103 protein-coding genes (2 of these 103 cut by a window edge) are annotated in these 114380 nt (G+C 72.8%); 55 read left to right on the top strand and 48 right to left on the bottom strand.

Features of this window, described 5'->3' with window-relative positions:
• Together GLX25_RS01755 and GLX25_RS01750 are read left to right on the top strand one after the other, a co-directional pair.
• Nucleotides 1–327: the final stretch of a carbohydrate ABC transporter permease gene (locus GLX25_RS01755; protein ID WP_155840459.1), read on the top strand. It extends 585 nt beyond the left edge of the window; only the last 327 of its 912 coding nucleotides appear in the window; its start codon lies off the left edge, out of view; its stop codon occupies nucleotides 325–327.
• Nucleotides 324–2063, top strand: a complete 1740-nt coding sequence (locus GLX25_RS01750; RefSeq protein ID WP_155840458.1) for an amylo-alpha-1,6-glucosidase — start codon at nucleotides 324–326, stop codon at nucleotides 2061–2063. The genes GLX25_RS01755 and GLX25_RS01750 overlap by 4 nt, the downstream gene beginning before the upstream one ends.
• Before the next feature lie 47 nt (nucleotides 2064–2110).
• Here the strand turns inward: GLX25_RS01750 and GLX25_RS01745 are convergent, their stop codons facing one another.
• Nucleotides 2111–2767 (bottom strand): GntR family transcriptional regulator, encoded by a 657-nt coding sequence (locus tag GLX25_RS01745; RefSeq protein ID WP_155840457.1) that lies wholly within the window; start codon nucleotides 2765–2767, stop codon nucleotides 2111–2113.
• A gap of 129 nt (nucleotides 2768–2896) precedes the next feature.
• On the opposite strand from GLX25_RS01745, the gene GLX25_RS01740 reads away from it, so the two are divergent.
• From GLX25_RS01740 to GLX25_RS01720, 5 genes are read left to right on the top strand one after another with little or no spacing between them, the layout of a single operon-like run.
• Entirely contained in the window at nucleotides 2897–4960 is a 2064-nt protein-coding gene (locus GLX25_RS01740; protein WP_271192337.1) for a beta-galactosidase, read from the top strand.
• Nucleotides 4961–4971: 11 nt separating this feature from the next.
• Nucleotides 4972–6399, top strand: coding sequence for an aminomethyl-transferring glycine dehydrogenase subunit GcvPA (gene gcvPA / locus GLX25_RS01735; RefSeq protein WP_155840456.1), 1428 nt, complete (start codon nucleotides 4972–4974; stop codon nucleotides 6397–6399).
• Nucleotides 6396–7970 (top strand): aminomethyl-transferring glycine dehydrogenase subunit GcvPB, encoded by a 1575-nt coding sequence (gene gcvPB / locus GLX25_RS01730; protein ID WP_155840455.1) that lies wholly within the window; start codon nucleotides 6396–6398, stop codon nucleotides 7968–7970. The genes gcvPA and gcvPB overlap by 4 nt, the downstream gene beginning before the upstream one ends.
• A 1-nt stretch (nucleotide 7971) precedes the next feature.
• Nucleotides 7972–9108 (top strand): ATP-NAD kinase family protein, encoded by a 1137-nt coding sequence (locus GLX25_RS19265; RefSeq protein WP_166548332.1) that lies wholly within the window; start codon nucleotides 7972–7974, stop codon nucleotides 9106–9108.
• Nucleotides 9098–9856, top strand: a complete 759-nt coding sequence (locus GLX25_RS01720; protein WP_155840454.1) for an SDR family NAD(P)-dependent oxidoreductase — start codon at nucleotides 9098–9100, stop codon at nucleotides 9854–9856. Before GLX25_RS19265 ends, GLX25_RS01720 begins: the two co-directional genes overlap by 11 nt.
• A gap of 29 nt (nucleotides 9857–9885) precedes the next feature.
• Here GLX25_RS01720 and GLX25_RS01715 read toward each other — a convergent pair whose 3' ends face one another.
• From GLX25_RS01715 to GLX25_RS01705, 3 genes are all read right to left on the bottom strand, one after another.
• Nucleotides 9886–10056, bottom strand: a complete 171-nt coding sequence (locus tag GLX25_RS01715) for a hypothetical protein (protein WP_155840453.1) — start codon at nucleotides 10054–10056, stop codon at nucleotides 9886–9888.
• A gap of 104 nt (nucleotides 10057–10160) precedes the next feature.
• Nucleotides 10161–11177, bottom strand: a complete 1017-nt coding sequence (locus tag GLX25_RS01710; RefSeq protein ID WP_155840452.1) for an SDR family oxidoreductase — start codon at nucleotides 11175–11177, stop codon at nucleotides 10161–10163.
• A gap of 134 nt (nucleotides 11178–11311) precedes the next feature.
• On the bottom strand, nucleotides 11312–12388 hold the full coding sequence (locus GLX25_RS01705) for an SDR family NAD(P)-dependent oxidoreductase (RefSeq protein ID WP_155840451.1): 1077 nt from the start codon (nucleotides 12386–12388) through the stop codon (nucleotides 11312–11314).
• A gap of 78 nt (nucleotides 12389–12466) precedes the next feature.
• Between GLX25_RS01705 and GLX25_RS01700 the strand changes: the two genes are divergently transcribed.
• Nucleotides 12467–13054, top strand: a complete 588-nt coding sequence (locus tag GLX25_RS01700) for a TetR/AcrR family transcriptional regulator (protein WP_155840450.1) — start codon at nucleotides 12467–12469, stop codon at nucleotides 13052–13054.
• Between the two features lie 19 nt (nucleotides 13055–13073).
• On the opposite strand, the gene GLX25_RS01695 is transcribed toward GLX25_RS01700, so the two are convergent.
• The 5 genes from GLX25_RS01695 to GLX25_RS01675 form a co-directional block, all read right to left on the bottom strand.
• A complete protein-coding gene (locus GLX25_RS01695; RefSeq protein WP_155840449.1) occupies nucleotides 13074–14366 on the bottom strand; it encodes a DNA polymerase domain-containing protein in 1293 nt (430 codons plus the stop codon).
• A 9-nt stretch (nucleotides 14367–14375) separates the two neighbouring features.
• Nucleotides 14376–15320, bottom strand: a complete 945-nt coding sequence (locus tag GLX25_RS01690; RefSeq protein WP_155840448.1) for a hypothetical protein — start codon at nucleotides 15318–15320, stop codon at nucleotides 14376–14378.
• An 88-nt stretch (nucleotides 15321–15408) separates the two neighbouring features.
• Nucleotides 15409–15924, bottom strand: coding sequence for a hypothetical protein (locus GLX25_RS01685; protein ID WP_205719798.1), 516 nt, complete (start codon nucleotides 15922–15924; stop codon nucleotides 15409–15411).
• Nucleotides 15925–15989: 65 nt separating this feature from the next.
• Nucleotides 15990–17132, bottom strand: a complete 1143-nt coding sequence (locus GLX25_RS01680; protein WP_155840447.1) for a trans-sulfuration enzyme family protein — start codon at nucleotides 17130–17132, stop codon at nucleotides 15990–15992.
• Between the two features lie 192 nt (nucleotides 17133–17324).
• Nucleotides 17325–18326 carry a TIGR00341 family protein gene (locus tag GLX25_RS01675; protein ID WP_166548331.1) on the bottom strand — a complete coding sequence of 334 codons (1002 nt, stop codon included), beginning with the start codon at nucleotides 18324–18326 and terminating at the stop codon, nucleotides 17325–17327.
• 99 nt (nucleotides 18327–18425) lie between these two features.
• Between GLX25_RS01675 and GLX25_RS01670 the strand changes: the two genes are divergently transcribed.
• From GLX25_RS01670 to GLX25_RS01655, 4 genes are all read left to right on the top strand, one after another.
• Nucleotides 18426–19343, top strand: coding sequence for a DNA-3-methyladenine glycosylase family protein (locus GLX25_RS01670; protein WP_166548330.1), 918 nt, complete (start codon nucleotides 18426–18428; stop codon nucleotides 19341–19343).
• 94 nt (nucleotides 19344–19437) lie between these two features.
• Entirely contained in the window at nucleotides 19438–20274 is an 837-nt protein-coding gene (locus GLX25_RS19260) for a universal stress protein (RefSeq protein WP_155840446.1), read from the top strand.
• Between the two features lie 3 nt (nucleotides 20275–20277).
• Nucleotides 20278–21702: an MBL fold metallo-hydrolase RNA specificity domain-containing protein gene (locus GLX25_RS01660; protein ID WP_155840445.1), complete on the top strand. Its 1425-nt coding sequence runs from the start codon at nucleotides 20278–20280 to the stop codon at nucleotides 21700–21702.
• Nucleotides 21703–21758: 56 nt separating this feature from the next.
• Nucleotides 21759–22184 carry a pyridoxamine 5'-phosphate oxidase family protein gene (locus GLX25_RS01655; protein ID WP_155840444.1) on the top strand — a complete coding sequence of 142 codons (426 nt, stop codon included), beginning with the start codon at nucleotides 21759–21761 and terminating at the stop codon, nucleotides 22182–22184.
• Between the two features lie 27 nt (nucleotides 22185–22211).
• On the opposite strand, the gene GLX25_RS01650 is transcribed toward GLX25_RS01655, so the two are convergent.
• Nucleotides 22212–23084, bottom strand: coding sequence for a carbohydrate kinase family protein (locus tag GLX25_RS01650; RefSeq protein ID WP_166548329.1), 873 nt, complete (start codon nucleotides 23082–23084; stop codon nucleotides 22212–22214).
• Nucleotides 23085–23200: 116 nt separating this feature from the next.
• Between GLX25_RS01650 and GLX25_RS01645 the strand changes: the two genes are divergently transcribed.
• Nucleotides 23201–25738 carry an HAD-IC family P-type ATPase gene (locus tag GLX25_RS01645; RefSeq protein ID WP_271192336.1) on the top strand — a complete coding sequence of 846 codons (2538 nt, stop codon included), beginning with the start codon at nucleotides 23201–23203 and terminating at the stop codon, nucleotides 25736–25738.
• Here GLX25_RS01645 and GLX25_RS01640 read toward each other — a convergent pair.
• Nucleotides 25659–26099 carry a hypothetical protein gene (locus tag GLX25_RS01640; protein ID WP_155840442.1) on the bottom strand — a complete coding sequence of 147 codons (441 nt, stop codon included), beginning with the start codon at nucleotides 26097–26099 and terminating at the stop codon, nucleotides 25659–25661. The genes GLX25_RS01645 and GLX25_RS01640 overlap by 80 nt on opposite strands.
• Nucleotides 26100–26182: 83 nt before the next feature.
• Here GLX25_RS01640 and GLX25_RS01635 point away from each other — a divergent pair, with 83 nt between their 5' ends.
• Nucleotides 26183–27169 carry an acetylxylan esterase gene (locus GLX25_RS01635; RefSeq protein WP_155840441.1) on the top strand — a complete coding sequence of 329 codons (987 nt, stop codon included), beginning with the start codon at nucleotides 26183–26185 and terminating at the stop codon, nucleotides 27167–27169.
• Nucleotides 27170–27184: 15 nt separating this feature from the next.
• Here the strand turns inward: GLX25_RS01635 and GLX25_RS01630 are convergent, their stop codons facing one another.
• Together GLX25_RS01630 and GLX25_RS01625 are read right to left on the bottom strand one after the other, a co-directional pair.
• Nucleotides 27185–27403 carry a hypothetical protein gene (locus GLX25_RS01630; protein ID WP_155840440.1) on the bottom strand — a complete coding sequence of 73 codons (219 nt, stop codon included), beginning with the start codon at nucleotides 27401–27403 and terminating at the stop codon, nucleotides 27185–27187.
• Nucleotides 27404–27482: 79 nt separating this feature from the next.
• Entirely contained in the window at nucleotides 27483–29072 is a 1590-nt protein-coding gene (locus tag GLX25_RS01625; RefSeq protein ID WP_155840439.1) for a molybdopterin-dependent oxidoreductase, read from the bottom strand.
• A gap of 134 nt (nucleotides 29073–29206) precedes the next feature.
• Between GLX25_RS01625 and GLX25_RS01620 the strand changes: the two genes are divergently transcribed.
• Nucleotides 29207–30058 carry a DNA/RNA non-specific endonuclease gene (locus GLX25_RS01620; protein ID WP_155840438.1) on the top strand — a complete coding sequence of 284 codons (852 nt, stop codon included), beginning with the start codon at nucleotides 29207–29209 and terminating at the stop codon, nucleotides 30056–30058.
• Here the strand turns inward: GLX25_RS01620 and GLX25_RS01615 are convergent.
• Nucleotides 30021–30596, bottom strand: a complete 576-nt coding sequence (locus GLX25_RS01615) for an RBBP9/YdeN family alpha/beta hydrolase (RefSeq protein WP_166548328.1) — start codon at nucleotides 30594–30596, stop codon at nucleotides 30021–30023. The two genes, GLX25_RS01620 and GLX25_RS01615, sit on opposite strands and share 38 nt — an antisense overlap.
• A 75-nt stretch (nucleotides 30597–30671) precedes the next feature.
• Between GLX25_RS01615 and GLX25_RS01610 the strand changes: the two genes are divergently transcribed.
• Complete coding sequence (locus GLX25_RS01610; RefSeq protein WP_155840437.1) at nucleotides 30672–32216, top strand: FAD-dependent monooxygenase; 1545 nt, start codon at nucleotides 30672–30674, stop codon at nucleotides 32214–32216.
• Between the two features lie 9 nt (nucleotides 32217–32225).
• Here GLX25_RS01610 and GLX25_RS01605 read toward each other — a convergent pair whose 3' ends face one another.
• Nucleotides 32226–32573, bottom strand: a complete 348-nt coding sequence (locus tag GLX25_RS01605; protein WP_155840436.1) for a hypothetical protein — start codon at nucleotides 32571–32573, stop codon at nucleotides 32226–32228.
• A 441-nt stretch (nucleotides 32574–33014) separates the two neighbouring features.
• Between GLX25_RS01605 and GLX25_RS01600 the strand changes: the two genes are divergently transcribed.
• The 8 genes from GLX25_RS01600 (at nucleotide 33015) to GLX25_RS01565 (ending at nucleotide 41497) form a co-directional block, all read left to right on the top strand.
• The gene (locus GLX25_RS01600) at nucleotides 33015–33944 is read left to right on the top strand and encodes an NAD(P)-dependent oxidoreductase (protein WP_155840435.1); all 930 of its coding nucleotides are present in this window, start codon (nucleotides 33015–33017) and stop codon (nucleotides 33942–33944) included.
• A gap of 52 nt (nucleotides 33945–33996) precedes the next feature.
• Entirely contained in the window at nucleotides 33997–35004 is a 1008-nt protein-coding gene (locus tag GLX25_RS01595; RefSeq protein ID WP_166548327.1) for a LacI family DNA-binding transcriptional regulator, read from the top strand.
• A gap of 280 nt (nucleotides 35005–35284) precedes the next feature.
• Nucleotides 35285–36994: a glycoside hydrolase family 13 protein gene (locus GLX25_RS01590; RefSeq protein ID WP_420837634.1), complete on the top strand. Its 1710-nt coding sequence runs from the start codon at nucleotides 35285–35287 to the stop codon at nucleotides 36992–36994.
• Nucleotides 36995–37019: 25 nt separating this feature from the next.
• Nucleotides 37020–38381 (top strand): extracellular solute-binding protein, encoded by a 1362-nt coding sequence (locus GLX25_RS01585; RefSeq protein ID WP_155840434.1) that lies wholly within the window; start codon nucleotides 37020–37022, stop codon nucleotides 38379–38381.
• A gap of 118 nt (nucleotides 38382–38499) precedes the next feature.
• Entirely contained in the window at nucleotides 38500–39483 is a 984-nt protein-coding gene (locus GLX25_RS01580) for a carbohydrate ABC transporter permease (protein WP_155840433.1), read from the top strand.
• On the top strand, nucleotides 39480–40370 hold the full coding sequence (locus GLX25_RS01575; protein WP_240898047.1) for a carbohydrate ABC transporter permease: 891 nt from the start codon (nucleotides 39480–39482) through the stop codon (nucleotides 40368–40370). Before GLX25_RS01580 ends, GLX25_RS01575 begins: the two co-directional genes overlap by 4 nt.
• A gap of 73 nt (nucleotides 40371–40443) precedes the next feature.
• Nucleotides 40444–41091, top strand: coding sequence for a hypothetical protein (locus GLX25_RS01570; protein ID WP_155840432.1), 648 nt, complete (start codon nucleotides 40444–40446; stop codon nucleotides 41089–41091).
• A gap of 52 nt (nucleotides 41092–41143) precedes the next feature.
• Nucleotides 41144–41497, top strand: coding sequence for a DUF2834 domain-containing protein (locus GLX25_RS01565; RefSeq protein ID WP_155840431.1), 354 nt, complete (start codon nucleotides 41144–41146; stop codon nucleotides 41495–41497).
• On the opposite strand, the gene GLX25_RS01560 is transcribed toward GLX25_RS01565, so the two are convergent.
• The gene (locus tag GLX25_RS01560; RefSeq protein ID WP_166548325.1) at nucleotides 41475–42050 is read right to left on the bottom strand and encodes a TetR family transcriptional regulator; all 576 of its coding nucleotides are present in this window, start codon (nucleotides 42048–42050) and stop codon (nucleotides 41475–41477) included. The genes GLX25_RS01565 and GLX25_RS01560 overlap by 23 nt on opposite strands.
• Before the next feature lie 137 nt (nucleotides 42051–42187).
• Between GLX25_RS01560 and GLX25_RS01555 the strand changes: the two genes are divergently transcribed.
• Together GLX25_RS01555 and GLX25_RS01550 are read left to right on the top strand one after the other, a co-directional pair.
• Nucleotides 42188–43003: an oxidoreductase gene (locus tag GLX25_RS01555; protein WP_155840429.1), complete on the top strand. Its 816-nt coding sequence runs from the start codon at nucleotides 42188–42190 to the stop codon at nucleotides 43001–43003.
• 27 nt (nucleotides 43004–43030) lie between these two features.
• Complete coding sequence (locus GLX25_RS01550; RefSeq protein WP_155840428.1) at nucleotides 43031–43693, top strand: DUF1349 domain-containing protein; 663 nt, start codon at nucleotides 43031–43033, stop codon at nucleotides 43691–43693.
• 42 nt (nucleotides 43694–43735) lie between these two features.
• Here GLX25_RS01550 and GLX25_RS01545 read toward each other — a convergent pair whose 3' ends face one another.
• The 4 genes from GLX25_RS01545 to pdxR form a co-directional block, all read right to left on the bottom strand.
• A complete protein-coding gene (locus GLX25_RS01545; RefSeq protein ID WP_166548324.1) occupies nucleotides 43736–45049 on the bottom strand; it encodes an FAD-binding oxidoreductase in 1314 nt (437 codons plus the stop codon).
• 305 nt (nucleotides 45050–45354) lie between these two features.
• A complete protein-coding gene (locus GLX25_RS01540; protein ID WP_166548323.1) occupies nucleotides 45355–47493 on the bottom strand; it encodes a S9 family peptidase in 2139 nt (712 codons plus the stop codon).
• Nucleotides 47494–47578: 85 nt separating this feature from the next.
• Nucleotides 47579–48073 (bottom strand): LysM peptidoglycan-binding domain-containing protein, encoded by a 495-nt coding sequence (locus GLX25_RS01535; protein WP_155840426.1) that lies wholly within the window; start codon nucleotides 48071–48073, stop codon nucleotides 47579–47581.
• A 44-nt stretch (nucleotides 48074–48117) separates the two neighbouring features.
• Nucleotides 48118–49626, bottom strand: coding sequence for a MocR-like pyridoxine biosynthesis transcription factor PdxR (gene pdxR, locus GLX25_RS01530; protein ID WP_155840425.1), 1509 nt, complete (start codon nucleotides 49624–49626; stop codon nucleotides 48118–48120).
• Between the two features lie 77 nt (nucleotides 49627–49703).
• Between pdxR and GLX25_RS01525 the strand changes: the two genes are divergently transcribed.
• The 5 genes from GLX25_RS01525 (at nucleotide 49704) to GLX25_RS01505 (ending at nucleotide 55443) form a co-directional block, all read left to right on the top strand.
• Nucleotides 49704–50429, top strand: a complete 726-nt coding sequence (locus tag GLX25_RS01525) for a pyridoxamine 5'-phosphate oxidase family protein (protein ID WP_155840424.1) — start codon at nucleotides 49704–49706, stop codon at nucleotides 50427–50429.
• A 414-nt stretch (nucleotides 50430–50843) separates the two neighbouring features.
• Nucleotides 50844–51029, top strand: coding sequence for a hypothetical protein (locus GLX25_RS01520; RefSeq protein ID WP_155840423.1), 186 nt, complete (start codon nucleotides 50844–50846; stop codon nucleotides 51027–51029).
• 122 nt (nucleotides 51030–51151) lie between these two features.
• Nucleotides 51152–54109: a helix-turn-helix transcriptional regulator gene (locus GLX25_RS19080; RefSeq protein ID WP_271192335.1), complete on the top strand. Its 2958-nt coding sequence runs from the start codon at nucleotides 51152–51154 to the stop codon at nucleotides 54107–54109.
• A 112-nt stretch (nucleotides 54110–54221) separates the two neighbouring features.
• Nucleotides 54222–54758 (top strand): glutathione peroxidase, encoded by a 537-nt coding sequence (locus tag GLX25_RS01510; RefSeq protein ID WP_155840422.1) that lies wholly within the window; start codon nucleotides 54222–54224, stop codon nucleotides 54756–54758.
• A 13-nt stretch (nucleotides 54759–54771) separates the two neighbouring features.
• Nucleotides 54772–55443, top strand: coding sequence for a DUF2461 domain-containing protein (locus tag GLX25_RS01505; RefSeq protein ID WP_155840421.1), 672 nt, complete (start codon nucleotides 54772–54774; stop codon nucleotides 55441–55443).
• Nucleotides 55444–55488: 45 nt separating this feature from the next.
• Here the strand turns inward: GLX25_RS01505 and GLX25_RS01500 are convergent, their stop codons facing one another.
• The gene (locus GLX25_RS01500) at nucleotides 55489–57024 is read right to left on the bottom strand and encodes a leucyl aminopeptidase (protein ID WP_155840420.1); all 1536 of its coding nucleotides are present in this window, start codon (nucleotides 57022–57024) and stop codon (nucleotides 55489–55491) included.
• 151 nt (nucleotides 57025–57175) lie between these two features.
• On the opposite strand from GLX25_RS01500, the gene GLX25_RS01495 reads away from it, so the two are divergent.
• A complete protein-coding gene (locus GLX25_RS01495) occupies nucleotides 57176–57703 on the top strand; it encodes a DedA family protein (RefSeq protein WP_271192334.1) in 528 nt (175 codons plus the stop codon).
• Here the strand turns inward: GLX25_RS01495 and GLX25_RS01490 are convergent.
• From GLX25_RS01490 to GLX25_RS01475, 4 genes are all read right to left on the bottom strand, one after another.
• A complete protein-coding gene (locus tag GLX25_RS01490) occupies nucleotides 57691–58827 on the bottom strand; it encodes a DUF998 domain-containing protein (protein WP_155840419.1) in 1137 nt (378 codons plus the stop codon). The genes GLX25_RS01495 and GLX25_RS01490 overlap by 13 nt on opposite strands.
• Before the next feature lie 68 nt (nucleotides 58828–58895).
• A complete protein-coding gene (locus tag GLX25_RS01485; protein ID WP_155840418.1) occupies nucleotides 58896–59417 on the bottom strand; it encodes a hypothetical protein in 522 nt (173 codons plus the stop codon).
• A 92-nt stretch (nucleotides 59418–59509) separates the two neighbouring features.
• A complete protein-coding gene (locus GLX25_RS19075; RefSeq protein ID WP_155840417.1) occupies nucleotides 59510–61249 on the bottom strand; it encodes a hypothetical protein in 1740 nt (579 codons plus the stop codon).
• 231 nt (nucleotides 61250–61480) lie between these two features.
• Nucleotides 61481–62404 carry a carbohydrate kinase family protein gene (locus GLX25_RS01475; protein ID WP_155840416.1) on the bottom strand — a complete coding sequence of 308 codons (924 nt, stop codon included), beginning with the start codon at nucleotides 62402–62404 and terminating at the stop codon, nucleotides 61481–61483.
• 154 nt (nucleotides 62405–62558) lie between these two features.
• On the opposite strand from GLX25_RS01475, the gene GLX25_RS01470 reads away from it, so the two are divergent.
• Complete coding sequence (locus tag GLX25_RS01470) at nucleotides 62559–63239, top strand: TetR/AcrR family transcriptional regulator (protein ID WP_166548322.1); 681 nt, start codon at nucleotides 62559–62561, stop codon at nucleotides 63237–63239.
• 93 nt (nucleotides 63240–63332) lie between these two features.
• Here the strand turns inward: GLX25_RS01470 and GLX25_RS01465 are convergent, their stop codons facing one another.
• From GLX25_RS01465 to nucS, 3 genes are all read right to left on the bottom strand, one after another.
• On the bottom strand, nucleotides 63333–66140 hold the full coding sequence (locus tag GLX25_RS01465; RefSeq protein ID WP_155840414.1) for an immune inhibitor A domain-containing protein: 2808 nt from the start codon (nucleotides 66138–66140) through the stop codon (nucleotides 63333–63335).
• 336 nt (nucleotides 66141–66476) lie between these two features.
• Nucleotides 66477–67163, bottom strand: coding sequence for an HAD hydrolase-like protein (locus tag GLX25_RS01460; RefSeq protein WP_166548321.1), 687 nt, complete (start codon nucleotides 67161–67163; stop codon nucleotides 66477–66479).
• Between the two features lie 103 nt (nucleotides 67164–67266).
• A complete protein-coding gene (gene nucS / locus GLX25_RS01455) occupies nucleotides 67267–67962 on the bottom strand; it encodes an endonuclease NucS (protein WP_166548320.1) in 696 nt (231 codons plus the stop codon).
• 66 nt (nucleotides 67963–68028) lie between these two features.
• On the opposite strand from nucS, the gene GLX25_RS01450 reads away from it, so the two are divergent.
• Nucleotides 68029–68595, top strand: a complete 567-nt coding sequence (locus GLX25_RS01450; RefSeq protein ID WP_155840413.1) for a dihydrofolate reductase family protein — start codon at nucleotides 68029–68031, stop codon at nucleotides 68593–68595.
• Between the two features lie 144 nt (nucleotides 68596–68739).
• Here GLX25_RS01450 and GLX25_RS01445 read toward each other — a convergent pair whose 3' ends face one another.
• A complete protein-coding gene (locus tag GLX25_RS01445; protein ID WP_155840412.1) occupies nucleotides 68740–70017 on the bottom strand; it encodes an MFS transporter in 1278 nt (425 codons plus the stop codon).
• A gap of 533 nt (nucleotides 70018–70550) precedes the next feature.
• On the opposite strand from GLX25_RS01445, the gene tdh reads away from it, so the two are divergent.
• From tdh to GLX25_RS01425, 4 genes are all read left to right on the top strand, one after another.
• Nucleotides 70551–71594, top strand: coding sequence for an L-threonine 3-dehydrogenase (gene tdh, locus GLX25_RS01440; RefSeq protein WP_155840411.1), 1044 nt, complete (start codon nucleotides 70551–70553; stop codon nucleotides 71592–71594).
• Between the two features lie 2 nt (nucleotides 71595–71596).
• Nucleotides 71597–72790 (top strand): glycine C-acetyltransferase, encoded by a 1194-nt coding sequence (locus tag GLX25_RS01435; RefSeq protein WP_166548319.1) that lies wholly within the window; start codon nucleotides 71597–71599, stop codon nucleotides 72788–72790.
• Nucleotides 72791–72983: 193 nt separating this feature from the next.
• On the top strand, nucleotides 72984–73418 hold the full coding sequence (locus tag GLX25_RS01430) for an SRPBCC domain-containing protein (protein ID WP_155840410.1): 435 nt from the start codon (nucleotides 72984–72986) through the stop codon (nucleotides 73416–73418).
• A 244-nt stretch (nucleotides 73419–73662) separates the two neighbouring features.
• Nucleotides 73663–74739: a LacI family DNA-binding transcriptional regulator gene (locus GLX25_RS01425; RefSeq protein WP_271192332.1), complete on the top strand. Its 1077-nt coding sequence runs from the start codon at nucleotides 73663–73665 to the stop codon at nucleotides 74737–74739.
• Nucleotides 74740–74892: 153 nt separating this feature from the next.
• On the opposite strand, the gene GLX25_RS01420 is transcribed toward GLX25_RS01425, so the two are convergent.
• The 4 genes from GLX25_RS01420 to GLX25_RS01405 form a co-directional block, all read right to left on the bottom strand.
• Nucleotides 74893–75654: a head GIN domain-containing protein gene (locus GLX25_RS01420; protein ID WP_155840408.1), complete on the bottom strand. Its 762-nt coding sequence runs from the start codon at nucleotides 75652–75654 to the stop codon at nucleotides 74893–74895.
• A gap of 101 nt (nucleotides 75655–75755) precedes the next feature.
• Entirely contained in the window at nucleotides 75756–77129 is a 1374-nt protein-coding gene (locus GLX25_RS01415; protein ID WP_155840407.1) for an MATE family efflux transporter, read from the bottom strand.
• Between the two features lie 49 nt (nucleotides 77130–77178).
• Nucleotides 77179–79326 carry an acyltransferase family protein gene (locus GLX25_RS01410; protein WP_155840406.1) on the bottom strand — a complete coding sequence of 716 codons (2148 nt, stop codon included), beginning with the start codon at nucleotides 79324–79326 and terminating at the stop codon, nucleotides 77179–77181.
• A 122-nt stretch (nucleotides 79327–79448) separates the two neighbouring features.
• Nucleotides 79449–79820, bottom strand: a complete 372-nt coding sequence (locus GLX25_RS01405) for a YccF domain-containing protein (protein ID WP_155840585.1) — start codon at nucleotides 79818–79820, stop codon at nucleotides 79449–79451.
• A 102-nt stretch (nucleotides 79821–79922) separates the two neighbouring features.
• Between GLX25_RS01405 and GLX25_RS01400 the strand changes: the two genes are divergently transcribed.
• The 6 genes from GLX25_RS01400 to GLX25_RS01375 all read left to right on the top strand — a co-directional run bounded on the left by GLX25_RS01400 (nucleotide 79923) and on the right by GLX25_RS01375 (nucleotide 88559).
• Nucleotides 79923–81299 carry a TrkH family potassium uptake protein gene (locus GLX25_RS01400; protein ID WP_271192331.1) on the top strand — a complete coding sequence of 459 codons (1377 nt, stop codon included), beginning with the start codon at nucleotides 79923–79925 and terminating at the stop codon, nucleotides 81297–81299.
• Complete coding sequence (locus GLX25_RS01395; protein WP_205719797.1) at nucleotides 81292–81996, top strand: potassium channel family protein; 705 nt, start codon at nucleotides 81292–81294, stop codon at nucleotides 81994–81996. The genes GLX25_RS01400 and GLX25_RS01395 overlap by 8 nt, the downstream gene beginning before the upstream one ends.
• Before the next feature lie 65 nt (nucleotides 81997–82061).
• A complete protein-coding gene (locus GLX25_RS01390) occupies nucleotides 82062–84107 on the top strand; it encodes a M13 family metallopeptidase (RefSeq protein ID WP_155840404.1) in 2046 nt (681 codons plus the stop codon).
• Nucleotides 84108–84203: 96 nt separating this feature from the next.
• The gene (locus GLX25_RS01385) at nucleotides 84204–85109 is read left to right on the top strand and encodes a serine hydrolase (RefSeq protein ID WP_271192330.1); all 906 of its coding nucleotides are present in this window, start codon (nucleotides 84204–84206) and stop codon (nucleotides 85107–85109) included.
• Nucleotides 85110–85187: 78 nt separating this feature from the next.
• A complete protein-coding gene (locus GLX25_RS01380; RefSeq protein ID WP_155840403.1) occupies nucleotides 85188–88091 on the top strand; it encodes a sulfatase-like hydrolase/transferase in 2904 nt (967 codons plus the stop codon).
• Nucleotides 88092–88184: 93 nt separating this feature from the next.
• A complete protein-coding gene (locus GLX25_RS01375) occupies nucleotides 88185–88559 on the top strand; it encodes an HNH endonuclease (RefSeq protein ID WP_155840402.1) in 375 nt (124 codons plus the stop codon).
• Nucleotides 88560–88569: 10 nt separating this feature from the next.
• Here GLX25_RS01375 and GLX25_RS01370 read toward each other — a convergent pair whose 3' ends face one another.
• The 5 genes from GLX25_RS01370 to GLX25_RS01350 form a co-directional block, all read right to left on the bottom strand.
• Complete coding sequence (locus tag GLX25_RS01370; protein ID WP_205719796.1) at nucleotides 88570–89958, bottom strand: hypothetical protein; 1389 nt, start codon at nucleotides 89956–89958, stop codon at nucleotides 88570–88572.
• 87 nt (nucleotides 89959–90045) lie between these two features.
• Nucleotides 90046–90972, bottom strand: a complete 927-nt coding sequence (locus GLX25_RS01365; protein WP_155840401.1) for a carbohydrate ABC transporter permease — start codon at nucleotides 90970–90972, stop codon at nucleotides 90046–90048.
• Nucleotides 90969–92144, bottom strand: coding sequence for a carbohydrate ABC transporter permease (locus GLX25_RS01360; protein WP_155840400.1), 1176 nt, complete (start codon nucleotides 92142–92144; stop codon nucleotides 90969–90971). Before GLX25_RS01360 ends, GLX25_RS01365 begins: the two co-directional genes overlap by 4 nt.
• 2 nt (nucleotides 92145–92146) lie before the next feature.
• The gene (locus GLX25_RS01355) at nucleotides 92147–93376 is read right to left on the bottom strand and encodes a sugar ABC transporter substrate-binding protein (protein WP_271192329.1); all 1230 of its coding nucleotides are present in this window, start codon (nucleotides 93374–93376) and stop codon (nucleotides 92147–92149) included.
• A 28-nt stretch (nucleotides 93377–93404) separates the two neighbouring features.
• Nucleotides 93405–94451, bottom strand: a complete 1047-nt coding sequence (locus GLX25_RS01350; protein WP_155840581.1) for a LacI family DNA-binding transcriptional regulator — start codon at nucleotides 94449–94451, stop codon at nucleotides 93405–93407.
• 167 nt (nucleotides 94452–94618) lie between these two features.
• Between GLX25_RS01350 and GLX25_RS01345 the strand changes: the two genes are divergently transcribed.
• Nucleotides 94619–96613: an MGH1-like glycoside hydrolase domain-containing protein gene (locus tag GLX25_RS01345; RefSeq protein WP_166548316.1), complete on the top strand. Its 1995-nt coding sequence runs from the start codon at nucleotides 94619–94621 to the stop codon at nucleotides 96611–96613.
• A 3-nt stretch (nucleotides 96614–96616) separates the two neighbouring features.
• On the opposite strand, the gene GLX25_RS01340 is transcribed toward GLX25_RS01345, so the two are convergent.
• On the bottom strand, nucleotides 96617–97084 hold the full coding sequence (locus tag GLX25_RS01340; RefSeq protein ID WP_155840398.1) for a MarR family winged helix-turn-helix transcriptional regulator: 468 nt from the start codon (nucleotides 97082–97084) through the stop codon (nucleotides 96617–96619).
• A 45-nt stretch (nucleotides 97085–97129) separates the two neighbouring features.
• Here GLX25_RS01340 and GLX25_RS01335 point away from each other — a divergent pair, with 45 nt between their 5' ends.
• Together GLX25_RS01335 and GLX25_RS01330 are read left to right on the top strand one after the other, a co-directional pair.
• Nucleotides 97130–98086 (top strand): ATP-binding cassette domain-containing protein, encoded by a 957-nt coding sequence (locus GLX25_RS01335; protein ID WP_155840397.1) that lies wholly within the window; start codon nucleotides 97130–97132, stop codon nucleotides 98084–98086.
• Nucleotides 98083–98880: an ABC transporter permease gene (locus tag GLX25_RS01330; protein WP_155840396.1), complete on the top strand. Its 798-nt coding sequence runs from the start codon at nucleotides 98083–98085 to the stop codon at nucleotides 98878–98880. Before GLX25_RS01335 ends, GLX25_RS01330 begins: the two co-directional genes overlap by 4 nt.
• Before the next feature lie 13 nt (nucleotides 98881–98893).
• On the opposite strand, the gene GLX25_RS01325 is transcribed toward GLX25_RS01330, so the two are convergent.
• Entirely contained in the window at nucleotides 98894–99475 is a 582-nt protein-coding gene (locus GLX25_RS01325; protein WP_155840395.1) for a TetR/AcrR family transcriptional regulator, read from the bottom strand.
• A gap of 55 nt (nucleotides 99476–99530) precedes the next feature.
• On the opposite strand from GLX25_RS01325, the gene GLX25_RS01320 reads away from it, so the two are divergent.
• Complete coding sequence (locus tag GLX25_RS01320) at nucleotides 99531–100502, top strand: SDR family NAD(P)-dependent oxidoreductase (RefSeq protein ID WP_155840394.1); 972 nt, start codon at nucleotides 99531–99533, stop codon at nucleotides 100500–100502.
• Between the two features lie 10 nt (nucleotides 100503–100512).
• Here GLX25_RS01320 and GLX25_RS01315 read toward each other — a convergent pair whose 3' ends face one another.
• The 3 genes from GLX25_RS01315 to GLX25_RS01305 all read right to left on the bottom strand — a co-directional run bounded on the left by GLX25_RS01315 (nucleotide 100513) and on the right by GLX25_RS01305 (nucleotide 103493).
• Nucleotides 100513–101121, bottom strand: a complete 609-nt coding sequence (locus GLX25_RS01315) for a YdeI/OmpD-associated family protein (RefSeq protein WP_155840393.1) — start codon at nucleotides 101119–101121, stop codon at nucleotides 100513–100515.
• 141 nt (nucleotides 101122–101262) lie between these two features.
• On the bottom strand, nucleotides 101263–101832 hold the full coding sequence (locus GLX25_RS01310) for a hypothetical protein (RefSeq protein WP_155840392.1): 570 nt from the start codon (nucleotides 101830–101832) through the stop codon (nucleotides 101263–101265).
• The gene (locus tag GLX25_RS01305; RefSeq protein ID WP_205719795.1) at nucleotides 101829–103493 is read right to left on the bottom strand and encodes an MFS transporter; all 1665 of its coding nucleotides are present in this window, start codon (nucleotides 103491–103493) and stop codon (nucleotides 101829–101831) included. Before GLX25_RS01305 ends, GLX25_RS01310 begins: the two co-directional genes overlap by 4 nt.
• A gap of 165 nt (nucleotides 103494–103658) precedes the next feature.
• Here GLX25_RS01305 and GLX25_RS01300 point away from each other — a divergent pair, with 165 nt between their 5' ends.
• Together GLX25_RS01300 and GLX25_RS01295 are read left to right on the top strand one after the other, a co-directional pair.
• Nucleotides 103659–104189, top strand: coding sequence for a TetR/AcrR family transcriptional regulator (locus GLX25_RS01300; protein ID WP_166548315.1), 531 nt, complete (start codon nucleotides 103659–103661; stop codon nucleotides 104187–104189).
• Nucleotides 104186–104851 (top strand): GAP family protein, encoded by a 666-nt coding sequence (locus GLX25_RS01295; protein WP_155840389.1) that lies wholly within the window; start codon nucleotides 104186–104188, stop codon nucleotides 104849–104851. Before GLX25_RS01300 ends, GLX25_RS01295 begins: the two co-directional genes overlap by 4 nt.
• 46 nt (nucleotides 104852–104897) lie before the next feature.
• Here the strand turns inward: GLX25_RS01295 and GLX25_RS01290 are convergent, their stop codons facing one another.
• The 4 genes from GLX25_RS01290 to GLX25_RS01275 form a co-directional block, all read right to left on the bottom strand.
• The gene (locus GLX25_RS01290) at nucleotides 104898–105533 is read right to left on the bottom strand and encodes a TetR/AcrR family transcriptional regulator (RefSeq protein ID WP_155840388.1); all 636 of its coding nucleotides are present in this window, start codon (nucleotides 105531–105533) and stop codon (nucleotides 104898–104900) included.
• A gap of 18 nt (nucleotides 105534–105551) precedes the next feature.
• Entirely contained in the window at nucleotides 105552–106853 is a 1302-nt protein-coding gene (locus GLX25_RS01285; RefSeq protein WP_155840387.1) for an ABC transporter permease, read from the bottom strand.
• On the bottom strand, nucleotides 106850–107560 hold the full coding sequence (locus tag GLX25_RS01280) for an ABC transporter ATP-binding protein (protein ID WP_155840386.1): 711 nt from the start codon (nucleotides 107558–107560) through the stop codon (nucleotides 106850–106852). Before GLX25_RS01280 ends, GLX25_RS01285 begins: the two co-directional genes overlap by 4 nt.
• Nucleotides 107561–107698: 138 nt before the next feature.
• Nucleotides 107699–109012 carry a cyanophycinase gene (locus tag GLX25_RS01275; protein WP_155840385.1) on the bottom strand — a complete coding sequence of 438 codons (1314 nt, stop codon included), beginning with the start codon at nucleotides 109010–109012 and terminating at the stop codon, nucleotides 107699–107701.
• 230 nt (nucleotides 109013–109242) lie between these two features.
• Here GLX25_RS01275 and GLX25_RS01270 point away from each other — a divergent pair, with 230 nt between their 5' ends.
• From GLX25_RS01270 to GLX25_RS01250, 5 genes are read left to right on the top strand one after another with little or no spacing between them, the layout of a single operon-like run.
• The gene (locus tag GLX25_RS01270; protein ID WP_155840384.1) at nucleotides 109243–110208 is read left to right on the top strand and encodes an ABC transporter substrate-binding protein; all 966 of its coding nucleotides are present in this window, start codon (nucleotides 109243–109245) and stop codon (nucleotides 110206–110208) included.
• 42 nt (nucleotides 110209–110250) lie between these two features.
• Nucleotides 110251–111252 (top strand): amino acid ABC transporter permease, encoded by a 1002-nt coding sequence (locus tag GLX25_RS01265; protein WP_155840383.1) that lies wholly within the window; start codon nucleotides 110251–110253, stop codon nucleotides 111250–111252.
• Complete coding sequence (locus tag GLX25_RS01260; protein ID WP_276498265.1) at nucleotides 111249–112055, top strand: amino acid ABC transporter ATP-binding protein; 807 nt, start codon at nucleotides 111249–111251, stop codon at nucleotides 112053–112055. Before GLX25_RS01265 ends, GLX25_RS01260 begins: the two co-directional genes overlap by 4 nt.
• On the top strand, nucleotides 112055–113281 hold the full coding sequence (locus GLX25_RS01255) for a M20 family metallopeptidase (RefSeq protein WP_271192328.1): 1227 nt from the start codon (nucleotides 112055–112057) through the stop codon (nucleotides 113279–113281). The genes GLX25_RS01260 and GLX25_RS01255 overlap by 1 nt, the downstream gene beginning before the upstream one ends.
• 5 nt (nucleotides 113282–113286) lie before the next feature.
• Entirely contained in the window at nucleotides 113287–114174 is an 888-nt protein-coding gene (locus GLX25_RS01250) for a MurR/RpiR family transcriptional regulator (RefSeq protein WP_240898046.1), read from the top strand.
• Between the two features lie 12 nt (nucleotides 114175–114186).
• Here the strand turns inward: GLX25_RS01250 and GLX25_RS01245 are convergent, their stop codons facing one another.
• Nucleotides 114187–114380 carry the 3' portion of a YdeI/OmpD-associated family protein gene (locus GLX25_RS01245; protein WP_166548314.1) on the bottom strand. Its footprint extends 307 nt past the window's final position, so the window shows 194 of its 501 coding nt (coding positions 308–501); the start codon falls outside the window, past its right edge — the gene reads right to left on this strand; its stop codon occupies nucleotides 114187–114189.

Here is a 114380-nt window from a genome sequence, read left to right as displayed (position 1 = left end):
GCCGCGCTCGTCGACGGCGCCGGCCGCTGGAGGACGTTCTGGAGCATCATCCTCCCGAACCTGAAGCCGGGCCTCGGCGCGCTCAGCATCATCGTCGCGCTCGACGTCTGGAACAGCTTCCTGTTCCCGCTCGTGCTGCTGAACTCGCCCGACCTGTTCACCGTTCCGCTCCTGCTCGCGAGCTTCCGCGGCCAGTTCGGTTCGGTCGACTACGGCCTCGTGATGGCGGCCTCCGCGCTCGCGACGATCCCGATGCTCGTCGCGTTCGTGATCGGTCAGCGTCGGATCCTCAACAGCATGGCCGCGTCGGGCCTCGGCGGCCGATGAGGGCCGAGTCGACGCTGCCTCGTCGGGTCGTGGGGCGAGCGGATGCCGCGGCCGCCGCGGCGCGCGCGGGCGAGCACCTCGACCTGGTCCGGGCGCCGTTCACGCTGCCGCGGTCGCGCCTGATGGTGTTCCGGGACGGCGATCGGTTGCGCGTCCACACGTCCGAGTACGAGCGGTCGCTCGAGGACTGCGTGGCGATCGACGCGCTCGTCGTGCGCGATCGCGACGGCGCGCGGCTCGCCGTCACGAGGGTGCTGCCGCACGTCGTCGAACTCGGCGACGGCGCCGTCACCCTGACGTTCGCGGGCCCGCACGCGCTGAGCGTCGGCGTCGCCGACGGTCGCGAGGCGGTGGTCTCCTGGCGGGCGCGCGAGGGGGCGGAGACCGAGACGCTCAGGATCGGCGGGCGGCACGCGGCATCCGTCGTCCTCACCGTCGACGCCGAACGCGGCGTCGAGTTCGCGCGGGGCGACGCCCATGTCGCGCACCTCGCGTCGACGCGCGCGACCTGGCTCGACTGGTTCGCCCGCTGCCCCGTGGTGCGCGAGGACCTGCAGGGCATGGCCGCGTTCTGCTGGTGGGTGCTCGGGGCGAACATCGCGGAGCTGCCGCAGCTCGGCGATGCGCGCGCGGTCGTGCCGTCGAAGATCGGCTACGTCGGGCTGTGGCAGTGGGACGCCTACTTCATCGCGGCCGGGCTGCGGCACGGCGACCCCGAGCTCGCGCGCGAGCAGCTCGACCTCGCGCTGCGCTTCCCGACCGCCGACGGGCAGTTGCCCGACGTCGTGCACGAGCTCGGGGTGCTCGCGTCGAGCGACGACCTGCCCGCATCGGATCGCGAGAACCTGCGTCGTGCCGGGTCGGCCGTCGCCGACCCGAGCGCGCCCGTGCCGCTCACGAAGCCGCCGCTCGCGGCGTGGGCGCTCGCGAAGGTGCTCGAGGTCGAGCCTGCCGAGGGCGGGACGGCCGAGTGGGCGCGACGGATGGTCGCGACCATCCGTCGGTCGCAGGACTGGTGGTTCGTGCACTCCGACCTCGACGGCGACGGGCTGCCCGAGTACGGGCACCCCTACTCGTCGGGGCTCGACGACAGTCCCGTGTTCGACGGTCCGCTGCCGACGACGACACCCGACCTCGCGGCATACCTCGTGCGACAGGACCTCGAGCTCGCGGAGCTCGTCGAGCGGTTCGGCGTCGACGACGCGGAGGTCGCGGGCGCGGCATCCGCTCACCGCGATCGCGCGGCGCGCACGCTCGATCGGATGCTCGCGCGCCTCTGGGACGACGGATCAGGGCGATTCCGGTCGCTCGCGGCCGGTCGCCCGGTCGACAGCGACACGGTCGTCGGGCTCATGCCGCTGCTGACCGGCATGCTGCCCTTCAGGGTCGTCGACCGGCTCGTGGACGCGATCGCGGATCCCGAGCGTTTCGCGACGCCGTGGCCGATCCCGACCGTCGCCGCCTCCGACCCCGACCACGCGCCGCAGCGCATGTGGCGCGGTCCGGTGTGGGTCAACACGAACGCGCTCGTGGCCGAGGGGCTCGACCGTTCGGGTCGTTCCGAGACGGCCCGGCGGCTCGCCGAGCGCACCGTCGAGCTGGTCGTGCACGCCGGCGGCCCGCACGAGTACTTCGACCCGCGGACGGGCGAGCGGGCTCCGACCGCGACGACGGCGTTCGGCTGGTCCGCGGCGCTGTTCATCGACCTCGCCGTCTCGCTGTCGGACGACGACTGAGTGCCGGCGGGGGATCGGACGGGACGATGCGCGCGGACGTGCGGCGCTCAGGCGCTGAAGTAGGAGCTCGACGCGTTGTCGAGGATGCGGCGCATGCCGTTCATCCAGTTCGCCTTGAGGGCGACGGATGCCGCGGCGACGTCGCCGTCGGCGAGGTGGCGGGCGATCTCGGCGTGCTCGGCCGCGACGCGCTCGATCATGACGTCGTTCGGGACGAGGAGCGACTCGTAGCGGTGGAACGCTCCGCGCGTCGCCTCGATGGTCTCGAGCAGGCGGCGGTTCGGGCACGCGGAGAGCATGATCGCGTGCCACTCGTCGTCCTTCGTGACGACCAGCGCGTGCTCGACGACCTCCTGGTGGAAGTCGGCGGCGAGCTCGGAGAGCCGGCGACCGATGTCGCGGAGCTCGTCGCGCGGGCTGAGCTCGAGCGCGAGCGATTCGAGCGCGGCCATGACTGGCGCGAGCTCCTCGAACTCGGTCGCCGAGAGCGGCACGAATCGGAATCCCTTGCCGTTCTCGCTCGTGATCTGCCCCTCGCTCTCGAGGGCGATCAACGCTTCGCGCAGGGGCGTGCGGCTGACGCCGAGCTCGGCCGCGAGCTGCACCTCGTTGATGCCCTCGCCGGGGCTGACCAGCCCCGCGCGCATGCGGGCGAGCAGCTCTTCTCGCACCTGGGAACGCAGGTTCTTGCGTTCGATCGCCATCCATCCTCCAGCCGGTCGGCCGACGCCGTAAGCCTAGGGGTTGACCCGATTCGACTCGCGGCATAACGTGTCTGTATACAAAATACAGTGCGCAGGGCGATCTGACCACCCCGAACGAGAGGACACGACGTGACGAACGCGATGACGAGGCCCCTTCGCCTCGACGCGCTCGCCTACGGCGGCGACTACAACCCCGACCAGTGGCCGGAGGAGGTCTGGCACGAGGACGTCCGGCTGATGCGCGAGGCGGGCGTCAACCTCGTCAGCCTCCCCGTGTTCTCGTGGCCGCAGCTCGAGGTCGCGCCCGGCGTGTACGACTGGGCCTGGCTCGACCGGGTCATCGAGGTGCTCTGGGCCGGAGGCATCCGCATCGACCTCGCGACCGCGACCGCGACCCCGCCCGCCTGGCTCGTGCGCAGCCACCCCGAGATGCTCCCGTCGGACTCGGACGGCCGGCGGCTCGAATTCGGCTCGCGACAGGCGTACTGCCCGAGCTCGCCGGTCTGGCGCGCGAACGTCGCCCGCATGGCACGCGCGATGGCCGACCGCTACGGCGAGCACCCGGCGGTCGTGCTCTGGCACGTGTCGAACGAGTACGGCGACCACGTCGCACGCTGCTGGTGCCCCGAGTCGGCCGCGCACTTCCGGCGCTGGCTCGAGGATCGCTACGGCGACCTCGACGGGCTCAACGAGGCGTGGGGCGTCAACGTGTGGGGCCAGCGCTACACCGCGTGGGAGCAGATCGAGCCGCCCCGGCGCGCGACCGGGCCCGTCAACCCGACCCAGCTGCTCGACTTCGAGCGGTTCTCCTCCGACGCGCTGCTCGAGCTGTTCCGCATCGAGGTCGACGTGCTCCGCGAGGTCACGCCCGACCTTCCGGTGACGACGAACTTCATGAGCCTGCTGCGCGACCTCGACTACTGGCGCTTCGCCGAGATCGAGGACCTCGTCACCGACGACGCCTACCCCGACCCCGCCGACCCCCGGGCGCACGTTCCCGCCGCCCTGAACTACGGCCTCATGCGCTCGCTGAAGGGCGGGCGGCCGTGGCTGCTGCTCGAGCAGGCCGCGAGCGCCGTGAGCTGGCGCGACGTGAACGTGCCGAAGGCGCCGGGCCGCATGCGGATCGACAGCCTCCAGGCCGTCGCGCACGGCTCCGACGGCGCGATGTTCTTCCAGTGGCGCCAGGCCCGGTACGGGCAGGAGAAGTTCCACTCCGCGATGCTCGGCCACCGCGGCGAGCAGTCGCGCACGTTCCGCGAGACCGCGGCGTTCGGGCGGGAACTCCAGCGGCTCGCGCCCGTGAAGGGCACCCGCGTGCGCAGCCGTGTCGCGCTCGTCGTCGACTGGGACTCCTGGTGGGGATCGAGCGCGACCGAGTCCCTGCCCTCGCAGCGCCTCGGATGGCTCGCGCAGGCCCGCGCCTGGCACGCCGCCCTGCACGCGCTCGGGCACGCCGTCGACACCGTGCGGGCGACCGGGCCGTTCCACGGCTACGACCTCGTGGTCGTTCCGAACCTCTACATCGCGGATGCCGCGCAGGCGGCCGCGCTCGAGGCGTTCGTCGCCTCCGGCGGCAGCGTCGTCGTCGGGCCGTTCTCGGGCGTCGTCGACGCGACCGAGAAGGTCCACCCCGGCGGCGCCCCCGGGCCGCTCCGCGGCCTGCTCGGCATCGAGGTCGACGAACCGTGGCCCGTGCCCGACGGCGCGGCCGAGCTGGTCGAGCTCGACGGGGAGCGCTTCGACGCACCCGTCTGGTCCGAGTGGATCGAAGCCTCCGGCGAGGCATCCGTCGTCGCCCGCTACGCGACCGGCGTGCTCGCCGGCCGGCCCGCGGTGACCCGCCGTGCGCACGGCGCGGGTGTCGCATGGTACGTGAGCGCGGCGCTCGCCGAAGGGGGACTCGTCGCCGTCATGCGTCGCGCCCTGGCCGACGCCGGCCTGCCCGCGCGCACCCGCATCGACCCCGACGTCGAGGCGGTCACACGCGCCGACGACGAGACCGACTACACCTTCGTGCTGAACCACGGCGCACGCGAGGTCGCCGTCGACGTGCCCGAGGGCGCCGAGGACCTGCTCGGCGGCGACGCCACCACCGGCCGCCTCGTGCTGGCCCCGCTCGGCGTCGCCGTGCTGGCGACCCCGCGTGCGGCCGAGCCCCCGTTCGTCACCCTGTCCGAGACCACCGACTGAAGGCACCACCCATGAGCGAACCCTTCGTGCATCCGTACATCCCCAACACCGCGCCCGAGGTGCGCGCCGAGATGCTCGCCGCCGTCGGCGCGGCATCCGTCGAGGAGTTCTACGCCGACGTCCCGGCGGACCTCCGCCTCGGCCGCGCGCTCGACCTGCCCGAGCCGCTCGTCGCCGAGCAGGACCTGGCTCGGCACGTGTCGGGGCTCCTCGCCCGGAACGTGCCGACGACCGAACGGCTGAGCTTCCTCGGCCAGGGGACGTACGCGCACCACGTCCCCGCCGTCGTCGACGAGGTCATCGGCCGCAGCGAGTTCCTCACCGCCTACGCGGGCGAGCCGTACGAGGACCACGGCCGCTTCCAGGCCCTCTGGCAGTACCAGTCGCTCATGGGCGAGCTGCTCGCGATGGACGTCGTCAACGTCCCGACCTACGACGGGTTCCAGGCGACGGGGACCGCGCTCGCGATGGCCGGCCGCATGACCGGCCGGCGCCGCGTGCTCGTCGCGAGCGACGTGCTGCCCGCGAAGCTCTCGAAGGTGCGCGACTACGTGCGCGTGCACCTCGACCTCGAGACCGTCCCGCCCGTCGACGGCACGGCGGATGTCGCCGGCATCACCGACCGGCTCGGTGGCGACGTCGCCGCCGTCTGGATCGAGACGCCGAGCCGCACGGGCGCGGTCGAGCACCGGCTCCAGGCGATCGCCGACGCCGCCCACGCCGTCGGCGCGATCCTCGTCGTCGGCACGGACCCCGTCGGGTACGGCGTGCTCACGCCGCCCGCCGAGCAGGGCGCCGACATCGTCTGCGGCGACATCCAGTCGCTCGGCCTGCACCAGTGGTACGGCGGCGCGCACGGCGGGTTCATCGCGGTGCACGACGACCCGCGTTTCGTGATGGAGATGCCCTCGCGCCTCTTCGGCCTCGCCACGACCGACGTGCCGGGCGAGGTGGGCTTCGGCGACGTCGCCTACGACCGCACCTCGTTCGCCCACCGCGAGGAGGGCAAGGAGTGGGTCGGCACCGCGGCCGCGCTGTGGGGCATCGCCGCGGGCGTGCACCTCGCGCTCATGGGACCGCAGGGCATGCGCGACCTCGGCGAGGTGCTGCTCGCCCGCACCGCGTACGCGCAGCGCGCCCTCGGCGCCATCCCCGGCATCCGCCTCACCGACGGCGCCGTGCACCTGCGGGAGTTCGCGATCGACGTCGCCGGCGCCGGCCTGACCGCGTCTGGCGTCGTCGACGCGCTTCGCGCCGAGGGCATCGAGCCGGGCGTCCCCGCGGGCGAGCACGAGCTCGTCGTGTGCGTCACCGAGCTGACCTCGCAGCGGGACATCGACCGGCTCGCCGCCGCCGTCACCGGCCTGGTCGCGGCATCCGCCGCCGAGGCCGCAGCCACCCTCGACACCGTCGCGACCCCCGAGGAGCACCGCGCATGAGCCTGCCCATCGCCCCCAAGCCCGCACACCGCCGCTTCCACCAGGCGCGCTGGGACGAGCCCGTCATCTTCGAGCTGTCGACGCCGGGCGAGCGCGGCGTGCTCGTCACCGCGGTCGAACCGGGCGTCCGCGACACGGTCGGCGACGTCGTCGCGACCCTGCCCGAGGGCCTCGCCCGCCGGACCCCGCCCGCACTCCCCGAGATGGGCCAGATGCGCGTGCTGAAGCACTACCTGCGCCTCTCGCAGGAGAACCTCGGCGCCGACCTCAACGTCGACGTGGGCCAGGGCACCTGCACCATGAAGTACGCGCCGAAGGTCAACGAGCAGCTGATCAGCACGCCGAAGCTCTCGGCCATGCACCCGCTCCAGGACCCGGCCGACGCGCAGGGCGCGCTCGAGATCATCTGGCGCACCGAGCGCATGCTCGCCGAGATCTCCGGCATGGAGGAGGTCTCCCTGCACACCCAGGGCGGCTCCGCGGCGATCTGGGCGAACATCGCCATGATCCGCGCGTACCACGAGGCCAACGGCGAGGGGGCGCAGCGCCGCGAGGTCATCACGACGATCTTCAGCCACCCCTCGAACGCCGCCGCGGCGAAGGCCGCCGGGTACGACGTCATCACGCTGCATCCCGACGCCGACGGGTACCCCGACCTCGCCGCGCTGAAGCGCGCGCTCTCGCCCCGCACCGCGGCGATCATGGTCACGAACCCCGAGGACACCGGCATCTACAACCCGGCGATCCGGGAATGGGTGGATGCCGCGCACGCCGTCGGCGCCCTCGCCTCGTACGACCAGGCGAACGCGAACGGCATCCTCGGCATCACCCGCGCCCGCGACGCGGGCTTCGACGTCTGCCACTTCAACGTGCACAAGACGTTCGGCACCCCGCACGGATCCGGCGGACCGGGCACCGGGGCGAACGGCGTCAGCGCCGCACTCGCGCCGTTCCTGCCCGGGCCGCGCGTCGTGCGCGACGGCGATCGGTACCGCGTGGAGGAGGGCGGACCGCGCTCGATCGGCGCGATCGGGCCGTTCCACGGCGTCGTGCCGAACATCGTCCGCGCCTACGCCTGGATCATGGCCCTCGGCGCCGAGGGTCTCCGTGCCGTCGCCGAGACCGCGGTGCTGAACAACAACTACCTCATGAAGCGGATCCTCGAGATCCCGGGCGCGTCGGCGCCGTACGCGACCGGCCGCCGCCGCATCGAGCAGGTCCGCTACTCCTGGCAGGAGCTGTTCGAGGAGACGGGCATCAGCTCGGAGGAGATCGGCATCCGCGCGAGCGACTTCGGCATGCACTACTGGACGAGCCACCACCCGTACGTGGTGCCGCAGCCGTTCACGCTCGAGCCGACCGAGTCGTACTCGAAGGCCGAGCTCGACGAGTACGCCGACGTCCTCGCCGAGGTCGCGCGCGAGGCGCGCGAGACGCCGGAGGTCGTGCGCACCGCGCCGCACAACCAGACCGTGCACCACACGCACCACGACGACCTCGACGACCCCGAGCGCTGGGCGATCACCTGGCGGGCGTACCGCCGCAAGTACCCGGACGCCGTCGGGGCCTGACGTGATCGGCCTCATCGTGAACCCCGTCGCCGGGATCGGCGGGCCCGCCGGGCTCGCCGGCAGCGACGGTGCGGACGTGCAGCGGCGCGCGGGCGAGCGCGGCGCTCGATCCCGTGCGGCCGGACGCGCGGCGGCGGCCCTCGCGGTCGTCGCGGCGTCGCGGCCCGACGAGCACGTCGTCACCGCGGCGGGTCCGATGGGGGAGGACGCCGTGCGCGCGGCCGGCCTCAGGCCGATCGTGGTGTGGCACCAGCGGAGCCCGACGTCGCCGACGGACACGACGGACGCGGCCCGGGCGCTCGCCGACGTCGGCGTCGAGCTCGTCCTCTTCGCCGGCGGCGACGGCACGGCACGGGATGTCGCGGCGGGCCTGCCGTCGTCGGCGGTCGCGCTCGGCATCCCGGCCGGCGTCAAGATGTACTCGCCGGCCTTCGCGGTCGGCCCGAGCGCGGCCGGCGCCCTCGCGGCCGCCTGGCTCGACGAGCGCGGACTGCCCACGGCCGAACGCGAGGTGCTCGACGTCGACGAGGAGCAGCTGCGCCGGGCCCGCGTCGAACCCCGCCTGTTCGGCACGCTCCGCGTGCCCTACCGCGCCGGACGGACCCAGGCCCGGAAGGCCGCGACGCCCGCCGACGAGCAGGCCGCGGTGCGGCTCGCGGCCCGCGGTGCAGCCACGCGCCTGCGGCCCGGCATCCGCTACCTGCTCGGACCCGGCGGCACCATGGCCGAGGTCGCGCGCGAGCTCGGCGTCGAGAAGACCCCGTTGGGCGTCGACGTCGTGCTCGACGGTCGTGTCGTCGTCGCCGGAGCGAGCGAGCAGGAGCTGCTCGCCGAGGTCGCCCATGGCCCCGCCCGGGCGGTCGTCTCGATCATCGGCGGGCAGGGTTTCCTCCTCGGCCGCGGCAACCAACAGCTCTCGGCCCGCGTCGTCGAGGCGATCGGCGACGATCCCGTGATGGTCGTCGCCCCGGAGCAGAAGCTCATCGACCTCGGCGGCCGTCCGCTCCTCGTCGACACCGGCGATGCAGGTGTCGACGCGCGGCTCGCCGGCTTCGCGCACGTCGTCACCGGACCATCCACCACCAGCATCTATCCAGTCCACGCACCAGAGAACGAGGGAGCAGTCCATGCGCCTTGAGCAGAAGAAGGCCATCGTCACCGGCGGAGCGGGCGGCATCGGCCGCGCGACCGCGAAGGCCCTGGCGGCCGAGGGGGCCGCGGTCGCCGTCGTCGACCTGGACGGCGAGGCGGCCGAGGCCGTCGCCGCCGAGATCCGCGATGCGGGCTTCACCGCGATCGCCGTCCGGGCCGACGTGTCGATCGAGCCCGACATCGAGCGGGTCGTCGCCACGACCGTCGCCGAGTTCGGCGGCGTGGACGTCGTCTTCAACAACGCCGGCATCATCCGCCGCACCACCGCGGTCGAGACGACCGTCGAGGAGTGGGACCGGGTCTTCGGCGTGAACGTGCGTTCGATCTTCCTCATGTGCAAGCACGTCGTCCCGGTCATGGCCGCCGCCGGCGGCGGCTCGATCGTCAACACCGGATCGGGCTGGGGCCTGAAGGGCGGCGGGCAGGCGATCTCGTACTGCGCGTCGAAGGGCGCCGTCGTGAACATGACCCGCGCGCTCGCGATCGACCACGGGCCGCAGGGCATCCGGGTGAACTCGGTCAACCCCGGCGACGTGAACACCGGGATGCTGCGCGACGAGGCCGGCCAGCTCGGCCAGGACGCCGACGCGTTCCTCGCCGAGGCCGCCGACCGGCCGCTGCGGCGCATGGGCGAACCGCATGAGATCGCGTCGGCGGTCGTGTGGCTCGCGAGCGACGAGTCGAGCTACGTCACCGGATCGGCGCTCGTCATCGACGGCGGCGGGATCGCGTAGCCGCCGCGCCGTCGGGTTCGGCGGGTCGCTCAGCGCCCGCCGAACTCCTCCTCGTCGTCCTCGGGGTCGGCGACGTCCTCCATGACGACCTCGACCTCGTCCTCGCCGAGGCCCTCGGCCTCGAGCTCCTCCTCGAACTCGATCTCGGCCTCCTGGCCACGGCTGAACGGGCCCTCGAGCGGGTCGACGAAGCTGGTCATGGCATCCTCCTCCGGCGGGCCGTCCCGGCGGTCGGGCGGCCGCGTGCCCTCAGGCTAGACCCGCGGGCGCGGGCGGCGGAACGGGGTCGCAGGAAGCTCACACCTCATCGGCGGGGGAGTGCGAGGATCCGCTCGAACGCGGCATCCGCCACTCGGTCGACGACCTGGAGCCCGGGGTTCGCGTCGTGGAAGTCGACGATGCGGCGCGCGCCCTCGTCGAACGTGATGGTGGTGCGGAACTCCGGCACGAGCGCCTTCACCTTCGCGTTGTCGAAGACCATCGAGTGCGCCTTGTCGCCGAGCAGTCCGGGTCCCCAGTCGGGGTGGACGGCGGCGATGGTCTCGGATGCCACGTGCACGAGCTCGGCGTCGGGCACGCCGGCCGCGTCGGCGAGCCGGCGGTAGATCTGGTTCCAGGTCGGGGCGTGGTCGCCCGTGATGTGGAAGGCGTCGCCGACGGCCATGGGGTTGCCGAGCAGGCCGACGAACGCGACGGCGAAGTCGTCGTGGTGGGTGATCGTCCAGAGGCTCGTGCCGTCGCCGTGCACGACCACGGGGCGTCCGGCGCGCATGCGCGCAAGGTCCGTCCAGTGCCCGAGCGTCGGGATGAGGGTGGCGTCGTAGGTGTGCGACGGGCGGACGATCGTCGCGGGGAACGCGCGGTCGCGCACGGCGTCGACGAGCAGCTGCTCGCACGCGATCTTGTCGCGCGAGTACTGCCACTCGGGATTGACGAGCGGCGTGGACTCGGTGACCGGCAGTCGGCTCGGCGGCGTCTGGTACGCCGACGCCGAGCTGATGAAGACGTACTGCCCGATCCGCCCCTCGAAGAGGTCGAGGTCGGCCTGCACGTGCTCGGGCGTGAAGGCGAGGAACTCGCAGACGACGTCGAACTCCAGTGGGTCGCCGGTGCCGCGGCCGAGCGCGGCGCGCATCGTGTCGGGGCGACGGATGTCTCCGACGACCTGCCGCACGTCGGCGGGCAGCGGGCGCAGGCCCGACGAGCCCCCGCGGTTCAGCACGGTCACGTCGTGCCCGACCTCGACCGCGCGTCTCACGCAGGCCGAGCTGATGACGCCGCTGCCGCCGATGAACAGGATCCGCTTCGCGCTGGTGCCCATCGCTCCATGCTGTCACGGGGCCGCCGTCGGTGGTCGAGTCGTTCCGGTGGTCGAGGAGCGCCGCAGGCGCGCATCGAGACCGCGTGCGAGGTCTCGGTACGGGCGCTTCGCGTGCTACTCGACCACCGAAGGGGTCAGGCGGCCGACCAGCCGCCGTCCGACGCCAGCACGACGCCGTTGATGTTCACGCCGTCGTCCGAGAGCAGGAAGGTGATCGACGCGGCGAGGGCCTCGGCCTCCGCGGCATCCGGCAGCACCGCCATGGCCTGGCGGACGCGCTGCGCACCGAGCGGCGAGGCGAAGGTCGCCTCGATGTTGGTGATGGTCGGGCCGGGGGCGACGGCGTTCACGCGCAGGCCGCTCGGGCCGTACATGAACGCGGTCGACTTGGTGAGGCCGACCACGGCGTGCTTCGAGGCCGTGTAGGCGACGCCGGCGGCGGAGCCGCGGAGCGCGGCCTCGGAGGCGGTGTTCACGATCGAGCCGTAGCCCTGCGCGAGCATGCCGGGCACGACCGCGCGCATGAGCTTCATGGTGCCGTCGACGTTCACGCGCATGACCCGCTCCCACACGGCGTCGGTGAGCTCGCCGATCGGTGTCATGTCGTCCATGATCCCGGCGATGTTGGCGAGGCCGTCGATGCGGCCGCCCGCTGCCGCGATGATCTCGGCGATCTTCGCGTCGTCGGTGATGTCGGCGACGAGCGTCACGACCTCGGCGCCGTCGTGCTCGGCGCTGAAGTCGTCGAGGCGCTCCTGCGAGACGTCGACCGCGACGACCTTGCCGCCCTCGCGGACGATGCGCGAGGCGGTGGCCCGTCCGATGCCCGAGCCGGCGCCCGTGACGATGACGGTCTTGCCGGTGAAGCGGCCCTGGTCGATGCGCTCGACCCACTCGGGGCGCTCGACGGCGTCGACCTCGTCGGCGGCCGGCGCCTCGGGGGCGGCGGCCTCGGGGGCGGATGCCGCGGCGGCACCGGCGGGGACGTCGCCCGCCGCGGCACGCGCGACGAGCTGGTCGACCATCTCCTGCGAGAACGAGCCCTTGCTGAGCTTGATGAGGCGCTTGAGCGCGAGGCGGTGGACCGGGCGGAGGACGTCGGGGTCCTGTCCGGCCTGCGAGAGGAGGTCGCGGATGATGGGCCCGCCGACGGGGTCCTCGAGCCAGGTCTTGATCGAGGAGTCGCCGGTGAGGGGCTTGCTGGGGCTCATGAGGGGTTCCTTCTGTTTCTCTCGGTCCGTGTCCTCGGAGGACACCGGACAACTCTGTCCGGTAGTAACCTAGCACCCATGTCCGAGCGTCGACAGGGAGAAGGTCCCAAACCGCGCAAGCCGAACCTCGGCCCGAGCGCGGGGCCGGCGAACCGGCGCGCCCTCCTCGCGGCGGCGCGCGAGATCTTCGCCGCCGACGGCCTCTCGGCGCCCTTCAGCGCGATCGCCAAGCGGGCCGGCGTCGGGCAGGGGAGCCTCTACCGGCACTTCCCCGACCGGCTCTCGCTCGCGGTCGCCGTCTACGAGGAGAACCTCGACGAGCTCGAGGCCGCCGTCGCCCCGCCCGACGCCGGACTCGACGCCCTGCTCCAGGGCGTGATCGCGCAGGCGATCGTCTCCACGGCGCTGATCGACCTCATCACCGCGCACCCGCACGACCCCCGCGTCGAGCGCCTCGGCGCACGCGTGCGGGACATCGCCGTGGCCGCGGTCGAGCACGAACGGGCCGCCGGCCGGTTCGGCGCGCACGTCGACGTCGAGGACGTGCTGCTCGCGATCTCGATGCTCGCCGGCCTCGTGGCGCGGACCGAGCCGGCCGAGCGCGCCGCGACCGCCGATCGGGCCTGGGAGCTGCTGCATTCGGCCTTCGCGCCGCGGGCCGGCTGATCGGCCGTCGGCTCGGGGCTCAGTCGACCCCGTCGCCGTCGACGCTGCCACCGCTGCCGCCGCCATCGCCGGACCCGCCCGGCCACCGCCCGGCCCACGGGTCGTAGTCCGCGAGCAGCGGACCCTGCTCGGGTCGCCCGGCCTCGGGCACGTGCTGCAGGTTCACCCGCACCCGATACCAGAGCGAGCTCGACCCGCGCATGCCGTCGACGAGCACGTCGGCCGGCGTCAGGTGCGGCACCACCTCCGGGTTCGCCGCCTTCCACCGGTCGAGCGCGTCGAGCGCCTCGGGCTTCGTCTCGGTGCGGGCGACCTCGATGAGCGGCATCGTCGAGACGCGGCGGCCGGATCCGTCGCCGCGGGATGCGCCCCGCGGCGCCTTCTCGGCCGGGCCGAGCTCCTCCGCCAACCGCAGCAGGCCGTCGAGTGAGCCGACCGCGTCGTCGATCCCCGCGTGCGGGTCGCCGCGCTCGCCGAAGCGCTCGAGCACCGTCGCGACGGTGAACTCCGCGGGCCGCCGTGAGCGGACCTCGTCCCAGTCGAGCGGCGTCGACACCCGGGCGTCCGGCAGCGGGCGCACCGAGTAGGCGGATGCCACGGTGCGATCCTTCGCGTTCTGGTTGAAGTCGACGAAGACGCTCTCCCCGCGCTCCTCCTTCCACCACCGCGCCGACGCGAGGCCCGGCGCGCGCCGCTCGACCTCGCGCGCCAGGGACTCGGCCGCGAGCCGCACCGCCCGGAAGTCCCACCGCGGTTCGATGCGCACGAGCAGGTGGATGCCGCGCGAGCCCGACGTCTTCGGCCAGCCGACGAGTCCGTGGTCCTCGAGCACGTCTCGCGCGACCATCGCGACGTCCACGATCTGCGACCAGTCGACGCCGGGCATGGGGTCGAGGTCGACGCGCAGCTCGTCGGGGTGGTCGAGGTCCTCGGCGCGCACGGGATGCGGGTTGAGGTCGAGGCATCCGAGGTTCACGACCCACGCGAGGCCGGCGGCGTCCCGCACCACCGCCTCCTCGGCCGAGGTGCCGCGCGCGTACTGCAGCGTGGCCGTGTCGATGAAGTCGGGGTGGTTCTCGGGCACGCGCTTCTGGAAGAACGGCTCGGCGCCGATGCCCTTCACGAACCGCTTGAGGACCATCGGGCGTCCGCCGGCGCCGCGCAGCGCGCCGTCCGCGACGGCGAGGTAGTACTCGACGAGGTCGAGCTTCGTCAGGCCCGGCTCGGGGAACACGACCCGGCCCGGGTGGGACACTCGTACCTCGTGGCCACCGACCTCGAGGACCACGGCATCGTCGCTGCGTGCAGCCATGACACCACGCTAGGGGGTCACGGCCGCCGGCGCGTCCTCGATCCCGCCGGGGTTCGCGGCCGGGTCGTCGTCGCGCACGGGGGCGCGACGCAGCTGGAGGAGGATCGCCGCGGCGAGGCAGGAGGCCCCGACGAGCGCGAGCAGCGAGCCGACCGACGAGACGTCGCCGCCGACGGTCGCGAACGCGTCCGCGAGGTTCAGCCCGAGCGCGAACCCCGCCCACCAGAGGAAGAACGTCGTCGCGTGGATGAGGAGCAGTCCGACCGTCACCACGTCGTGGGTGGACACGATCCCTCGTCGGGCGCCCTGGATCGCCACGATCGACCCGGCGACCGTGGCGAGCGTGGCGCCGAACGCCCACACGAACGGTCCGCCGTCGACCACCCCGTACCGCTCGACGAGGATCCCGTAGATCTGCGCGAGCGAGAGTTCCGGCACGGCCGCCATCGGGTTCCACACGAGGAGGTGCAGTGCGCCGAGCGCGACCACCGCGAGCTCGGCAGCGGCGAGGACCGCCACCGCCACCGCGACGGACTCGGGACGACCCGGATCGCCGCGCCGCTCGGACAGGCCGAGCGCGATGAGCGCATACCCGCCGACGGCGGCCGCGAGGGCGAGCAGGATCAGGAATGGCGAGTCGCCGACGCCCGTGAACTGGACCGCGATCGGCGCGGCGACCGCCGCGACCACGGCCGCCCAGCCGCGCCAGGCCCGCGGCTCGCCCGCGGTGAGGAGGAGCAGGAGCCCGAGCGGGAGCGCGCCCCACACGGCGACGACCTCGACGACGTCGGACAGCGTGCCCACGACCGAGCGCTGGACGGCGGAGGCGAACCCGGGGACGGCGAGGTCGACCGACACGCTCGTCGCCGCGAGCACGACCGCGACCGCGAGGAACGAGGCGCCGGCGCGGGCCCGGCGCCCGGCGAACACTCCGTTCCGCGGCATCCGGGTCATGACGACCTCATCTCGTGTCCGGCAGCAGGTGCCCCTGGTCCCCACCATGGCACGGATCACGAGGCGGCGGAAGCGCCGCCGATGCGGCTCAGGTCGGGCGCTCGGCGCCGGCTTCGGACGCGTGCTCGCGGTGCACCGTGGCGTGCGCCCACGGGTGCAGGATGTCGAGCTGCACGAGCGTCGCCGCGAGCTCGAGGAGCCCGAGGCCGAAGTAGACCGACTGCAGGGGGCTGAACGGGATGAACACCATCTGGACGAAGACCCAGACGAGCATGCCGAAGCCGGCCACGGCCGACGCGACCATGGCCCACCGCATGCGCCGCGCGAGCATCGCGAACGCGAGCAGGTGCGTGCCCCCGACCACGATCGCGAGCGCCAGGCCCGGGATCACGAACGAGGTGAACGGCGAGCCCTCGAGGACGTCGCGCGGGATGGCGAGCGCGGTCCCGCTGAGGTCGATCACCCCGCCGAGCACGAGCGCTGCGCCGCCGAGCACGCTCGTGATCCCGACGAAGACCTGCACGGTGAGCAGCACCCGGCGCGCGATGCCCTGCATGGTCATCGTCGACACCCCCTTCGACGCGGGCCGGGTCGGCACCAGCATGTTCCGCGCCCGCTCGTGCGCGGTGGGCCGAAGGTCACGCGGATGCCGCGGCGCCCGCGCCGTGGTCAGTGACCGGATGCCGCGGGCGGGGCCGTCCTCGCCCGCGCACCGTCCGCGCCGTCGCCCGGGTCGGCCGCGTGCCCGAGCGCCTGCTCGAGGTCGCGGGCGAGGTCGTCGACGTGCTCGAGGCCGACCGAGAGGCGGACGAGGCCGTCGGGGATGGTGTCCGCCTCGGCGGGCCAGCGGCGGCGGCGCTCGAGCTGCGACTCCACGCCGCCGAGGCTCGTCGAGTGCACCCACACGCGGGTGGAGGCCGCGACGCGCTCCGCGGCATCCGCCCCGCCCGCGACGACGATCGAGATGATCGTGCCGAAGCCCGGATAGCGGACCTCGTCGAGCGCCGGGTGGTTCGCGAAGCGGGCGGCGAGCTCGCGCGCGTTCGCCTGCGCGCGCTCCAGTCGAACGGGCAGGGTGCGCAGCCCGCGGAGTGCGAGGAACGCGTCGAGCGGGCCCGGGATGGCGCCGCCGAGGCTGCGGCGCGTCGCGATGCGGTCGCGCAGGTCGGCGTCGCGCGCGATCACCGCGCCCATGACGACGTCGCTGTGGCCCGAGATCGACTTCGTCGCCGAGTGCACGACGAGGTCGGCGCCGGACTCGAGGGGCAGCTGCAGCAGGGGGGTCGCGAAGGTGTTGTCGACCGCGTAGAGCGCGCCCGCGGCGCGTGCGGCGCGGCCGATCGCGGCGAGGTCGGCCACCTCGAGCGCGGGGTTGGTGGGCGACTCGACCCAGACGAGGTCGGCGCCCTGCGCGGCATCCGCCACCGCGTCGGCATCGCGGACGTCGACGTACCGGACCGAGACGCCGCGGGTCGCGACGAGGTCGTCGAGCAGGCCGATCGTGCCCGTGTACGAGTGCCGCGGCGCGACCACGACGCCGCCCGTCGGGACGAGCGCGAGGACCGCCGAGATCGCGCCCATGCCCGACGCGAACGCCACGCACGCTCCTCCCTCGAGGGCGCCGAGCGCCTCCTCGAACGCGGTCCACGACGGATTGCCGTACCGTCCGTAGGCGGTCGGGCCGCCCTCGTGGAACGTCGATGCGAGGTGCACGGGCGTGCTCATCGGGCCGTCGGGCTCGCGCGGCGGCCGGCCGGCGTGCACCGCGACGGTCTCCGGGTGCATGGCGGGTGCGTCGTCGTGGTCGTGCATTCGTGCTCCTCGTGTGCGGCGGTCCCCCGATCCTCGCAGAGGCGGGGCCGCTGAGCGCGCTGGTCGGCCCGCCGAGCGCGTGTACTTCCGCCGAACGTGAATGCGAACGCAATTGCGCTCGGCGGAAGTACACGCGCTCGCGGATCAGCGCTCGCGGATCAGCGCTCGCGGGTCGGCGGTGGCGACCGGGCGTCAGTCCCGTTCGATGACGGGGTGCACGACGGCGTCGGTGACATCCACCTCGACGGCGACGATCGAGGGCACCTCCGACTCGAGCGCGTCGCGCAGTTCCGAGACCGGCGGGATCCGCCCCCCGGGCGCCTGGACCGAGATGCGCGCGACGAGGCTCTTCCAGGTGATGCCGTCGATCTCGCCCTCCCCGTCGGCGATCCACGCGGACGCGGCGGTCTGGATCCGGGCCGTCCACGTGGCCTGGGCCACGATGACGAGCGTGTTCAGGCCGAGCGGGATCACGGTCAGCACGGTGAGCACCGAGATGATCGAGTACGCGCGCCGACGCCGCCCGGGCTGCGCGAGCGCGTCCCGCGAGTAGCCCGCGAGCGTGAACACGATCGCCCCGGCGATGATGAGCGAGACCACGTTCGAGAAGAACAGCAGGAACGCGCCGATGGCTCCGTCGAAGTCCCCCTGGCCGAGCGTGACGCCGACGACGGCGAGCGGCGGGACCAGCGAGATCGCGATCGCGACGCCGGGCAGCACCGCGCTGAGGTCCTTGCGGCTCATCGCGAAGGCGCCCGCGACGCCGGTGGCGAGCGCGGCGACGAGGTCCATCAGCTGCGGGGAGGTCCGCCCGGCGATCTGGGCGTTGGCGCTGAGGTTCGCGCCCGACGGCAGCACGATCGAGAACGCGGCGCCGATGAGGATGACGGCGCCCACGGCGCCCGCGACCCAGACGACGGATGCCACGACGAGCCGCGCGCGACCGGTGACGATGCCCGCGGCGATGCCGAGGATCGGCGTGCCGAGCGGCGCGATGATCATGGCCCCGATCACGGTGGCCGTCGAGTCGAGCAGCACGCCGGCCGCCGCGATGATGCCCGACAGCACGAGCATGATCACGAAGCCGCTGCGCTTGCCCACCCGATCGCCCGACCCGAGGTCGAGCTGGTCGAGCAGGTCGGTCAGCGGGTTGCGCTGCAGGCTCGGAAGCAGCAGCGCGGTGAACTTCGCCACATCCGGATGATCCCATCGGGGGCGTGCGGCGACAACCGCCCGCGCCGCGACTCCGGCAGCCGTTCGAACGGCGACGGTGGCGGGGCGCACACTGGAGGGGTGAGTCCCGACCTCGCGCTCGACTGGCGCGCCCCGCACGAGACCGACGTCGCGCAGACGCTCGGCGTGCTGCGACGCGGTCCCGGCGACCCGACGTTCACGCGCACGCCCGACGGTGCGGTCTGGCGGGCGACGCTGACCGACGCGGGGCCGGCGACGCTGCGCATCGTGCAGCGCGACGTCGACCTGGTCCGCGTCGAGGCGTGGGGGGCGGGTGCGGCGGCCGCGATCGCCCTCGCCCCGTCGATGCTCGGCGAGCGCGACGACACGACGGGCTTCCGCACCGGGGTCGAGGAGCTCGACGCCGCGCACCGGCGCAACCCCGGCCTGCGCGTGCCGCGCACCGCGCGCGTGCTGGAGTCGCTCGTGCCGGCCATCCTCGAGCAGAAGGTGATCACCCTGCAGGCGCACGCGTCGTGGCGCCGCCTGGTCCTGGCGTTCGGCACGGTCGCACCCGGTCCGGTGCCCCGGCCGATGCGGGTCGCGCCCTCGGCCGACGGATGGCGCGCCGTCCCGGTCTGGGAGTGGCACCGGGCGGGGGTCGACCCGAAGCGCGCGGCCGCGATCCAGCGCGTCGCCGCTCGCGCCGCCCGCGTCGAGGAGGCGGCCGACCTCTCGCACGCCGATGCCGCCGCCCGGCTGACGCTGTTCCCGGGCGTCGGCGCGTGGACCGCCGCCGAGGTCGCGCAGCGCGCGCTCGGCGACCCCGACGCCGTGTCGGTCGGCGACTACCACCTGGCGAACTACGTCGGCCACGCGCTGTTCGGCCGCGACCTCACCGACGACGGGATGCTCGAGGCGCTCGCGCCCTGGGCCGGCCAGCGCTACCGGGTGATCCGGCTGATGATGGCGGCGGGGCTGCACGGGCGTCCGCGGCGAGGCCCCCGGATGTCGTTCGTCGACCACCGCGGGCGCTGAGGCCCGGCCGAGTGACCTTCGGCCCGGAGGCCGCGACGGTGCTCGGCGAGGCTGGGGGCACGCAGTCGGCAGAGCCACGAAGAGGTGATCGGACGTGTTCACGCAGGTCGTCGTCGGGTGGGACGCCTCCCCGAACTCCGAGGCAGCGCTGAGGTGGGCCGCGGCGCGCGGCGACGCGGCGCCGCTGCTGATCGTGCACACGGTGCCCGGCGCCGACACGTCGAGCGAGTACCTGCGTGCGACCGGCGACCTCCCGGAGGCCCGAGTCGAGCTCATCGACCGCGCGGAACGGCTTCGGACCGAGCACCCGGGGCGCACCGTGGACACGCTCACCGTCCACGGCCGTCCCGACAAGGAGCTGGCCGCCTACCTCGACGGCGGCGCGCTCGTCGTCGTCGGCGCGTCGCAGAGCGGCCACGAGACCGCCTGGACGCTCGGCGCCCGCCTGGCCGGCCGGCGCGGTCGCGGCGCGGTCGCCGTGATCCCGCCCGACTGGGAGGCGGCGGAGCGCCGCGGCGTGGTCGTCGGCGTCGACGGGTCCGCTCGCGCGAAGGAGGCCGTCCGCTTCGGGATCGAGGAATCGGTGCGACTCGGCGAGCCGCTCGAACTCGTGCACGCGTGGCTCGTCCCGACGAGCTGGAACTCGGCCTACATCGAGTACCTCAGCGACGTCTCGCTCATGGAGGACATGCGTCGCGACGTGCTCGACGACGCGATGGCGTTCGCCCGCGAGCACTCGGCCGATCCGAGCGGACGGCTCGAGCGCGGCGCGGCGGCGGCGATCCTGGCCGAGGCCACCGAGTCCGCGAGCGTCGTGATCGTCGCGAGCCACACGGCCGGGGGCATGGCACGGTTCCTCCTCGGTTCGGTGAGCCACGACCTCCTGCTCCGCGCGACCGGGCCCGTCATCGTGGTCAGCGACGTCGGGTAGGCCATGGGCGCGCGGACCATCCGGTTCCTCGGCGCGGCGGACACCGTCACCGGGTCGCGTCACCTCGTCGAGTCCGACGGTGCGCGCGTGCTCGTGGACTGCGGGCTCTTCCAGGGCTACAAGGTGCTCCGTGCGCGCAATCGGCAGCCCTTCCCCGTCGAGCCGGCGTCGATCGACGCCGTCGTGCTCACGCACGCGCACCTCGATCACTCGGGCTACCTTCCGGCGCTCGTGCGCGACGGCTTCGCCGGCCGCATCCTCGCCAGTCCGGGCACGATCGAGCTCGCCGAGATCATGCTGGCCGACAGCGCGTACCTCATGGAGGAGGAGGCCCGCCACGCGGCATCCCGCCACTGGTCGCGGCACGCCGACCCCCGCCCGCTCTACACGTCGGAGGACGTGCGCCGGACGATGCCGCGGTTCGAGCCGCTCGACTTCCACGAGACGCGGGGCCTCGCCGCCGGGATCGACGTGCGCCTCGTGCACGCGGGCCACATCCTCGGCGCGGCGCAGGTGCGGCTCGACGTCGACGGAGCGACCGTGCACGTCACCGGCGACCTCGGCCGCGCCGACGACCCCCTGATGCGGCCCCCCGAGCCGCTCGAGTCGAGCGACGTGCTCGTCGTCGAGTCGACGTACGGCGATCGGACGCACTCGGCCGACGACCCCGAGGACCAGCTCGGCGACGTCATCCGGCGAGTGACGCGGCGGGGCGGGGTGGTGCTCATCCCGGCGTTCGCGGTCGGCCGCACGGAGACCGTGCTGCTGCATCTCTCGCGCCTCGCGGACCGCGGCGAGCTGCCCGACGTCCCGATCTACCTGAACAGCCCGATGGCGGTCGACGCCGTCGAGATCTACGAGCGCCACCCCGAGGAGCATCGGCTCGGCGATGACGAGCTGCGGCGCATGTACGGGCTCGCGAGGCGGGTCACGTCCGTCGACGACTCGAAGCTGCTCAACCTGCGGGGCGGCCCGCTCGTGATCCTCTCGGCGAGCGGGATGCTCACCGGCGGGCGGATCCTGCACCACCTCGAGGCGTACGGCTCGGATCCGCACAACGCGATCGTGCTGACCGGCTTCCAGGCCGGCGGCACGCGCGGGGCGGCGTTGCAGGCGGGCGAACGTTCGCTCCGGCTGTTCGGACGGGACCTCCCGATCCGCGCCGAGGTCGTGATGGTCGAGTCGATGTCGGCGCATGCCGATGCCGAGCAGGTCCTCGCCTGGATGCGCGGCACGCCGGAGCCGCCGGGCATGACGTGGGTCGTGCACGGCGAGGCGCACGCGGCCGACACGCTTCGCGCGCGGATCCGGCGCGAGCTCGGCTGGGCGGCACGCGTGCCGGACCACCACCAGGCCGCGGAGATCGTGCCGAGGTCGGCCCGCGCGGCGCCGCTCGACCCCGTCGCGGCCATCGACGCGTCGATCTGACGGAGGCGGCCTCGCGATACGCTCCGACCACCGGACGACTCAGGAAAGGAAGCCCCATGGACGAACAGGACGACCTGCGGCCCCCCACGCAGCACCTCAGCGAGGAGGAGTGCTGGAGGCGCATCGAGGCGGCGCCGTTCGGGCGCATCGCGGTGTTCGCGGCGGGCGAGGTCGACATCTTCCCGGTGAACCACGTGGTCGACCCCGGCGGCGTGGACGGACCCGCGATCGTCTTCCGCACGGCGGCGGGGACCAAGCTGCTCGAACTCACGATCCACTCGCACGTCGCCTTCGAGGTGGACGGCTACACCGACGAGGACGCCTTCAGCGTCGTCGTCAAGGGCGAGGCGCGCCAGCTCGAGCGGCAGAGCGAGATCGAGCACGCCGAGACCCTCGGCGTGCACCCCTGGGCGCCGGAGTCGAAGGACCGGTGGGTCCGGATCCAGCCGACAGACGTGCGCGGGCGCGAGTTCCGCCGCTGAGGCACGGCCGCTCGGCGGCCGACCGGATCAGCCGACGAGCGCGTCGAGCGTCGGGTGCAGGTGGCGCGTGACCAGCACGGATGCCGCGTGCTGCGCGCCGACCTCGAGTGCCGCGTCGACGCCGGCCCCATCGAGCATCGCGTGGAGGACGCCCGACATGAAGGCGTCGCCGGCCCCGTTCGCGTCCAGCACCTCGACGGGCACCGCGTCGGCGCGGTGCCCGGTCACCGCGCCGTCCGACGAGGAGAGCGCCACGGCGCCCTCGGCGCCCAGCGTGCACACCGCGAGCCGCGAGCCGCCGTCGACCGCGCGCCGCAGGAAGGGCATCGGGTCGCCCCCGAGCCGGTCGGCGTTGAGGAACACCGCGTCGGCCGCGTCGAGGAACGGCCGGTGGAACTCGCTCTCGCCGTCGTAGTCGTGCAGGTCGGTCCAGATCGGTCGCCCCGAGGCGCGCGCGTCGGGGATGAGCCGGCGCGACCGCTCCGAGAGGTCGAGCACGATCGCCGCGGCGTCCTCCATGGCGGCGGTCAGCCGATCGTCCTCGGGCGAGTCCCGGTCGTCGGGCGTCGACAGGTAGATCGAGACGCGCTCGCCGAGCGGCGTCATCAGGTTGAGGTGGCGTTCGGTGCGCACTCCGTCGACGACGTCGAGCCCGAGCCCGTCGACGCGCTCGAGGATGCCGCGCAGGCGTTCGCCGTCCGGGTCCGACCCGATGAGCGTGAACAGGGTCACCGGGCGCCCGAGCGCGGCCAGCCCCAGCGCCTTGCCGGCGGACGTCCCGCCGACCGTCTCGTGGTCGCCGAGCGCGAACTGCATGTGCGGCACGGGCTCCGGCAGGTGCTCGACCTGCACGATCCGGTTCCACGACGCCGGTCCGGAGACCACGACCCTGCCGCTCACGCACTGCTCCCGTCCGGCCGCGCGGGACGCGGCATCCGCCCCCCATCCTGCCGTGGACCACGGCAGGCCTGCGAACGGGGCTGCGCCGGGCGACCGCCCTGTGGTGGGATGACCGGGTGGGCACCGGAGAGACGGCCATCGACGAGCGCACCGACGGACTGACCGGGGCGGAGGTCGCCGAACGCGTCGCGCGCGGCGAGACCAACGCGTTCGAGAGCCCGACGAGCCGGAGCGCGTGGAGCATCGTCAAGGCGAACGTCTTCACGCTCTTCAACGGCATCATCGCGGCATGCTTCGTGGTGCTGCTCCTGATCGGCCGCTGGCAGGACGCGCTGTTCGGCTTCAGCGCGATCGCGAACACGATCATCGGCTCGTGGCAGGAGTTCAACGCCAAGCGCGCGCTCGACCGGCTCGCGCTGCTGCACGCGCCGAGCGCGCGCGTGCGCCGCGACGGGCGCGAGCTCGACGTGCCGCTCGCCGACGTGGTGCTCGACGACCGGCTCGTGCTGCGCGCGGGCGACCAGGTGCCGGCCGACGCGAGGGTCGTGGCATCCGAGCGCCTGCAGCTCGACGAGTCGATGCTCACGGGCGAGTCCGACCCGGTCGACAAGCAGCCCGGCGACGAGGTGCTGTCCGGCTCGATCGTGATCGGCGGTGCGGGCGGCGCCGTGGTCGACCGCGTCGGCGCCGACGCCTTCGCGAACAAGCTCTCGAGCGAGGCCAAGCAGTTCTCGCTCGTCGCGTCCGAGCTGCGGTCGTCGCTCAACCGGCTGCTCGGGTGGATCGCCTGGATCATCGGGCCCGTCAGCCTGCTCGTGCTCAACGCGCAGATGGTCGCGGCCGGCGGCTGGGCCGAGGCGATCGAGGGCGGCACGTGGGACGACGCGGTCGTCGCGACCGTCGCCGCGATCGTCGCGATGATCCCGCTCGGCCTCGTGCTCATGACGAGCATCGCGTTCGCCGTCGGCGCCGTGCGCCTGGCGAGCCGCAAGGTGCTCGTGCAGGAGCTGCCCGCGGTCGAGGGCCTCGCGCGCGTCGACCTGATCTGCCTCGACAAGACCGGCACGCTCACCGAGGGCGACATCGTGTTCGACGCAGCGCACCCGGTCGCGCTCGATCCGCCGGAGGGCTGGACCGACGTGCTCGCCTGGTACGGCGCCGACCCCGAGGCGAACGCGACCGCGCGATGCCTCGTCGAGCCGTACCCGGTGCGGCAGGCGCTCGAGCCGCAGGCGCGCGTCGCCTTCGCGTCCTCGCGCAAGTGGAGCGCGGTCGGCTTCCCGGGCGGCGGCACGTGGGTGCTCGGCGGGCCTGAGATGGTCTTCCCCGCGACGGATGCCGCGGGCGAGGCGGATGCCGCGGGCGAGCCGGGCACCGACGGACTCCGTGCGCGCGCCGCCGAGCTGGCCGCGACCGGCCGCCGGACGCTGGTGCTCGCGCACAGCCCGGAGGAGCTCACCGCCGAACGCGCCGCGGCCGAGCGGCTGCCCCGGTCGCTGGCGCCGGTGGTGCTCCTCACGTTCCGGGAGAACGTGCGCGGCGACGCGCGGGAGACCCTCGAGTACTTCGCCGAGCAGGGCGTCGCCGTGCGGATCATCTCGGGCGACAACCCGCAGACGGTCGCCGCGATCGCCCGCGAGGTGGGCGTGGACGCCCCGCACGGCATCGACGCGCGGACCCTCCCCGACGACCTCGACGAACTCGGCGACCTGCTCGAGCGCGAGGTCGTCTTCGGTCGCGTGACCCCGACGCAGAAGCGCGACATCGTGACGGCGCTGCGCCGCCGGGGGCACACGGTGGCCATGACGGGCGACGGCGTGAACGACGCGCTCGCGATCAAGGAGGCCGACATCGGCATCGCGATGGAGTCGGGGTCGTCGGCCACCAAGGCGGTCGCGCGGCTCGTGCTCCTCGACGGGCGCTTCTCGCACCTGCCGGGGGTCGTCGCGGAGGGCCGCCGCGTCGCGGCGAACATCGAGCGCGTCTCGATGCTCTTCCTCACGAAGACCGCGTACGCGACCGGCCTCGCGGTGCTGTTCGGCGTCATGCTGCTGCCCTTCCCGTTCCTGCCGCGCCAGCTCTCCGTCACCGACGCGCTCACGATCGGCTTCCCGGCCTTCTTCCTCGCGCTCATGCCGAACGCGCGGCGCTACGTGCCGGGATTCCTGCGACGATCGCTGAGCTTCGCCATCCCCGCGGGCGTGGTCATCGCGCTCGTGCTCGCGCTGTACAGCCGCATGGCGACCGACGCCGGCATCCCCGAGGACGAGCTCCGGAGCGGCTCGACCCTGATCCTCGGCATCGTCGGGCTCTGGGTGCTCACCGTGCTCTCACGCCCCATCGACGGGTGGAAGATCGTCATCATCGGCGGCATGGCGATCGGGTTGATCGCGATCTACGCGATCCCGCTCGCCGCCGACTTCCTCGAGCTCGTCGAACTGAGCGAGACGACCGCGGTCCTCGCGCTCGCCGCGTCGCTCGTCGCGATCGCGGGCATCGAGGTCGTGCGGTTCGTGCACCGCCGGGCCGTCGCCCGCATGACGCCGACCGTTCCGGCGGCGCTCGTCGCCACGGTCAGGAGGACGGCACCGGGCGTGCCGAGCGACCCTCCCGGAAGAACCGGGCCCCGCGACCGGTCCACAGCACGAGGATGACGGCGATCGGCACGACCGCGCCGACGAGGGTGGACCAGATCGCGTCGGTGTCGCGCACGAGGTCGAGCACCGACGTCGCGAGAGAGAGGCCCATGAGCGCGGTGACGAAGATCCGCGCGGAGTTGCGCGCCCGCGTCAGCCCGGAGGCCATGGCGATCGTGAGCAGGCCGATCAGGATCAGCGCCGCGCCGAGCAGCGTGACGGCGAGCTGCTCGCCGTCGCGCCGGACCTCGGCGTCGTAGCGGGCGAGCACGAGCAGCACGCCGAGCACGATGTCGACGAAGCCCGCGAGGTAGGTGAGGACGACCACGGCGATGATGCGCTTCGGCGGGCGCGGAGTCGACCGGGTCTCGTCGCTCATCAAGTCCTCCCGAGGCGGTGATGCCGCCCAGCCTACGGGTACGCTGGCGACCACCCCGGCCGCCACTCAGCGAGGAGTCCCGCATGCCGTTCTTCGACCTGCCCGCCGCCGAGCTCCGGGGCTTCCGCCCCGAGGTGGCCGAGCCCGACGACTTCGACGCGTTCTGGGCCGAGACGCTCGCCGAGTCGCGCGCCGTCGCGCAGCCGCCGCGGCTGACGCGCCTCGACTCGCCGCTCGCGCTCGTCGAGGTGTACGACGTCGAGTTCTCCGGGTACGCGGGCGACCCCGTGAAGGGGTGGTTCCTGGTGCCGGCGGATGCCTCGGGGCCGCTGCCCGCGGTCGTCGAGTACAACGGCTACGGCGGCGGGCGCGGCCTCCCGCACGAGCGGCTGCAGTGGGCGGCATCCGGGTACGCGCACTTCTTCATGGACACGCGCGGGCAGGGGAGCGCGTGGGGCACCGGCGGCGGCACGCCCGACCCGCACGGCACCGGTCCGTCGTTCCCGGGGTTCATGACGCGCGGCATCCACGACCCCGCCGAGTACTACTACCGCCGCGTCTTCACCGACGCGGTCCTCGCCGTCGACGCGGTGCGCTCCCTGCCGGCGGCGGACGAGACGCGGGTCGCGGTCACCGGAGGGTCGCAGGGCGGCGGCATCGCGCTCGCCGCGGCCGGTCTCGTCGACGGGCTCGTGGGCGCGATGCCCGACGTGCCGTTCCTCTGCTGCTTCGAGCGGTCCGTCGGCCTGACCGACCGCGATCCGTACCAGGAGATCGTCCGGTACCTCTCGATCCACCGGGATGCCGCGCCGACCGTCTTCCGCACGCTCTCGTACTTCGACGGCGTGAACTTCGCCAAGCGCGCGAGCGCGCCGGCGCTGGTGTCCGTCGCGCTGATGGACCCCGTGTGCCCGCCGTCGACCGTCTACGCCGCGGCGAACCACCACGCGGTCGGCGCCGAGGTCGTCGAGTACGCCTTCAACGAGCACGAGGGCGGGCAGGGCGTGCACTGGGAGCGGCAGGCCGCCTGGCTCGCCGAGGTGCTGTCGCCGTGGTCGGCGACGCACTGACGCCCTGCGGGCGGATCAGAGCTCGCGCGCGACGTACCGCTCGATCTCCTCGTCCGACGCGGTGATCCCGGCCTCGGCCAACCGCTGGCGGAGCTCGGCCTCCTCGTCGTGCGCGTGCCCGAGGCGCACGTCGCTCCGCACCTGGTCCAGGATTCCCGCGATGCGCTCGGCGCGACTCGCGTCGCCCGCGCCCTCCTCGACCGGCTCGTCCTGCGTTCCCGGCGTCTCGGCCATGGCTCCTCCCTCCGGCGGCGTGCTGGCCGCCTTCCTCGATGCTCGTCGCGTGCGCGGCATCCGTCGAGGCATTGACAGCTCAGGTCACGGTGATCAGCGTGCGCTGCCAGCCGGTCGAGCCGTCGGGCGCGATCGGCGCGCGCTCCTCGACCTGGACGCGCCCGTCACGGTCGACGGCCCGCACCGTCGCGTAGTGCGTGCCCGGCGCGGCATCCCACTCGAGCACCCACTGCACCCAGGTGTCGGCGTTGATCGGCGTCGACAGCGTGGCCGGTCGCCAGTCGCCGTCGTCGATGCGCACCTCGACCCGCTCGATGCCGACCGTCTGCGCCCAGGCGACACCGGCGACCACGGCGGGACCGGCCGGGACCGGGCGGCCGGGCTTCGGCGTGTCGATGCGCGAGGACATCTTGATCGGCGCCTCGGCGCTGTACCCGCGCGGCGTCCAGTAGGCCTCGTCGTCGGCGAAGGTCGTGACCGTCAGCGCCGTCAGCCACTTCGTCGCAGAGACGTAGCCGTAGAGTCCCGGCACGACCATCCGCACGGGGAAGCCGTGCTCGAGGGGCAGCGGCTCGCCGTTCATGCCGACCGCGAGGATCGCGTCGAGCCCGTCGTCGGTCAGCGACGCGAGCGGCGTCGACGCGGTGAATCCGTCGACGCTCCGCGAGAGCACCATGTCGGCGCCCGGCTGCGGTCCGGCCAGGCGCAGCACGTCCCGAACGGGCACGCCCAGCCAGATCGCGGTGCCGACGAGGTCGCCGCCGACCTCGTTCGAGACGCACGTGAGCGTGACCGCGAACTCGTCGAGCCCCATCGACACGAGGTCCTCGAAGCCCAGGTCGATCCGCCGGTCCACCATCCCGTCGACGACGAGTCGCCAGGTCGACGGGTCCACCTCGGGGACGGTCAGCGCGGTGTCGACCCGGTAGAAGTCGTCGTTCGGCGTGATCAACGGGCTGAGGCCGGGCACGTCGAGCTCGGCGCCGGCCGGCACGTCGACGACGGAGCGCGGTCCCGGGAGTCGCAGCGCGCCGCGGATCGCCGCGATGGACGACGAGGCGGCGTTGCCGAGGCGCGCGCCGATGCCGACGACGAGGGCGGATGCCGCGGCGACGCCGGTCAGCGCGAGGAAGCGCCGTCGGTCGAGCCGCGGGGCCGCGTCGTCGCCCGCCGCGTCGGGCCCGGCCCCGACCCCGTGGTCGCGCCAGCGGCGGAGCCGGGCGACGGCCTCGCGCAGCAGCAGGACCGCGACGACGGTGCCGCCGACGGCGGGCAGCCACGACCAGCCCGACGCCCCCGCGCGCGTCAGGGTGGCGGCGACGGATGCCGCGCCCGCGACGCCCAGCGCGACGAGCCCGAGCGGCGGCCTCGCGAGCTGCAGGATCCCGCACACGGCGCTCGCGACGACCACGGCGATGCCGAGCCCGCCGAGCAGGACGGGCTTGTCCGCCTCGCCGAAGGTCGCGATCGCGAACTCCTTCAGCGGCTGCGGCACGACGTCGATGACGAACGCGCCGACCGCGAGGACGGGGCTCGCCTGGCGCGCGACGCCGAGCGCGACGAGCTCGGCCACCGCGAGGAAGGCGGCGCCCGCCGTGATGCCGGCGGCGGCGGCCCAGGCGACGAATCGCAGCCGCGCTGCCCGGGTCGGTGCGTTCGTGCGCGACATGGTCCCTCCGCGGTCGCGGGGAGTCGGATGCCCGCTGCGAGTGGTTCGGCGCGGTCGGCGATCCGGTTCGGCCCGCGGGCGCCTCGCCGGGCCGCGGCGCCCGCGGTGTCGGCGGCGCGTGGTGTGCTGGGCGCATGGGGTTCGATGCGCGGTTCCTGGGGGTCGACGCGCCGATGCCGACGGTGCCCGAGGAGGATGCCGCGGCATCCGTCGCCCTCGACTACCTGCACTTCACGATCGTGCTCGACACGCGCCGGCGGTTCGCGCGCATGACCGGCGTCAACGTCGACGGCGCGGCGCTCGTCGAGGTCGAGCGAGGCGACGACTGGGAGTTCGACGCCCGGATCCCCGAGGACTGGCAGGCCGGGCCCGAGGTCTACGCCCGCAACGACCTCGACCGCGGGCACCTCGTCCGGCGCCGCGACCCGGTGTGGGGTCCGCCCGAGGTCGCCGTCCGTGCGAACGCCGAGACCTTCCGCTACCCCAACGCCGCGCCGCAGCAGGCCGAGTTCAACCAGTCGCTCGAGCTGTGGAACGGGCTGGAGGACCACGTGCTCGCCTTCGCGCGCGTCCACGAGCAGCGCCTCAGCGTGTTCACCGGGCCCGTGCTCGCGGCCGACGACCCGCCGTACCGGGGCATCCAGGTGCCGCTGCGATTCGTCAAGGTGGTCGCCTGGCGCTCGGGCGACGAGCTCGCGACGGCCGGGTTCCTCCTCGACCAGGCGCCCGTCGTCGACCTCGACGATCCGCTGCGGAGCCGGGCGGGCATCGCCGCGCGCGAGCGCGCCCGCGTCGCCTCCGGCGCGACCGAGGTGCCCGACCTCGGGCCGTTCCGCACGTTCCAGGTTCCCGTGGCCGACGTCGCCGCCATCACCGGTCTCGAGATGCCGGCCCTCGTCGCCGCCGACCGCATGCCGCGGGCCCTCGCCGCCGCCGGCGCGCGGGAGGTCACGCGGCCGGAGGACCTGCTTCTCGGCGCGCCGTAGCCGCGACGTCCTCGAGCAGCTGCAGCCCCTCCGGCCACTCGCCGAGGCCGCTCGCCGCGTTCACGTGCCCGCGGGCGCCGAGCTCGACGAATCCCGCTCCCCAGGCGGCCGCGACCTCCGCGCTCCGCGCGAGCTCCGCGTACGGGTCGTCCGTCGAGGCGAGCACGGTGGCGGGGATGCCGAGCGGCCCGCCCGGGAGTGCGAACCCGCCGGTGACCGCCGCGGCGGGGAAGGCCGCGCCGGCGGGGTCGGGAGGTGCGACGAGGAACGCGCCCGCGATGCGGGCGGACGCGCCATCCGTTCGCACCGCCCAGTGCGCGACGGCGAGGCAGCCGAGGCTGTGCGCGACCAGCACCGGCGGCGCCGGGCTCGTCGCGACCGCGCGGTCGACGGCGGCGACCCAGTCGGCGAGCTCCGGTTCGTCCCACGACGCCGGGTCGATGCGGAGCGTGCCGGGGAGCGCCGCCTCCCAGCGCGACTGCCAGTGATCGGCGCCCGAGCCGCCGATGCCGGGGACGATGACGAGGGGGTGGGCCACGGGCCAAGCCTCGCATCACGGGCCGCGCCGCGTCGACGCATTCCGTCATCGACCACGCGGTGACAGGCTGGGGTCATGGCGGAACCCGGGATCCTCCGCACCGACGTGCTCGTCGTGGGCGCGGGGCCGAGCGGGCTCATGGCCGCGGCGGTGCTCGCGCGTCGCGGGGTCGACGCGATCGTGGTGGACGGCAAGGACGGTCCGACGCACGAGTCGCGTGCGCTGCTCGTGCAGGCGCGATCGATGGAGCTGTACGACCAGCTCGGCCTCGCCGACCGCGTCCTCGCGGGTCGTGCGGACGCGCAGGGCGCCGTGCTCTGCTTCCGTCACCGCGAGCTCGGCCGCATCCCGTTGCGCCGGTTCGGCGAGGGGCTCACGCCGTTCCCCGACCTCACGGTGTTCGAGCAGTCTCGCAACGAGCGCCTGCTCGTCGACGCGCTCGCCGAGGCCGGGCGCGAGGTGCGCTGGCGCCACCGGCTCGTGGGGCTCCGGTCGCAGACCTCGCTGGTCTCCGCCACGCTCGACGGGCCCGACGGCCCCGTCGTCGTCGAGACGCGGCACGTCATCGGCGCCGACGGCGCGCACTCGGCGGTGCGCGAGCTGAACGGCATCCGCTTCGAGGGGGTGACGAACCAGCACACGTTCTTCGTGGCGGACGCGCTCGGAGTCAGCGGCCTCGTCGAGGGCTGGGTGAACGTGCGCTTCGCGCCCGACGACCTGCTGCTCTCGTTCCCGATGGGAGGGGAGGGGCACCACCATATCCTGGGCGTCGTGCGCGACACCGAGCTCGAGGGTGCCGACGAGCTCTCCGAGAAGCTGCTCCGCTCGCGCCTCGCCAGGGGATTCACGGTCGGCTACCGGTCGTCGACCTGGTTCGCGACGTATCGCCTGCATCACCGGGTGGCGGCGCGGTTCCGCAACGGGCGGTGCTTCCTCGTCGGCGATGCGGCGCACATCCACTCGCCGGTCGGCGGGCAGGGCATGAACACGGGCCTCCAGGACGCGCACAACCTCGCGAACGCGCTCGGCGACGTGCTGGTCGGCGGCATGCCGCCGGCGCGCCTCGACCGGTACGAGGCGGAGCGGCGGCCGGTCGCGCTGAAGCTGGTGGCGACCACCGATCGCCTCTTCGGGGACGTCACGTCCGAGTCCGGGCTGGCGCACACGATCCGCGGGCGGATGATCCCGACCCTCGGACCGGTGATGGCGCCCATGCTTCCCCGCATCCTCGGCGGCGCCCGGATCTTCGGCCTCATCTCCCAGATCCGGATCAGGTACCGGATGTCGCCGCGCACCCCGTCGCGTTCGCAGGTGCGCGACGACATCGTCGGCAAGCGTCTGCCGTTCGCGGGCGGCGACCCGTCGAACTTCGACGCCCTGCGCTCGTTCCGGTGGCAGGTGCACGGCTACGGCGCCCCCGCGGAGCTCGTGCGAGCCGTCGCCGAGCGACTCGGCCTCGAGCACCACGTGTTCCCGCCCGCTGCGGGTCGGCTGCGGTCCGACCGGCTCTACCTCGTGCGGCCCGACGGGTTCGTCGCGGCCGAGGCGAGCGTGCCGGCCGGGCGCCGCGCGCGACGGGGCGCGGTCCCGTCGAGCTTCCTCGAGCAGCTCGACGGCTGAGCGTCGCGCCTATCCTCCCGCCGGCGCCTCCTCCGCGGCGGCGACCGGCACGGGCGCGACGCGCGCCGACCAGGCCGCAGCGTCGCGCGACATCGTCCACGGCTCGGTGCGCCGCAGGCCGTGGCATCCGAGCACGACCTTCGCGACGCCGTCGGCGAGGTCGCGCGACGACGGCGGGTTGATGCGGTCGAGCTCGTCGAGGCTGAAGGCGTCGACCGCGATCGGCTCGATGCCGCCGGCCGTGTACAGCAGCAGGTCCCACGACTCGACGTCGTCGGTCACCACGACCCGGCGCAGTTCCACCCTCCCCGCGTGCTGCACCTCGTCGTCGGTCAGGCTTCCGAATGGCTTCGTCATCGTGCACCCCTGCTCCCAGCCAACCTCAGGGCGGGTCGGCCCGGCGGCAGGCGCGGGGGCGAGTCGCGCACCGCGCACCGTCGGGGCGTGTTGCTCGGCGGGTGCCGATGTCGGGCATCGGGGTGCCGGGCCCGCAGGCCGGGTCGCGACGCCGACACGGCCCGCCGGCCGGGTGGAGACGCCGACACGGCCGCCGGTGGGGTCGAGACGCCGACACGGCCCGCGGCCGGACCGAGAGGCCGAGACGGTCCTCCGCTCGATCGTGGGAGAAAGGTATTCCCGGGATACCTTTCCCCCTGTCCCGACGGAGGGACCGTGTGCGGGTGCGGGTGCGGGTCCGCGTGCGGGTAGGGCCCGCGGGTGCGTGCGCGGGCCCGCGCGTCGTCGTAGCGTGGGAGCGGATGCGGCAGCGGAGCCGCCCGAGACGTCGAGGAGGACGCGATGGCCGTGATCGGGTGGATCGGGCTCGGGCACATGGGCGGGCCGATGGCCTCGCACCTCGTCGAGGCGGGTCACGATGTCGTCGGCTACGACGTCGACGCGGGCATGGCCGAGCGCGCGGCGGCCACGGGCGTGCGGGTCGTGACGGATGCCGCGGCGGCGGCGCGCGACGCCGATGCCGTGTTCACGTCGCTGCCGAGATCCGAGCACTCGCGCGCCGTGCTCATCGGCGGGGAGGGCGGCCGGATCGGCCTCTTCGACGTCGTGCGGCCCGACGCACTCGTGCTCGACACGTCGACCGTGGACGTCGCCACGTCGCGCGCGTGCCATGACGCGGCGGAGGCACGCGGCATCCGCTTCGTCGACGCGCCCGTCTCGGGCGGGATCGCGGGCGCGCACGCCGGCACCCTCACGTTCATGCTCGGCGGCGAGGAGGCGGCGACCGGCGAGGCCGCCGGGCTCGTGGGGCCGATGGCCGGCCACGCGTTCGTGGTCGGGGGGCCGACCGCGGGCATCGCGGCGAAGCTCGCCAACAACCTGATGCTCTTCATCACGCTGCAGGCGTCGTCGGAGGGGGCTCGGCTCGCCGAGGCGCTCGGCCTCGACCCGACGATCTTCCACGACATCGCGACCGTGTCGTCGGGCGACTCGTGGCCGCTGCGGACCTGGTACCCGGTTCCCGGCGTCGTGCCGACGAGCCCGGCGAACCGCAACTTCGACGCGACGTTCACGACCAGGCTCGCCGAGAAGGACCTGTCGTACGCGCTCGAGGCCGGCGACGCCGCCGGACTCGACCTCGCCGCCGGCCGACTCGCGATGGAGCGCTTCACGCGCCTCATCGACGAGGGGTACGGCGACCTCGACTGCAGCCTCGTCGTGAAGTACGTCGGTCGTGACGGCCGGACTCCGGGGTTCGATCCGGAGGCGTAGTCGCGACGGGAACCTGTCGAGTTCTTGCGCTCGTTCGCGTAGCATTGCCGCCGTGTCGAGGAGGCTGGCGGACGTCGCGCGCAAGGTCGGCGTGAGCGAGGCGACGGTCAGTCGCGTCCTGAACGGCAAGCCCGGCGTCTCGGCGTCGACGCGCGACGCCGTGCTGACCGCGCTCGACGTGCTCGGCTACGAGCGGCCGACCAAGCTGCGCGGCGAACGCGCGCGGCTCGTGGGGCTCATGATGCCCGAACTGCAGAACCCGATCTTCCCCGCGCTCGCCGAGGTGATCGGCGGCGGACTCGCCCAGAACGGCTTCACGCCCGTGCTCTGCATCCAGACCGCGGGCGGGGTCTCGGAGTCCGACTACGTCGAGCTGCTGCTGCACCAGCAGGTGTCGGGCGTGATCTTCACGGGCGGCGCGTACACGCAGGCCGAGGCGAACCACGACCACTACGAGCGGCTGCGCGAGCTGAAGCTGCCGACCGTGCTCGTCAGCGCCCCCGTCGACGGACTCGGGTTCGCGACCGTGTCGTGCGACGACGTCGTGTCGATGGAGCAGGCGTTCGGGCACCTGCTCCAGCTCGGGCACGAGCGCATCGGCATCCTCCTGGGGCCGCGGGACCACGTGCCCTCGCAGCGCAAGCACGCCGCGGCGCTCGCGATGGCCGAGCGGAACGGCGTCGAGCTCCCGGACGAGTTCGTCGTGCACTCGCTCTACTCGCTCGAGTCGGGGCAGACCGCCGCCGCCAAGCTGCTCGCCGCGGGCGTCACCGGCATCGTGTGCGCGAGCGACCCGATGGCGCTCGGCGCGGTGCGCGCGGTGCGCCGCGCGGGCCTGCGCGTGCCCGAGGACGTGTCGGTCATCGGCTACGACGACTCGGCCCTCATGAACTGCACCGAGCCGCCGCTCACGACCGTGCGCCAGCCGATCGAGTCGATGGGCAAGATGATCATCGAGCTGCTGATGCGGCAGATGACGAGCGACGGCCCGGCCGGCGACGAGGTGTTCTTCGCCCCGGAGCTCGTCGTGCGGGCCTCGACGGCTCCGGCCAGGCGCTGACCCCGCGGCCTCGCGCCGGCGGTCGCGCTCGCGCCCATGGCGCTCCCGCGCTCGATCGGCGGTCGCCGTTCCGCAAGCGAGTGCCGCAATCGCGCGCAAGTCGTCGCAAACTTTTGTTGCGATGTTGAAAAGTTGCATCATCCTGTTGCTCTCATTACGTTGACGGGCATCGACGCCGCAGTCCAGCCGACTCGGCGCGCCGCCCGCCGACGACAGGAGCACGACCGCCGTGACCACGCCCCTCACCGAGGCCGCCGCCGCCGACGTCACGGCGTCCGCGATCGCACCGGCGACGATCCCCGCGGCGCTCACCGTCGACCCGCTCTGGTGGCGCAGCGCCGTGATCTACCAGGTGTACGTCCGCAGCTTCGCGGACTCCGACGGCGACGGCACGGGCGACCTGCGCGGCGTGCTCGCGCACCTCGACCACCTGCAGGAGCTCGGCGTCGACGCGCTCTGGTTCAACCCCTGGTACCCGAGCCCGTTCGCCGACGGCGGGTACGACGTCGCCGACTACCGCGACATCCACCCCGCGTTCGGCACGCTCGCCGACGCCGAGGAGCTCATCGGTGCGGCGCTCGAGCGCGGCATCCGCACCATCATCGACATCGTCCCGAACCACGTCTCGAGCGAGCACCCGTGGTTCCGGGCGGCCCTCGCCGCCGGTCCGGGCAGTCCCGAGCGCGAGCGCTTCTGGTTCCACCCGGGTAAGGGCCCGAACGGCGACGAGCCGCCGACCGCCTGGGTCTCGAACTTCCAGGGCGGCACGTGGACGCGCACGACGGACCCCGACGGCACGCCGGGGGAGTGGTACCTGCACCTGTTCGCACCCGAGCAGCCCGACCTGAACTGGAACCACCCCGACGTGCGCGCCGAGCACGAGGACATCCTGCGCTTCTGGTTCGACCGCGGCGTCGCGGGCGTGCGCATCGACTCGGCCGGCCTGCTCATCAAGGACCCTGCGCTGCCCGAGGTGCCCGAGTTCGTCGAGCCCGGCGGCCACCCGACCGAGGACCGCGACGACGTCCACCAGGTCTACCGCTCGTGGCGGCGCATCGCCGACTCGTACGAGGGCACGCGCGTGCTCGTCGGCGAGGTGTGGGTGCCGGATGCCGCCCGCTTCGCGGCCTACCTCCGCCCCGACGAGATGCACACGGCCTTCAACTTCGACTTCATGGGCCGCCCGTGGGATGCCGCGGAGCTGCGCGCCTCGATCGACCTCATGCTCGACGCCCATGCGCCGGTCGGCGCACCGAGCACGTGGGTGCTCTCGAACCACGACGTGACGCGCCCCGTCACGCGGTACGGCCGCGAGGACTCGGGGTTCGCGTTCGCCCGCAAGCGCTTCGGCACCCCGACCGACGTCGCGCTCGGCACCCGCCGCGCCCGCGCCGCGGCCCTCCTCACCGCCGCCCTGCCCGGCTCGCTCTACGTCTACCAGGGCGACGAGCTCGGCCTCCCGGAGGTCGACCTACCGCGCGAGGTGCTCGAGGACCCGATGCACTTCCGCTCGGGCGGCGTCGACCCGGGGCGCGACGGATGCCGCGTGCCGCTGCCCTGGCGCGGCACCGCGTCACCCTTCGGCTTCAGCCCCGACGGCGTGAGCGCCGCGCCCTGGCTCCCGCAGCCCGCCGCATGGGCGTCGCTCAGCGTGCAGGCGCAGGAGGCCGACGCCGGCTCGATGCTCCGGCTCTATCGCGACGCGCTGCGCATCCGCCGACGCGAGCCGGGATTGGGCGACGGCCCCATGGCGTGGCTCGACCTCGGGCCCCACGTGCTCGCGTTCTCCCGGGGCGACGACCTCGTCTCGGTGACCAACCTCGGCCGCACGCCGGTCGAGCTCCCCGAACACGAGCGGATCCTGCTCGCGAGCGCCCCGCTCGCGGACGGACTGCTCGCGCCCGACTCGACGGCCTGGCTCCGCGTGCGGACCGGGACGGAGAGCCCGCGGCACGCCGCGGAACGCACCCACCTCCGCACCACCACCTGAACACAGCATCGAAAGGACCACGACAATGAAGTCATCACGCAGGATCGCGATCGCGGGCATCACCGCGCTGGCGGTCGCGGGCGCCCTGGCCGGATGCACGTCCGGCAGCGGCTCGGAGGACGGCAAGCTCGAGCTCCGCGTCGCCACCTTCCCGCCCGGCGCCGACCAGGCGGCCTACGACGCGTTCGCCGAGCAGGAGGCGCAGTTCGAGGAGGCGAACCCCGACATCGACATCGTCGGCGTCGAGTACGAGTGGACCGCGCCGACCTTCGCGGCGCAGCTGGCCGGCGGCAGCCTGCCCGACGTGTTCACCGTGCCGTTCACCGACTCGAAGACGCTGCTCGAGAACGGCCAGCTCGCCGACGTCACCGACGAGATCGACGAGCTCGGCTACGCCGACAAGTTCAACCCGATCATCCTCGAAGAGGTCACCGACGCGGACGGCCGGGTCTTCGGCTTCCCGCGCCAGGCCTACGCCAACGGCCTGCACTACAACCGTGCCCTGTTCGAGGAGGCGGGGCTCGACCCCGACAGCCCGCCCACCACCTGGGACGAGGTCCGCGCGGCCGCGAAGCAGATCTCCGAGGCGACCGGCAAGGCCGGGTACGCGACGATGGCGACCGGCAACACCGGCGGCTGGCAGCTCTCGGTGCAGGCCGACTCTCGCGGCGCATCGCTGCAGACGGCGAACGACGACGGCACCTACACCTCGACGATCGACAACGACGCGACGCGCGCGACGCTGCAGTACCTGCACGACCTCCGCTGGGAGGACGACTCGATGGGCGCGACGTTCGACCTCGACTGGGGCACCATCAACCAGGAGTTCGCCGCCGGCAACGTCGGCATGTACACCTCTGGCTCCGACGTCTACACGGCGCTCGTGCGCGACTTCGGCATGGCGCCCGACGACTACGGCCTGACCGTCATCCCGACGGAGGACGGCGGCGGGGTCCTCGGCGGCGGCGACATCGCCGTGATGCCGCCGAACCTCGACGACGAGACCACGGCCGCGGCCGTCGCGTGGATCGACTGGTACTACATGCAGAAGCTCCTCGACGAGGACGCCGCGGTCGCCGACGCGAAGGCGCTCTCCGACGCCGGCCAGGCCGTCGGCACGCCCGTGCTGCCGGTGCTCGACCGGGAGACGTACGAGGAGTCGCTCACCTGGATCGAGCCGTACGTCAACGTGCCGCTCGACCAGATGGCGGGCTTCACCGAGGGAATCTTCGAGCAGACCCCGATCGGCGAGTTCAAGGGCCAGACCCAGCCGATCTACGCGCTCATGGACAACCTCGTGCAGGCCGTCCTGACCGATGAGAACGCCGACATCGACGCGCTGCTGCAGCAGGTCGACGTCGACGCGCAGGCCCTGCTCGACCAGTAGCCCGCACCATCCGGTGGTCGAGTAGCGGCGGAGCCGCGTATCGAGACCTCCCTCCCCATGGTCTCGATACGCGCTTCGCGCTACTCGACCACCGAACCCCACCGACCCAGGAGCACCGATGACCATGACGACCGACCCGGAGGTCGCCGAGGCCGCCGACGACAGGCCGACCGCACCCCGGCCCGTGCCCGAGCACCGGAAGCGACGCCGCACGCCGATGACCTGGCTCCGCGGCGGCGGCCTGTCGAACCTCGCCTTCGTCGCGCCGATGCTCGTCGTCTTCGCCGTCTTCAGCTGGGGTCCGATCGTCCAGGCGGTCGTGATGAGCTTCCAGAGGACGAACCTCGTCTCGCCGCCGGTCTTCGTCGGCATCGACAACTTCGTGCGGGTGCTCTCCGACCCGAACCTCGGCACGGCCGTCGTCAACACGCTGTACTTCGCACTGCTCGCGCTGCTGTTCGGCTTCCCGCTGCCGCTGCTGCTCGCGGTGATGATGAGCGAGGTGCGTCGCGGCAAGGGCCTGTACAGCGCGCTCGCCTACCTGCCGGTCGTGATCCCGCCGGTCGTCGCGGTGCTGCTGTGGAAGGTGTTCTACAACGCCAGCCCCGACGGCGTGTTCAACACGATCCTCGGCTGGGTCGGCATCCCGCCGCAGCCATGGCTGCAGTCGTCGGCGACCGTCATGCCCTCGCTCGTGCTCGAGGCGACGTGGGCCGCCGCCGGCGGCGCGATCATCATCTACCTCGCCGCGCTCATCGCCGTGCCGCCGGAGCTGTACGACGCGGCCGAGGTCGACGGCGCCGGCATCTGGCGCAAGATCTGGCACGTCACGCTGCCGCAGCTGCGCGGCGTGCTCTTCATCATGCTGATCCTGCAGGTCATCGCGACGAGCCAGGTGTTCCTCGAGCCGTTCCTGTTCACGGGCGGCGGGCCGAACAACGCGACGCTCACGATCCTGCTCCTCATCTACCGGTACGCGTTCCAGAACAGCCTCGGCGGGGCGTATGGCGAGGCGACGGCCCTCAGCCTCATGCTCGCGATCTTCCTGGCGCTCCTCAGCTGGGCGTACTTCAAGCTCACCGAACGTTGGAGCACGAATTGACCGACGAACTCGCCGACCGCGGAGTCCTCTCGACCGCCGACCGCCGCCGCGGGAGCGTCCGCGCCTCGATGACGTTCGTGCACGGGTTCCTCTTCGTCGGACTCGTGGTCGCGGGGCTCGGCCCGCTGCTGTGGCTCGCGAAGGCCGCGGTGACGCCCACGCAGGACACGCTCTCGCAGCCGTTCGCGCTCTGGCCGAACGGCATCGACTGGGCGAACCTCGAGACCGCGTGGAACGACATCCACATCGACCAGTACTTCCTCAACACGATCTGGGTCGCGGCCGGCTCCTGGTTCTTCCAACTGCTCATCGCGACGACCGCGGGCTACGCGCTCTCGGTGCTTCGGCCGAAGTACGCGCCGATCCTCAATGCGCTCGTGCTCGCGACGCTGTTCATCCCCGCGGTGGTGCTGCTGGTGCCCCTCTACCTGACGATCCTGAACCCGCCCGTGATCGGCACGTCGCTCCTCAACACGTACTGGGCCGTGTGGCTGCCCGCGGCCGCGAACGCCTTCAACATCCTGCTCGTCAAGCGCTTCTTCGACGGCCTGCCGCGCGAGGTGTTCGAGGCGGCGAAGACGGATGGCGCGGGGCCGTTCCGCGTGTTCTGGTCGATCGTGCTGCCGATGTCGAAGCCCATCCTCGGCGTGGTGTCGGTGTTCGCGGTCATCGCGGCGTGGAAGGACTTCCTCTGGCCGCTGCTCGTGCTGCCGGATCCCGCCGTGCAGCCGCTGTCCGTCCGCCTGCCCGCGGTGCAGTCGCAGACCGAGCTCGACGTGTTCCTCGCGGCGCTCGCGATCTCGACGCTGATCCCCGTCGTCCTGTTCCTCCTGTTCCAGCGGCTCTTCCTCCGCGGGGCGGGCCTCGGCGGCGCGGTCAAGGGCTGAGGGGGCGCGAGCTCGCGGCATCCGTTCACCTCGATCTGGGTACCCTCGACAGTGGCGACGCGAGGAGGTGCGGATGGGGGGAATCCCGTGGCCGTGGCGTCGACGACGCCGGGTCAAGATGGCGCCGTTCGACCGCTCGCGGCTGCCCGAGGCGCGCCTCGCCTCCTTCGACGAGATGCTCGAGGAGGGCATGCTCATGGCCGAGTCGGCCGGGCGGATGGCGCTGAAGAACCGCCTGATCGTGCACGCCCTCCGCACCGACGAGCCGTTCTCCGACGAGCACGCCGCGTCCGAGGCGCGGGCGGTGCTGTACGAGCTGGTCCAGGAGGCCGACGAGGCCGCCGAGCACGTGGCCGAGGAGCGCGCCGCCGCGGGCAAGCGCGAGGGTCGCTCGCAGCACCAGCACGACTACCACCGCGACGACCTGCTCAACCTGCGTCGCCGCGAGAAGGTCTACGCCTCGGTCGCGAAGGAGCTCTGGACCAAGCGGTCGGATGACGCGTACGTCGCGCACTTCGTCGAGCGCGCCCGCGACGACGCCTGGCAGGAGCTCGGCACCGCGATCGAGCACGAGCTCGACCGCCGTTGGCCGCGCTACGACGAGGAGCCCGACTACGCCGAGCACCGCGCCGAGCGCATGTCGGTCGTGGGCGACGACCTCCTGCGCGATCTCGCGCGGCTCGAGGCGCAGCGGGCGGTCGAGGCGATCCCCGAGTACTGACGCGCGGACGCGGCATCCGTCGCCCCACCGGCCCGCCCGGCACACTGGGCGCATGACCCGCCACTGGACCCCGCTCGCCGTCGTCTACCTCATCGCCGCGGTCGCCGGACTCGTCGGCACCTGGACCTTCAACGCGATCGCGATCGCCGAACGCAACGACTTCATCGGCGACCTCGTCTCGAGCGGACCGGCCGTCTCGTCGATCACGACCGACCTGCTCGTGGTCGCCGTGGCGGGCAGCATCCTGATCGTCGTCGAGTCGCGCCGGCTCGGCATGCGGTTCGCGTGGGCGTACATCGCCGGCTCGGCCTTGACGGCGTTCGCGTTCACGTTCCCCCTGTGGCTCGCGATGCGCGAGCGGCGGATGGCGGCGCTGCGCGACGCTACGCCCGGGGGACCGGCATGACCGGCGCGCGGGCGACGATGGCTTCGACGTCGGAGCGGACGCGGGCGCGAAGGTCGGTGCCGGTGAGCGAGGGCCGGAGGCCGGTGGGGGCCTGGATCCAGGCCGCGACGGCGCCGGTCACGCGGACGAGGAGCTCGGCGGGCGGGCCGTCGGCCGCGAGCCGTCCAGACGCCTGGGCGGCGCGGATGGCGTCGAGCTTCTCGCCGTAGAGCTCGAGTTCGCGGAGGGTGGGGTCGTGCGCCTCGAGCGTTCGGCGGGCCTGGAACCGCACGACCTCCGGATGGCTCAGCGCGTAGTCGAAGAGCGCGACCGCGTAGCCGGGGAGATCGTCGGGCGTGAACGGAACCTCGGCGTGCACGCGCTCGATGACCTCGTCGGCGACGGCATCGTACAGCCCCTCCTTGCTGTCGAAGTAGGCGTAGATCATGCGCTGGTTCGCTGCCGCGGCATCCGCGATTCCGGCGATGCGCGCGCCGGCGAAGCCGCCCTCGGCGAACTCGGCGAGGGCTGCGTCGAGGATCCGGCGGCGGGTCTGGGCGGCGTCCCTGGCCACGGGACCTCCTTCCCGGCCGAGCCTCGGTCGAGGGGCGCGGCACGTGCGGCTGGCAAGTAAGTAAGTGCTTGTTGACATATTAGCCGACGTCCGCCTATGCTTAGTAAGCAACCAGTTACTTACACGGAGGATCCATCATGGCCAAGACCGCTCTCGTCACCGGCGCTTCGTCGGGCATGGGCCGCGAGATCGCACTGCGGCTCGCCGCCGACGGCTACACGGTGTACGGCGCCGCGCGCCGTGTCGAGCGCATGCGCGACCTGGAGGGCTCCGGCATCCGCGTGCTCGGCATGGACATCACGGTCGACGGTCAGGTCGTGGCCGCGGTGGAGCGCATCATCGCGGAGACGGGCCGGATCGACGTGCTGGTCAACAACGCCGGCTTCGGGCTGTACGGCTCCGTCGAGGACACCTCGATGGAGGACGTCCAGTACCAGTTCGATGTCAACTTCTTCGGGGTCGCGCGCCTCACCCAGCTCGTGCTCCCGCACATGCGGGCGCAGAAGGCGGGACGCATCGTGAACATCTCGTCGATGGGGGGCGCGATCTACACGCCGCTCGGCGCGTACTACCACGCGACCAAGCACGCGCTCGAGGCGTGGTCCGACGCGCTCCGGTTCGAGGTCGCGCCGTTCGGCATCGAGGTCGTCGTCGTCCGCCCGGGCATGATCGACACGGAGTGGGCGGGCGTCATGGCCGAGCCGATCCTCGCGCGGAGCGGGAGCGGGGCCTACGCAGCGCTCGCGCGCACGGTGGTCGACTCGACGACGCGCACCTACGACGGTGGCGGCTCGTCGCCGACGGTCGTCGCCGATGCCGTTGCGAAGGCGGTGTCGGCGCGACGCCCGCGCACGCGCTACGCCGTCGGCCGCATGGCCAAGCCGCTCATCGCGGCCCGCCGCGTGCTGAGTGACCGCGCGTTCGACCGACTGCTGGCCGCTGCGGCGCGCTGAGCTGCCGTGGGGTCTAGCGTTGGCCGCATGACCGACGACGCAACCGACTCCGACGACGCGACCGACCCGGGCGAGACCGCCGCCGGACCCGCCGCCCCCTGGGACGCGGGGATCTGGACCCGCGAGCCCGTCGCCGTCATCGCGGACGGCGACGGGCTCGTCGTCGAGGCCGCGGAGGGCAGCGACTTCTGGCGCACCACGCAGTACGGCTTCGTCCACGACGACGGCCACGCCCTCCTCGGGCCCTGGCCCGCGGATGCCGCGGTCGAGGTCGCCGTCGACACGTCGACGCTCACGGGACTCTACGACCAGGCTGGCGTGTTCCTTCGCGGCGGCGCCGATCTCTGGATCAAGGCGGGTCTCGAGGTGACCGACGACGTCCTGCACGTCGGCGCGGTCGTGACGAACCGCGCGTCCGACTGGTCGCTCGCGCCGGTACCCGAGTGGGCGGGCGAGGTCGTGACGATCCGGGCGAGCCGGTCGGGCGTCGACGGCGATGCCGTGACGATCCGGGCGCGCGCCGGCGACGGACCGTGGCGCACGATCCGGGTCGCCCCGTTCGAGGCGGATGCCGCGACCGCCGGGCCGATGGCCTGCGCGCCGACGCGCGCGGGTCTCCGGGTGCGCTTCACCGGGTGGGCGTTCGTGCCCGCCGACGTCGACCTGCACGAGGACCCGCCGAGCGCCTGAGCCGTCCGGCCGAGCCGTCGGCCGAACGGTCGGCCGCGCCCGCTACGGCGTGATGTGGTGGCTGGGCCGGAAGACGTCGTCGGGGTCGACCTCGCGCTTGATCGCGCGCAGCCGCGCGAGCGTCTCGGGCGGGTAGATCTCGGTCACGATGTCGTCGCCGAACTCGGGCGTGAAGTTCGAGTAGCGGCCGTTCGTGTACGCCATCGCCGCCGCGACCCCGTCGTGGGCCGAGGTGAACGCGTCCGGTCCGGCGCCGTCCGGGACGAGCCGGTTCACGGCCACGAGCACCTCGCCGTCGCGCTGGGCGACGGCCGTGGCATCCGCCGCCACCCGTGAGAACGCGCCGCCGAGCCCGCGCAGCAGCAGCATCGTCGGCAGGGCGTGGTCGAGCGTCGCGGCGAACGCGTCGAGCGCCGCGTCGGAGAGATCGGGCACGAAGCCGTTGCCGCCGACCATCTCGAACGGCGGCTTGCCGGGCGGGCCGTCCTCGAGCAGGTCGGGGTACTCGACGGGCCCGAGCACGACGTCGGTGACCGAGGGCAGCGAGAGCAGCGGCTCGAGGAGTCGCCGGAGCTCCTCCTCCGAGCCCCGCAGGGCGACGAGCAGCTGCGGCCCCGCGGGCATCTCGGGCATGATCGGCGGCATCACGAGCAGCGTCGAGTTCAACTCGTCGGGCCCGTCGCGCATGACGTCGCGCCAGGCGCCGAGCACGGCGCGCGGGTCGGACTGGTCGAACATGACGTGTCCGCCGACGAGACCGTCGACCGGGGCCGCCTGGAAGGTGAAGCGGGTGGCGACGCCGAAGTTGCCGCCGCCGCCGCGCACCGCCCAGAACAGCTCGGGGTGGTGCTCCGCGTCGAGCGTCAGGACCTCGCCGGTCGCGGTCACGAACTCGACCTCGCGGAGGATGTCGACGGTGAGCCCGTGCATGCGGACGAGCCATCCGATGCCGCCGCCGAGTGCGAGCCCGCCGACGCCGACGTCGCGCGTGTCGCCCGAGGTGATGCCGAGCTCCTGCGGGGCGAGGGTCGCCGCGACGTCGCCCCACTGGGCGCCCGCGCCGACGTGGACGAGCCCGCCGTCGGCGAGCTCGATCGCCGCGAGGCCCGAGAGGTCGATCACCAGGCCGCCCGCGGCGGGATCGGATCCGTGCCCGCCGGCGCGGACGGTGATGGGGACGCCCGCCGCGACGGCGGACCGGACGGCCTCGGCGACCTCGGCGGCGGAGGTCGGGCGCACGACCGCATCGGGCGTGCCCTGACCGGCGAAGACGCGGGCGCCGGCCTCGTACTCGGGGGTGCCGGGCGCGTGCACGCGCTGCGGCATCCGCTCACTCAGTTCGGTGACGAACGACATGACGGCCAGTCTGTTCCCGCCCGCCGACATCCGCGACCCCACTTCGAGCGTCGCGCCGTCGACATCCTGCCGAAGTCGTCTCCGGTCCCAGCGCGCGCGAGCGGATGCCCCGACGACTCGCCGCTCGGATGCGCCCCCCGGATCACGAGCGGGTTCGTAGGACAACCGGCGTGCTGTAGGACGAAGTCGCACCTCCGCGTCCTACGGACCGCCGGTGGTCCTACGAACCCACCGGTACCGGCCGCCGAGTGGCGCCGCGCACGGCGGCGCGCACGGCGCGCACGGCGCGCGAGCGGATGCCGTGGCTACTCGCCGCTCGGATGCGCCCCCGCCGCGTCGATGATCCACGCGTTCGCGAACGCACGCTCGCGCCAGGCCGCGTAGCGGCCCGACACGCCGCCGTGCCCGGCGGCCATCTCGACCTTCAGCAGCGGATCGGCGCCGACCTCCCGAAGGCGGGCCACCCACTTCGCGGGCTCGACGTAGAGCACGCGCGTGTCGTTCAGCGAGGTGATCGCGAGGATCCGCGGGTAGCCGACCGCGTGCACGTTCTCGACCGGCGCGTACGACTTCATGTAGGCGTAGACCTCGGGGTCGTCGAGCGGGTTGCCCCACTCGTCCCACTCGATGACCGTGAGCGGCAGCGACGGGTCGAGGATCGAGGTCAGCGGGTCGACGAACGGCACCTCGGCCACGATGCCGGCGAACAGGCGCGGCGCGAGGTTCGCGACGGCGCCCATGAGCAGTCCGCCGGCCGAGCCGCCCTGCGCGACGAGGTGATCGGGCGTCGTGACGTCGCGGTCGATCAGGTGCTCGGCGGCGGCGATGAAGTCGGTGAACGTGTGCTTCTTGTGCAGCTTCTTGCCGTGCTCGTACCAGAGCCGGCCCATCTCGCCGCCGCCGCGCACGTGCGCGATCGCGAACACCATGCCGCGGTCGAGGAGCGAGAGCCGGGGGATCCCGAAGCCCGGGTCGATCGCGTGCTCGTACGAGCCGTAGCCGTACAGCAGCGTGGGCGCGGGCTCGCCGAGCGTGACGAGGTCGTGCCGGTAGACGAGCGAGATCGGCACCTTCGTGCCGTCCGGCGCCGTCGCCCATTCGCGCTTCTGCGCGTACCGCTCGGGGTGGTAGTCGCCGAGCACGGGCTGCTGCTTCCGAATCGTGCGGTCGCCGGATGCCACGTCGACGTCGATCACCATCGACGGCGTGACGAAGCTCCCGTAGCCGATCCGCAGCGACGGCTGCTCCCAGTCGGGGTTCGCGCCGACGCCCGCGGAGAAGAGCTCCTCGTCGAAGGCGAGCTCGTGCAGGGTGTCGTCGACCGTCGCGTCGGCCGGGATGCCCTGCGGCGGGACCTTGGCGATCGCCACGCGCGGCAGCCCGTCGCGGCGGTACTCGAGCGCGACGAAGTCGCGGAAGCCATGCGCGGCCTCGATGCGCATGCGCGGGTCGTGGGGCAGCAGCATCCGCCGCTCGCCCTGCGGGTCGTCGGCCGCGACGCTCACGAGCTCGAAGTTCACCGCGTCGCCCTCGTTGTGGATGACGAGGAGGCGGTCGTGGCCGCCGGCGACGACGTGCTCGACGTCGTACTCCACGCCGTCGCGGCGCGGCCAGACCACGCGGAACTCGCCCGTCGGGTCGTCGGCGTCGAGCAGCCACGACTCGCTCGTGACGTGCGAACCGGCCTCGAGCACGAGGTAGCGGCGGCTGCGGGTGAGGCCGACGCCCAGCCAGAACCGCTCGTCGGGCTCGTGGAAGACCTTCACGTCGGCCGAGGCGGGCGTGCCGACCTCGTGCCGCCAGACCGTGTCGGGCCGCCAGGCGTCGTCGACGGTCGTGTAGAAGACGTACCGGCCGCTCGGGTCGAACAGCGCGCCCGCCGCCGTGCCGGGGATCTCGTCGTCGAACGCGCGACCCGAGCCGCCGAGGTCGCGCAGCCGGATCGTGTACCGCTCGTCGCCCTCGACGTCGACGCCGAACAGCAGCGTCGAACCGTCGACGGTCACGTCGAAGCTGCCGAGCGAGAAGAACTCGTGGCCCTCGGCCTCGACGTTGTCGTCGAGCAGCACCTGCTCGCCCGGCAGCGGCGAGCCGTCCTCGGGGATCGCGGGCGGTTCCCAGTCGTCGGCGGCGCGCGCGGCGACGCGGCAGTGGATGCCGTACTGCAGCCCCTCGACCGTGCGCGAGTAGTACCACCAGTCGCCCTCGCGGGTGGGCACGCTGAGGTCGGTCTCCTTGGTGCGGTGCTTGATCTCGTCGAAGACCTGCTCCTGGAGGAGCGAGAGGTGCTTCGTCCTCGCCTTGGTGTAGGCGTTCTCCTCCTCGAGGTGGGCGATGACCGCTGGGTCGTCCTTGTCGCGCAACCACTCGTAGTGGTCGATCACCACGTCGCCGTGGTGGCTGCGTTCGGTCGGTCGCTTGTCGGTCACCGGAGGAGTCAGCACGGGGTCAACCGTACGCCGACCGGCCGGGCCGCGGCATCCGCCCGCGACGATCGAGGGGCGAGCGGATGCATCGTGGCCGGCCCCGTCAGCCGATGCCGGCCTTCTCCCAGTCCAGGTTGAGGACGTCGCCGATGTAGACGGTCTCGCCGAAGTCGTGCACCTGCGGGTTCATGCGCAGGAGCTGCTGCTGCGGCAGGTTGAAGCGCTGCGCCACGTCGAAGAAGCTGTCGCCCGCGACGATGACGTACCGTTCCGGCTCCCCGCCCGCATCGAGCTCGGGCGTCCCGGTCGCTCCCGGGATCGGTCCGTCGTCGACGGCCGGACCCCACTCGTAGACGGGCGCGGGGGCGTTCGGGACGGGATCCGGCACGGGCGCGGTACCGGGCTCGCCCGTCGGCGGCTCGGCGGTCACGGTCATGGTCGCGGTCGCGGTGGTCGTGACCGTGGCCGTCACGGTGACCGGCGCCGCCTCGATCCGCTCGGGCGGCGCGCACCCGGCGAGCAGCGTGAGCACGCCGCACAGGGTCAGGAGCCCGGCCGCGAGCAGGGTCGCCGGCCGCGCGGGTCGCCGATGACGCATACCGCCCCCCGAATTCGCCGCGGTGTTCGGGACCGCGGACGGGGTCAGGCTAGCGCCGTCGGCGCGGCGTGGGAAGTGCCGGGTCGGAGCGCATGCTCGACGGCGGCTCGCACGTGCGCGAGCGCGCCCGCGAGCTGCGCGTCGGGCGGCGACGCGTAGCCCAGCACGATCCCCGACGGCCCCTCGCCCGGCACGGCCGAGTAGTCGGCGAGCGGCGCGACGAGGATCCCGGCGTCGGCGAGGCGGCCGACGACGCGAGCGGACGCCCCGGCGGACGCGAGGCCGACGACCGCGTGCAGCCCGCCGTCGAGGCCCGAGAGCGGAGCGCCGTCGATGCCGTCGAGGGCCTCGATGACGAGGGAGCGGCGGTGCGCGTAGTCGCGCTTCGCCGCGGCGATGTGGCGCCGCACGGCGCCGGTCGAGAGCAGCTCGGCCATGGCCGCCTGCGCGATGCCCGGCACCGGGCAGGTCTCGTCGTCGCGGGCGGCGGCGACGGCCTCGCGCAGCGCCGGGTTCGCGGGCAGCACGAGGTACCCGAGCCGCAGCCACGGCGTGAGCACCTTGGAGAAGCTGCCGAGGAGCACGGCGTGCCCCGACCGGTCGAGCGAGGCGAGCGCCGGCAACGGCGGCCCGACGTGGCGGAACTCGCTGTCGTAGTCGTCCTCGAAGACGAGGGCGTCGGATGCCTCGGCCCACTCGAGCACGGCGAGCCGCGTCGCGACGGGCAACCGGCCGCCGAGCGGGTACTGGTGGCTCGGGGTCAGGAGCACGGCGTGCGGTGCGGGGCGGATGCCTCGGAGCGCGCCGACCTCGATGCCGTCGCGATCGACCGGCACGGCGACCGTCTCGAGTGCGCCCCGGCGCACGAGCACGCGCCGCGCGGAGGGGTAGCCGGGGTGCTCGACGGCGACCCGCGGGGTCCCGTCGACGAGGATCCGGAGCGCGGTCGCCAGCAGCGCGACGGCGTCGCTCGTGCCCGCGGTGACGACGACGTCGTCGGGCGAGCAGGTCACGCCGCGGGCGTGCCGCAGGTGCTCGGCGATCTCGGCGCGGAGCCGTGGTGCGCCGAAGTCGGGCGCCGTGTCGTCGGGCACGGGCCGGCGGGCCGCCGCGCGCCAGGCCGCGCGCCAGGCGCGCTCGTCCAGCCGCGCGGTCGACGGCCGCCCGGGTCGCAGGTCGACGGTCGCACGGGGACCGGTGCCGGCCGTCGCGAGACCGGTGCCGGCGCTCGTCGCGGGTGCGCCCGGGCCGGCACCCGCGACGACCGTCGACCCGGGGGTCCGGGTCGGGGGAGCCGGCGGCATCGCGAGCGGCGCGACCCGCGTCGGAGCGCCCTGGCGCACCTCGAGGTAGCCCTCGCCGGCGAGCTGGTCGTATGCGGCGACAACCGAGCTGCGGGCGACGCCGAGCTCGGCCGCGAGCGCGCGCGTGGACGGCAGCGGATCGCCGGTCCGCAGCCGGCCCGACAGGATGCCGCGGCGCAGCCCGTCGACGAGCTGCACGCCGAGCGGACGCTCGTCCTCCCGGTCGATGGTGAGCAGCGGTCCGTCCATCACATCCCCTACTGGACTGCTCGGTTGGGCGAGAACTGGTCTGCTCACCATACCAGCGGCGGACGCACACTGGTCGCATGTCCACCACCACCCCGAGCCCGACCAGCGGAACCGCCCCGGCCCCGGCCCGCCGCATCCGCCGCCTGCCCGACCGCGAGACCGTCGACCGGTTCGCACTCCACGAGCTGCTCGACACCGAGCTCGTCGGCCACCTCGCCGTGGTCGCGGGCGGCGTGCCGGTCGTCGTCCCGATGGGCTTCGCCCGCGTCGGCGAGCACGTGGTGCTGCACGGCTCGACCGGGGGAGGATTCGCGCTCCGCGCGGCATCCGCCCGCACGCCCGTCGCCTTCGCGGTGACCGCGCTCGACGGGCTGGTCTACGCGCGCTCGCTCTTCGACAGCTCGATGAACTACCGCAGCGCGACCGTGCAGGGCGTCCTCGAACCGGTCCCCGAGGCCGAGGCGGATGCCGCGCTGCTCGCCCTCTCCGATCGGCTCATGCCGGGGCGCGCGGCCGAGGTGCGCGGCATGCGGCGCAAGGAGGTCGCCGCGACGCGCGTGCTGCGGCTCGCGCTCGACGACGTGGTCATGAAGCAGCGTTCCGGCGGGCCCTCGGAGGACGAGGGCGACGGCGAGGACCACGCGGCATGGGCCGGCGTCGTGCCGCTCGAACGGCGGTGGGCCGCCCCGATCGCCTCGGGGCTGACCCCTCCGGGCACGCCCGTACCCGAATCGGTGCGTGCGCTGACGACGCGCGACTCGCCTCCGGCGACGCTCGACGAGGCGTCCGAGCCGGCCGCCTGAGGGGCCTCAGGGCCCGGTCGGCCGACGGAGATACGCCGAACTCCCGATGAGCGACCGGTACCTCAGCGCGCACCATCGTCTCATCGACCCGGACCGGCAGCTTTCCGGAACCGACGGGAAACCGAAGCAGACAAACACGGAAGGAGGTGCGTGATGTTCGCAGCGATGCTCGTGCTCGGGCTCGTCACGGCTGGTGCCGTGATCGCGTCGGTGGTCCAGTTCCGCAGGGACGGCTACCACCGCATGCCCACACTGTCGCACTGAGGTCGGAGCGACCCGGACATCCGCATCCGATCGATCGGGGCCCTGAGGACCACCTCAGCGGCCCCGCCCCACGAAATACGCACATCTCCCGATGAACGCGGGGCACCTCAGGGAGGAGCCTCGGACCATCACCCGGATCAGGAGGACACCATGGACTACTCGGCAGGATTCGTCGCCCGGCAGGTGCACGAGGTGAACCTCCTCGGCGCGGAGCAGCGGATCGCGCACGCGCAGGCCGCGGCGGAGCGCGAGGCCGAGGCGCCCGCCGCCGGCCGTGGCGGCCGTCGCGTCCGTGCGCCGCACCGCCGCTTCCACCTTCCGCTGTTCGCGCGGTGAGCGCGCACGACGGCGCGGGTCCGGCGGCGGCCGCGGCGGCCGCCGCGAGCGACGACACCACGCCACGGCGTCGGCCCGATGGGGCCGGCGCCGTTGTCGTCGGTGCGTGGGACGATATGGGTGTGACCAGCTCTTCGTCGAGCCCCACCATGATCGCCCGCGACGCCGAGCTCGAGTGGCTCAACAGCCTGCTCGATGCCGTGCGCGCCGGCACGCCTGCGACCGCCGTCATCGGCGGCGAGGCCGGCATCGGCAAGTCCCGGCTCGTGTCCGAGTTCATCGCGGGCCTCGGCCCCGACGTCCGCCTGATCCTCGGCCAGTGCGTCGACCTCGGCGACGTCGCCGCGCCCTACGCCCCCGTCAAGGGCGCCCTCCGCCAGCTCGTCGCCCAGGTCGGTGCGGAGCGCGCGCTCGAGGCCGTCGGCCCGGGGCGTGCGGCGCTCGTGGCCCTGCTGCCCGAGCTCGCGGCATCCGACGCCGTCACCGCCGGCGAGATCGTCGTCACGCCGGGCGGCGCCGGCAGCGGCCAGCTGCACGAGGCCGTCGCGGTGCTGCTCGAGACCCTCTCGCGCGACCTCCCGATCGTGCTCGTCATCGAGGACCTGCACTGGGCGGATGCCGCGACCCTCGCGCTGCTCCGCTTCCTCCTGCGTTCGCTCGGCTCGAGTCGCCTGCTCATGCTGCTCACGTACCGCACCGACGACGTGACGCGCGGCCACCCGCTCCGCCTGTTCCTCTCCGAGGCCGAGCGCGACCGCTGGGTCGAGCGGCGCGAGCTCGCCCGATTGGACGAGGCCGAGGTCCGCGCCCTCGTGGGCACGCTGATCGACGACGAGGCGCCGAGCGACCGCGTGCTCGAGGCCGTGTTCCGACGCAGCGACGGCGTGCCGTTCTTCGTCGAGGAGCTCGTCGGCATCGACGGGTGCCGCGACGAGGGCTTCGTGCCCGCGACGCTGCGCGACCTGCTGCTCGCACGCTACGAGCGGCTCTCCGACGATGCGCAGGAGCTCCTGCGACTGCTCTCCACCGGGGGCGTCCGCGTGCCGCACGCCCTGCTCGCCGCCGTGTACCGCGGCTCCGACGAGGCGCTCGAGTCGGCGGCTCGCGAGGCCGTCACCTATGGGGTGCTCGTGATCGACGGCGACGACTACGCGTTCCGCCACGCGCTCGTGCGCGAGGCGATCCTCGCCGACCTGCTCCCCGGCGAGCGGGCGCGGTTCCACGCCCGCTACGCCGAGGCGTACGAGGCGCAGGCCGCCGCGGGCGGCCGCCGCCTGGCAGCGGAGATCTCATACCACTGGCTCGGTGCCCGCGACCCCGTGCGCGCGTTCCCCGCGACGATCCAGGCCATGCGGGAGGCCCGCGCCGCGGTCGCCTACGCGACCTCGTCCCAGCTCGGCGAACGTGCGCTCGAGCTGTGGGAGACCGTGCCCGACGCCGAGCGCATCGCCGGCATGACCAAGCTCGAGCTCATGGGCCGCACGGCCTCCCAGCTGCGTCACGCCGGCGAGGGCGAACGCAGCGTCGCCCTCGTGAAGCTCGCGCTCGCCGAGTGCCCCAGGAGCGATCCGAACTACCCGCGGCTGCTGCGCGACAAGGCGCTCTACCTCGCCAACGTCGGCCGGGGCGGGTCCATCGAGATCCTCGAGGAGGCGCTCGCCGCGATCCCCGACGACGACTCCGAGGAGCTGCGCGCCACCATCATGACGGGGCTCGCCGGGCGGCTCATGATCGAGGCCCGCATCGACGAGGCCGTCGAGACGGCCGACGCCGCGTACGAGCTCGCGAGCTCGCTCGGGTTCGCCCGGTACGCCTCCGTGGCGATGAACATCAGCGCCGTCAGCCGCGCGTCGCGCGGCGAGGTCGAACGCGGGCTCGCCGACATCGAGCGTTCGCGTCAGCTCGCCGAGGGCGACGGCGCCGCGCTGCTGCGCTACTGGGTCAACGCCTCCGACCTGCGCTACCTCGTGGGCGACTTCCCCGAGGCCGTCCGGCTCGCGGAAGAGGGCCTCTCGCGCGCCCGGGCGCAGGGCGTGGAGCGCAGCTCGGGCGTGATCCTCGCCTCGAACGCCGTCGACCCGCTCTTCGCGCTCGGGGAATGGGACCGTGCAGACGCGCTCATCGAACGCGCGCTCGCGCTCGACCCGCCCGGTCCCGTCCGCACGTACCTCGAGCGCGCGAAGCTCTGGGCGCTCGTGTGGCGCGGCGATGCCGAGCACGCGGCCGCCCAGTTCCGCCAGGTCCGCCCGGCGATGCTACCCGTGATGCAGGTCGAGATGCAGACGCGGCTCGCCGTGGGCCGGGTCGCCGTCGAGATCGCGCTCGCCGTCGGCGACCTGTCGCAGGCGTGGCGCGACGGTCGCGGCGTGCTGCGCGAAGAGGTGCTGCCGCTCGCCGGCTACGCGGAGCCCCTGCTCTGGGCGCTCGCCCGCGTGATCGCGGCGGTCCGCGCCGACCCGGCGCGGGTCTCGGAGGCCGAGGCCGCCGAGATCCTCGACGCCGAGCCCGAGGTGCGAGCGCTCATCGACCGGCTCTCGTTCTGGCCGACGCATCCGCTCTGGAAGGCGTTCGTCGAGGCCGAACTGGCGCCGACGGATGCCGCGTGGCGGGCGGCCGCGGAGCGGGCGACGGCCGACACCGCGCCGAGGTTCCTCCGCCCGTACGCGCTCCTGCGCCTGGGCGAGGCGCTGCTCGACGGCGGCGAACGGCAGGCCGCGCGCGACGCGCTGCAGGAAGCGTTCGACGGAGCGGTCGAGGGCGGCGTCACGGCCGTGCAGACGCGCACCGCGCGCGTCGCGATGCAGGCCGGCCTCGCGCTCGACGGCGCGACGCACCGCGACACCCGGCAGGGCGCCGCGGGCGTGGCCGGAGCGGACGACCCGGCCGACGCGGTCGCCGAGCTCACCGCTCGCGAGCGTCAGGTGCTCGACCTCATCGCCGAGGGCCTCAGCAACCGGCAGATCGGCGAGCGTCTCTACATCAGCGGCAAGACGGCGAGCGTGCACGTGTCGGCGATCCTCCGGAAGCTCGGGGCGTCGAGTCGCACCGAGGCGGTCTACCTGGCGCGCGCGACGCACTGACGCCCGAAGCGGCGTCGACGGCCCGCAACCGGAGCCCGATCCCCGGAACTGCGAGCCGACTCCCAGCGCTGCGCGCTACCGTGGATGCACCGAACCGGAGGAGCAGCGACGCATGACCGAGCTCGAGACGATCCCGTTCCGCACCATGACCGGCGAGACCCGCACCCTCGGCGACTGGGCCGGGCAGGTGAGGCTCGTCGTGAACGTGGCATCCCGCTGCGGGCTCTCCCCGCAGTACGGCGGGCTCGAGGAGCTGCAGCGCAGGTACGGCGACCGCGGGTTCACCGTGCTCGGCTTCCCGAGCAACCAGTTCCTGCAGGAGCTCTCCACGAACGAGGCCGTCAGCGAGTACTGCTCGACCACGTGGGGCATCACCTTCCCGATCCTCGACCGCGTGAAGGTCAACGGGCGGAGCGAGTCCCCGCTCTACACCGAGCTGAAGCAGGCGGCGGATGCCTCCGGCAAGGCCGGCCGGGTCACCTGGAACTTCGAGAAGTTCCTCGTCCTCCCCGACGGCGAGGTCCTCCGGTTCCGCCCGGCGGTCGAGCCCGACGATCCCGCGATCGTCGCCGCGATCGAGGCGGCGCTTCCCGACGCCGCGGGCCGCGGTGCAGGTGACGCCGGGGCCGGCCGGTCCACAGCCGAGTGAGCCGGGGCCGATCGTGACCGCGGATCGTCTGCCCGACGGGTCGATGGGCCCCGGCGACGGGTTCGCGCCCGACGAGCGCCTGTTCCCGCCCGAGGCCTTCGCCTTCTACGCCGGCCTCGAAGCCGACAACTCGCGCGACTGGTGGCAGGCGCATCGATCCGAGTACGAGCGATTCGTCCGGATGCCGCTGGAACGGCTCGCGGCGGTCGCCGGTGAGCGCTACGGCCCGGCGAAGGTGTTCCGGCCGAACCGCGACGTCCGCTTCAGCGCCGACAAGTCGCCGTACAAGCTCAACGGTGCGATGACCGCGGGCCGCGTCGGCGGAGTCTACGTCTCGATCGCGGTGGAGGGGCTGCACGCCGGCGGCGGCCTGTACGAGCCGTCCCGCGAGCAGTTGCAGCGCGCACGCGAGGCGATCGCGGCCGACGGGCCCGCCGCCGCCGCGCTCGACGAGGTCGTGCGGTCGATCGAGCAGGACGGGCTCGAGCTCGCCGGTCCGTTCCTGAAGACCGCGCCGCGCGGGTTCGATCGCGACCACCCGCGCATCCGCCTGCTGCGGCTGACGCACTTCGCCGGCCTCGCCACCCTCCCGGCCGAGGCCACCATGGCCGACCTCGATCGCGTGTGGCGCGCGGTCGAGCCGCTGCTGGGCTGGGTCGGCACGCACGCCGAGCCCGCCGTCTGACGCGTCGCGGCGACGCCGGGCCGCGGCGTCGGCACGCGGCATCCGTCACCAGACCGGCGTGAAGCCCTTCGCGACCTCGACGAGCAGTCGCGCGCCGTAGCCCGTCGCGCCCTTGGAGCGCCACGAGTCGTCGCTGTCGGCGCTCATCGTGCCGGCGATGTCGAGGTGGGCCCACGGGGTCTCGCCGACGAACTCCGCGAGGAAGAGCGCCGCCGTGGTCGCCCCCGCGTTCACGCCGCCGAGGTTCGCGATGTCGGCGACGTCCGAGTCCATGAGCTTGCGGTACTTGCGCACGAGCGGGAACTGCCACGTCGCCTCGTCCGTCGCGTCGCCCGCCTCGACCAGTCGGTCGACGAGCGGCTGGCTCGTGCCCAGCACGACCGAGTGCGTCTCGCCGAGCGCGCGCAGCGCGCTGCCCGTGAGGGTCGCGATGTCGACGATCGCGTCGACGCCCTCCTCGGTGGCGAGCACGAGGCCGTCCATCATGACGAGGCGCCCCTCGGCGTCGGTGTTCTTCACCTCGACCGTCGTCCCGCCGCGCGCGGTGAGCACGTCGCCGAGCTTGTAGGCCGAGCCCGACGGCATGTTGTCGGTGCACATCAGCCAGCCCGTCACGCGGGCGGTCGCGCCGAGGTCGCGGAGCCCGGTGAACGCGCCGAGGACCGCTGCCGCCCCGCCCATGTCCATCTTCATGAGCAGGTGCATCGGGTCGCTCGGCTTCAGGCTGATGCCGCCCGAGTCGTACATGATGCCCTTGCCGACGAGGCCGAGGTGCCCGGTCGACGTGCCCTCGGGGAGGAAGTTCAGGACGACCATGCGCGGCTCCTCCGCGCTCGCCGCGTTGACCCCGAGGATGCCGCCGCAGCCGAGCTCGATGAGCTGCTCCTTGTCGAACACCTCGACGTCGAACCCGAACCGGCCGCCGAGCAGCTCGGCGACCTCGGCCAGGTCGCTCGCGGTGAGATGGCTCGGCGGCGTGTTCGCGAGGTCGCGCGCGATCGCGGTGGCGCGGGCCGTGACGACGCCCTCGGCGATGCCGGCGGATGCCGCCCCCGCGTCCACGCCGTCGAGGAGGAACTCGACCCGCTCGAGCGCGGGCTCGCGCGCCTCGGCCTTGAGCGCGTCGTAGCGGTAGCGGCCGAGCAGCACGCCCTCGGTGAGCGCGCGCGCCGCGGCCGCGCCATCCGTCGACCCGATCGAGGGCACGCGCAGCCCGACGGTCGTCGCCTTCTTCACCGCCCGGACGAACGCCGCGCCCGCATCGCGGAGCGTGGCCTCGGTCGCCTCGGCCTCGGGGCCGCCGCCGACGACGATGATCAGGCTGTGCCCCGGCTGCGGCAGCATGAGCGCCTGGCCCGGCTTGGCCTCGAACCCGGCCCGCGCGAGGGCCTCGCGGTCGAGGCCGATGCCCTCGGGAAGCGGTCCCTCGTCGAAGACGAGCACGCCGATCGCGTCGAGGCCGGCGCCGCCCGTGCCGCCGCCGAACTCGTCGACGGCGGACACCTCGACCGCGTCGTACGCCTCGAGCGAGGGGACGGGCGAGAAGCCCTCGGAGATGAGCTTGACCGGGTTCCGCGTCATGATGTTCCCTCCACACGTTCGGGTCCGACAGTATCGGGGCACCGCCGGGCCCGGAAGGGATCACGACGATAGACTCGGGGAGTACCCACGACCGCGACGTCCGGGCGGCGGTCGCCGCCCCCGGCGGTCGACGACGGCGACAGGCGGTGCGGTGGAGATCTTCGAGGGCTGGCCCCTTCCGGCGGCGATCGGCGCCCTGTTCCTGATCGTCCTGCTCCGTGCCGGAGGCACCTACGCACTCGGTCGGGGCTCGCGCGCCGGCGTCAAGCGGCTGCTCGAACGGCGGGGGCGGATGGCTCCGCAGCTCGCCCGCGCGGAGGCCGTGATCGAGCGGTTCGGCGCCCCGGTCGTCGCGCTGTCGTTCCTCACGGTCGGGTTCCAGACCGCCGTCAACCTCGCGGCCGGCGTGCTGCGGATGCCGCTCGTCAAGTACATCCCCGCGCTCGTCGTCGGCGGGGCGATGTGGGCCACGCTCTACGGGGTCCTCGGGCTCGCGACCGTGAACGCGATCATCCAGGCCGCCCAGCGCGATCCGGTGGCCGCGATCGTCAGCGTGCTCGCCGTCGCCGCGCTCCTCGTGCTCATCGAGTTCGCCACGCGCAAGGCGCGCGCGATCTCGGCGCGGCACGCCGACGCCGTGGAGCCGATCCTGCCCGACGAGGCCGGTCAGACCGAGTAGCCGCCGTCGTAGGACGCGATCGCGTCGTGGCGCACGAGTGCGTTCACGAACCGGATGAACACCGAGATCCAGCCGAAGATCGTCGCGAACGCGAGCAGCTCGAACGCCGTCAGGTTGTAGTAGCCGACCGGTTCGAACAGGATCGCGCCGCCGAGCAGCAGCGCGGCGCCGCCGCCGCAGAACCAGAAGAACCGCCCCGGCATGCCGGCGAGGGTGAAGGGCGCGGTGAGCAGCAGCGTCAGGAACGACAGCGACATGCCGATCGCGCAGGCGTTGTGCAGCGCCAGGTTCACGTCGAACGGGAACACGCCGACGCCGGCGAGCAGGACGCCCATCACGACGAACGCGACGGAGATGAATCGCGGCGCCCACGCGTGCCGCAGCACGCCCTGCTGCACGAGGATCCTGAGGTCGCGGTCGACGTACAGCGCGAACGTCGTGACGAACCCGCCGGCCACGATCAGCGCGATGTTGAAGAGTCCGCTCGAGAAGTCGTTCGCCGTGCCGAGCTTGCTGAAGTGGTACTCCCACCACTGCGGATCCTGCGCGGTGGCCATGCTCGCGAGCGTCGCCGAGGCCATGAAGAACACCAGCAGCGACGCGAGCCGGTTGGTCGTGATCGCCGACACCGACAGGGAGATCCAGTACCCGGCGAGGCCGGCGGATGCCGCGACCGCGCCGGTTCCCGTCAGTGCGTCGACCACGAGCCCTTCGAAGCTGCGCTGGAGCATCGTGTACGTGACGACCGTGAGGATCGCGGCGATGATGCCGTGCACCGTCGAGACCGTCGCGACGTCGAGCGAGAACTTCCACGGCCCCAGTTCGTGACGCCACTCCTGCCCTGGGAGGTTCCGCGAGCGCCAGTAGCCGACCGCGCCGAGCAGGATGCCGCTCGCGAGCACGCCGATCGCGGCGACCGCGCCCACCGACCAGCCGCCCCAGAGCGGCCAGACGTCGCCCGCGAAGACCACGGCGGCCGCGAGCCCGGTCACTGCCGCGGCGATGAGTCCGCCGACGACCGCCTCGGTCTCGACGGCGACACGACGCCCGACGGGCGCCTCGGTGGTGGCGGGGGCGCCGGGCGACGGATCCGCCACGGGCGCGGCCTGCGATGACGCGGTCATGTCGTCATGCTAGGGACGGCGGGCGCGCGGAGGGAAGGACCGGAGCCCGCGGGCCCCGAGTCAGCCGGTCAGCCCGCCGAGCACTGGTTGTAGTTGCTGCTGTTCCCGTCGCGTCGCTTCGTGACGAAGCCGGTGGCGTCGCCCTCGACGGTCACGCCCGAGATCGCCGTCACGGTGGCCGTCACGGTGCCCTGCTGGTTCGTGCCGAGCGAGAAGGTGATGCCGAACTGTCCCGTGAAGTTCGCGCCGGCACCGGTGATCACGTAGGTCGTGCCGCTCTGGCTGGTGGGCGTGAAGTTCGGCGTGGCGCCGAACCCGCCCTGGCCCGAGTGCGTCAGGGAGATCTGGATGAGCGACCCGACCGGCAGGTTCGGGAGGGTGACGCTGATCGTCCCGGTCGGGCCGGTGCCGCAGCTGCCGACGACGGAGGCCAGCGTCACGCCGCCGGGAGCACCGCCGCCGCTCGCGGCGTACGCCGGAGCCGGCGCGGCGACGAGGATGGCGGGCACGCTCCATGCGGCCGCCTTCGCGACCGCCCGTCGGCTGATCCCCGGCTCGTTCCCGGTCGTGCCGGTGTTCAGGTCATCCACGTGCGTCCCCCGATCGCTGCGAAAGCATGGAATGCGATCCTAGCCCGTCGAGGTGACGGGCTGGAGCGGGTCGACGATCCGATGGACGACTGCTATTGGGTGGCGCCGGGCGGCCCGCCCGGGCCCTTCTCCTTGACGGCCGACGACTTCGCGCTGGTCGTGTCGCCCCCGCCTGCGGTGACCGAGTTCGAGGTGTAGCCGATCGTGAGGCCGTTCACCGACCCGCGGATGGCGAAGTTCGCCGTGCCCGTGCCGTCGAGCACGCCCTGGATCAGCACGGCGCCCTTGTCGAAGATCGTGAACGCTGCGCCGGGCGGGCCGGCGACCGTGAGCGGGCGCCATCCGGCATCCCCCGGCTCGCCGACCGAGAACGAGAGCCCGGTCGCGGGAGCGGTCGGCCCGCCCACCGGGGTGGTCACGCCGTCGTCGGGTGCCGGCGCCGGCGCGCTCCCGGGTTCCTGCTGGGGCGGAGGGGAGGAGTCGGCGTCGGCGTCGGGCGTGCCCGTTCCCGGTGATCCGCCGTCGGCGGGGGGCGAGGACCCGTCGGGTGCCGATGCGTCCGGCGCGGCCTCGTTCGTGGGAGCGGGTCCGGCCTCATCGTCCGGCGTCGGCCGGGGGTCGGCGGGCACGTCCGTCGAGATGATCTCCGGGGCGGCCCGGCCGGTGGGCGGTGCCGAGATGTCGGCCGCACCACCGTCGGCGTTCGGAACGGAATCGAGCGAGCCGAGGCCCGGTGTGCCGCCGGAGATCGCCGCGACGACCACGACGGCGGCGGCCGCGGCGGCGAGCGTCGCGCTGGTCGCGAGCAGCGGGGTGCGGGGCATCCGTGCCATCGACCGGACCAGGCTCCCGACGGTCGCCGCGAGTCCGGTCGGTGCCGCGCTCGCCGACGCCGCGCCCGACGCCGCGAGCGCTGCGCTTCCGGCGGCGGCGCCGACGGTCGTCGCCGCGACGGCGCCGCGGTGGCGCTCGAGCGGCGGGATCGGTGCCAGCACCCGGGCCGACGAGCCCGCTCGCGTCGCCTCGAGGAACGCGATGCCGGAGGGTCCGCCCAGCACGAGCAGCGGCACGAGCCCGACGAGTCGATGCGCGAGCTCGGCCGCGGGCAACGCCGCGGCGCGGCATCCGTCGCAGGACTCGACGTGTGCTCGGACACGACCCGGCACACGGTGCCCGCCGGTGCCGGGGGCGCCGAGCTCGGCGAGCACGCCGTCGCAGTCGCTTCCGGCCGGGACGGCGGCGCCGACCTGGCGGATCCAGGCGTTGCGGATGCCCTCGTGCGCGGTCGCGACGAGGCCCTCGGTCTCGGTGGAGGTGAGCCCGAGTTCGGCGGCGACCTCGACCGGGGGGAGGCCGTCGATCTCGGCCAGCCAGAGCGCCTCCTGGGCGGCGGTGCCGAGCGACGTGTAGGAGACGGCGATCGCCTCGCCGTCGGCGAGCCCGGCCGGGAGGTCGTCGGCGTACCACGCCGCCGGCGCCACGAGCGCCGGGGCCGGGCCGACGGTCGAACCGCCACGGCCGTCTGCGGCGGAGGCGGCCTCGCGCACCGCCGCGAGGACGTGCGGCCGCATCGCCCCGGCGGGGGCGGTCGGCGCCAGGATCGAGGCCGAGAACCGCGCCGCGGCGGCCTCGACGACGAACTCGACGTCGGCCGAACCCGGGGTCGCGGCGGCGGCGGCGGCCGCGGCCGGCTCGTGCCGATGCCAGAGCCGCGTCACGGCGAAGCCGTCGCCCGCGCGCGCCGAGCTGATGAGCCGGTCGTCGGTCGGGGTGGCGACGACGGGGAGCGCGAGCGGCGAGGTGGCCGGGTGGCCGCCGGCGGCATCGGGCACTGCCACTCCTCTCGTCGCACCGTGCGCGTGGGTGGGCGCACGGCGATCCGACGCGGGTCTCGTGGCGCGCGCCGGGGAACTCGGCTCGCCTCCGGCGTGGCACGGTGCCGAGATCGGGTCCGCGGGGGTGGGCGCCGATCGGGGGTGCGCACCGGGCCGATGTCGCCATCAGCGGTTGGGCCGAGTCTACGACCCGGTCCCGGGGCCGATGCAATACCCCCGTTCGGCGCGTCAGCTTCCCAGTTGCGGCGACGTCGCGCCGGTGCGGAGCAGCGCGCCCTCGTGGCGGACGGTCGCGGCCGCGATCGTCATCGCCTCGCCGAGCGCCGCCTCCCAGGCCGCCCGATCGGCCGGCATGCCGTCGCGGGCGACGTGGTGGACGATCGCCGCGAGCGTCGCGTCGCCCGCGCCCATGGTGTCGACGACCCGTCCCGGGAGGTCCACGATGTCGGCGTGGACGTCGAGGTCGCCGTGGTGCACGTCGGCCCCGCTCCGGCCGGCCGTGGCGAGCACCGCCGGCCGTTCGGACCGGCCCGGGCGGAGTCGCCGCACGAAGGCATCGAGCGGCTCGTGGGCGAGCAGTTCCGCGTCCTCGTCGCCGGCCTTCACGAGCAGCGACGAGGCGGCGACGCGCTCGAACGCCGCGAGGAACGCGTCCCGATCGTGGAGCATGCCCGCGCGCGGGTTGCCGTCGACGACGAGCCGCCGCTCGGGCTCGCGCACGGCGTCGAGCAGCGCGTCGACCTGCTCGGCGTCGTCGAACGGGTAGCAGCTCACGACGACGAGGTCGGCCTCGCCCAGCGCCTCGCGGGTGTCGGCGTCGAACGAGAGGCGACGGTGCTGCGCGGCGTCGTTGAACACGTACCGCGGCTCGCCGCCCTCGCTGCGGTCGGAGACGGCACGCGACGTGCCGAGGGCCGACGGGCTCTCGACCAGTCGCACGCCGTAGTCGGCCAGGAAGGCGCGGATGCGCTGGGCGGGTTCGTCGTCGCCGAGCATCGCCACGAGCGTGACGTCCTCGCCGAGGAGGGCGAGGCCGACCGCGACGTTGAGGGCGGCACCGCCGACGAACTCACGCGAACCCGACGGGTCGCGCAGCTCGTCGATCAGGGCATCGCCGACGACCGTGATCCGTGCGGCGTCCGGCTGCGTCATCCGCTCGACCTCCTCGTCACGTGTCCGGGCGGAGGCTCCCCGCCGCCCGACTCCAGCGTGGCACGCGGGCGCCCCCGCGTCCATGCGACCGCGATCGGGCCGACGGGTCGGCCGCAACGCTGTACGGTGTGTCGAGTCCCCTACGGAAGGCCCCATGAGACCCGGACCCCGACGAAGCCTCACGCACGCCGAGATCCTCGAGGCCGCCTTCGCGCTGCTCGAGACGAAGGGGTTCGAGGCGGTCTCCGTCCGCGGCGTCGCGGGCGTGCTCGGGCTGACGCCGACCGCGATGTACACGTACTACCCGAACAAGGGCGCGCTGCTCGCCGGCATGGTCGAGCAGCTGCTCGGCCGGGTCGACACGAGCGAAGCGGATGGCGCCGCGACCCCCGAGCACGCCCGCACCCGAGTCGTCGAGCTCGCCCAGGGCCTTCGGTCGATCCTCGTCGAACGTCCCGGGGCCGTCGGACTGCTCCTCGCGACCCCGCTCGACGGACCCAACGCGCGGCGGCTCGACGAACGCCTGCTCGCGGCCTTCGCCGACGCGGGACTCGACCCGGTCGCGGCGAGCCGCGCGACGCACGCCGTGCGCGTGCACGTGCTCGGCGCCGTCGCGTTCGACGCGGCCGAGGAGGAGCGCTCGCCCGGGGGGCCGACGGCCGCCGACCCGGGGCCTGCGCCCGCGGCATCCGCCACCCTCTGGGACGACGCCGAGACGTTCCCACTGGGCGACCGCTCCCGCGGACTCGGAGACGATCCCGCCGGTCGGTTCGCCTGGGGCATCGAGCGACTGCTCGACGGGCTGCTCGCGCCCGCCCCGATCGCCCGCGGCTGAGCGGCCGACCTGTCGGCCGCGCAGAATCCCGACACGCGACGAGGCGCCGACCCCCGAGGGGGCCGGCGCCTCGCCGGTTCGGGTCGCTCGGGATCAGCCCGCCGAGGGCGGGGTCACCTCGATGAGCGCCGCGGTGTTGCCGGTCAGGGCCTTCTTCACCGAGATGACGGTGCCGTAGCCCACGCCGTCGTCGGCCGGGTCGCCCGAGCCGAACGGACCGAGCCCGATGTCGAGGCCGTAGTACTCCGTCGCCGGCGTGCCGTCGAGGTAGGTCAGCGGCACCGAGTACGGCGCGTTGCCCACGGACGGGACGACCACCGAGGCGTCGCGGTCGCGGTAGAACAGCGCGCCGTCCGACGGACGGACCGCGAAGCCGGGCACCCAGCCCTGGTCGTCGGTGAAGGTGCTCACCGCGGGCAGGGACGGGACGTCGGTGCAGTACTCCGTGTCGGAGCCGGCGACCGTGAAGCACTCCGTGAAGGGGTGCGTCCCGGTGAGGCCGAACGCCGCGTTCGACGACTGCGCGCGCGAGGGCATCACGTTCAGGGTCGTCGGGTCGGCGTCGGCCGCCGCGCCCGTGCGCTGCAGCGGGTCGAAGTGGCTGTCCACGATGAGCAGACCGCCCTTCGCGCCGTAGCTCGGCAGGGCCGCCTCGTTCGAGATGATCTGGTTCGAGTTGCCGTACGTCGTGTCGCGGTACCAGACGAGGGCACCGGGCGCGTTGTAGGCGACCTTCTCGACCTTCCAGGCGCCGTCGCTGTAGACGGTGTTGTAGCCGTACTTCAGGCCCTCGTCGAAGCCGTCGAAGTTGCGCCACTCGACGAGGTAGTACTGCGCCTTGACCGAGGTGCCGGTGTCGATGCGCCAGCCGGGCCCGGTCGTGTCGACGAAGGTCGACACCTCGGGGGTCCAGCCGTTGTCGCCCGACTCGACGTCGTCGCTCCAGACCGTCGCGCCGTCGGCGACGAGCTCGAAGTCGTCGGCGAACCAGCCGCGGTCGAGGTAGGCGGCGTCGGTCGCCTGGCGGAGGCGCAGCTGCACGGTGGTGCCGGCGTACGGGGTCAGGTCGACGTAGTGGTGCTGCCAACCGTGCGTGTCGCCCGTGAGGCCGTACTCCAGCCCGCCGTAGTCGGCGAGGCGGTTGTTCGGGTCGCCGTAGGCGTCACTCGTCGAGACCTCGGCACCGCTCTCGTCGTAGACCTTCTGCTGGCTCCAGGTGGTGCCGCCGTCGGTCGAGACCTCGATGAAGCCGTAGTCCCAGTCCGCCTCGATGACGTAGTCGTTCCACATCCAGAACTTCGCGTCCGCTGCGGCGGGCACGTCGACCGAACGGCTGAGGCGGATGTCCGCCCAGTCCTGGTCGGCGCCGGAGTACCACATGTCCTCGCCGCTGTGCGCGTCCGCGAGGGTGATCACCTTGTCGGGGAGGTTGACCTTGATGCCGTCCTCGGTGCCCTTCTTGGGACGCGAGGTCTGGCCGACCTTGATGGTCCGCGGGTCGTCGCCGGGGTTCACGACCTCGGGGTCGGCCCAGCCGAGGACCCACTTGTCCCAGAGGCCCATGTGCGTCGGCATCGACTGGAAGATCGGGCCGGAGTGCGAGCCGGACGACATCAGGTCCCAGAAGTCGACGTCGGAGCTGCCGGCGCCGGAGACGTCGTACAGGTCGGGGAGGCCCAGGTCGTGGCCGTACTCGTGCGCGAACACGCCGACGCCCGAGTCCTCGGGCTGCACGATGTAGTTCGACAGCTTGAGGTCGGTGCCGGGGATGTCGGCGCCGCCGGCGACGGCCGAGGAGTGCGCCCAGACGGCGTAGGTGCCCTCGGCACCGCCGCCGCCGGACTTGTCCTCACCGGCGTGCACCAGCACGACGTGGTCGATCACGCCGTCGGGCTCGGAGTAGTTCCCGTCCCCGTCGCGGTCGGCCTGGTCCTCGATGTCGTAGTCGGCCCAGGGGAAGTCCGGCTGCGCGGCGGCGAGCGCCTCGACCGCGTGGATCGGCAGCGCGTTCGCGCCGATGGGGTTGTCGGGGTGGCCCTGCATGCCCTGGTAGGCGCCCGCCTCCCACTCGCCCTCGTCGTTCATGAAGCACGTCGTCGCGCCGTACCAGCCCTCGGAGTGCGGCAGGGTGACCCACTGGGTGGCCTCACCGGTGACGGTGTACGCCCCGCGCGACATCTCCTCGTACATCGACTTCATCGTGTAGCCGGAGATGTCGATGCCGGGCTGTCCGTCGGGGCCGGTCAGGTCGGTGCGGACGCGCTCGGTGATCCCCTCGTCCGTGAAGAGCATCTTGTCGAAGTGCTCCGGCGAGAAGTCCTCGACCCACATGGAGTTGTTGTCGAGCTCCGGGTAGTCGGCGGGGTTCGGGATGTTGTTGTGCAGCGGGCCGTTCACGACCTCGCCGGGCTTGCACGTCGAGGCGCCCCAGTACTCGGGCACCTGGACGTCGGTGAAGTCGTCGTTCGCCTCGTCGTTGAACTCGATGAGGATCGTCAGGAGCTTGGCCTCCTGCGTCGACTTCGCCTGCTTCAGCGCCTTCGGGCTCTTGCCGGTCTTGATCGACTTCGCCTCGAGCTTGGCCAGCTGGCGAGCCGTGGCCGGGTTGCCCTGCGCGTACTTCTTGTCGAGCGCGTCCGACAGCTCGGCGACCGAGCCGCTGACCTTCCCCGCCTTCGCGGCGGCGCCGTCGACGGTCGCGTCGAGCGCCTCGTCGGTCTCGAACGCGGCCTCCGCCCGTGGGGCGGCGTAGTTCATGTAGTACTCATCGGCACCGATGACCGGTGCCGGTGCGGCGGTCGCCGTGCTCGTTCCCACGGTCGCCAAGCCGGCGGCCGCGAGTGCGAGCACGGGGATCGTCGCAACCACGCGACGACGCGCGCGGCTGGTCTTCCCTGACATGCTTCTCCCTCCGAGTGCCCGCGACGGTGACCGCGGGACACGAAACGTCGTCCGCCGGTGGGCGGACGTACCCGGCATCCTGCCCCCCATCCGGGGGCGGAGGGAAGGGTCCGGATGGGAGGGACCCCGAATCGTTGCTATCGAGGTTTTCTCGCGTTCAAGGGGAGCGTGACGACGGATGCTTCGACGGATCCGGGCGAGGTCGAAGCATCCGTCATGAGCGGCGGCGCATGAGAATCCGCCCGACGGCCGTCCTCGGGCGCCTGTCGGGCGGATCCTCATGCACGTCGGAGCAGCGGCGAGCGGATGCCCGGCGGCTCGCCGGGGCCGAGGCGGTCAGCCGACGAGCAGGGCCCGGAGCTGGTCGGCCGAGTGCACGACGGCGATGGCGTCGGCGGCCTCGGCCGGGGAGCCGTACCCCCACTCGACGAGGATCGTCGGGATCTCGTGGGCGGCCGCGCCGAGCGCGTCGTAGCCGCGGTCGCCGACCATCACCGCGTCGGACGTGTCGAGCCCGAGGCCGTCCAGCCGGCGCAGCGCCTCGGCGACGACGTCGGCCTTCGTGCTGCGCTCCTCGTCGTCGCTGGCGCCCGCGATGACCGTGAAGTACCGCTCGAGGCCGGTGTGCGCGAGCACCGCGCGCGCCATCGACTCGGGCTTGCTCGTGGCGAGCGCGATCGGCAGGCCGGCGGCCTGGACGGCCTGGAGCACGCCCTCGACGCCGGGGAAGACGGGGGAGTGCAGGAGGTGGTCGTCGTAGTGGTCGCGGTAGACGTTCAGCGCCTCCCAGGCGTCGACGTCGCTGAAGCCCGCGGTCATGCGGAGGCTGTCGAGCAGGGGCGGGCCGACGTAGGAGCGGAGCGTCTCGCGATCGGGCACGGGCACGCCCATCTCGGTGAACATGTGGGCGAGGGAGTCCATGATCTCGCTCGCGGAGTCGATGATCGTGCCGTCGAGGTCGAACAGCACGGCGGACCACTCGCGCGGGGGAGCGACGGTGGTTGCGGGGAGGAGGGAAGTCACCGCGTCATACTAGGCGCACGAAATCCGAGGAACACTCGGGAATGCTGTGTGCGGGCTGAATGCCGGGCGTCGGCGGCACCAGGGGCGGGGCACCCGACGCGGGCTAGAAGAGCCGCGCGTGGCCGCTCTCGACGCCCTTCATCGCGTCGTAGTCGAGCACGACGCAGCGGATGCCGCGGTCCTCCGCGAGCGTACGGGCCTGCGGCTTGATCTCCTGCGCCGCGAACACGCCCGTCACGGGCGCGAGCAGCGGATCGCGATTCATCAGCTCGAGGTACCTGGTGAGCTGTTCGACGCCGTCGATGTCGCCGCGGCGCTTCAGCTCGACCGCGACCGAGGCGCCCGCGGCATCCGTCGCCAGGATGTCGACCGGGCCGATCGCCGTCATGTACTCGCGGCGCACGAGCCGGTAGCCGTCGCCCAGCAGCTCGATCTGCTCGGCGAGCAGCCGCTGCAGGTGCGACTCGACGCCGTCCTTCACGAGCCCCGGGTCGACGCCGAGGTCGTGCGCCGAATCGTGAAGCACCTCGTGGATCGACACGACGAGCTGGTCGGCGGTCTTCGCGTGCGTGACCTTCCACACCTCGGTGACGCCCGCCGCGCGCTGGTCGTCGTCGGGCTCGCCCGCGGCGAGCGTGCACGGCGGGCTCATCCAGTTCAGCGGCTTGTAGCTGCCGCCGTCGGAGTGCACGAGCAGGCTTCCGTCGCCCTTCACCATGAGGAGGCGGGTCGCGAGCGGCAGGTGCGCCGAGAGCCGGCCGGCGTAGTCGACGGAGCAGCGGGCGATGACGAGACGCACCCGACGAGTCTACGTTGGACGTGGGGCGGGTCGCCGTGGGCGCGGCCCACGACGGACGGGGGCGTCATGGGGCGCGTGGTCTACGGCAACCAGATGTCGCTCGACGGGTACGTCGCCGATCGGGAGGGCCGCTTCGACTGGGCCGTGCCCGGCGAGGACGTGCACGCGGCGGTCAACGACGACGTGCGGAACGTCGGCACGTTCGTGCTCGGCCGGCGCGTCTGGGAGGTGCTCCGCGCGTGGGACGTCATGGACGTGGCCGACCAGGGCGGCGCCGTGCGCGACTTCGCCGGGATCTGGGCCGCCGCCGACAAGGTCGTGTGCTCGCGCACCCTCGAGGAGGAGGACCTCGCCAACGCGCCGCGCACGCGGCTCTCGCGGACCTTCGACCCCGACGAGGTGCGCGCGCTCGCCGCGGCATCCGACCGCGACGTCGCCGTCGGCGGGCCCGAGCTCGCGTCGCAGGCGCTCGCCTCCGGGATCGTCGACGAGGTGTCGCTGCACGTGCACCCGGTCGTCGTCGGCGCGGGCACCCCGGCGTTCCCGACGCCCGTGCGGCTGGCCCTCGAGCTCGTCGAGGAGCGCGGATTCGCCGGCGGGGTCGTCGGCCTCCGCTATCGGCCGCGCGGCTGAGCGCCGCCTCTGGGTGCCATCGAGTGATACCGCTACCGCCGAATGATGCCGCGGCACCGGTATCAGTCGGCGGAACCCGTATCACTCGGCGGTACCTGGACGACTCGTGGGCTCGAGCCGCCGGGTCGGCCGGCGCCGACGGCGTCAGCCGACGCGGCGGCTCCGCTCGCGCGCCGCGGGCGCGGCGATGCCGGCCATCACCATCAGGCCGAGCAGCACGAGCATGCCGTTCAGGATGCCGAACTCCTCGCCGAGGAACCCGATGAGCGGCGGTCCGACCAGGAACGCGCAGTAGCCGATCATCGCGACCGCGGAGACGCGAGCCGCGGCATCCGCTCGATCGGGCACGTCGGCCGCGGCCGACATGCCGACGGGGAACGCCAGCGAGCAGCCGATACCCCAGAGCAGGGTGCCGACGACGAGCATCCACGGCTCGGTGCCGAAGATGAAGAGCGAGAGGCCGATCACGCCGATGCCGGCCATGACCTGCAGCATGAGCACGCGGCCGAAGCGGTCGATGAACGGGCCGCCGAGCACACGGGCAGCGGTGATCGCGATGGTGAACACGGTGAAGACGGCGGCGCCCGTCGTCGCGTCGAGACCGTGGCCGTCGACCACGGCGAGGGCGATCCAGTCGTTGGCGCTGCCCTCGGCGAACGACATGCCGAGCATGACCACGCCGATGAGGAGGAGCCGGACGTCGGTCCAGACCGAGAGGCTGCGGCGGATGCGGACCCCGAGCGGCTCGCGCGGAGTATCGGCGTGCGTGTCGTCGCCGAGCTCCTCGCGGAGGGGGACGAACCGCACCGCGATCACGACGCCGACGGCGATGAAGCCGGCGATGACGCCGAGGTGGATCGCGGTCGCGATCCCCAGGGCGGATGCCGCGGCCGCGAGCCCCGCGCCGGCGACCGTGCCGAAGCTGAAGAACGCGTGCATGAGCGGCATGACCGTCTTGCCGAGTTCGCGCTCGGCCTCTGCGCCTTCGACGTTCATCATGACGTCGACGGCGCCGTTGCCGAACCCGAAGAGCGCGAGGCCGACGACGATGAGAGCGACGCTCGGCAGCACCGAGCCGCCGAGCCCGACCGACACGAGGCCCGCCGCGGCCGTGGCCAGGACGCCGATCATGCCGAGGCGCGCGCCGAAGCGCGCCATGAGCCACGGCGCCGCGACGAGGCCGACGATCGAGGCGATCGAGCCCATGAGGATGACGAGCCCGACGCCCTGCGTGCTGAGCCCGACGGCGTCGCGGAGCGCCGGGATGCGGGCGACCCAGCTGGCCAGGCCGAAGCCGGAGAGGAAGAAGATCGCGAAGATCGCGTTCCGCCACGCGACGAGTTCGTGGCGAGGGCGAGCGGATGCCGCGGCGCGCGTCTCGGCGTCGTCGGTTCCGGGTGCGTGCTGGTCGTGCTCGCTCATGGTGTCTGCGTGGTCTCGGTGCTGCGACATTACTGCCTCGTCGTCGGGGTGGTCTGCGGGCCGGGATCGGCGTCGTGGGTCGAATCGATTCGAGTCGAATCGATTCGAGGATAGACCGGGCGCGCGCAGGGTGCAAGCGCGAGATCGTGCCGGCCGGGCGCGACACGCCGATGGGGGCGAAACGGGGGGTACCGGCGCGTGCGCCGGTCGTGTGATGATGACCGCAATCGAGGACGGATGCCACCGGAAGGGGTGCCGTCCTCGTCCATGTCCGCGGTGCACGCGCGCCCGGGGCGGCGCCGCGGGTCCGCGCCCGAGTCGGCCGCCCGGGTCGGCCGCCCGAGTCCGCCGCCCGAGTCCGCAGTCGGAGTCCGACGGCCGGGTCGACGCCCGTCGTCGCCGCCCCGCGGCATCCGCTCGCCCCGCTCGTTACGATGATCGGGTCACCTCGACGCGCGCCGTGACCCTCGGCGGGCGAGCCCGGCACCCGCACACCCCGTGGGCGCCCGTACGAAGTCAGGACACCGACGCCGATGAAGGCCCTGTACAAGTCCGCGCCCGGCGCGGGATTCGAGTTCGTCGACCGCCCCGAGCCCGAGACGGGCCCGGCCGACGTCAAGATCCGGGTGCTCCGCACGGGCATCTGCGGCACCGACCTGCACATCGACCAGTGGGACGACTGGTGCTCGTCCGAGATCCGAACGCCCCTCATCGCCGGCCACGAGTTCTACGGCGAGGTCGTCGAGGTGGGCGAGCTCGTGCACGACGTCTCGGTGGGCGATCGCGTCTCCGGCGAGGGGCACATCGTGTGCGGCATGTGCCGCAACTGCCGGGCGGGCCGCCGCCAGATGTGCATCCGCACCAAGGGCGTGGGCCTGCACCGCGACGGCGCGTTCGCGGAGTTCATCGTCCTGCCCGGCGAGAACGTCTGGGTGCACCACGACGACGTCGATCCCGAGGTGGGCGCGATCTTCGACCCGTTCGGCAACGCCGTGCACACCGCGCTCGCCTTCTCGCTCGTCGGCGAGGACGTGCTCGTCACCGGCTGCGGGCCCATCGGCCTGATGTCGATCGCGGTCGCCCGCCACGTCGGCGCCCGCTTCATCGTCGCGTCCGACGTCTCGCCCGCCCGCCTCGAGCTCGCGATGAAGATGGGGGCGGATGCCACGGTCGACGTGTCGCGCGAGCGCGTCCGCGACCTGCAGCCGCGCCTCGGCATGCGCGAGGGCTTCGACGTCGGCTTCGAGATGTCGGGCTCGGCGAAGGCGCTGCCCGAGATGATCGACAACATGAACCACGGCGGCCGGATCGCGCTGCTCGGCCTCCCGAGCGAGCCCTTCGCCATCGACTGGGGCAAGGTCGTGACCCATATGCTCACGCTCAAGGGCATCTACGGCCGCGAGATGTTCGAGACGTGGAACTCGATGAGCGCCATGCTGCAGACCAGCAGCGAGCTGCGCGAGCGCGTGGCATCCATCATCAGCGACCGCTACCCCGCGCGGGAGTGGCGCGCGGCCTTCGACGCCGCGGCCTCGGGCGGCGCCGGCAAGGTCATCCTCGACTGGACGGAGGTCTGAACGTGTACGGATCGGTGAAGGAGCAGCTGCGCGCAGAGCTCGACGAGATCGAGGCCGCGGGCCTGACCAAGCGCGAGCGCGGCATCCACGGACCGCAGTCCTCCGAGATCGAGGTCGCGGGCCGCACGGTGCTGAACTTCTGCGCCAACAACTACCTCGGCCTCGCCGACGACCCGCGGATCGTCGCCGCCGCGCACCGCGGCCTCGACGAGTGGGGCTACGGCCTCGCGAGCGTCCGGTTCATCTGCGGCACGCAGGAGCTGCACCTCGAGCTCGAGCGCGCGGTGTCCGACTTCCTCGGCTACGACGACACCATCCTGTTCTCGTCGTGCTTCGACGCGAACGGCGGCGTCTTCGAGGTGCTCTTCGGGCCGGATGACGCGATCATCTCCGACGAGCTCAACCACGCGTCGATCATCGACGGCATCCGCCTCTCCAAGGCGCAGCGCTTCCGGTACCGCAACCGCGACCTGGCCGACCTCGAGGCGCAGCTCGTCGCCGCGTCGGGCGCGCGCCGCCGCGTGATCGTCACCGACGGGGTCTTCTCCATGGACGGGTACATCGCGCCCCTCCGCGCGATCTGCGACCTGGCCGAGCAGTACGACGCGCTCGTGTTCGTCGACGACTCGCACGCGGTCGGCTTCGTGGGTGCCCACGGGCGTGGCACGCCCGAGTACTGCGGCGTCGAGGGGCGCGTCGACATCACGACCGGCACGTTCGGCAAGGCGCTCGGCGGGGCGTCCGGCGGGTACGTCGCCGCCCGGCAGGAGATCGTCGACCTGCTGCGGCAGCGCGCGCGGCCGTACCTCTTCTCGAACACGCTCGCGCCGGCGATCGTCGCCGGCACCATCGAGGCGCTGCGGCTGGTGAGCGAGTCGGGCGAACTGCGGCAGCGGCTGACCGCGAACGCGGCGCTGTTCCGGTCGCTCATGGACGAGGCCGGCTTCGAACTGCTGCCGGGCGAGCACCCGATCGTGCCGGTGATGTTCGGCGACGCCGCCCTCACGGCGCGCATCGCCGACGCGCTGCAGGAGCGCGGGGTGTACGTGACCGCGTTCTCGTACCCGGTCGTGCCGAAGGGCAGGGCGCGAATCCGCGTGCAGCTCTCGGCCGCGCACTCGGAGGACGAGGTCCGTCGCTGCGTCGCGGCGTTCACGGCGGCGCGCGACGCCGTGCTCGCGGGCGCGCCCGCGTGATCGATCGGCCCGTCGCGCGCAAGGGGGCTGTGGACTCGCCGCGGTCGGCGTAGCGTCGGCAGTGCGCCGACGCGCGATCCGCGTCGGGCGCGAGGGGCTCGCGTCGCCGGCGGCTCCGGGCCGTCTGCGGCGTCGACGCGGAGGTCGACCCGACCCCGCGCAGCGGGCGCCCGACGACGACGGGAGGCAGGAGATGCTGGAGGACCTGGTCGTGACCTCGGCGGTCGAGATCGATGCGCCGCCGGAACGCGTGTGGGCGGTGATCACCGACCCCGAAGCGGCGCGCGAGTACATGTTCGGCACCCGGCTCGACGCGGACTGGATGGTCGGCGGAGCGCTGCGGTGGAGGGGCGAGTGGCAGGGCCGGCCCTACGAGGACCACGGGACCGTGCTCGAGATCGACCCTCCGCATCGCCTCGTGCACACGCACTTCAGCCCCCGCCGCACGAGCGGACTCGAACCCGACGACCACCACACCCTCACGTGGACGATCGACGGCGGCGGCGATGCGCCGACCGTGCTCTCGCTCTCGCAGGACAACAACGCGACGCCCGAGTCGGCGGCGCACGCGAAGCGCATGTGGGACTCGCTCGTCGCGAAGGTCAAGGAGATCGCCGAGCGCGGCTGACGCCGAGGCGCCGCCTCGCGCGCGCTCGCCTGCCCGCGTGCCTCGCGCCGCATCGCCTCGCCTCGCCTCGCCGCGCCTCGCGCCTCGCGCCGCCTCGCCTCGCCTCGCCAGCTTTGTAGGACCATGGGCGCTTTGGAGGACGCAAAGGTCTGCCGGCGTCCTACAGACCGAGGGAAGGCCCACAAACTCCAACGCCGGAATGGCTCAGGGCGCCCTCGAATCGATTCGACCGTACAATCGAAGGGTGAGCCCCGAACCCGCCGCCACGACCGCCGCCACCACGCGCGTGACGCTCGCCGACGTCGCCGCGCTCGCAGGCGTGTCCGCATCGACGGCGTCGCTCGCCTTCAGCGGCTCCGGCCCGGTGTCGGATGCCACGAAGGAGCGCGTCCTCGCCGCGGCATCCGAGCTCGGCTACGCCGGCCCCGACCCGCGCGCCAGGTCGCTCCGCCGAGGCCGCTCAGGCATCGTCGGCGTCGTCCTCGAGGAGCGGGTGCGCGCCGCGTTCCTCGACCCGGTGAAGATCCAGACCCTCGACGGACTGACCGAGGGCATCGCCCCGCTCGGCGCCGGCCTGCTCCTCTTCACCGACTCGGGCGACCCCGACGCGCCCGTCAGCCTCGACACCGCCCCGGTCGACGCCGTCGTTCTGATCGGCTGCAGCCCGAAGTTCTTCCGCCAGGTCGAGGCGCTCCAGCGCCGCGGCATCCCGCTCGTCGCCATCGAGGGCGCGCCCGGCGGCGACATCCCCGAGATCACGATCGACAACCGCGAGGCCACGCGGCTCGGCGCGGAGCACGTGCGCGCGCTCGGGCACACTGAGGTCGCGACGGTCACGCTGCCGTTCGAGCCCACGCGCGCGCGCGGCGAGCTCACGCCCGAGATCGAGGCCGGCGCGACCGTCGACACCGCCGTCGAGCGGCTGCGCGGCGCGCGCGACGTCTTCCCCGGCATCCGGGTGAGCGTGGCGGGCGCGAGCTCGATCGAGGAGGGCCTCGAGGCGGCGCGCCCCCTGCTGGCGGATGCCGCGGCGCGGCCGACCGCGATCATCGCGCAGTCCGACCTGCTCGCGGCCGGCGTCATCCAGGCGGCTGAGGAACTCGGCCTCGAGGTGCCGGGCGACCTCAGCGTCATCGGGTTCGACGGCATCCGCGTCGACGGCCTCCAGCACGACCTGACGACGCTCGTGCAGCCGTCGGTCGCGAAGGGTCGCGCGGCTGGCGAGGCGATCGTCCGCATGCTGTCGGGCGAAGCGGCATCCGGCACCGACTTCACGAGCACGCTGCACGTGGGCGACACGACCGCGCCGCCCCGCGCCTGAGCGCCCGACGCTCGGTCGAGCCGCGCTCGGGGCGCGCTTCCGCATCTCGAGCGCGTGTACATCCGACCAGCGCGCGTGCGTCCGCGAACGCGCTCGTCGGAGATACACGCGCTCGCGGAGGAGGCGTGAATCGGCTGGGGCGGGCGTCGCCGCTCAGGACGGCGTGATCTCGCCCGAGCCCGAGACGGTGCTGCGGATCTCCGGACGCCCCGAGTACCGCACCGTGCCGCTGCCCGAGAGCACGACCTCGAGCGAGTCCGACGCGTCGACCGAGATCTCACCCGATCCCGAGAGCACGACGCGCGCGCTGTCGGCGCGGAGCTGCGAGGCGTCGACGTCACCCGATCCGTCGACCTGGACCTGGAGCTCCTCCGTGGTCCCGGACGGCACGATCGACCCCGACCCGCTGATCGAGGCGCGCACGGATGTCGCGTCGAGCTCATCGGTCTCGATCTCACCCGAGCCGCGGATCTCGAGCGCCACGTCGTCGGCGTCGCCGAACTCGGCGGTCACGTCGCCGGAGCCCGAGATGAGGACCGACTCGAGCGAGGTCAGGGTGATGTCGAAGACCAGGTCGCGCGCGCCGACGACGATCGGGCCGCGCTGGACGTCGATCACGAGCTGGTCGCCCTCCACCTCGGTCGTGAGGCGGTCGAGCACGTTCTCGCCGCCCGTCACGGTGAGCGACGGCGACTCGCCGAGCCGGATCGTCATGTCGCCCGCGCCGCGGAGCACGACGCCCGACGCGTCGTCGATCTCCCGCGTCTCGGTGCGGGTGTCGCCGGCCGTGACGAAGGGCACGCACGCGGTGAGCCCCACGAGCACGCCGGCGGCGAGGATCGCCGCCGAGGTGCGGGCGATCGCACGGTTCGGGGCGTGGACGGCGGGGCGGGGCAGGGCGCGACGCGCGGGCATGTCGGCCTCCTTCGAACGGCGCTGCCTCGAACCTAGGCCGTGCGTGCGCGCACGGACGGGCCATTGGTCACGCGGGGGCACGGTCTCGCGCGGGGCGACGGTCAGGCCGGCGCGCCCGTCACCATCCACGCCCGCCCGCGCGCCCGCAGTGAGAGCGTGACGGCGCGCGCGGCGAGGTAGCCGAGCGAGAACGCGGCGGTGAGCGCCGCGAGCGCCGCCGCGCCGGAGACGGCGGCGCCGGAGGCATCCGCCCACCAGACGACGCCGAACGCCATCGGGACGAACGCGGCGAGGTTGACCAGGCCCGTCCACGCGAGGTAGCGGGCGTCGCCCGCGCCGATGAGCACGCCGTCGAGCACGAACACGAGGCCGCCGAGCGGCGCCGACAGGCCGAGCACGACGAGCGAGGGCGGCAGCAGCGCCGCGACCTCGGCCGACGAGGTGAAGACCGCCGGCAGCACCCACGCGGTCGCGACGACGAGGGCGCCGATGACCGCGCCCGCGCCGACGCCCCACTCGATGCACCGTCGGAGCACGGCTCGCACCACGTCGACGTCGCCGGCGCCGAGCCCCTTGCCGATGAGCGCCTGCGCGGCGATCGCGAGCGCGTCGAGCGCGAACCCGAGCGTGAAGTAGATCGTGATCGCGACCTGGTAGGCCGCGAGCTCGTCGCGCCCGAGCGAGGTCGCCGCCCACGTCGCGAGCAGCAGCGCCACGCGCAGGCTCGCCGTGCGCAGGAACAGCCACCCGCCGTCGCGCGCGCCGCGCAGCACGCCCGCGTGGTGCGGCCACGGGCTCGCGCCGACGCGGGCGCGATGGCGCGCGACCACGACGAGGTAGACGAGCACCATGCCCCACTGCGCGACCACGGTGCCGATCGCCGACCCCGCGATGCCCCAGCCGAGGCCGTAGATGAAGAGCGCGTTGAGCGCGATGTTCGCCGCGAAGCCGAGGCCGGCGACCCACAGCGGGGTGCGGGTGTCCTGCAGGCCGCGCAGCAGGCCGGTCGCGGCGAACACGACGAGCATCGCCGGCAGGCCCGCCATCGAGATCGCGAGGTAGACGGATGCCTCGGCGGCGACGTCGGCGGAGGCGCCGAAGGCGCCCACGAGCATCGGTGCGGCGAACCACCCGGCGAGGGCGAGCAGGGCGCCGAGCCCGAGCGCGAGCCAGAGGCCGTCGATGCCGGCCGCGACGGCGCCGCGCTCGTCGCCCGCACCCAGTCGCCGTGCGACCGACGGGGTCGTCGCGTACGCGAGGAACACCATCAGGCCGACGATCGTCTGCAGCACGGCGCTCGCGAGGCCGAGGCCCGCGAGGGGCGCCGCGCCGAGGTGCCCGACCATCGCGGTGTCGGCGAGCAGGAACAGCGGTTCGGCGATGAGCGCGCCGAGCGCGGGGACGGCGAGTCGCAGGATGTCGCGGTCGACCGCACGGCGTGCGGCCGGTCGGGAGCGCGGGGTGGTGGTGCTCATCGAGCGATGAGCCTACGCGCGACGGCTGACACCGCGGCGTGCGGACCGCTCAGTCCGACGGTGTCGTCACGACTCCGAGCTCCGTGCCGATCACGTGCGCCATGCCGCGCGCGAACGTCGCGGTGACGTGGTGGCTGTCGCGGTACACGAGCACGTCGCCCGAGACCGGCGGGCACCGACGGTCGTCGCAGAACCAGTCCGTGAGGTCGAGCAGCGCGGCGCCGGAGCGCTCGGTCGCCTCGCGTTCCGCCGCACGCGCGGCCTCGTCGAGCGCGCTCGCGCGCGTCGGCGCGCACGGCGAGGCGTCCTCGAGGTGGACCGACAGGCACGTGGCCGGGTTGAAGCCGAGGTCGGGGGTGTCCGCGATGACGACGACGGCGCTCGTCGGCGGGAGCGCCGCGATCGTGCGCTCGAGGCCCGCACGCCAGCGCTCGGCGACTTCGTCGCGCGGTACCGCGAAGTCGTTGCCGGCGTAGTTGGCGAGCACGACGAGGTCGGGTGGGTCGGTGCGGAGCCCGTCGAGCACGGCCGCGCGCCACGTGTCGCACTCGGGGTACGCGCCCGATCCGCGGAACGTCGCGGGGATGTCGATCGACGGGCACGAGCTCTTCGAGTGGTTGGTGAGTCGGATGAGCCCGCGGTCGGCGAGTTCCTGGAAGGCGGGGACCCAGTGCGCCATGTGCGAGTCGCCGAAGGTCGCGACGGACGGTCCCCGGTCGCCGAAGCTGCACCCGGTCGGGTCGGTCCCCGCACGCCCGAGCTGGCAGCCGGTCTCCATGATCGAGGGAAGGTCGTGTTCGGCGCCCGCGAGGGAGGGCACCACGTCCGCGTCGACCGGCCGGTCGGGGCTCGGCGAACTGGCGATCGGCGGCGGGGCGATCGTGTCGTCGGGAGCGGACGCATCGCCGACGATCTCGCGCGAGGTGCCGAACGACGCCACGGCGAGGCATCCGACCGCGAGCGCCGCCGAGGCGACCACGCCTGTCGCGGCGACGACGACCGGGGGACGGCGTCGCTCGGGCCGCGGCGTCCGGAACGGGGTCTCGACCCACCGGTGCACGAGCCAGGCGACCGGGACGCTCGCCGCCGCGAGCGCGAGGCGCACCTCGGGCGGCAGCGAGCCGCCGGTGACGAGCGTGGCCTCCGGGATCGTCTGCATTGGCCAGTGCACGAGGTACAGGGAGTAGGAGATCGTGCCCACGAACACCATCGCCCTGACGCTCATGACCCGCCGGATCGACGCCGGATGCGCCGAGTCGCCGCCCGCGATCGCGAGGGCCGCACCGGCGACCGGCAGCACCGCCCAGCAGCCGGGGTACGCGAGGTCGCCGGTATAGGCGAGGGCGGCCGTCGCGATGCCGACGACGCCGAGCCAGCCCAGGGCGGCGCCGAGCCATCCGTCGACCCACCGGGGCCGGATCGCGAGCACCGCCGCGAGCAGGCCGCCCGCTGCGAATTCCCAGGCCCGGGCGTGCAGGCCGAAGAACGCCCAGGAGGGCGACGAGGCGGTGAGCGCCACGGCGGTGGCGAGCGATGCGACGAGCACGACCGCAGCGGTCGCGCCGACGACGAGTCGCGCCGGGCCGAGGCCGTCCGAGCCGAGCCGGTCCGCCCGCGGGCGCAGCCGCGACCACCGTGCGCCGCCCCGACGCGGTCGTCCGAGGCGGCCGAGCACCACGGTCGCGACGACGCCGAGCAGCACGGGCCATGCGAGGTAGAACTGCTCCTCGACGCCGAGCGACCAGTAGTGCTGGAAGAGGCTCGGCGCCTCCTCGGCGAGGTAGTCGGTGCCCTGCACTGCGAAGAGCACGTTGGGCACGTACAGCACGGCCGCGGCCGCGTCGCCCAGCAGTCGGGCGTGCTCCAGCGGCGGCACGACGACGAGGGCGATCGCGACCGTGGCGGCGGCGACGGCGAGCGCCGCGGGCAGGATGCGGCGCGCACGGCGCGCGAAGAAGTCGGACAGGTCGATCCGCCCTCGGTCCGCGAGCGATCCGATCAGGTGCCCGGTGATCAGGAAGCCGGAGACGACGAGGAACACGTCCACGCCGACGTAGCCGCCCGGCAGGAGCCCGACGCCCGCGTGGTAGACGACCACGAGCAGCACCGCGATCGCGCGGAGCCCCTGGACGTCGGGGCGGAACCCGCCGCGCGGCCGTGCGGAGCGCTGCCGCAGCACGCTCGTCGAATCCCCCATCGGGATCACGCTAGGCGCGGTGGCCGAGGATGCAACCGGTTCCGGCTGGGCATCCGCTGGAACCGACGGGGAGTTCGCCCGCCGTTCACCGGGACGCCGCCACGGCGACGTCGACGCGTCGGCTACGCGTCGACGATCTCCTTGCCGAGCGGTGCGAGCGAGACCGGGATCAGCTTGAAGTTCGCGATGCCGAGCGGGATGCCGATGATGGTGAGGCACATGATGACGCCCGTGACGAGGTGCTCGAGGGCGAGCCACCAGCCCGCGAGCAGCACCCAGACGACGTTGCCGATGAACGACCAGGCGCCCGACGTCGGCTTGGACACGACCTGCCGGCCGAACGGCCAGAGCGCGTAGTTCGCGATGCGGAACGACGCGATGCCCCACGGGATCGTCACGATGAGGATGCACATGAGCAGGCCGGCGAGCATGTAGCCGATCCACAGCCAGATGCCCGCGAGGACCAGCCAGACGACGTTCAGGATCGTGTTCAGCATGGCCCGATCATCGCATCGCCCGACGGCCCGCGGAATCGGGTTGACCCCCGTGGACCGGACATGGGTTGCGCGCGAGCGCGACGGGCGTATGATTCCGCGGTGACCTTCAGAGGGTCGGTCCGCGAACGGCGGCCGCACCGCTTCCGACGGGGCATCCGTCTCCACCCGGCCCAAACCGTCGTGGTCGGCTTCGCCGCCGCCGTCATCGTCGGCACCCTCCTCCTCTGGCTGCCGCCGATGACGCTCGAGCCGGGCGGCACGAGCTTCATCGACGCGCTCTTCACGGCCACGAGCGCCGTCTGCGTGACGGGCCTCACCGTCGTCGACACCGAGCTGCACTGGAGTCCGCTCGGGCACGTCGTGATCATGCTGCTCATCCAGCTCGGCGGCCTCGGCATCATGATCTTCGCCTCGCTCATCGGCCTGGTGCTCGCGCGCAAGATGAGCGTGCGATCGCGCCTCAACACGGCGGCCGAGGCGAAGGCGGTCGGGTACGACGACGTGCGCGGCCTCGTCCGCGGGATCGTGCTGATCTCGTTCGCCATCGAGGGCCTGACCTGGCTGTTCCTGTTCCCGCGGTTCCTCTTCGGCTACGACTACAGCCCGGCGGATGCCGCGTGGCACGCGCTGTTCCACTCGGTCTCGTCGTTCAACAACGCGGGCTTCGCGCTGTACTCGGACAACATGATCGACTTCGTCGCCGACCCGTTCATCTGCATCCCGATGTCCGTGGCGATCATCCTCGGCGGCCTCGGCTTCCCCGTCATCATGCAGCTGCGCAAGGAGTTCACGCGGCCGCTGCACTGGTCGATGAACACCAAGCTCGTGCTGTGGGGCACGATCGTGCTGCTCGTCGGCGGCACGGCGTACCTCGCGATCGCCGAGTGGGACAACGAGGGCACGTTCGGCCCGCTGGCGCCGGGCGCGAAGCTGCTCGCCGCGTTCTTCATGTCCACGCAGACCCGCACCGCGGGGTTCAACAGCATCGACGTCGGCCAGATGCACGACGAGAGCTGGGTCGTGATGGACGTGCTCATGTTCATCGGCGGCGGCCCGGCCGGCACCGCCGGCGGCATCAAGGTGACGACGTTCGCGGTGCTCTTCTTCATCCTGATGACCGAGTTCCGCGGCGAGGGCGCCGTCAACATCTTCGGCAAGCGCCTGAGCCGGGCCGTGCACCGGCAGGCGATCACGGTCGCGCTCGTCGCGGTGGGTGCCGTGATGGCGGCGATCATCCTGCTGATGCACCTCACGAAGCTCGACCTCGACCTCGTCGCGTTCGAGGCCGTCTCGGCGTTCGCGACCGTCGGGCTGTCGACCGGCATCACGGGCGACCTGCCGCCGACCGCCCAGCTCATCCTCGTGGTGCTCATGTTCCTCGGCCGCATCGGACTGCTGACGCTCGGTTCGGCGATCGCACTGCGCGACAAGCGCATCCTCTACGAACTCCCGAAGGAGAGGCCCGCCATTGGCTAGGTTCACCCTGTTCGGCGGCGCGAGCGACACGTCGCGCCGCATCGCCGAGGCCGACTCGGTCGCCGTGATCGGACTCGGCCGCTTCGGCAGCTCGCTCGCCCTCGAGCTCATGGCGGGCGGCACCGAGGTGCTCGGCATCGACGCCGACGAGGAGATCGTGCAGGCGCTGAACGGCGAGCTGACCCAGGTGGTCCGCGCCGACTCGACGAAGTCCGAGGTGCTGAAGCAGCTCGCGGTCGACGAGTTCGACCGGGTCGTCGTCGCGATCGGCAGCGACATCACCGCGTCGATCCTGACGTGCTCGGTGCTCCTGGGCATGAAGATCCCGGTGATCTGGGCCAAGGCCGTGACCGAGCAGCACGCCGTGATCCTCGAGCAGCTCGGCGTGCACCACGTGATCCGCCCGGAGGCCGAGATGGGTCGCCGCGTCGCGCACCTCGTCCGCGGCGCCGCACTCGACTACATCGAGATCGAGAAGGGCTACGCGATCGTCAAGACCGCCCCGCCGGCGCGTCTCCACGGCGTGCCGCTCGGGCAGACGGCGCTGCGCAAGGAGCTCGGCGTCACGGTCGCCGCGTTCAAGCGGCCCGGCGAGGAGTGGCGCAACGCCGACGCCGAAACCGTGCTCGGTCCGGGCGACACGGTGCTCATCGTCGGTCCGACGCGCAAGGCGGAGGGGTTCGCGCAGCTCAGGTGACGTGCCGCGCGCCGTTCGCGGCATCCGCTCAGCACTGCCGGCCGGGTGCCGCCTAGGCTGTGGGGATGAGCGATGCGACGAAGCCCAGCGGCATCATCCTCGACGAACTCGACGCCGACGTGCGTCCGCAGGACGACCTCTTCCGCCATGTCAACGGCAAGTGGATCGACCGCACCGAGATCCCCGACGACAAGGCCCGGTACGGCAGCTTCATCGTGCTCTACGAGGAGGCCGAGCGGGCCGTCCGCGAGATCATCGAGGAGGCCCGGGCCGCGGAGCCGGGCACCGAGGCGCGCAAGGTCGGCGACCTGTACGCGTCGTTCATGAACGAGGAACGTGCGGAGATGCTCGGCGCGACCCCGATCGCGAGCCAGCTCGTCGAGGCCTCGCTGCCGGGCACCGTCGCCCAGCTGCTCGAGGCGATCGGGCGCCTCGAACGGCAGGGCGTCGGCGGCTTCGCCCAGCTCTTCGTCGACAACGACCCCGGCGACCCCGAGCGCTACCTCGTCTTCGTCGAGCAGGGCGGCATCGGCCTGCCCGACGAGAGCTACTACCGCGAGGAGCGCTTCGCGCCCGTCCGCGAGAAGTACCTCGGTCACCTCGAGCGGATGTTCGGGCTCGCCGCGCTCGACGACGCGGCAGCGCGCGCGCAGCGCGTGTTCGACCTCGAGACCGAGATCGCGAAGGTCCACTGGACGAACGTCGACTCGCGCGACAGCCAGAAGACCTACAACCTGATGCCGTGGTCCGACGTCGCGGACGCGTCATCCGTCGACCTCGACCTCTGGCGCGACGCCATGGGCGTCCCCGACGGCGCCTTCGCCGAACTCGTCGTGCGGCAGCCGAGCTTCGTCGAGGGGCTCGGCGCGCTGATGACCGTCGACCGCCTGCCCGCCTGGCGCGACTGGCTGGCGTGGCAGGTCGTGCACGCCGCGGCACCGTACCTCGGGAGCGCGTTCGTCGAGGAGAACTTCGACTTCTACGGGCGCGCGCTCACCGGCACGCCGCAGCTGCGCGAGCGGTGGAAGCGGGCCGTGTCGTTCGTCGAGGGCGCCATGGGCGAGGCCGTCGGCCGCATCTACGTCGAACGCCACTTCCCGCCCGCGGCGAAGGCCGCGATGGACGAACTCGTCGGAAACCTCGTCGAGGCGTACCGCGACTCGATCACCGGGCTCGACTGGATGGGCGAGGAGACGCGCGCGAAGGCGCTCGAGAAGCTCGAGAAGTTCACGCCGAAGATCGGGTACCCGGTGAAGTGGCGCGACTACTCGACGCTCGAGGTCTCGGCGTCCGACCTCGTCGGGAACGTGCGCGCGGCCGCCGAGTTCGAGTTCCAGCGGCAGCTCGGCAAGATCGGGAAGCCCATCGACCGCGACGAGTGGTTCATGACGCCGCAGACGATCAACGCCTACTACAACCCGGGCTTCAACGAGATCGTCTTCCCCGCCGCCATCCTGCAGTTCCCGTTCTTCGACGAGACCCGCGACGCCGCGGCGAACTACGGTGCGATCGGCGCGGTCATCGGGCACGAGATCGGCCACGGCTTCGACGACCAGGGCTCGCGCTTCGACGGCGACGGCCGGCTCATCGACTGGTGGACCGCGGACGACCGCGCCGCGTTCGAGGAGCGCACGAAGACGCTCATCGAGCAGTACGACGTGCTCGTGCCGGCGCAGCTCCTCGACGGCGACGGGTCCGACGCCTCCGGCGACGCCGACGCCTCCGACGCCTCCGGCGAAGCGGGTGAGGCGGATGCCGCGGGCGCGCCCGCGCACGTCAACGGCGCGCTCACGATCGGCGAGAACATCGGCGACCTCGGCGGACTCGCGATCGCGTGGAAGGCGTACCTGCTCTCGCTCGGCCGCAGGAAGGCGCCCGTGATCGACGGCATGAGCGGCGCGCAGCGGTTCTTCCTCTCGTGGGCGCAGGCCTGGCAGATGAAGGGCCGCGACGCCGAGGTCGAGCGGCTGCTCGCGATCGACCCGCACTCGCCGAACGAATTCCGGTGCAACCAGATCGTCCGCAACATCGATGAGTTCTACACTGGCTTCGAGGTCACGCCCGATGACGAGCTCTGGCTCGACCCGGCCGACCGCGTCCGCATCTGGTAGCACCTCACCCCAGACCCCGTCCGATCCCGTCGAGCGCGCCGCGATGCCGCGGTGGGGGAGCGCGAGACCCGAACGAAAGCCGCTGTTCCTGTCGTGGTGACCTCGTCCCAGGGTTCCGAGCGCCGTGCTCGGCACGCATCCTTCCGACGAAGCCGCCACCGCACCGACGAACATGTCGAGGATTTCTCGCGTGGCTTCGACTCGCTCGGTGAGCTCGCGCTCGGCGGCGTGCAGGTGTCGGCGCGTGCGACCGACCTGGCGACGGGTCGCGTGCTGTTCTCGGTCGACGACCACGTGGTCATGCCGACCGCCTCGATCGGCAAGGTGCTGCTGCTCGTCGAGGTCGCCTCGCGCCTCGGGCACGCGAGTCCCGAGGCGTTCACCGTGCTCGATCGCGCGCCGCGCGACGCGGTCGGCGACTCGGGCATCTGGCAGCACCTCCAGACGCCCTCGCTGCCCATGTCCGACCTCGCGGCGATGGTCGGCGCGACGAGCGACAACCTCGCCACGAACGTCCTCATCCGCCACATCGGGCTCGAGTCGGTGCGCTCGCGCACCGAGACGCTCGGGCTCACCCGCACGGCGCTGCTCGACCTCGTGCGCGACCACCGCGGCCCCGACGACGCGCCGCAGCTGTCGATCGGCTCGGCCAAGGAGCTGACCTGGCTCTTCGCCTCGCTCGCTCGCGGCGAGATCGTGAGCCCCGAGGTCTCGCAGCGCGTCGTCGGCTGGCTCTCGCTCAACGCCGACCTCTCGATGGTCGCCTCGGCGTTCGGCCTCGACCCGCTCGCCCACCGCACGCCCGACCACGGCCTGCTCCTCATGAACAAGACCGGCACCGACGGCGGCGTACGCAGCGAGGTCGGCGTGCTGCGCGGGCCCCGCGCGGGCGTGGCCTACGCGGTCTCGATGTACTTCGCCGACACGCAGCTCGCGTCGCGCCTCGCGGTGCTCGACGGCATGCGCCGCGTCGGGGCCGACCTGCTCGAGTACGTGCACTGATCGAACGCCGGGCCCAAGGTCCCCGTGGCGAGGTCGCCGGCGACGTAACGTCGGGCCGTCGTCGATCGAGGGGGAATCATGGACGGGGACATCACGGACGTGCTGGTCGCGGGATACCAGGACCTGGGGGCCGCACGCACGGACTTCGACGGGCTGGTCGAAGGTGTCGCGGCGAAGCGGTTGAAGATCGAGGGGGCGATCCTCGTTCTGCACGACGCGGACGGCGAGATCACCGTCGCCGACACCGGCAGCCACCTGGGCCGCAAGGGGGCGGGCTGGGGCGCCGGCGTCGGCGTCGCCGTCGGCCTGCTGTCGCCGCCGCTCCTGGCGTCCGTGGCGCTCGGCACAGCCGGCGGCGCCGTCGCCGGCCGGTTCACCGAGCATCGGCTGACCTCCGGGATCGGGGACCGGATCGGCAGCAACCTGCCCCCCGGATCCGCCGGGATCATCGCGGTGTTCGACGCCTCCCAGCGGCTCGCCGTGGAGCAGGCGCTTCCCGGCTCACCGGCGAAGTCCGTCGTCGAGTCCGACCGGACGAGCCTCTCGGCGTTGAAGGACGCGCTCGCGGAGGCGATGGGCAAGTTCGCCCCGGACCGCACGGTCCTGCCGATGCCCGACCCCGCCTTCGGCGGCACCATCGGACGAACCGTCGACGCATCCGTCGCCGACTGGACGATCGTCGGCTCGCCGAAGCCGCCGCCCGGCTCGCCGAACGTGCTCATCGTGCTGATCGACGACGCGGGCTTCGGCAACCCGAGTACGTTCGGCGGGCTCGTGGACACGCCGAACATGACGCGCGTGCAACGGATGGGACTCACGTACAACCGCTTCCACGTGACGGCGATCTGCTCGCCGACGCGCTCCGCGCTGCTGACGGGGCGCAACCAGCACCGCGTGGGATTCGGCTCGATCGCCGAGTTCCCGGGTCCGTTCCCGGGCTACACGGCGTCGGTCCCGAAGAGCTGTGCACCGCTCGCACGCCTGCTCAAGGAGAACGGCTACCTCACGGGCGGGTTCGGCAAGTGGCACCTCACCCCCGACCACGTGCAGGGCGCTGCGGGACCGTTCGACCGGTGGCCAACCGGATGGGGCTTCGACCACTGGTGGGGCTTCCTCAGCGGGGCGGCCGGCCAGTACGACCCGATCGTGACCCAGGACAACTCGACGCTCGGGGTACCCGTCGGCGAGGACGGGGCGCAGTACTACTTCCCCGACGACCTCACCGACAAGGCCGTCGAGTGGCTGCACGCCGCGCGGGCCCAGGACTCGGAGAAGCCCTGGTTCATGTACTACTCGACCGGGTGCGCCCATGCGCCGCACCACGTGGAATCCGAGTGGGCCGACCGTTATCGCGGGAAGTTCGACGGCGGATGGGACGAGTACCGTCGCGTCGTCTTCGACCGCCAGAAGCAGCTCGGCGTGATCCCCGCGGACGCGGAGCTCACGGAGCGACCGGACCTGTTCCCGGCCTGGGACAGCCTCTCGGCCGACGAGCGGAAGCTCTACGCGCGGCAGATGGAGGTCTTCGCCGGGTACTCCGAGAACGCCGACTGGAACGTCGGCCGCCTCCTCGACGCGATCGACGAGATGGGCGAGACCGACGACACCCTCATCTTCTACATCTGGGGCGACAACGGGGCCAGCATGGAGGGCACCATCACGGGCTCGTTCAACGAGCTGACCTTCCTCAACGGGATCCCGCTCCGCCCGGACGAGCAGCTTCGCCTGATCGAGGACCACGGGGGCATCGAGGACCTCGGCGGGGTGGACACCGCGCCGCACTACGCCGCAGCGTGGGGGTGGGCCGGCAACGCGCCGTTCCAGTGGGGCAAGCAGACCGGAAGCCACCTCGGCGGTACGCGGGATCCCATGGTCGTGGCGTGGCCCGGTCGCATCCCGGGCGGGGGCGAGCTGCGCTCGCAGTTCACGCACTGCATCGACATCGGCCCCACGATCCTCGAGGCGATCGGGCTGCCCGAGGCGAGGCTCGTCGATGGGGTGGAGCAGGAGCCCATGGACGGCACGAGCTTCCTGTACACGTTCGAGGACGCCGACGCCGAGGAGCGCCACGACGTGCAGTACTTCGAGTCGTTCGGCAGCCGCGCGATCTACAAGGACGGCTGGTGGGCGTGCGCGCGGCTCGACCGCGTGCCGTGGGACTTCTCGCCGGCGACGATCGCGAGGTTCGCCCCGGGCGTCTACGACCCGGACCAGGACACCTGGGAGCTGTACTACCTGCCGGACGACTTCAGCCAGGCGAACGACCTCGCGGCCGAGCACCCGGAGCGGCTCGCCGAGCTGAAGGAGCTGTTCTGGCAGGAGGCGGAGCGCAACCGGGTCCTGCCGCTGCTCGGTGGGTTCGCGGTGTTCTTCGGGATGCTGCCGCCCATGCCGACCCACACGAGGTACACCTTCGCGGGCGACGTGCAGAACGTGCAGCGGGGCATGATCCCGCGGATCTACGGCCGCTCGTACGCGATCGAGGCCCGGCTCGAGGTGCCCGAGGGCGGTGCGGAGGGCGTGATCGTCGCGAATGCCGACGAGATCGGGGGCTTCGCGCTGTGGATGGACGGCGAGGGGCGCCTGCACCACACGTACTCGATGCTCGGAGTCGAGCAGTACCGGCAGGTCTCGGACCGGCCGGTCCCGACGGGGGAGGTGGTCGTGCGGATGCGGTTCGACGCGGACGAGCACACGCCCGGAACCGGCGGCGACGTCACGCTCTGGGCGGGAGACGAGCAGATCGGCGGCGGGCGGATCGACCGCACGGTCCCGGTCGCGTTCTCGTCGTACGCGGGCATGGACATCGGCCGCGACAACGGCCTCGTCGTCGACCGGGCCTACCGCGACCGGGCGCCGTACGCGTTCACCGGACGCGTCCGCGACGTCGTGTTCGACCTCGAACCCGCGCCGCACTCGGTCGAGCAGCGCCTGCATCACGAGTCCGGCGCCACGGGGATGGGGGCTGCCGCCGCGGGCTGAGCTCCCGTGCGGGGATCTCGCCGAGCCTGCGCGACGGCGGGACCCCCGTCCGGCGTGCCGGGCGCGCGGTCGATCGGCGGGTACGATCACCGCATGGCAGTGGCCCGGACGAGGCGGGCGCGGGCCCAGCGCCGCCGGAAGCGTCGGATGGACGCGGCCGACAACGACCTGACGGCCGAGCAGTGGCTCGCACTCCGCGAGGCGTGGGCGGGATGCGCGTACTGCGGCGCGATGCCCGCAGAGCCCGGCGCGCTCCAGCGCGACTGCGTGCTGCCGCTGTCGCGGGGCGGGCGGTACACGCTCGAGAACGTCGTGCCGGCGTGCCGGTCGTGCAACGCGAGCAAGTGCAACGACGAGGTGACCGGATGGCTCCGCCGCAAGCGGCTCGACGAACCGGCGTTCCTGCTGCGGCACCGTGAGGTGGTCGGGATGCTCGCCGCCCGGTTCGGCGCTGCCGACTCGCCCTGAACGCGAGACCTCACCATCCGGTGTGGAGCAGGTGCTGGACGACGAGGGCGAAGCCGAGCTGCACGACGAAGCCCGCACGCCGCCAGCGCAGGGGCAGGAGGGCGGTGCCGACGAGCAGCCACGGCACGAACGGCAGCCAGATCCGTTCGACCTCCGAACGGCTCATCTGCGAGGCGTCCGCGAGGAGAACGGTCGCGAGCGCGGCCGCGGAGAGCGAGGATGCCACGAGCAGCTCGCGGCCCGAGGGCCGATGGCGCAGGGAACGCGCGAGACCGCCCACGGCCGAGGCCGTCGCGGCGCCGACGACCGGTCCGGCGGTGCAGGCGAGCGCGGCCAGGTTCGCCCACGTCCAGTACCAGCCGGGGCGGACCGCGGCGCCCTCCCAGTACCGCTCGACGAGGACGGGGAACGCCTCCCACCAGGCGAAGCCGAACGGCACGAACGCGAGCACGACGACGAGGGCGGATGCCGCAGCCAACGGCAGCGGCCACCAGGAGCGGCCGAGGGCGAGCACCGTGAGCGAGAGGACGCCGAGGAGCGGCAGCCCGTACGAGAGCATCACGCACCACCCGAGCAGCAGGCCGGCGCCGACGGCCCACCACGCGAGCGCGCGGGCCATCGAAGCCGTCGCGGCGTGCGCGAGCAGGCAGAGCCCCCAGGCGGCGGTCGCCGCGAAGACCGCGTCGGCCGACGTCGCCGTCCAGATCGCCGCCGGTCCCATCGCGAGGAACGGCGCGGCCCGCCGAGCCGCGACCTCGGCCCCGAGACGGCGCATGGCCACGAGCACGGCGACCGCGGTCGTCGACGCGATGAGGATGACGACGGCGCCCGCGACGACCCACGATCCGAGCCCGAGGCGGACGAGCGCCACGAAGAACAGCAGCGCGCCCGGCGGGTGCCCGGCGACGTGGATCGGCCAGTTGTCGGGGGCGTCCCACGGGATGCGCGAGGTGAACTCGCGCAGCATCGCCGGCACGTCGTCGACGACCTGCTCGGCCGTGGGGAGGTACTCGTGGCGGGAGGCGAGGATCGCGCCGAGGCCGGAGGCGGTGTCGACGAACGCCAGGCTCGCCATCCAGAGCGCGCTCGCCCCGAAGACGACCCAGAGGAGGGCGCGCCACGGCACTCGTCGCGCGAGCCCGACGCCCCATCGGGCGGCCGCGACGGCGAGCACCAGGGCCGGGATCGTCCCGGGCCCGAGGCGCGGCATCCACTCGGCGTGCAGCGGCGGGAACGAGTTGACGTGCACGTCCACGCCCGTGACCGCCGGCACCAGGATCGCGAGGGCGATGAGCGCCGCGACGACGCCGGTCGCCCACCACAGGGCGGCGGTCGACGCAGCCCCGCGCCGGGTCGGGCGCTCGGGCGCCCGAGACCGGGGCGACTCGGCGGTGGACATGCCGCGAGGCTGTCACGAGGTCGGCGCCGACCGCGACGGCCGGCGCCATCCGTTCACCCGATCGTCACCGATCGCTGCGACCCGGCATCAGCCCTTCTCGGCCCCCGCCGTCGTGTTCATGATGCGGCGCTGGAATATGAAGAACAGCACCGCGACCGGGATCGTCATGAGCACCGCCGCCGCGAGCTGCAGCGGGAACTGGTTGCCCGAACCCAGCTGGCCCGAGACCAGCGACGCGACACCGGTCGTGAGGGTGTTCAGCTCGGGGCTCTGCCGGGACACGATGAAGTGACCGAGCTCGTTCCACGATCCCTGGAAGCTCAGGATGATGACCGTGATGAGCGCCGGCCGTGCCATCGGCAGCACCACCGACCAGAAGGTGCGGAAGGTGCCGGCGCCGTCGATCCGTGCGGCCTCCTCGATCGACACCGGGATCGAGTCGAAGAACTGCTTCATGATGAACACGCCGGCCGCCGTCGAGAGCAACGGCACGATCATGCCCGAGTACGTGTCGTACATGCCGAGCTGCTGCAGGATCAGGAAGCGGGGGATGAGCAGCACCACGCCCGGTACGGCGAGCACGCCGATGAAGAACAGGAACACGAACGTGCGGCCCCGGAACTTCAACCGTGACAGCGCGTACCCCGCGAGCGAGTCGAAGAACACCCGCCCGAGGGTCACGATGACCGCGACCAGCAGCGAGTTGCCGAACCACAGCGGGAACGGCACGTCGGTGAACAGCCGCTCGTACGCGGCGAACGTCACCGTCTCCGGGACGAGCGCGAGCGGGTTCTGCGTGGCATCCGCATCGGTCTTGAAGCTCGCCGCGATCGAGAGGATGAACGGGTAGACGTAGATCAGCGCGAGCCCGATGAGGATCAGGTAGCTGGTCCAGAGCCCGGCGCGGACCCGCGCGGGGGTGCGCTTGCGTCGCCGGCCGGGCCTGCGGGGCGGGGCGGCGGCATCCGCCGCCCGACCGCCGGTCGCCGTCGTCGCGGCGGTGCCGGTGCTCATGAGCGGTCTCCCTTCGAGAGCTCGTCATCGACGTCGGCGGACGAGAGTGCGCGGGTGGTCGGGTCCGTCGCCGGCCCGGAATCCGCCGCGAGCGTCGCCGCCGCGCGCGAGATGCGCGGCGTGCGCATGCGCGGGTTCCTCTCGCGCAGGAGCCATCGCTGGAACAGGGTCAGCAGGATGATGAACACGAACAGGATGAACGCGATCGCCGCGCCCTGGCCCCACTGCAGGTCGTTGAACGACGTCTCGTAGGCGAGGAACGCCGGTGTCGTGATCGTGCCGCCGGCCGTCGAGCCCCCGAGCACGTAGATCTGGTCGAAGACCTGCCACGATCCGATCAGCCCGAGGGTCAGCACGGTGAACGTCGTCGGCCGGAGCATCGGCAGGGTGATCGAGAAGAACGTGCGGACGGGGCCGGCGCCGTCCACGCGTGCGGCCTCGTCGATCTCGCCGCCGATGTTCTGCAGCCCGGCGAGGTAGAGCAGCATGAACGTGCCCGACGTCGTGAAGATCGCGAGCATGATGAGCGACGACATGGCGACGGATGGCCCGGCGAACCATTCCCACCAGGTGATGCCGAGCGGGCCGTCCTGCGCGAGCGCGGGCGGCGGGCTCGTCACGCCGACTGTCGCGAGCAGGTTGTGGAAGATGCCGCTCGGGTCGTTGAACCAGTTCGGGCCGTCGATGCCGAAGAAGCCGAGCACCGCGTTGACGGCGCCCGACGCCGTGAACAGGAACTGGAACACGATCACGATCGCGACCGTCGAGGTGACCGAGGGGAAGTAGAACGCAGTGCGGAAGAAGCCGCGCCCGCGGAGCACGGCCCGGTTCACCTGCACCGCGAGCAGGAGTGCGACGATCGTCTGCAGCGGCACGACGAACACGACGTACCAGAGGTTGTTCCGCACCGCCCGGCCGAAGTTCTCCTGGTCGAGGCCGGGATCGACGGTGATCGCGGCGTAGTTCTCGAGGCCGACGAAGTTCACGTTCGGGTTCAGCGGCGACCGGAACCCGTTCCAGTCGCTGAAGCTGACCCAGAGCGCGAGCACGATCGGGATGGCGAGGAAGACGCCGACGATGACGACTGCGGGCGCGACGAAGATCCAGCCCGCGCGGGCCTCGCCGCGGCGGATGCCTCCACCGCGACGAGACCCGGACGCGACCCCGCTCATGCTCAGCCGTTCGCCTCGTCGGCGGCGGCCTGCAGGTTCTCCTGGAACGGACCCAGCACGGCGGCCGGGTCGGAGAGGCCCTGCGTCTCGAGCGACGCGTTGAAGTCGGCCACGGCGGTCGCCGAACCGGCGAACGCGACGGGGCTCTGCGCGTACTCGACGCCCGCGACGAAGGCCGCGTTGTCGGCGAACTGCTCGGCGTACGCCGCGGAGCCCGACTCGGTCGACGGGATCACGCCGAACGCCTCGGCGAACGCCAGCTGCTGGTCGTCGGCGGTGAGGTACTCGACGAGGTCGACCGAGGCGTCCAGCGTCTCGGAACCGGCGGGGATGCCCCAGCAGTTGCTGAACGCGAACGTCGAGGGTCCGCCGGGGCCGGCGGGCAGCTCGACGCTGATGAAGCTGCGGTCGGGGAAGTCGTTCGCCATGGCGCCGTTGATCCACGGCCCCTCGACGACCATCGCCGCCCGGCCGAGGCCGAACGCCTCGCCCGACCATCCCGCCTCGAGGTCCTGCGGGTACGCCAGGCTGCCGGCGTCGACGAGGCCCTGCAGGTAGTCGAGCGCCTCGACGTTCTCGGGCGAGTCCGCGGTGACCTCGCCGTCCTCGTAGACGCCGCCGCCGGCCTGGCCCATGAACGCGCCGATGCGGGCGTACTCGCGCCCGAGCCCGAGCCCGACGGTGTCGCCGGTCGTCAGTGCACCGGCGACCTCGGCGAGCCCGTCCCAATCGGTCGGCACGTCCGCGTCCGTGAGGCCCGCGGCCTCCCAGGCATCCGTGTCGATCTGCAGCGCCAGCGTGGAGAAGTCCTTCGGGGCGCAGTAGAACTGCCCGTCGTAGGTGAACTGCTCGCGGAGCGCGGGGAGGAACTCGTCGGCGTTCCCGAGGTCCTCGGCGTACGGCTCCAGGAAGCCCTGCCCGGCGTACGTCTGGAACTGGTCCCACGGCATGTAGAACAGGTCGGGCGGGTTGTTGCCCGAGAAGCCCTGGCCCAGCTGCTGCACGAGGTCGTTCGCGGCGACGACCTCGACCGTGTTGCCGGTGTCGGCGGCCCACGCCTCGGCGGCCTCGGTGACCGCCGTCGTCTCGGCGTCGCCCGACGAGCCGATCAGGATGCTGAGCTCCTGACCGCTCGTCTCCCCGCCGTCGCCGTTCCCGCCGGGGGAGCAGGCGGCTAGGGTGATGACGAGTCCCGTCGCGAGAGCGACGGCGCTCCATTGTGATGTCCTCACGATGTATCCCTTCTGGTGATTGCCGGCCTCAGGTGCCGGGGATCGCGTCGAGCGCCAGGTGTCCAGGCCGTCGCTCGACGAGTCGGGGCGCGAGGAGCCGGTGCGCCGGCTCCTCGTCGCTGCTCGGATTCGGCCGGACGTCGTCGCCCGTCGGTCCGAACAGCAGCTCGAGTGCCGCGGCGACGACGTCGTCGAGGGGCTGCTCGATGCTCGAGAGCCCGACCGCCGCGGCGATGGGGGTGTCGTCGAAGCCGACGACGGGCAGCGCGGGGAGCCCGGCGCTGCGGGCGGCGATCATCGCGCCCAGGGCGAGCGAGTCGCTCGCGCAGACGATCGCGTCGGGCGGCTCGGCGAGGGCGAGCAGCTCGCCCGCGCACCGCGTGCCCTCGGTCACGCCGTCTTCGGTGTGGCGGGACAGGCTCGCCCGCTCGCGGTCGCCGAGGCCGCTCTCGGCCTCCCAGCCCGCGCGCCGTTCGTCGCCGGTGCCGGAACCGTGCGGCCAGCCGATCCACGCGACGCGGCGCGCGCCGTGGGCGCGGAGGTGCTGCACGGCCGCGGCGACCCCGACGCGGCCGTCGACGTCGACCCAGCGGTGCGGGACCGCCCGGGTCTCCGGGTCCCACGGGCGGCCGAAGGCCACGAACGGGACGCCCTGGTCGGTGAGCGCGCGGATGCGCTCGTCGTCGTGGGTCGTCGCGGTGAGCACGAAGGCGTCGATGTCGGAGCCCTCGCGGAGACGGCGGATGCGCGCGAGCTCGTCGGCGTGGTCGTCGGCCGAGAACACCATGACGCGGAGCCCACGGCGATCGGCCTGCTCGGTGAGCTGGTGCAGGAACCGGTCGAGCACGATGCCCGAGATGCCGTCGCGCCACGGGTCGATGCGCACGGCGATCGTCGAGGACTTCCGGGTGCGCAGTCGACGCGCCGAGGCGTGCGGGCGGTACCCGAGTCGATCGATGGCGTCGAGCACCCGCTCGCGAGTGGTCTCGCGGACGATCTCGGGGCTGTTCAGCACGTTGGAGACCGTCTGCCGCGAGACCCCGGCGGCCCTGGCGACGTCGTCGACCGTGGGCATCCCTGACACGTCGCCCCCTTCGGCTCATGCGCGGGTCGTCGTCTGCGACGATCTTCGGAATCCGCTGATTTGATCGATCAAATCTTTGCTAATGTTGCCCCCAACCGACACCGGTGTCAACCCGTACGGTCGTCACCGTTCCATCACGAAACGGAATCGAGCTCCTCGTGACCGCACCACTCCAGCCACTCCTGAACGACGCGCTGGCGGTCCTGCGCGCCCCCACCCAGGTCTGGTTCGCGACCGACGGCCGACTCGGCGACGCCCCGATCCACGGGGTGTACGTCGGCGACGTCCGGCTCGTCCGAGCCGTCCGGATCTCCGTCGACGGACGTCGACCCGAGCACCTCGCCACCGGCGGCGAGCGCGCCGATCGCGTTCGCATCGACGCGCTCGTGCGAACGCTCGACGACCCCACGCCCGACCCCGGCGTGCGGCTCGTCCTCGACCGCGAGGCCACATCGAACGGGTCGACCGACCGCATCACGCTCCGCAGCCGGCTGCCGGAGCCGGTGGTCGCCCGGGTCGAGATCGAGATCCACCCGGACGCCGCGCCCATGGACCGCGTCAAGCTCGGACTGTCCGATCCGCCCGCGGCGGCTCCTGAGCTCGAACGTGCGGGCAGCGCCGTCGAGTGGACCGCCGAGCAGGTCCGGGCGCGACTCCGCGCCGACGGGCTCGACGTGCGACTCGACGCCGGCCTCGTCCGGCTCTCGGGCACGATCGACGTGCCCGCGATGGGCGAGGCCACCGTCGGGTGGGCGATCGAGACCGTGGACGCCGGTGCGGTCGTCGAGGGCGTCGACACGCCGCCGTCGTGGAGCCCGCCGGCCGTGGCATCCGCCGACGATCGGCTCGGCCGCTGGATCGAGCGCGGCCTCGCCGACCTCGACGCCCTCAGGATGACGACCACGTCGGACCCCGGCGACGAGTTCATCGCGGCCGGGGCGCCGTGGTTCTTCACCCTGTTCGGCCGCGACTCGATCTGGACCGCGCGCATGCTCCTCCCGCTCGGCACCGAGCTCGCCGGCGGCACGCTGCGAGTCCTCGCGCGACTGCAGGGCGTGACGACGGATGACGCGACCGCCGAGGAGCCGGGCAAGATCATGCACGAGCTCCGGCGGGGGTCGCTCGCGCTCGACGGTGCGGACGGCGAACTGCCGCCGCTCTACTACGGCACGGTCGATGCGACCCCGCTGTGGATCCTGCTCCTGCACGATGCGTGGCGCTGGGGCATGCCTGAGGAGGAGGTGCGCGCGCTCCTCCCGAACCTCCGGGCGGCGCTCGGCTGGATGCGCGACCACGGCGACGCCGACGGCGACGGGCTGCTCGAGTACGTCGACCGCTCCGGGCGCGGCCTCGCGAACCAGGGCTGGAAGGACTCGGGCGACTCCGTGCAGTGGCGCGACGGCACGCTCGCCGAGGGTCCGATCGCGCTCGCCGAGGTGCAGGGGTACGCCTTCGAGGCCGCGAGGCGCGGCGCCGACCTGCTCGAGGCGCTCGGCGAGTCCGGTGCCGACGAATGGCGTGCGTGGGCCGATCGCCTGCGCGGGCGCTTCCACGCCGCGTTCTGGATCGAGGACCCCGCCGGTGCTTACCCGGCGATCGCGCTGGACGTCGACAAGCGGCCGGTCGACACGGTCACCTCGAACATGGCGCACCTGCTCGGCACGGGCCTGCTCGACTCCGGCCAGGTCGACCTCGTCGTGCGCCGGCTCGTCGACCCGTCACTCGACTCGGGCTACGGACTGCGCACGATGTCGACCGACTCGGCGGGCTACTGGCCCATGAGCTACCACGGCGGATCGGTGTGGGCGCACGACACGGCGATCGCCGTGCTCGGCCTCGCCCGTGAGGGTCGGGGCGACGCCGCCGCGAGCCTGGTGGACGGACTCCTCCGCGCCGCCGCCGGGTTCGGCTACCGCATGCCCGAGCTGCACTCCGGGGACCCTGCGACCGAGGTGGCCGTGCCGGTGCCCTACCCCGCCGCGTGCCGGCCGCAGGCGTGGTCGGCCGCGGCATCCGTCGCCGTGCTCACCGCGGTGCTCGGGCTGGAGCCGGACGGCGACGGGGTGAGCGTCCGGCCGATCTCGTCGTTCGGGCGCGTGCGCGTCGACGGCGTGCGGATCGGCGGGCGGTCGATCACCGTCGAGGTCGACTGACTCCTACTCGGGCGCGACGGAGAAGCGCCGCCAGACCTCGAGGATCTCGCCGAGGTAGCGGACGATCACACGCTGCTCCTCCGCGTCGAAGCGCTCCTCCACGCCGCCGAGCGCGGCGAGCAGGGGGATCAGCGCCTCCTCGACCGCCGCGTCCGCGCTCGGCGTCATCTCGAGGACGATGCGCCGTCGGTCGGTCGCATGCGGTCGCCGGAGCAGGTGCCCGCGGGCCTCGAGCCGGTCGACGACCCCCGTGGCCGCCGCCGTGCTGACATCGAGCCGTCGCGCGAGGTCGGCGGGGCCGATCGGATGCCCCGGCTCGGCCTGCACGACCGCCTCGAGCGCGGCCAGGTCGTTCGCGCCGAGCTGCATCCGCCGCGCGACGGCGGCCGCGCCATCCGTCATCGCGATCTGCAGTTCTCGGAGGAGGAGCTGGAGTTCGCTGACCTCGGGTCCGCTCTTGACGTCATCCATATCGCTATCTAGCTTAGTAGCTAATCAAGTTAGCGAGGTACAGCCATGCCGGCGATCGCCACCCAGGCCCTCTCGCGCAGGTTCGGGGAGTTCACCGCGGTCGACTCGTTGGACGTGTCGGTCGAGGAGGGCGAGATCTACGGCTTCCTCGGGCCGAACGGGGCCGGGAAGTCCACCACGGTCCGGATGCTCGTGACCCTGCTGAAGCCGACATCGGGCGACGCGACCGTCGCCGGGTCGTCGGTCACGGACCATCCGGGCGACGTGCGCCTGCGCATCGGCGCCGCCCTCCAATCCACGGCGCTCGACCCGAACCAGACGGGACGCGAGCTGCTCGCCCTCCAGGCCCGCCTCTACGGGCTGGGGCGCGGGCGAGCGCGCCGACGCATCGACGAGCTGGTCGAACTGGTCGACATCGGCGATGCCGTCGACGCCCGGATCAGCACGTACTCCGGCGGGATGCGTCGTCGCATCGACCTGGCGGCCGCGCTCGTGCACTCGCCCGAGATCCTGTTCCTCGACGAGCCCACCACGGGACTCGACCCGCTCAGCCGGGCCCGGGTGTGGGAGGAGGTCCGCCGTCTCAACGCCGAGGCGGGGGTCACCGTGTTCCTCACCACGCAGTACCTCGAGGAGGCCGACCGGCTCGCCGATCGCGTGGCGATCATCGACCGAGGTCGGATCGCGGCGGAGGGGACTCCGGTCGAGCTCAAGCGCACCGTCGGCACCGACGTCATCCTCGTCCGCACGCCGGCGGCCGACGATGCACTGGTACGGCGCCTGCAGGAGATCCCCGGCGTCGACCGCGTCGATCGGCACGGGCACGACCTCACGATCGCCGCGCAGGACGGGTCGCGTGCCGTCGGCCCGGTCGCCGTCGCCCTGCACCAGGCCGGCGTCGACGTCGAGGAACTCGTCCTCCGAACCGCATCGCTCGACGACGTGTTCCTCGAGGTCACCGGAACCCGCTTCGCCTCCGACGACGAGGAGCAGGAGTCATGACCGCCGTCGCCACCCGCCGTGCGACCGCACGCCCGGCCGGATTCGCCACCGACCTCATGAGCATCGCGGGGCGAGCGCTCAGGGGGGCGCTCCGCGAGCCCGAGGCGGTGCTGCCGGCCCTCGTCATCCCGATCTTCTTCTTCGCGGTGAACGTCGGGGCGCTCGAGAACATCGGGCCGGCGGTGGGCATCGAGGACTACCGCGCGTTCCAGCTGCCGGTCGCGATCATCTTCGCCGTCACGGGCGTCAACCGCGCCCAGGCGCTGCAGCAGGACATCGTGGGCGGCTACTTCGACCGCCTGCTCATCGCGCCCGTCAAGCGGTCGGCGCTACTGCTCGGGCTGCTCGTCGCCGACTTCGTGCTCGTCATCGTGCTCTCGATCCCGGTGCTCGTGCTCGGCGCCGTCGTCGGCGTCGAGTACGCGACCGGTGCCGCAGGGCTCATCGTGTTCCTGCTCATCGCCGGCCTCTGGGGGATCGCCTTCAACGGCTTCTCGTACGCGATCGCCCTGCGCACGGCGTCGGCCGGCGCCGTCGGCGCGAGCTTCATCCTCTTCTTCCCGTTCGCGTTCCTCACGACCACCTTCGTGCCCGAAGACGCCCTGACCGGATGGCTCGCCACCGTCGCCGTCTACAACCCCGTGACCTACGTGCTCGCCGCGCTGAGATCGCTCATCTCCGAGGGATGGGACGCCGCCGCACTCGCGGGAGGGCTGGTCGCCATCCTCATCGTCGCGGTCGTCTCGTTCACGCTCAGCACGCTCGCGCTCCGCGGGCGGATCAGCCGCGGGTGACGGCGCTGCGGCGTCAGTTCGCGGTCGTGGCGTCGAGGATGGTGCGCAGCGAGGGCAGGGCCGCGCGGACGCGGTCGGCGAGGGGAGCGGCATCCGGTGAGGCATCGGCGAGCCAGGCGTGGAGCTCGCGCCGGAAGAGGGCGAATCCGATCGCGGCGAGGAGGCTCGCGTCATCCGCCCGGAACCCGCGCTCGGTCAGCGCCGTCGCGATGGTGCCCTCCCATCGCGCCTGCTTGGCGAGTTCGCGCCCGGAGAGCGCGACGTCGGTGTCGATGACGGCCTGACGCCGGCGCAGGGCCTCGTGCGCCGGCTGCATCCGATCGGCGAGGGCGACGAGCGCACGCTCCATGAGGGTGCCGGCCTCGATCGGGCCGCTCGGCTCGGCGATGGTCTCGAGCAGGATCGGCAGGAGCAGGTCGTCGTCGGCGAAGAGCACCTCCTCCTTGTCCTGGAACTGGCGGAAGAAGGTGCGTGCGGTCACCCCGGCGCGGTCGGCGATCTGGTCGATCGTGACGGCGCCGTACCCGTGCTCGGAGAACAGGTCGAGGGCGGCGGTCGCGAGACGTTCGCGCGAGTCGGCGGGCCAGCGGGGCATGCGGATATCGTAGCCAACCCTTGTGTCATGATCTGACATCGGTCATGATGAACCCATGACAGATCATGACATCACTTCGCCGACGGTCGTCCTGACCGGCCCCACGCGGGGCATCGGGGCGTCGATGCTCGATCGACTGCTCGAGCACCCGTCCCGACCGAGCCTCGTCCTGCTCGCCCGCGATCCGTTCGCCCTCGAGCGCGCGGTGCGACACGCCCACGCCGCCGGCGTCGCCGCGACGGGCATCCCACTCGACCTCGCCGACCTGCGCAGCGTGGATGCCGCGATCGACGAGCTCCGCGAGCTGATCGAGCTCGGCGAGCTCGCCGCGCCGAACGCGGTCATGCTCAACGCCGGCGCCCAGTTCGGCGATCGCCGCGGCACGAGCGTGCAGGGCGTCGAGCAGACCTTCGCCGTCAACGTCGTCGCCCAGCACGCGCTCGTCCGCGGGCTGCTGCCGCTGCTCGCGCCCTCATCTCACCTGCTGCTCATGGGGTCCAGCACCCACCGCGGCCGGCTGCAGTCCTTCGGGCTGCTGCCCTCCCCGCGCTCCGCGCCGCCCGCCGAGCTCGCCGCGGTCGATCGATCCGAGGCGGGCGCGACGCGGCAGGCCGGCGGTCGCGCCTACTCCGACAGCAAGCTCGCGCTCGTCACGCTCGCGCACGCGTGGGCGCGCCGCGCCGCGGCATCCGGTCACCGCCTGAACACCTACGACCCGGGTCTCGTGCCCGGCACCGGGCTGACGCGGACGCTGCCCGACTTCGCCTTCTGGGGATGGGAGCACGTCATGCCGGTCATGGCGATCCTGCCGAAGGCGACCACGCCCCGCACGACCGCGCGCCACGCGATCGAGCTGCTCCTCGGCGACCGGCACGCGGGCCTGCACGGCGGCTACGTCGAGATCGGGCGGACCACCCTCGCCGCCGAGCCGACCTTCGACCTCGGGCGGCAGGAGGAGCTGTTCGCCTGGATCGAGGAGCGGTTCCCGGTCGCGGCGGAACGGAGCGACGCGGCATCCGTCGCATAGTGGCCACGACTCACTGCCGCGGCCACTGGTTCGCGCGCCGGCCCTCCTCCGCGAGCGCCGCGGTCTCGGCGATCCGCGACGCTCGCGTCGCGTCGCGCTTGGCCGATGCGATCCATTCGAGGATGCCGCGGCGCACCGACCGCGGGAAGCCCTCGAAGTTCGAGCGGGCATCGGGGTACTCGTCCAGCGCCGCGGCGAGGTCGTCGGGGACCTCGAGCGATTCCACCGCGTCGAGCGACGACCACGAGCCATCCGCCTTCGCACGCTCGATCGCGGCGAGGCCCGCCGGGGCGACCAGGCCGTCGGCGAGGAGGTGCTCGATCCGATCCTTGTTCACCTTCGACCAGCCGCTCCCCGGCTTACGTGGCGTGCAGAGCAGCGCGGTGCGGGTCTCGTCGACGGCTCCGGGCCGGGAGTCGATCCACCCGAAGCAGAGGCACTCCTCGTTGAGGTCCTGGGCGCTGACGTGTTCCGCGCCGGGCTCGAGCGCTGGCTTCCGGACGGTGACGGCCCACGCGCCCGGCGCGTCCGCGTGATGCCGTTCGAGCCACGCGCGCCACTGTCCGCGACTCACCACTACGACGAGTTCGTACGGAGGATTCAGCTCGCTGCCGGTCATCTCTCGCCCTCGCCTGCCGTGACACTCGGAACCGGGTCGATTCCGCTGCACATCCTGCGCCGGTTCCGCTCGCGCGGTCACCGACTTTCGGCTGATATCGAAGCCCGCTGCAACAGGAAGGCCGAGGTGGAGGGTTGGACGTCAGCCCGGCTCGCTCGTTCGCGCGATCCGGACCTGCGCGGAACTGAGGCGACGCAGCACTCCGCGCTCGCGTCGGTGGGTCCATGGCTCGAAGAGGAGCAGGTCGACCGGATGCCACAGGGCGATCCAGCCCACGATGACGAGACCCTCGGCCAGGAACTCGGTGACCCAGAAGGAGCCGTCGGAGACCGTCGCGAGCACGCCGCTCAGGGCGAGGCAGGCGGCGAGGAAGATCGAGCCCGCGACGAGTTCGATGAGTCCGCGTCGACGGATACGGGCGAGCCGAGCATCGAGCGCGGTGATCCGTTGGCGGCTGTAGCCGCGCAGGGCTCCGGCGATGGCGGCAGCATCCGGTGCCGGGCTCGTGGAGGTGGGCGCATGATCGGGAAGCCTCAGATCCAGCACGATCCGGGGCCCGTTGGCGGTGACGCCCGGATCGTCGAGGATTCGATCGACTCCGGACCGCGACTCGTACCGGCCGTCCAGCGGTGCGAGTTCCGGCGCCTCGAACAGCTCCGCATGATCGTGGAGTTCGAGCGAGACGACGGCGGCCGGCTCGAGCCCGGTCATGATGCCGACTCCGAGCGGTTCGTCACCGGGACCTCGTCGATGACGTCCCCGTCATCCGGTTCGAGCTTCTCCGGCAGGTCGCCGGGTCGGTAGTCCGGCATCCGGAGCGCCGGGACGATGGCGAGGAGCGACAGGAGGGCGAGGCCGAGGAGGGAGATCTGGAGCGCTCTGAGCCGTGCCTCCTCGTTGATCTCGATCGCCGCCGCGACCTCCGCCTCCGACGCGGACGTTCCGGCGAGCACCGCTTCGAGCTGCTCGTTGGTGAGGAAGTCCGCGTCGTCGAAGTTGACCTCGCTGATGAGCTCGCCACTGATGTCCGGGTTCTGGACGGCCGAGGTCGCGAGCGAGGTGGCGAGCACGCCGACCGCGAACGCCGTCGCGACCGCGATGCCCACCGATCCGGACAGGTTGTGCACGAGGCCGCGCCAGGCGCCGACGTCGCCGGCGAGCTGCTTCGGGGCGGCGGAGAGCAGGGTGTTGAAGACGAGTGCGACGATCGAGCCCTGTCCGAGCCCGAGGAGGACCAGGCCGATCACCACGAACAGCTGACCCCAGTCCCCGCGCACGGTGAACGCGAGCAGCGTCAGTGCGGATGCGACCACGACGAACCCGGCCGAGCCGAGCACGCGTGGGCTGAACCGGCCGTAGAGGACCGCGATGAAGGTCGACGACAGGAAGATCGAGAGCGTGTACGGGATGATCGAGAACGACGTCTCGATGCCGGACAGGCCCTGGACGACCTGCATGTAGAGCGGGATGAGGAAGTTCGCCGCGGTGCCGACGAAGAGCATGGTCGCCATGCACGCCGTGACCGCGCGCTCGGCGCCCGTCGCGAGCACGCGCAGGTCGAAGATGCGCGGTTCGCCGCGTGCCGCTCGACGCCGTAGCCACAGGAAGAACACCTGCCCGGTGACGATGCCGATCGCGATCAGGATCGGGGCCGGTGAGACGCCGAGCACGTCGAATGGCGCCTGCTCGGTCGCATTCCACACGCCCCACGTGTTCAGGCCCGAGAAGCCGAAGCTGAGCAGGACGATCGCGGATGCCGCGAGCAGCGCGCCGGTCCAGTCGATCGTCAGGCCGGGCTGCGCCGGAACCGGCTTCAGCTGGAAGCTGAGCAGGAGGTTCACCGCGCCGAGGGCGACCATCAGCCAGAACGACCACCGCCAGCCGATCGTCGTGGCGAACTGGCCCGCGATCAGCAGGGCCAGCACCCCGGCTGCAGGGATCGCCGCGGCGAGCAGCCCGATCGCCCGAGCCTGCTGGGCACCGTGGTAGTTCGTCGCGATGAACACGGTGAGAGCCGGGGCGATCAGCGCGATCACTGCGCCCGAGGACGCCTGGGCGATGAACAGGACCGCGGGCGTCGGGGCCAGCGCGACGCCGGCCATCGCGGCGGCGTGGATGGCGACCGCGATCTGGAACACCCGACGCGTGCCGAACCGGGCTCCGACCTTCGCCCCGAGCAGGATGAACGCCGCCATCGAGAACGTCCCGGCCGTGATCGCGATGCCGACCGAGGATGCCGCGGTGTCCAGGTCGCTCGTGATGCCCGCCATCGACACGGTGAGCGCGTTCACGGCGAACGACGCTTGGATCTGCGTCAGCACCACGACGATGAGCGGGAGCCATGAGGTCGGCTGACCGACTGACTGGACCACGCCGTCGTTCCGGCTCGATGTCGTGTCAGCACCCATCCCGACCCCCAGCGGACGATGAGCCCAGGCGAGCGCCGGGCGCTAGACACGACAGTAGCCGCAGCGTGCTCGGGCCGACAGATTCCACTCGACCGACCGGGTGGTCGGTCGGTGTGCGATGATGAGTGCATGGAGATGCGTGAACGGATCCTCGAGGTGACCCGGAACCTGACGATCGAGCGCGGCGTGGTGCCGTCGCTGAACGCGGTCGCCGACGCGGCCGGGGTCTCGAAGGGCGGCCTCATCCACCACTTCCCGACTCGGGCGGCCCTCGTCGACGGCCTCGCCCGTCAGGCACTCGAGCAGGTCGACCGCGCCATGTCGGCGGCCGCCGGCGAGGGCCGCGCGGCATCCGCCTGGCTCCGGCTCTCGGTTCCCGAGGGCGACGACCTCGACCTGTTCCGGGCGATGGCGGTCGCGCACCGGGCGATGGAGTCGCCGGGCGACGAGACGATCGCCGCAGCGACCGAGGCCGCCGAGCGGTGGGAGCGGCTCATCGCCGACGAGGTCGGCGACCCGGTGCGGGCGCGCATCATCCGCCTCGTCGGTGACGGCCTCGCGTTCAACGCGTTCGCGGGTACGGATGCCGCGCCGGCGGGCGACCTCGACCGGCTCGAGCGCAGCCTGCTCGGCGAGCCGACCGCAGCGGGCCGGGAGTGAGCCTCACCCTGCTCCTCGGCATCGCCGGGCTCGCCGCGCTCGACGCGTTCAACCCCGCGACGATCCTCACCGTCGCGCTGATCCTGATCGCGGCACCCCGCCGCCCCGGTCTCACCGCGGCCGCCGCCGTCGCCGGCGCCGCGCTCACCGTGTTCGCGGCAGGAGGGGTGCTGTTCCTCACCGCCGGGGCCGCGGCCGGCGCCGTCGACGGCGTCGTGACGCTGCTGCGCTTCCTGGCCTTCGGTGCCGCGTCGGTCGCGCTCGCGATCGCGGGAATCCGACGATTCCGCGACCGCGCGCGCCGACCCATCGGACTGCCCGCCTGGTTCACGCCCTGGACCGCGCTGCCCTTCGGCGCGGTGATCACCGCGGCCGACCTGCCCAACGCGTTCCCCTACTTCATCGCGATCGAGCGGATGGTCGACGCCGGGCTCGGCCCGGGGGAGGGGCTGGCCGTCCTCGCGGGCTACACCCTCGTCTACTGCCTGCCCTGCCTCGTCCTGCTCGCCATCGGACTCGCCGCCCGCGAGCCGACCCGCGCGCGGCTGCAACGACTGATCGACCGCTTCGGCAGCGGCGTGGTGCGCCGGTCCGTCCCGATCGGCCTGCTGCTCCTCCTCGCCGCGATCGCGGTGGCGGTCGTTCCGTTCCTGCTGCGGTGAGCGGCCCGGCTGGATCGCCCGGCGGCCGGAGATCCAGCGCGGCGCCTCACCCCAGCTTGCGGATGACGCGTTCGAGCCGTTCGGCGAGGTGCTCCGTGCCGATCGGCGGCGGCGTCCCGGCGGCGGCCGCCCGCGCCCAGCTCATGCCGACGTAGCGCATGAGCCCGGCGAGCAGGTGGGTGACGATCTCGGCCTGCTCGGGGAGGTCGGCGAGCTCGGCCTCGTCTGCGCCGTCGCGCAGCGCGTCCTGGCGGAGCCGGAGGGCGATGATCTGGCGGAGCTCGTCCTCGATGGCCGTGAGCCGCTCCATCTGCCGCGCGAGCAGCACGGGGTTCTGCGAGACGGCGTTGATGCGGCGCATGATGAGCGACGGGTCGGCCGGCAGCCGGTCGGGCTCGATGCGCACGAGGCCGGCGGCCTCGGCGAGGAGCGGCCCGTCCGAGACGATGAACTCCCGCGCCGCCTGCTGGTCGATGGCCGGTTCGTCGGTGCCGAGCAGGGCGGCATCCTTCGTCTTGAAGTGGTTGAAGAAGGTGCGCTGGCTGATGCCGGCGGCCTGGCAGATCATGTCGACCGTGACCTGGTCGTAGCCGTGCTCGGTCACGAGGTCGATCGCGGCGCGTTCGATCGCCGCGGTCGTCTCGGCGACGCCTCGGCGTCGGGGTCCGGGCTCGGTCGACATGATCCGCCTCCTCGTCGATTACTCGTACCGTAGCGAGTCGATCGGGTCCTGGCGTGCCGCCCGGCGGGCGGGCAGCACGCCGGAGAGGAACGCGACCAGCATGATCACGAGGATCACGACGACCACGTTGACGGGGTCGAACAGCAGGATCGTGAGCCCCGGCAGGTCGGCGAGCGGGCCGGCCGAGAGCGCCGTGGAGATCGCCGATCCGAGGCCGATGGCCGCGAGCGCGCCGATCGCCGACCCGAGGAAGCCGATCACGACCGCCTCGAGGCTGAACAGCGAGAACACCTTCCCGTTCGACATGCCCATGGCCTTCATGAGCCCGATCTCGCGTGTTCGCTCCTGCACGCTCATGAGCAGCGTGTTCACGATGCCGAAGGATGCCGCGAGCAGCGCGATCACCGAGAACGCGCTGAGCACGCCGATGATGCCGTTGATGACGGTCTGGATGACGCCGAGCTGGTCCTCGACGGTCTGACCCGCGAGGTCGGCGTCGGCCAGCTGCGCCTTGACGTCGTCGACGTCGGACGCGGTGACCGCGCCGTCGTCGCCGGTGCCGGCGAGGGTGGCGACGGCGACGACGTACGCGTCGGGCTGTCCGGGGATCGCCTGCGCCTCGGCGATGGTGTCGGTGAGACTCTGGTTCACGCCGGCCCCGGCGGCGAGCAGGCTCGTGCGGGCGACGCCGACGACCTCGGCCTCGATCGCCTGGTCGGCCTGCGCGGCATCGGTGTAGCCGAGCTCCACCTTCTCACCGATCGCGGACTCAGCGTCGGCGAAGCCGAGCGCGTCGAGGTAGTCCTCGGGCAGCACGATCTGCGCCTCGTCGGCCTCCTGGTCGAGCTGGTCGCCCGCGACGAGGTCGCTGCGCCCGATCGACGATGTCGGGTTCACGTCGAGCTCGTACCGCTCGTCGTCGGCGCCGCCCGATGGGGCGACCCAGTCGACGGCGATCTGCCGGACCGGCTCGACCCGGTCGACGCCGTCCATGTCGCGCATCGCGTCGAGGTCGTCGTCGTTCAGCAGCGTGCCGGCGCCGAGCGGGTTGGCCTGCGCGGACTGCTGGCGGCCGTCCGGATCGTACGCGTCCGGTCCCTCGGTGGTGTCGGTCGACGCAGCCGGCGTCACGATGAGGACGTCCCCGGTGCTGATCGTGGCGACCTGCTTGGTGACGTAGTCGTTCACGCCCGCGCCGAGCGCGGTCGTGAGCGTGAGCGTGAAGGCGCCGACGAACAGGCTCAGCACGGTGAGGGTGGTGCGGAGCTTGCTGCGGAACGCGTTCCGCGTGGCGTTGGTGATGACATCCGCGGTCCTCATCGTCCCGCCCCTTCCACGATCAGGCCGTCGGCGATGGTGACCCGGCGGTCGCACCGGGCGGCGAGGTCGTCGTCGTGGGTGACGACGACGAGGGTGATGCCGCGCTCGCGCTGGAGGCCGAACAGCAGGTCCTCCACCTGGCCGCCGGTGGCGGTATCGAGGTTGCCCGTGGGCTCGTCGGCGAAGATCACGTCGGGCTCGTTGATGAGCGCGCGGGCGATCACGACGCGCTGCTTCTGCCCGCCGGAGAGGTCGTTCGCCTTGTTCTTCGCCTTGTCGGCGAGGCCCAGGGACTCGAGCACCGCCATGCCGCGGTGGGTCCGCTCACGCGGGGCGACGCCGGCCACGAGCAGCGGCAGCGTGACGTTCTCGAGCACCGATTGCTGGGCCGTGAGGAAGAACTGCTGGAACACGAAGCCGAAGCGCTCGTTGCGCAGCCGGTTGATCCGCTTCACCGGCGCGGATGCCGCGTCCTCGCCGTCGATCTCGACGGCTCCCGCCGTCGGCCGGTCGAGGAGGGCGAGCAGGTGCATCAGGGTCGACTTGCCCGAGCCCGACTTGCCGACGATCGCGAGCGACTCGCCGCGGCGGACGTCGAGCGAGACGCCGCGCAGGGCTTCGAACCTCGACTGCCCGCTTCCGTAGGTCTTGGTCAGCGCCTGAGCGCTGAGCACCGGCGGGGCGCCCGGTGCGGGGGAGGTGGTCATCACGGAGTCCCTTTCACTGATTGCAGGTTTGAATGCAGTGACTGCAACAGTGACTGATCGAACTGGGAAACCGCCCGGAACGGCGACGGGCGGCGGACGGCACGCCGTGCCATCCGCCGCCCGCGGCCTCGCCGAGGCTCAGCTCGCCGGCGCGACCACCTCGATGCGCAGGTCGAGGCGTGCGAACGAGACGGTGCCGGCCGGAGTGGTCCAGGCGCGGGTGCCCGGCTCGCGCGCCAGCGTGGTGCGGAACTGCGGGGACTCCTCGAAGCTCGTCCCGCTTCCGGTGCGCGACGCGGAGGCGACCGTCTCGCGCGCCAGGTCGCGCAACGAGTAGACCCCGCCCTCACCCTCGAGCGAGTCCCAGACGTCGTCGCGCTCGGCCACCGGACCGCCGGACGGCTTCACGTTCGAAGAACCGTCGGCCGCGAGTGCGAGGCCGCGCTTGAGGTTCACCTTGTCGCCGGCGGTGGCGTAGCTCCAGCGCACGCCGGTCACGCCGCCGTCGGCCTCGCGGGCGCCCTTCAGGTCGAGCAGCGACGCGCCGTGCTCGCCGATCACGCGGCCGACGCCGGTCGTGCGGTCCAGCACGACGGCCGTCGTCTCGTCGACGCCGAGCACGAGGTCGTGCCCGGTCTCGAGGCCGAGCTTCACGGCGCGACCCTGGCGGCCCCAAGTGGTGAAGTGGCTGTCGATCTGCACGCCCTCGACGAAACCGAAGCCGCCCGAGGGCAGGTAGCCGAGCTCGGTCGGGTCGTCGAGGTAGCCGGCCGTCGCGCCGTCGCGCCAGGCCTCGTACGACTCGCCGCCGGTCACCATGTCGGCGCCCTGCTGGATGGCGAGGCCGGCGCTCACGCCCGCGACGACGCCGCGATCGGCGGCCGCGCGGAGCGCGGTGAGGACCGGGGTGTCGGTGCACGAGGTGAACGCCTCGAGCGGGGCGGGCTCGCAGTCCTGGAGGGTCCGGACGTAGCGCATCTGGTCGCCGCCCCCGAAGAACACGCCCGTGGCATCCGCGAGCTCCGCGACGACGGCGGGGTCGTCGGCGCGGTCCGGCCGGTACTCGTCGCCCGGGTAGTCGATCGCGGTGTCGACCGGCACCGCGTACGTCTCGGCACCGTACTGCTGGAACAGGTCGGAGTAGTACAGGCCGTTCGCCGCGGCGTTGTTGAGCGACGAGTCGGCCGCCTGCTCGGGCGTGCGTGCCGTGCGCGCGGCCGCGGTCACGATCGCGATCCGGGCCTTCGCGGGGCCGGCGCCGTCGGGGTCTGCGAGGTCGACGATGGATCGCAGGATCTCCGCGTTCTCGTCGAGGTTGCCGCCGATGAGCACGGCGTGCGGTGCGCGTGGTGCCGCAACGGATGGCGCGGCGCTCGCCGCCGTCGCTGGAACGGCGGCGAGGATGAGCGCGGCTGCGGTGCAGGTCGAGAGTGCAGCGGGGAGTGTCCGCACGATTGCCTCCTTGGAATGTGCGTTACAGGATGGTCACTTGTGAGCGAGAGGCTAACGGACGATACGGCGAGAGGGAAGGGCTCACGGACAATCGTGCGAAGATGACGCCGCGACTGGGCGGATCGCGGCCGATCTATTACAGATTGAAAAAGTTCTGGCAAATTCGGAACACCTGTTACATACTCGATCCTGCACCGATCCCACCGCAGTGATCCGACGAAGGACCCCACATGACCCAGTCAGCCACCCTCACCCGCACCACGTTCGCCGCCCTCGGCCTCACCGGCGCACTCCTCCTCGCCGGCTGCAGCTCCGCCGGCACCGCCTCCGAGGCCGACTCCTCCGCCGAGGGCGTCGAGATCGCCGGCGTCGAGATCGCCGTCGACCAGGCCGCCGCCGACCTGCTCCCCGCCGAGATCGCCGAGGCCGGCGCGGTCAAGGTCGCCACCGATGCGCCCTACGCGCCGTTCGAGATGTTCAAGGAGGAGGGCTCCGACGAGCTCACCGGCGTCGACGTCGACCTCGGCCACGCCATCGGCGCGAAGCTCGGCATCGACTTCGCGTTCGAGCAGCAGGCGTTCGACGGCATCATCCCGGCACTTCAGGCCGGCAACTTCGACGTCACGATCACGGCGATGACCTCGAGCGTCGAGCGCATGGAGGTGCTCACGTTCGTCGACTACTCGGCGTCCGGCACCGGCATCCTCACCACCGCGGGCAACCCGGAGGGGATCGAGGGCTACCTCGACCTCTGCGGCAAGAACGTCGCGGTCCAGGGCGCGACCAGCCAGGTCGACCTCGTCAACGACGTCTGGCAGGGCGAGTGCGAGGCCGAGGGCCTCGACCCGATCGCGCTCAGCGAGTTCCCCTCCGACGCCGACGCGCAGCTGGCCATCACGAGCGGCAAGGCCGTCGCGTCGCTGCTCACCAAGCCGAGCGCCGGATACGTCGCGAAGACCACCAACGACGGCGGCACCTTCGAGGTCGTCGAGGACCCCGAGGCCCCGAACGGCTACGACGCGACCCTCAACGGCATCGGCGTGCTGAAGGAGAACCAGGAGCTCGCCGAGGCCATCCAGGCCGCCCTGCAGTCGCTGATCGACGACGGCACCTACGAGGCGATCCTCGACCAGTACGGCGTCACCGGCATCGGCATCGACGAGGCCACGATCAACGGCGCGGCCGACGCCAAGTAGCAGCAGCCCCTCGGGCTCGTACCGAACAGGAAGCACCAACCCATGACCGCAACGCAGCCGTCATCCACGGCGGCGCCCGAGAGGCCCTCCGGCCCCTCGGGCGCCCGCCCGGGCCCGATCGAGGCCGTCCCGGTCCGCCACCCGGGCCGCTGGATCGCCGCCGTCCTCGTCCTCGTCCTCGGCATCGGCGCCACCGCCTCGATCCTGCAGAACCCGAACCTCGACCTCCCCACGGTCGCGGAGTACCTCTTCAAGCCGCTCACCATCAACGGCGTGCTCATCACCATCTGGCTCACGGTCGCCTCGATGGTCATGGGCGTGCTCGGCGGCATCGTCGTCGCCGTCATGCGGCTCTCGGCCAACCCGGTCCTCTCGGTCGCCGCGTGGCTCTTCATCTGGATCTTCCGCGGCACGCCGCTGCTGCTCCAGCTCATCTTCTGGGGCTTCATCGGGGCGTTCATCCCGAAGATCGTGATCGGCGTGCCGTTCACGTCGATCGAGTTCTGGTCGTTCACGACGAGCGACCTCATCCCCGCGACCGTCGCCGCGCTGCTCGCCCTCGGCCTGAACGAGATGGCCTACGCCGCCGAGATCGTGCGTGCGGGCATCCAGTCGGTCGACCACGGCCAGACCGAGGCCGCGCACTCGCTCGGGATGTCGCCGACGAAGACGCTCCGTCGCATCGTGCTGCCGCAGGCGATGCGCGTCATCATCCCGCCGATGGGCAACGAGACCATCACGATGCTGAAGAGCACCTCGCTCGTCGCGATCGTCGCCGGCGACGACCTCATGTCGAACATCCGCGAGGCCTACACGCAGAACTACAAGATCATCCCGCTGCTCATCGTCGCGGCGATCTGGTACCTCGCGCTCACCTCCATCCTCTCCATCCCGCAGATGTGGCTCGAGCGCCGCTACGGCCGCGGATTCACCGGCCCGCGCCCCACGCTCGGCTCGCGGGTCGCCACGATCACGCAGAGCATCGCGCTGCCGACCCGCGAGGCGCGCTCCGCTCGCGCGTCGAAGAAGGGAGCGGTGTCATGACCGCCACGATCCCGCAGGCCGCGCCCGCGGCATCCGTCGTCGAACGCCCCATGGTCGAGGCCGTCGAGGTGCACAAGCGATTCGGCAGCCTCGAGGTGCTGAAGGGCATCACGATGTCGGTCGAGCGCGGCCAGGTCGTGTGCCTCCTCGGCCCCTCGGGCTCGGGCAAGTCCACCTTCCTCCGCTGCATCAACCACCTCGAGCAGATCGACGCCGGCATGATCCGGGTCGCCGGCGAGACCGTCGGCTACCGCGAGCGGAACGGCAAGCTCTACGAGCTCCGCGAGAAGGAAGTCGCCGCGCAGCGTCGCAGGGTCGGCATGGTCTTCCAGCGCTTCAACCTCTTCCCGCACATGACGGCCCTCGAGAACGTGATCGAGGCGCCCGTGCAGGTCGCCCGGCGTTCGAAGGCGGATGCCAGGGCGCACGCCATGCGCCTGCTCGACCAGGTCGGGCTCGCCGACAAGGCCGGGACCTACCCGGCGCAGCTCTCCGGCGGGCAGCAGCAGCGCGTCGCGATCGCGCGAGCCCTCGCGATGGAACCCGAGGTCATGCTCTTCGACGAGCCCACCTCGGCGCTCGACCCCGAACTGGTCGGCGACGTGCTCGACGTCATGCGCGGACTCGCCGAGTCGGGCATGACGATGATCGTCGTCACCCACGAGATCGGCTTCGCCCGCGAGGTCGGCGACGTGGCCGTCTTCATGGACGGCGGCGTCGTCGTCGAGGCCGGCGATCCCGCCCAGGTGCTGGTCGACCCCCGGGAGGAGCGCACCCGCGCGTTCCTCTCGAAGGTGCTGTAGTGGCGCGCGGCACCGCCGAGACCACTGCCCGTCCCCCTGTCGCCTTCCCGCCCACCCCGGCCGAGCTGTTCGACGGCGCGGTCGCGCTCGATGCGCGCTTCCGTGCGGACCTCGGGCGGATCGTCGGGATCGACTCGGGCTCGCACGACGCCGAGGGCGTGGCGCGGGTCGCCGACTGGGCGGCCGGCGAGCTCCGGCGGGACGGCTTCGGCGTCGAGGTCGTCCCGACCCCTGAGCGCGACGGGAGTCGATACGGCCCCGTCGTCGTCGGGCGCCGAAGCGGCACGGGGAGGGCGCGCGTGGTCCTCTTCGCCCACCTCGACACGGTCTTCCCCGCGGGCACCGTGGGAGAGCGGCCGTTCCGCATCGCCGGCGGCCGCGCCTACGGTCCCGGGGTCTGCGACGACGGCGCGGGCGTCGCCGCCGCGCTCGCCGCCGCCCGCGTGCTCGACCGGGCCGGGTACGCCGGTTTCGGCGAACTCGTCATCGTGTTCACTCCCGACGAGGAGGTCGGCTCGCCCGCGAGCCGCGAGATCCTCGCCGAGCTCGTCGGCGGGGCGGATGCCGCGCTCTGCCTCGAGTGCGCACGCGAGAACGGCGACCTCGTGGGTGCGCGAAAGGGCGTCGCCGACGTGCTCGTGACGGTCCACGGTCGTGCAGCGCACTCCGGCGTCGAGCCCGAGCGCGGCGTGAACGCCGCGGTCGAGGCCGCGCGGCTCGTGCTCGACCTGCAGGCGCTCTCCGGATCCGTCCCGGGACTCACGGTGAACGTCGGGCGGGTCGCGTCGGGCACGCGGGCGAACATCGTCCCCGACGCCGCCGAACTGCACCTCGAGGTCCGTTCGGTCGGCCTCGCCGAGCTCGTCGCGACGCTCGACGCGATCGAGGCGCGCGCCGCCCGGCCGTTCGTCGAGGGCGCGCGCATCGACGTGGAACGGCTCGACGTGTGCCCGCCGCTCGAGCGCGGGGCGACGGACGCCCTCGCCGCCCTCGCTCGGGCCGTGGGCGACCGGCTCGGCCTGGACTTCGACGTCGCGGCGACCGGCGGCGCCTCCGACGCGAACTTCGTTGCCGCGCTCGGCGTGCCGACGCTCGACGGCCTCGGCCCGGTCGGCGGCGGCGACCACGGCGTCGACGAGTGGCTCGACCTCGAGAGCGCGCCGGAGCGGATCGCCCTCCTCGCCGGACTCGTCGTCGCGGTCTCGGAGGGCGGGCCGATACGGTGAGCACGATGAGGGAGGTGGACGTGGCAGCCGACGCACCGGTTCCGATGGCGGAGGCCATCCGTCGCGGCATGGCCGACTGCAGCCCCGCCGAGCGCAAGGTCGCGCGCGTGCTGCTGTCGTCGTACCCGTCCGCGGGCTTCGAGACGGTCGCGAAGCTCGCAGCCCGCGCCGGCGTGAGCGGGCCCACGGTCCTCCGGTTCGCGAATCGCCTCGGCTATCGCGGATTCCCCGACTTCCAGCAGGCGCTGCGCGACGACCTCGACGAGCGGTCGGCGTCCCCGATCGACCTCTACGACCGGCATCGCTCCGACGCGGGCGCCGGGTCCGAGTCCGGGCTCGGGCGGGCGGCCTCGATCACGCGTGGCACGCTCGACCGCACGTTCGACGCGCTCGTCGCCGACGAGTTCGATCGCGCGGTCGACCTCCTGTGCACGCCGCGCACGCGCGTGCTCGTCGCGGGCGGGCGGTTCAGCGGGCTGCTCGCGCGCCTGCTCGCCCAGCACCTGCAACTGCTCCGCACGGGCGTCACGGCCCTCCCCGAACACGACGCCGGGCGGATCGAGGCGGTCGCGGGGCTGCGTCGCGGCGACGTGGTCGTGCTCTTCGACTACCGGCGCTACGAGGAACCGACCCGACGGCTCGCCGCGGCGGCTCGCGACCGCAAGGCCTCGGTCGTCCTGTTCACGGATGCCTGGCTCTCGCCGATCGCGAGCGAGGCCGACGTGGTCCTGCCGAGCGAGACCGACTCGCCCTCCGCCGCGTTCGACGCGATGACGCCCGTGCTCGCCATCGTCGAGGCCCTCATCGCCGAGTGCGCCGAGCGGCTCGGGGGAGCGGCCTCCAGCAGGATGCGGGAGGTCGAGGAGGCCGGCCGGGAGCTGGGTCTCTACTGAAGCGCCGCGCGGTCACGCGCCGTCCGAGTCCGGTCCCGTCCGCCCGCCGCCTCCGAGGAGCTCCACGAGTTCGTCGATGCGACGCGAGCGGGCGCCATCGGTCCGCGCCGAGTCGATCGAGTACAGCCGGCGTCGTCGCGTCGCGGCATCGAGCCCCTCCCAGCGTGCTCGGACGCCGGCGCGGTCGAGGCGGGCCGCGACATCCG

Origin of the sequence: Agromyces luteolus (genome assembly GCF_009729855.1) — a bacterium.
GTDB classification, from domain to species: Bacteria; Actinomycetota; Actinomycetes; order Actinomycetales; family Microbacteriaceae; genus Agromyces; species Agromyces luteolus.
The sequence above is the reverse complement of the archived record's forward strand: the minus strand, read 5'-3'. Positions and strand labels throughout refer to the sequence as shown.

Coding starts and splice junctions, on each gene's coding strand:
- GLX25_RS01360 (WP_155840400.1), bottom strand. CDS start 92,144: ATGAGCGGGGTCGCGTCCGGGTCTCGTCGCGGTGGAGGCATCCGCCGC.
- GLX25_RS01620 (WP_155840438.1), top strand. CDS start 29,207: ATGGGGTTCGATGCGCGGTTCCTGGGGGTCGACGCGCCGATGCCGACG.
- GLX25_RS01415 (WP_155840407.1), bottom strand. CDS start 77,129: ATGAGCACCACCACCCCGCGCTCCCGACCGGCCGCACGCCGTGCGGTC.
- GLX25_RS01265 (WP_155840383.1), top strand. CDS start 110,251: ATGACCGCAACGCAGCCGTCATCCACGGCGGCGCCCGAGAGGCCCTCC.
- GLX25_RS01500 (WP_155840420.1), bottom strand. CDS start 57,024: ATGACGCGGAACCCGGTCAAGCTCATCTCCGAGGGCTTCTCGCCCGTC.
- gcvPB (WP_155840455.1), top strand. CDS start 6,396: ATGAGCCTGCCCATCGCCCCCAAGCCCGCACACCGCCGCTTCCACCAG.
- GLX25_RS01550 (WP_155840428.1), top strand. CDS start 43,031: ATGACCGACGACGCAACCGACTCCGACGACGCGACCGACCCGGGCGAG.
- gcvPA (WP_155840456.1), top strand. CDS start 4,972: ATGAGCGAACCCTTCGTGCATCCGTACATCCCCAACACCGCGCCCGAG.
- GLX25_RS01380 (WP_155840403.1), top strand. CDS start 85,188: ATGGACGGGGACATCACGGACGTGCTGGTCGCGGGATACCAGGACCTG.
- GLX25_RS01260 (WP_276498265.1), top strand. CDS start 111,249: ATGACCGCCACGATCCCGCAGGCCGCGCCCGCGGCATCCGTCGTCGAA.
- GLX25_RS01745 (WP_155840457.1), bottom strand. CDS start 2,767: ATGGCGATCGAACGCAAGAACCTGCGTTCCCAGGTGCGAGAAGAGCTG.
- pdxR (WP_155840425.1), bottom strand. CDS start 49,626: ATGGACGGACCGCTGCTCACCATCGACCGGGAGGACGAGCGTCCGCTC.
- GLX25_RS01635 (WP_155840441.1), top strand. CDS start 26,183: ATGCCGTTCTTCGACCTGCCCGCCGCCGAGCTCCGGGGCTTCCGCCCC.
- GLX25_RS01580 (WP_155840433.1), top strand. CDS start 38,500: ATGACCATGACGACCGACCCGGAGGTCGCCGAGGCCGCCGACGACAGG.
- GLX25_RS01630 (WP_155840440.1), bottom strand. CDS start 27,403: ATGGCCGAGACGCCGGGAACGCAGGACGAGCCGGTCGAGGAGGGCGCG.
- GLX25_RS01340 (WP_155840398.1), bottom strand. CDS start 97,084: ATGGATGACGTCAAGAGCGGACCCGAGGTCAGCGAACTCCAGCTCCTC.
- GLX25_RS01600 (WP_155840435.1), top strand. CDS start 33,015: ATGGCCGTGATCGGGTGGATCGGGCTCGGGCACATGGGCGGGCCGATG.
- GLX25_RS01270 (WP_155840384.1), top strand. CDS start 109,243: ATGACCCAGTCAGCCACCCTCACCCGCACCACGTTCGCCGCCCTCGGC.
- GLX25_RS01250 (WP_240898046.1), top strand. CDS start 113,287: ATGAGGGAGGTGGACGTGGCAGCCGACGCACCGGTTCCGATGGCGGAG.
- GLX25_RS01365 (WP_155840401.1), bottom strand. CDS start 90,972: ATGAGCACCGGCACCGCCGCGACGACGGCGACCGGCGGTCGGGCGGCG.
- GLX25_RS01510 (WP_155840422.1), top strand. CDS start 54,222: ATGACCGAGCTCGAGACGATCCCGTTCCGCACCATGACCGGCGAGACC.
- GLX25_RS01315 (WP_155840393.1), bottom strand. CDS start 101,121: ATGACCGGCAGCGAGCTGAATCCTCCGTACGAACTCGTCGTAGTGGTG.
- GLX25_RS01545 (WP_166548324.1), bottom strand. CDS start 45,049: ATGTCGTTCGTCACCGAACTGAGTGAGCGGATGCCGCAGCGCGTGCAC.
- GLX25_RS01390 (WP_155840404.1), top strand. CDS start 82,062: ATGAGCGATGCGACGAAGCCCAGCGGCATCATCCTCGACGAACTCGAC.
- GLX25_RS01475 (WP_155840416.1), bottom strand. CDS start 62,404: ATGACGCAGCCGGACGCCGCACGGATCACGGTCGTCGGCGATGCCCTG.
- GLX25_RS01525 (WP_155840424.1), top strand. CDS start 49,704: ATGTCCACCACCACCCCGAGCCCGACCAGCGGAACCGCCCCGGCCCCG.
- GLX25_RS01450 (WP_155840413.1), top strand. CDS start 68,029: ATGGGGCGCGTGGTCTACGGCAACCAGATGTCGCTCGACGGGTACGTC.
- GLX25_RS01335 (WP_155840397.1), top strand. CDS start 97,130: ATGCCGGCGATCGCCACCCAGGCCCTCTCGCGCAGGTTCGGGGAGTTC.
- GLX25_RS01710 (WP_155840452.1), bottom strand. CDS start 11,177: ATGGGCACCAGCGCGAAGCGGATCCTGTTCATCGGCGGCAGCGGCGTC.
- GLX25_RS01290 (WP_155840388.1), bottom strand. CDS start 105,533: ATGTCGACCGAGCCCGGACCCCGACGCCGAGGCGTCGCCGAGACGACC.
- GLX25_RS01370 (WP_205719796.1), bottom strand. CDS start 89,958: ATGTCCACCGCCGAGTCGCCCCGGTCTCGGGCGCCCGAGCGCCCGACC.
- GLX25_RS01430 (WP_155840410.1), top strand. CDS start 72,984: ATGCTGGAGGACCTGGTCGTGACCTCGGCGGTCGAGATCGATGCGCCG.
- GLX25_RS01565 (WP_155840431.1), top strand. CDS start 41,144: ATGACCCGCCACTGGACCCCGCTCGCCGTCGTCTACCTCATCGCCGCG.
- GLX25_RS01690 (WP_155840448.1), bottom strand. CDS start 15,320: ATGACCCGGATGCCGCGGAACGGAGTGTTCGCCGGGCGCCGGGCCCGC.
- GLX25_RS01640 (WP_155840442.1), bottom strand. CDS start 26,099: ATGAGCGACGAGACCCGGTCGACTCCGCGCCCGCCGAAGCGCATCATC.
- GLX25_RS01410 (WP_155840406.1), bottom strand. CDS start 79,326: ATGGGGGATTCGACGAGCGTGCTGCGGCAGCGCTCCGCACGGCCGCGC.
- GLX25_RS01535 (WP_155840426.1), bottom strand. CDS start 48,073: ATGCGTCATCGGCGACCCGCGCGGCCGGCGACCCTGCTCGCGGCCGGG.
- GLX25_RS01660 (WP_155840445.1), top strand. CDS start 20,278: ATGGGCGCGCGGACCATCCGGTTCCTCGGCGCGGCGGACACCGTCACC.
- GLX25_RS01465 (WP_155840414.1), bottom strand. CDS start 66,140: ATGTCAGGGAAGACCAGCCGCGCGCGTCGTCGCGTGGTTGCGACGATC.
- GLX25_RS01585 (WP_155840434.1), top strand. CDS start 37,020: ATGAAGTCATCACGCAGGATCGCGATCGCGGGCATCACCGCGCTGGCG.
- tdh (WP_155840411.1), top strand. CDS start 70,551: ATGAAGGCCCTGTACAAGTCCGCGCCCGGCGCGGGATTCGAGTTCGTC.
- GLX25_RS01350 (WP_155840581.1), bottom strand. CDS start 94,451: ATGCCCACGGTCGACGACGTCGCCAGGGCCGCCGGGGTCTCGCGGCAG.
- GLX25_RS01750 (WP_155840458.1), top strand. CDS start 324: ATGAGGGCCGAGTCGACGCTGCCTCGTCGGGTCGTGGGGCGAGCGGAT.
- GLX25_RS01655 (WP_155840444.1), top strand. CDS start 21,759: ATGGACGAACAGGACGACCTGCGGCCCCCCACGCAGCACCTCAGCGAG.
- GLX25_RS01570 (WP_155840432.1), top strand. CDS start 40,444: ATGGGGGGAATCCCGTGGCCGTGGCGTCGACGACGCCGGGTCAAGATG.
- GLX25_RS01700 (WP_155840450.1), top strand. CDS start 12,467: ATGTCCGAGCGTCGACAGGGAGAAGGTCCCAAACCGCGCAAGCCGAAC.
- GLX25_RS01445 (WP_155840412.1), bottom strand. CDS start 70,017: ATGAGCGAGCACGACCAGCACGCACCCGGAACCGACGACGCCGAGACG.
- GLX25_RS01715 (WP_155840453.1), bottom strand. CDS start 10,056: ATGACCAGCTTCGTCGACCCGCTCGAGGGCCCGTTCAGCCGTGGCCAG.
- GLX25_RS01610 (WP_155840437.1), top strand. CDS start 30,672: ATGGCGGAACCCGGGATCCTCCGCACCGACGTGCTCGTCGTGGGCGCG.
- GLX25_RS01325 (WP_155840395.1), bottom strand. CDS start 99,475: ATGCCCCGCTGGCCCGCCGACTCGCGCGAACGTCTCGCGACCGCCGCC.
- GLX25_RS01470 (WP_166548322.1), top strand. CDS start 62,559: ATGAGACCCGGACCCCGACGAAGCCTCACGCACGCCGAGATCCTCGAG.
- GLX25_RS01310 (WP_155840392.1), bottom strand. CDS start 101,832: ATGACCGGGCTCGAGCCGGCCGCCGTCGTCTCGCTCGAACTCCACGAT.
- GLX25_RS01490 (WP_155840419.1), bottom strand. CDS start 58,827: ATGACCGCGTCATCGCAGGCCGCGCCCGTGGCGGATCCGTCGCCCGGC.
- GLX25_RS01685 (WP_205719798.1), bottom strand. CDS start 15,924: ATGCTGGTGCCGACCCGGCCCGCGTCGAAGGGGGTGTCGACGATGACC.
- GLX25_RS01605 (WP_155840436.1), bottom strand. CDS start 32,573: ATGACGAAGCCATTCGGAAGCCTGACCGACGACGAGGTGCAGCACGCG.
- GLX25_RS01330 (WP_155840396.1), top strand. CDS start 98,083: ATGACCGCCGTCGCCACCCGCCGTGCGACCGCACGCCCGGCCGGATTC.
- GLX25_RS01555 (WP_155840429.1), top strand. CDS start 42,188: ATGGCCAAGACCGCTCTCGTCACCGGCGCTTCGTCGGGCATGGGCCGC.
- GLX25_RS01420 (WP_155840408.1), bottom strand. CDS start 75,654: ATGCCCGCGCGTCGCGCCCTGCCCCGCCCCGCCGTCCACGCCCCGAAC.
- GLX25_RS01680 (WP_155840447.1), bottom strand. CDS start 17,132: ATGCACGACCACGACGACGCACCCGCCATGCACCCGGAGACCGTCGCG.
- GLX25_RS01625 (WP_155840439.1), bottom strand. CDS start 29,072: ATGTCGCGCACGAACGCACCGACCCGGGCAGCGCGGCTGCGATTCGTC.
- GLX25_RS01695 (WP_155840449.1), bottom strand. CDS start 14,366: ATGGCTGCACGCAGCGACGATGCCGTGGTCCTCGAGGTCGGTGGCCAC.
- GLX25_RS01280 (WP_155840386.1), bottom strand. CDS start 107,560: ATGACCACCTCCCCCGCACCGGGCGCCCCGCCGGTGCTCAGCGCTCAG.
- GLX25_RS01720 (WP_155840454.1), top strand. CDS start 9,098: ATGCGCCTTGAGCAGAAGAAGGCCATCGTCACCGGCGGAGCGGGCGGC.
- GLX25_RS01285 (WP_155840387.1), bottom strand. CDS start 106,853: ATGAGGACCGCGGATGTCATCACCAACGCCACGCGGAACGCGTTCCGC.
- GLX25_RS01375 (WP_155840402.1), top strand. CDS start 88,185: ATGGCAGTGGCCCGGACGAGGCGGGCGCGGGCCCAGCGCCGCCGGAAG.
- GLX25_RS01320 (WP_155840394.1), top strand. CDS start 99,531: ATGACAGATCATGACATCACTTCGCCGACGGTCGTCCTGACCGGCCCC.
- GLX25_RS01705 (WP_155840451.1), bottom strand. CDS start 12,388: ATGAGCCCCAGCAAGCCCCTCACCGGCGACTCCTCGATCAAGACCTGG.
- GLX25_RS01300 (WP_166548315.1), top strand. CDS start 103,659: ATGGAGATGCGTGAACGGATCCTCGAGGTGACCCGGAACCTGACGATC.
- GLX25_RS01520 (WP_155840423.1), top strand. CDS start 50,844: ATGGACTACTCGGCAGGATTCGTCGCCCGGCAGGTGCACGAGGTGAAC.